Raw genomic sequence first — 113262 nt, 5'->3', positions numbered from 1 at the left:
GGGAAGCCGAGTTCGATGGCGCTGGCCGCCTCCAGCCGGCTGCGCTGCTCGTCCGAGAACGTCACCTCGAGCGCACCAAGATTGTCCTCGAGCTGGGCCAGGGTACGCGCGCCGATGAGGGGCGAGGCGACCGCCGGATTGGTCAGGGTCCAGGCCAGGGCCACCTGCGAGGGCGTATGCCCGGTCTCGCCGGCAACCGCCTTGACCACATCGGCGATGTCGAGGCCGCGTTCGGTGAGCGCGCCATTGCCGAGGGCGACGTTGCGGCGGGTGCCGGAGGCTTCGGCCGAGCCGCCGCTGTCGTCGAGATCGGCCCGGCTGTATTTGCCGGCGAGCACGCCGCTGGCCAGCGGCGACCAGGGAATGACCCCGAGGCCCATCTCCCTTGCCATCGGCACCAGCTCGCGCTCGATGGTACGCTCGATCAGATTGTATTCGACCTGCAGGGCGATCAGCGGCGCCCAGCCGCGGAGATCGGCGATGGTCTGCATGCGGGCGATCTGCCAGGCCGGGGTATCCGAAATGCCGGCATAGACGATCTTGCCCGAGTGCACGAGGTCGTCGAGGCCGCGCAGCACTTCCTCCACCGGGGTCGTGAAGTCCCAGGCATGCAGATAGAGCAGGTCGATATAATCGGTGCCGAGCCGCTTCAGACTGTCCTCGACCGAACGCACCATGCTCCTTCGGTGGTTGCCGCCGGAATTGGGATCGCCGGGGCGGGAGGGCAGCGTGTATTTGGTGGCGATCACCAACCGGTCGCGGCGGTCGGCGGCGAAGGTGCCGACGAAGCGCTCGGACGTGCCGTTGGTATATTGGTTGGCGGTGTCGATGAAATTGCCGCCGCGATCGACATAGGCATCGAAGATGCGGCGGGCTTCCGCCTCATCGGCACCCCAGCCCCAATCCGTGCCGAAGGTCATCGTGCCCAGCGACAGCGGGGATATTCTGAGGCCCGAGCGGCCGAGCAGGCGGTAGTCATCCAAAGCGAGCGTCATGGGGGTCATCCTCCGTTGCGACGTTGCCGGCAAGATGCTCCCTGGAGACTGCTTCGTTAATGCTATAGAATACGCATAGCTTATGAAGAAGGGCGTATAGAATGCGAGGCAGCGAACATGTGGAACTGCGGGCTTTCGTCGCCGTGGTCGAGCATGGCAGCTTCGCGCGGGCCGCCGCCCATCTCGGCCTGTCGCCCTCGGCCCTGAGCCAGACCATCCGCGCGCTGGAGGAGAGGCTCGGCGTTCGCCTCCTCAACCGCACCACCCGCAGCGTGGCGCCGAGCCAGGCGGGCGAGCGCTTCCTTGCCCGGCTGCGTCCGGCATTGTCGGATCTCGACGCCGCCGTCGCCGATGTCAGGAGCCTGCGCGACAGCCCTGCCGGCCTCCTGCGCATCAATGCCACCCGCATCGCCGCCATCCATGTCATCGGGCCACTGATCGGCCCTTTCCTCGACGCCTATCCCGACATCACGCTGGATCTCGTCAGCGAGGACCGGCTAATCGACATCGTGGCCAATCGCTTCGATGCCGGCGTGCGGCTCGGCGAGATGGTGGAAAAGGACATGATCGCCGTGCGGCTCGGGGGCGAACTCCGGCTGATGGCCGTGGCCGCCCCGGCCTATCTCGCCCGCCACGGCATGCCAGCGACGCCGCACGACCTCGCGCGCCATCGCTGCATCAATTTCCGCTGGCCGACCGATCTCAGCCTCTATCATTGGGAGTTCGAGCGTGAAGGCCGCCCCCTCGAAGCCGCCGTCGAAGGCCCCCTGATCGTCAACGAACCGGAGGTCGCCTGCCTGGCGGCGCTGGCCGGCGTCGGCATCGCCTATCTGTTCGAGCACCAGATCCGCGCCGGGCTCGACTCCGGCCGGCTCGTCCATGTCCTGGCTGACTGGTCGCCGCCCTTTCCGGGCTTCCACCTCTATTATCCCAGCCGCCGCCAGATGGCCCCGCCGCTGCGGGCCTTCCTCGACTTCGTTGCGGCGAAGCAGGGCAAGGGTCCGAAAAACTGAGGATCATCCGTCAACAAACGAACCGAATTGGCTCGGCCTTTGTCACTGCCGGGCTCGACCCGGCAATCCAGTTCCTGCTCTCAGACGTCGAAGGTAAGGCCCCTGAATGCCCGGGTCAAGCCCGGGCATGACAAAGGTGGCGCTTCCGTTATTTCCGGACGATGCCTAATCCAGGCGCATATGCAGCAGCGGATAGGGGCGCCCGTCGCCATCGAGCGCGGAGCGGCCCGTCTCGATGAAGCCGAGGTGGCGGTAGAAGCCGACGGCCTGCGTGTTCTGCTCGTTGACGTCGACGCTCAACGAGCCCTCGCCTTGCTCCTTGGCATGGCGAACCAGCAAGGTGCCGATACCCTGGCCGCGGCTGTCGGGGTCGATGAACAGCGAATCGATATGGCGATCCGATATGCCCATGAAGGCGAGCAGCCGGTCGTCGCCATCGGCGGCAACATGCAGGGGCGCGGCCGGCAGATAATCATTGGCGACTAGCTTCTCGATCGCCTCGAAATCACCGGGCAGCAGGAAATCATGGGTCGCCCTCACCGACCTGCGCCAGATCTCAAGCAGGAAGGGCACGTCCGCCGGGCGGGAGGTGCGAAGAGTAATCATGACAAGCAAGTCCAATAAAGTGACGTTCACGCCGGCAGGATGGCGAGCAGGCGGCGGAGATCCGTGATGGTGATGGCCTCCCGCCCCGCCGGCCCGACGCCGCGGCGATCGAGATGCAGCGCCTGCAGTCCGGCCCGCGTTGCGCCTTGATAGTCGCTTCGCCAGCTATCGCCAACCATCAGGATTTCCTGCGGCTCACAGTCCAGCTGCCGGCATAGCGCCCGGTAGAAAGGGGCGTCGGGCTTGGCTGCACCGATCTCGAAGGATAGGCAAGCAACGTCCAGCAGGTCGCCATAGCAAGCCCGGATCGGGGTCTCGTAGGGCAAAGCAAGGTTGGAAGCGACAGCGACACGATAGCCGGCGCGATGCAGGGCGGTCAGCACATCCCGACCTTCTTCGAAGGGGCGAATGGACTTCAGCTCCGCTGCAAGATCAGACTGCCATTGCGCATTGAGCACAAGGCCGCAACGATCGGCGAAGGCGATCAGATCAAGCTCCTGGGTGATGGGCGAGACGAGGGGATTAATCGTTCTCGCCCGAGCAACGCGCTCGTACGGGCGACGCTTATCGGTGATCTCCACCAGCGTGCCATAGGCGTCGAAGGCAACAGCTCGGATGACATGAGAGTCGATCATCGGGCCGCCCCGTCCACCGAATTCAGCCCTTGTAGCCGCCCATCGCACAGACGAGCTGCCATTCTTCGTCCGTCACGGGCTGCACGGAGAGGCGCGACAGCTTCACCAGCGCCATGTTGGCGAGCCTCGGCTCGGCCTTGACGTCGGCCAAGGTCACCGGCTTGGGGAAGGGCGCCACCGCCTTGAAGTCGACCAGCACCCAGGGCTGGCCGGGCGTGGCCGGGTCCGGATAGTGCTCGCGTGCCACTTCGGCGACGCCGACGACGGCCTTGCCCTCGTTGGAATGGTAGAAGAAGGCCTTGTCGCCCTTCTTCATCGCCATGAGATTGAGCTTGGCGGCATGGTTGCGCACGCCGTCCCAGGGCGTGCCCTTGGCGCCGGCGGCGACCTGCTGGTCCCAGCTCCATACTTCCGGTTCGGACTTGATCAGCCAATGGGCCATGATGGTCTGCTCCTGCCCGGATCAGAGGCCGGCCGGGGGCTTGATGCCCCAGCGCCAGCGGCGGATGCTGGTGGAGGCGAACAGGCCGGCCTTGGCATAGGGATCGTTCTCGGCAAAGGTCCGGGCCTCGGCCTCGCTGGGGAAATCAACGATGAGGAGCGAGCCTACCATCTTCTCCTCGGCATCCAGGAAGGGGCCGGCGCCGAGAATATGGGCGTCCTGCGTCTTCAGATAATCGAGATGCGCCGGGCGCGTCGCCTGCCTGAGTTCGAGACCATTGGGAATGTCTTCGCATTGGATGACGAATAGCATGGCGGCGCCTTTCCTGATGTTTTCAATCCCCGCGTAGCGATTTCGCGAGAGGATGTCGAGAGACAAGCCGGGCCCGCTTCCCGCACACGTCTATGGCCTGCGATCGGCAGCGCCACGGTTGCGCCCATGCAGCATGCCGCCGAGGGTGCCGTCACGCAGCACGACCGCGTGGAACAAGACCGCCAGCACATGGACGACGACGAGGGCGACGAGCGCCCAGGTCAGCTGGGCATGCAGACTCAGCATCGTGCGCGGTGACACGCCCTCCAGCCCCGTCAGTACGGGCATGGGCAGCAGGTCGAAGGCGAGCGGCGGCGGCATGAACGGCGCCGGGCGATAGCCGAGCCAGCCCGTGAGCGGCACGAGCAGGAGCAAGGCATAGAGACCGGCGTGAGCGAGACCCGCCACGATCGCGGCAAGCGGAGAGCGAACGTGGCGCGGCGCATGGTCGAACAGCCGGGAGACGAGCCGAAGCGGGGTCAGCGCCAGGAGGACCAGGCCGAGCGAGAGATGGGCCGTCAGCCAGGCATTGCCCGCCATGGCCATGCCGCCGAGCAGGAAGAGGCCGATGATCCATTGCGCGGTGATCGCGATCGCCGTGATCCAGTGAAACAGCCGGGCTCTCGGGCTCCACCCCATCGCAGCCAGCCTAGACGATGCGATAGGGCACGATTTCGCGCCGGTCATGATTCACCGCCAGATGCGCCTTCAGGGGCGGCACGGCGCGCTGGTGGCAGTGCTGGCGCTCGCAGATGCGGCAGGAGATGCCGATCGGATCGAAACCCGCCTGGTTGGAAAGATCGAGACCGTCGGCATAGACGAAGTCCCGGGCATAGGCGATCTCGCAGCCGAGCGTGATGGCATAGCGACGCTGGGCCGCGTTGAAGCCGCCGCCGCCCTTGGCGATCTCGGTGGCGACGCTGAGATAGCGCTCGCCGTCCGGCGTCTCGGCGAGCTGGCGGATGATGCGGCCCGGCGCCTCGAAGGCCTGGTGCACGTTCCAGAGCGGGCAGGCGGAACCGAAGCGGGCGAATTGCAGCTTGGCCGCGCTGTGGCGCTTGGTGATGTTGCCGGCCCGGTCGATGCGCGCGAAGAACACCGGCACGCCCTTGAAGCCCGGCCGCTGCAGGGTGGAGAGGCGATGGGCCACCTGCTCGAGGCTGGCGCCGAAACGCGCCGCGAGGAGTTCGAGGTCGTGGCGCAACTCCCGGGCCGCAGCGAGAAAAGCCCGGTAGGGCAGGGTCAGCGCGCCGGCGAAATAATTGGTGAGGCCGATGCGGGCGATCTCCACTGCCTCGGCGCTGCGCCAGTCGGCTCCGGCCAGGATGGACGCAATCTCGGCTTCCGCTTCCAAGGCGGCGATCTGGAAAGCGAGCTGGAAATGACGGGTGGCGGCAGGGGAATAGGGATGCAGGCGCAGCACCCGCGCCTCCTTGTCGAAGCCGCGGATGATGCCTTCCTCGGCCGGCGCCTGCATCACCCTGACCCGGTGGCGGCTTTCGAGATGAGCGGTGAAGGCGGCGCCGGGCTCGCGGCGGGGCAGCCCCAGGCGCTCGGCCAGGGCTTCGGCGGCGGTGTCGAGCTCATGCACGTAATTGTCGAGGAAGTGGAAGAAATCGCGCACTTCCTCATAGGGCGTCGGCTCGGACAGGCCGCCCGCCAACCGTCCGTCCAGGCTCGCCAATTGCTCGGAATTGCGCCTGTAGGCCTGGTGCGCGGTGATCAGGGCATGGGCAAAGCCCGGCGCGTTCTGGGTGACCAGCTTCAATTCCTGCAGGCTCGGCGCCAAAGCGTCGAAGAGCGGATCGGCCAGGGCCTCGTTCAGGGCCGAGAGCAGGCGGTCGCCGTCGCTCTGGGCGATGGTGGCGATATCGATGTCGAAACGCTCGGCCAGCGCCAGCAGCACCGCGGCCGAGAGGGGGCGCTGGTTGTTCTCCATCTGGTTGAGATAGGAGGTGGAGATGCCGAGCCGCTGGGCGAACGCCGCCTGCGTGGCGTGGGCGGCCTCGCGGATGGCCCTGAGGCGGGCGCCGATGAAGAGTTTGCCGGCCATATTCGCAATTTCGCAATTTACAATCGCGATTAGCATAAATCATGCATTCGCACTCTTTCAAGCAAGAACAAAGAGCGCAGAAGAGCTAACGGTTCCTCCCGTGAAGGATCGAATTGCCTAGACGCTTGTCATTGCCGGGGCTTGACCCGGCAATCCAACCCCTTCTGAGACAATGAAACGGGAGCCGCTGGATGCCCGGGTCAAGCCCGGGCATGACAAGGGCAGCGTTTCATGCCTCCGTGGGCCGTGCCGGGCAGCGAGAGATGTCGATCCAGGCAATGTCGAACCGTGTGGAGCAAGCCCGATGCGCGCCGTCCTCGAACAGTTGGAAAGCCGCCGCGAGGAGGCGAGGCTCGGCGGCGGCCTCAGGCGCATCGAAGCCCAGCATGCCAAGGGCAAGCTGACAGCCCGGGAACGCCTGGAAGTCCTGCTCGACGAGGGCTCCTTCGAGGAGTTCGACATGTATGTCACCCATCGTGCCGTGGATTTCGGCATGGCGAACCAGAAGGTCGCCGGCGATGGCGTGGTCACCGGCTGGGGCACGATCAACGGACGCCTCGTCTATGTGTTCAGCCAGGATTTCACCGTGCTCGGCGGCTCGCTGTCCGAGACCCATGCCCAGAAGATCTGCAAGATTATGGACATGGCCCTGCGCAACGGCGCGCCGGTGATCGGCCTCAACGATTCGGGCGGCGCCCGCATCCAGGAAGGCGTCGCTTCGCTGGCCGGCTATGCCGATGTGTTCAAGCGCAATGTCGAGGCCTCCGGCGTGGTGCCGCAGATCTCGGTGATCATGGGCCCCTGTGCCGGCGGCGCGGTCTATTCACCGGCGATGACCGACTTCATCTTCATGGTGCGCGACACTTCCTACATGTTCGTCACCGGCCCCGACGTGGTGAAGACCGTCACCAACGAGGTGGTCAGCGCCGAGGAACTCGGCGGCGCCCGCACCCATACCCAGAAATCCTCGGTGGCGGACGGCGCCTTCGACAATGACGTCGAGGCGCTGGAGGAGATCCGGCGCCTGTTCGACTTCCTGCCGCTCAACAACCGCGACAAGCCGCCGGTGCGGCCCTTCCACGACGACCCGTCGCGGCTGGAGATGCGCCTGGACACTTTGGTGCCCGACAGCTCCACTAGGCCCTACGACATGAAGGAGCTGATCCTGGCCGTCGCCGACGAGGGCGATTTCTTCGAGGTGGGCGAAGCCTTCGCCCGCAACCTCGTCACCGGTTTCATCCGCATCGAGGGCCAGACCGTCGGCGTGGTCGCCAACCAGCCTTTGGTGCTGGCCGGTTGCCTCGACATCGATTCCTCGCGCAAGGGCGCGCGCTTCGTGCGCTTCTGCGACGCCTTCTCCATCCCGATCCTGACTTTGGTCGACGTGCCCGGCTTCCTGCCGGGCACCGGCCAGGAATATGGCGGAGTGATCAAGCACGGCGCCAAGCTGCTCTTCGCCTATTCCCAAGCCACCGTGCCGATGGTGACGCTGATCACGCGCAAGGCCTATGGCGGCGCCTATGACGTCATGGCGTCCAAGCATATCGGCGCCGACGTCAACTATGCCTGGCCCACGGCCGAGATCGCCGTGATGGGCGCCAAGGGCGCGGCCGAGATCCTGCATCGGGCCGAGCTCGGCGATGCCGCCAAGATCGCCGAGCGCGCCCGGGACTACGAGGCCCGCTTCGCCAATCCCTTCATCGCGGCCGAGCGCGGCTTCATCGACGAGGTGATCCTGCCGCACACCTCGCGCAAGCGCATCGCCCGCGCCTTCGCCGCCCTGCGCCGCAAAACGGTGGAGACGCGCTGGCGCAAGCACGACACCGTGCCGCTGTGAGGATCGACACCGTGACCACGCCCGTTTTGTTCAAGAAGATCCTCATCGCCAATCGCGGCGAGATCGCCTGCCGCGTCATCCGCAGTGCGCGCAAGCTCGGCATCGCCACCGTCGCCGTCTATTCCGACGCCGACCACGATGCCGTGCATGTGCGCGAGGCCGACGAGGCCGTGCGCATCGGCCCGTCGGCTTCGGCGCAGTCCTATCTCAAGATCGACGCCATACTCGCTGCGATCCGTGAGACGGGTGCCGATGCGGTGCATCCGGGTTATGGCTTCCTGTCGGAGAACGCCGCCTTCGCCAACGCGCTCGCCGAGGAGGGCGTCGCCTTCATCGGCCCGCCGCCCAAGGCGATCGAGGCGATGGGCGACAAGATCACCTCCAAGAAGCTCGCAGCCGAAGCCGGCGTGTCGACGGTTCCAGGCCATATGGGCCTGATCGAGGACGCGTCCGAGGCCGCCCGTATCGCCGCCGAGATCGGCTATCCCGTGATGATCAAGGCCTCCGCCGGCGGCGGCGGCAAGGGCATGCGCATCGCCTGGAACGACGCCGAGGCCCGCGAAGGTTTCCGCGCCTCGCGCTCGGAGGCCAAGTCCTCCTTCGGCGACGACCGCATCTTCGTCGAGAAATTCGTCACCGAGCCGCGCCATATCGAGATCCAGGTGCTGGGCGACCAGCATGGCAATCTGATCTATCTGGGCGAGCGCGAATGCTCGATCCAGCGCCGCAACCAGAAGGTCATCGAGGAAGCGCCCTCCTCCTTCCTCGACGAGACGACAAGGCGCGCCATGGGCGAGCAGGCCGTGGCCCTCTCCCGCGCCGTCGGCTACCACTCCGCCGGCACGGTGGAGTTCATCGTCGACAAGGACCGCAATTTCTACTTCCTGGAGATGAACACCCGCCTGCAGGTCGAGCATCCGGTGACCGAACTGGTCACCGGCCTCGATCTGGTGGAGGCGATGATCCGCGTCGCCGCCGGCGAGCGCCTGCCCCTCAGCCAGGACGAGGTCCGCCTCACCGGCTGGGCCATGGAGGCGCGCGTCTATGCCGAGGACCCCTATCGCAACTTCCTGCCTTCGATCGGACGCCTGAGCCGCTATCGCCCGCCCGCCGAAGGACCGGATGGCGAGGGCGGCCTGGTGCGGGTCGATGCCGGCGTGCAGGAAGGTGGCGAGATCTCGATCCATTACGATCCGATGATCGCCAAGCTGTGCGCCTATGCCCCGACCCGCCTGGAGGCGATCGATGCCCTCGCCCGTGCCCTCGACCAGTTCGAGCTGGAGGGCATCGGCCATAACCTGCCTTTCCTCGCGGCCCTGGCCGATCATGAGCGTTTCCGCGCCGGAAGGCTGACCACCGCCTTCATCGCCGAGGAATATGAGGGGGGCTTTACCGGCGTCGAGCCTGGAGACGCCGACCTGCCGCGCTTGGCAGCCGTGGCCGCGGTGATCAGCCATATCCGCCAGCACCGCGACAGCGCCATCACCGGCGCCATGGACAATCACCGGCGCGCCATCGGCCGCGACTTCGTCGCCACTCTGGCAGGCCGGGCCCTGCCCTTCACCATCGATGCGGTCGACGGCGGCTATCATGTCGTCTTCGAAGGCGGCCTGTTGCTGGCCGTCACCAGCCGCTGGACGCCCGGCCAGGCGCTCGGCCAGTTCAGCGTCGGTGGCGAGGCCATGGCGGTGAAGGTCGGCATCACCGCCGGCGGGCTGCGCCTGCGCTGGCATGGCCGCGACGTCCTGGTGCAGGTGCGCAGTCCCCGCGTCGCCGAGCTTGCCCGCCTGATGCGCGAGAAAATTCCGCCCGATACCTCCAAGCTGCTGCTCTGCCCGATGCCAGGCGTGGTCGCGGCCATCACCGTCAGCGAAGGCGAAGCGGTGGAAGCGGGCCAGGCGCTCGCCACCATCGAGGCGATGAAGATGGAGAACGTGTTGCGCGCCGAGAAGGCCGGCACGATCAGCCGCATCGCCGTGGCCGAAGGCGCCAGTCTCGCCGTCGACGAACTCATCCTCGAATTCGAATGAGGCCAGCCATGTCAGGATCCGCCATGTCTGCACCGACTTCCACAGCCGACACCGCGCTCGAAGATTGGCGCGCACTCGCCAGGAAGGAGGTCAAGGCCGATCCCGACAGCCTGACCTGGCAGACCCCGGAGGGCATCGCGGTCAAGCCGCTCTATACCGAGGCCGATCTCGCCGGCGTCGGCCATCTCGGCTCCCTGCCGGGACAGCAGCCTTACCTGCGCGGCCCGCGCGCCACCATGTATGCCGGCCGGCCCTGGACCATCCGCCAATATGCCGGCTTCTCCACGGCAGAGGCCTCCAACGCCTTCTACCGCAAGGCACTCGCCGCCGGGCAGAAGGGTCTCTCCGTCGCCTTCGACCTCGCCACCCATCGCGGCTATGATTCCGACCATCCGCGCGTGGAGGGTGATGTCGGCAAGGCCGGCGTCGCCATCGACAGCGTCGAGGACATGAAGATCCTGTTCGACGCCATCCCACTCGAAGAGATGTCGGTCTCCATGACCATGAACGGGGCGGTACTGCCGGTGCTGGCCTTCTTCATCGTGGCCGGCGAGGAACAGGGCGTATCGCGCGCGAAACTATCGGGCACGATCCAGAACGACATCCTCAAGGAATTCATCACCCGCAACACCTATATCTACCCGCCCGCCGCCTCGATGCGCATCGTCGCCGACATCATCGCCTATACCGCCAAGGAGATGCCGCGCTTCAACTCGATCTCGATTTCCGGCTACCACATGCAGGAGGCGGGAGCGACTTTGGTGCAGGAGCTCGCCTTCACCCTGGCCGATGGCCGCGACTATGTGCGGGCGGCGCTGGCCAAGGGGCTGGACGTCGACGCCTTTGCCGGGCGGCTCTCCTTCTTCTTCGCCATCGGCATGAATTTCTTCATGGAGGTGGCCAAGCTGCGGGCGGCCCGGCTGTTGTGGTCGCGCATCATGACCGAGTTCGGCCCCAAGGATCCGCAGTCGCTGATGCTGCGCACCCATTGCCAGACCTCGGGCGTCTCGCTGGCCGAGCGCGATCCTTACAACAACATCGTGCGCACCGCCTATGAGGCGATGGCGGCGGCTCTCGGCGGCACCCAGTCGCTGCACACCAATTCCTTCGACGAGGCGATCGCGCTGCCGACGGAATTCTCGGCCCGCATCGCCCGCAACACCCAGCTGATCCTGCAGCACGAGACCGGCGTGACCAAGGTGGTCGATCCCCTGGCCGGCTCCTATTATCTCGAAAGCCTCACCCATGACCTTGCAACCCAGGCCTGGGCGCTGATCGAGGAAGTGGAGGCGATGGGCGGCATGACGGCGGCGGTGGCAGCCGGCCTGCCCAAGCGCCTGATCGAGGAGGCGGCGACCAAGCGGCAGGCGGCCGTCGACCGCGGCGACGAGGTGGTGGTCGGCGTCAACCGCTACCAGCTCGAGGACGAGCCCGCGATCGACAGCCTCGACATCGACAACCACGCCGTGCGCGCCGCGCAGATCCGGCGCCTGGCGGATGTCCGGCGCCGGCGCGACCCGCAGGCTGTGGCCAAGGCCCTTGCCGTCCTCACCGAGGTGGCCGGTAGCGGTACCGGCAATCTCCTGGAGGCGGCCGTCGAAGCGGCTCGCCACCGCGCCACGGTGGGCGAGATTTCCGACGCGCTCAGGGCCGAATTCGGCGACCACAGCGCCCGTCCCAAGGTGGTGGCGGACATTTATCGCCCTGCTTTCGGCGAAGGGCCGGAAGTGGAAATCCTTGCCGGCCGCATCGCCGCCTTCACGGCACAACGCGGGGCCAAGCCGCGCATCCTGGTGGCCAAGCTTGGCCAGGACGGCCATGACCGCGGCGCCCGGGTGGTCGCCTCGGCCTTCACCGACATGGGTTTCGAGGTGGTCGCCGGCCCGCTGTTCCAGACCCCGGACGAGGCTGTCGACCTGGCGCTTGCCGAGAAGGTCGACGTCGTCGGCGTCTCCTCGCTCGCGGCCGGCCACAAGACGCTGCTGCCCCAGCTGATCGAAAAGCTGAAGGCGCGCAGCCGGGCCGATATCGCCGTGGTCTGCGGCGGCGTCATCCCGCGCCAGGACTATGATTTCCTGCGCGAGGCCGGGGTCTCGGCCGTGTTCGGCCCGGGCACGCCGGTGCTCGACGCGGCGCGCACCGTGCTCGATCTGCTGGAGGGGCGGCTGAGCAACGAGCTTCGATAAGCCTTCTCCCCTTGCGGGAGAAGGTTTTTGGCGCTTACCCCTTCACCCGCGCTTCCGCGGCCACGATGGTGTTGTGCAGCAGGCAGGCGACGGTCATCTTGCCGACGCCGCCGGGAACCGGGGTGATGTGGGAGGCCTTGCCCATGGCTTCCTTGGTGGCGACGTCGCCGACGATGCGGCCCTTGCCATCCTCGGTGGGCACGCGGTTGATGCCGACATCGATGACCACAGCGCCATCCTTGATCCAGTCGCCCTTGACCATCTCGGGCCGGCCAACAGCGGCGACCAGGATATCGGCCTCGCGGCAGACGGCGGGCAGGTCCTTGGTGCGCGAATGGGCTGTCGTCACCGTGCAGTCATAGGCGAGCAGGAGCGCGCCCATCGGCTTGCCGACGATGTTGGAGCGGCCGACGACCACGGCCTTCTTGCCGGAAAGCCCTTCCTTGCCCACGGTATCGAGCAGCATCAGCAGCGAGCCGAGCGGGGTGCAGGGGATCAGCATCGCTTCCGGATCGATCCTGGACGCGGTGAAGAGCTTGCCGACATTCATCGGATGGAAGCCATCGACATCCTTGGCCGGATGGATGGCATCGATCATCATCTGGCCGTCGAGATGGTCGGGCAGCGGCAGCTGCACCAGGATGCCGTCGACGCCGGCATCGGCATTGAGGTCCGCGATCACGCCGAGCAGCTCTTCCTTGGAGATGGTCTCGGGCAACTCGATCAGGCGGCCGTCGATCGCCGTCTCATGCGCCATCTTGGCCTTGGTGTTCACATAGGCCCGGCTCGCCGGATTGTTGCCGACGATTACCACGTCGAGGCGCGGCTTGCGGCCATGGGCGGCGGCAAAGGCCTCCGCGCGTACCTTGGTGCGGGCGCGGACATTGGCCGCATGGACGTTGCCGTCGATCAATTCGGTCATGGCGAGCTTTCGATGGTTTACGGACAGTGGAATTTCTTTCTTCAGAATAAATTATAGCGCAGCCACGTCTTGTGCAACAAGCCTATCTCGTCCTGTTCTGTCTTGTTTTTCCCTCAGATGCGCGGCCAGCTCGGGGGCAAGATGCGGACGGGACGTCCAGGCGGGAGGATAGGGGTTGGGCGAGATGACCGGACGCCGAAAAGGCTCAACACTTGCGCCCCCTCGCCCCGTTTACGGGGAGAGGATAGAGGTGAGGGGCTACGCAATGCCTTCAATTTACGAGGTCGAGCTGCCCCTCATCCTTACCTTCTCCCCGTAAGAACGGGGCGAAGGGGTGACCAGCGTCGCGTTCCCGGCCCCGAGCGTGCACCCTGTGTAGTTGGAATGTGTCACTCTGGAATCGTTGACAGGACCCGCTTTTGCCTCCCGAGTAGCGTCCTGACAAGGTCGACCGATGGCGCTGCGATTCGCAGGTGTCTGCATCGGCCGGCCAGCTTGAGGAGACAGGCCATGGCGGATGGCAGCACGCGCCAATTTTCGATCCCGCGCGAAAAGGACCTCCAGCTCAGGACCATTCGAAACAGCGGCGGCCTCAGCGTCTCCTTCGTGGAGAATGGCACGGTCTTCGCCATCGAGCATGACGACGGCAAGGACCGGGTCACGCTCAACCAGGTGCTGGGATCGCCCATCCATGGCGGCATCGGCCGGCTCTATCTGCGCGCCGGCGGCACAAATCCCTTCGTCCGGGAACTGGTCGGCCCCGGTGCCAAGGGCCGGTTCGCGGCGTCTGGCTCCAGCGCGGTCTGGCAAAGCGAGGCCGGCGGCATCGCCTATCGGGTAAGGCTCGCACTCCATCCCAGCGAGGCGCTCTGGTTCTGGCAGGTCGAACTGTCGGGCTCGGGGCCGGCCCAGCCCTGCGACCTCGTCCTCATCCAGGATGTCGGCCTCGGCAGCCGCGGCTTCCTGATGAACAGCGAGGCCTATGTCTCGCAATATCTCGACCACCATGTCGAGCATCACGAAACCCTCGGCCCGGTGCTGATGAGCCGGCAGAACCTGTCGCAGGGCGGCAAATTCCCCTGGCTGGTGCAGGGCTGCGTCAGCGGCGCGAAGGCCTTCGCCACCGACGCGATCCAGGTCCTGGGGCCGGATTACCGCGTCACCGGCGCGTTCGCCGCCGCCTTCGGCACCGACCTGCCTTCGCAGCGCCGCCAGCACGAGGTCGGTTGCATCGCCCTGCAGTCCAATCCCGTCAGTGTCGGGCAGGGTGCGAAGGCCGATATCACCTTCTTCGCGTCGTTCACGCCCGATCATCGCGCCGCTTCCGGCCCGGCCGACCTGCCGGCGGCCGTCGCCGCGGCTGACAGGGTCGGGGAAGTCGGCACGGATGCCCCCTCGCCAACCGAGCCCGCCCGCAGCCTCGTGCAGGACGCCGCCCCGCTGGCCGTGCTCCCGCTCGAAGCCGGAGACGTCGCGGCCCGCTACCCCGAGCGCCTGGCGGAGGAAGTCCAGAACGGCACATTGCTGTCCTTCTTCGTGCCGGAGGGCGAGCAGAACCGGCATGTCGTGCTCGCTGCCAAGGAAGCCCAGGTGCCGCGCCGCCATGGCGCCCTCCTGCGCAGCGGCACCAGCATGCGGCTCGACGACGCAACCCTGTGCTCCACCGCCTGGATGCATGGCGTGTTCGGGGCGCAGCTCACCATCGGCAACACCTCCTTCCACAAGCTGTTCTCGGTCTCGCGCGATCCCTACAACATCACGCGCGGCAGCGGCCTGCGCATCCTGATGGACGATGGCGAGGGCTGGAAACTGCTCGCCGTGCCGAGCGCCTTCGACATCGGGCTCAACGACACCAAATGGATCTATCGCCTGCCCGGGCGCACCGTGACCGTGCAAGCCATTGCCGCCGGCGACGCACCCGCCATGCAATGGCGCATCGCGGTCGAGGGCGCGCCCTGCCGCTTCCTGGTGTTCGGCCATGTGGTGATGGGCGAGCGCGACTATGAGCAGACCGGCACCATCAGCGTCGATGCCAGGGACAAGCGCATCAGCCTGTCGCCCGGCTCGGACTGGCTGTGGGGGCAGACTTACAGGCAAGCGGCCTATCACCTCGTCACCTCTACGCCATCCGCGGTCGAGACCGTGGGCGGTGACGAGCTCCTCTATGTCGACGGCAAGGCGCGCGACGGCGCCTATGTCGCCCTGCGCTCCCACGCCACCAACGAACTCGTCTTCGCCGTCACCGGCTCGATGACATCGACCGCCGAGGGAGAACAGCTGGCTGCGCGCTTTGCCGCCGGCCCGGATGCCGAGAGCCTGCTCGCCCCGGCGCGCCAATTCTGGAGCCTGCTCACCCGCGATCTGCGTCTGAAAGGCAGCGGCCCCGATGTCGAGGCCCAGGATCTGATGCTGCCCTGGCTCGCCCATGACGCCATGATGCATCTCACCGTGCCGCACGGCCTGGAGCAATATACCGGCGCCGCCTGGGGCACCCGCGACGTCTGCCAGGGCCCGATCGAGCTGATGCTCGCCCTCGAGCACGATGCCGAGGTGCGCCACATTCTCCTCACCCTCTTCGGCGAACAGTCGCAGAGCCGGGGGGACTGGCCGCAATGGTTCATGCTCGACCCCTATCCCTATATCCGGGCCGGCGACAGCCATGGCGACGTCATCGTCTGGCCGCTGAAGGCGCTGTGCGACTATGTCGAGGCCACCGGCGACCTCGCCGTGCTGGAGGCGCAGGCGCCCTGGCGCGACGACAAGAATGCAGCGACCGCTACGCGGTCGACGCTCGCTGCCCATGTCGACAAGCTTCTGGAGACGGTTACGGCGAGCTTCATCCCCGGCACGCACCTGGTGCGCTATGGCGAGGGCGACTGGAACGATTCGCTCCAGCCCGCCGATCCCCATCTGCGCGACTGGATGGTGTCGAGCTGGACGGTGGCGCTGCTCTACGAGCAGATCGTGCGCTATTCTGCCATCCTCAAGCGCCGCGGCGAGACGGCCCGCAGCACCGAGCTTTCCGACCTCGCCGCCCGCATGCGCGGCGATTTCAACCAGCACCTGATCCGCGACGGCGTGGTGGCCGGCTATGGCCTGTTCGATCCCGAGATCTTCGGTGCGGCGGAGGCGGCTCCCGGCGAGACCGATACAGCCCCGGTCGATGCGAAGCAGGGCGGCGTCGAACTGCTGCTGCATCCCAGCGACACCAGGACGGGCCTGTCCTATTCGCTGATCTCGATGACGCAGCCCATCATCGGCGGCCTGTTCACGCAGACCCAAGCCCGCCACCACCTCAAGCTGATCGAGGAACATCTGTTGCTGCCCGACGGCGCCCATCTGATGGATCGGCCCGTCGTCTACAATGGCGGCCCGGAAAAACTGTTCCGCCGCGCCGAATCCTCGTCCTTCTTCGGGCGAGAGATCGGCCTGATGTATGTGCACGCCCATCTGCGCTATTGCGAGGCCCTGGCCAAGCATGGCGAGGCGAAGAAGGTCTGGGATGGCCTGGCCTTGATCAACCCGATCGCGGTGACGCAGCGCCTGCCCAATGCCTCGCTGCGCCAGCGCAACACCTATTTCTCCTCCTCCGACGCCGCCTTCCCCGACCGCTACCTCGCCAGCGCCGAATGGGGCCGGGTCAGGGCCGGGACCGTCGATGTCGACGGCGGCTGGCGCATCTATTCGAGCGGCCCGGGCCTCTATACCCGCGCCATCGTCGAGCAGGTGCTGGGCAAGCGCCGGCGTTTCGGCGTGAGGGAAGAGAACCCGCTGACCGTGGCGGCACTGGAGGGCAGCCAGTCGAATCTGGGATGATCCTGGGATCGCCGGCTTCCAGCCGGCTCTTGGAAACAGAGCGTTTGCAGGAGAGGAAGAGCCGGCTGGAAGCCGGCGGTCCCAGGGACCCTACTCTTCCTTCTTGGCCTGGCGTTTCTTGGTGCGACGGCGCTGCTTGCGCAATTCGGAGCTCTCATGCACGCCAAAAGTCGAGACTGGCTTGCGCTTGCGCGAATCGGCCTTCTTCTCCGCCCGTGCCTTGTCCTTCAGCAGCGCCTTCACCTGCTTGAGCTGCTCCTGCGTGAAGAAGACTTCCCGGCCCATGGCGGTGAAGAAGCCGTGCTGGCGCGCGACATTGGCGAGCGGCTTGGCTTCCACGCCCAGAAGGCGGGCCGCTTGAGCAAGCGATATCGGGGCGGAGGATTGCGGATCTTCGGTCACGGTCGGTTCCGGCATGATTGTCTCGATCCTCAATAGTGCGGCGGCGGCGGTTCGGGCAACCCGGCGAGATCGGCCCGTTGCTCGCCGATCTCGACGCGATCCTGGAGCTGGACGAGCAGGCGGTTCAGCGCCTCGATCTGCTTCCATTGCGCAATGATGGCCTGGTTGAGATCCTCGATGGTCTCGTCCTGGAAGGCCACACGTGTCTCCAGCGCGTCGATGCGGGCGCTGAGCGTTTCGATCTCGGTCATGGCCATTCCCATATCCGTTTTGCCGTTCATTACCGGCCCCATCCAACCTCTTGGCAAGAACTTTGCGCTAGAACCAGCCCATGTTTCGGGGATTCGGCATATTTCGCGCGTCGACGTGGGTCAACCTGACCAAATTCGCGATCGTCTTCATCGTCGCGATGAATCTGGCGCGTCTCGACCGCCTGACGGGCCTGGCCGCCGGCCTGGCCCTTGCCACCCTCGTGCTGATCTGGCTGCTGACGCGGCTCGGCTTCCTGCCTGTCGGCGGCGACAGCCCGGAATGGCGTCGCCTGATCCGCCGGCACGACCAGGCCCTGACCAAGCGCTATCGCCAGCTCGTGCGGGTCAACGCCTATGGTGCCGAGGAATTCGACAAATGGCATGACGAGCTGGTGCGCTTTCGCGATTCGACCAAGCTCTCGCTCGATGAGAAGGACATCGCCCGTTTCGACGCCCTGGCCACCCGCATGGTGAGCAAATGGGCCTCGGCCCAACCCGATGCCCGCATCCCGGAGGCGATGGAGGAGATCTCGCCGCAGGACTACGAGCATCTGTGCGCCGATCTCCTGCGCAAGGCCGGCTGGGAAGCGGAGGTGACGGGGCAGTCGGGCGATCAGGGCATCGACATCCTGGCGCAGCGCCACGACATGACCGTCGCCCTGCAATGCAAACTCTATTTCGGCAATCCGGTCGGCAACAAGGCGGTGCAGGAGGCCCATGCCGCCGCCGGCTATGTCGACGCCGATTACGCCGTGGTGGTCTCCAACCGGGATTTCACCAACTCGGCCGAGCAGCTCGCCCGCAAGCTCGGCGTGCTCCTCGTCCATCACAGCGAACTGCCCGACCTGGAGACGATGCTGCAGCCGGGGAGGTGAGGCGCGACAAACCTTCTCCCCTTGTGGGAGAAGGTGGCATTGCGAATGCAATGACGGATGAGGGGTGACGGCGAACACCCTCCATCGTTGCGTATCTCCCCTCATCCGCCCTTCGGGCACCTTCTCCCGCAAGGGGAGAAGGCTTGTGGCACCTCAATCCGGATAGCTGACCTGGAACTCGATCTGGCCGTAGTCCTGGAAGGTCCAGTGCCTTGCGGCCTGGCCGGGCCAGAGCAGGGTGACGGCGCCGGCGGCCGGGCGGTAGCAGGCCGTGTAGACCGTACCGAAGCCCTGCGCGTAGCTGGTCGCCAGCAAGGGCGGGGTCAGGAAGGCTGCCGCCAGCCCATTTCCGTCGAGCGTGGGATCCGCCAGGAGCTGTTCGAGGGCTTCCGCCCGCTGGACGGTGCGCGAGAGGCGGCCATGTCTCGGCCATTCCACGCCGAGCTGGTGATTGGTGGTGAAAGCCTTGCCGGAGACGATCGCCGGCCGGTCGGGCGAGAGATAGACCGTTTCGGAGCGGCCCTGGCGGTCGAGCACCGTCACGTTGTAGGCCATGTGGCAGGGAACCGAGCGTAGCGCCTCCACGGCCTGATAGGTGTCGGAACAGACCTCCAGGAGGTAGCGCACGATCATGGGTGCGCCGAAGCCCCGACCGGCCACCGCGCGCCCGCCAAAGGTGAGCGAGACGACGAGGCCGGCATCGTTCATGCCGTCGGCAAGGCCGGAAAGGCCGTCCACCATGCCGATGACGTCCCGGTTGCGCCAGCGCGAGCGCAGCAGCGTTCCCTCGTTCAGTTCCGGCGCCAGGTCGTAGTTGCGCACCAGGATGGGGCCGAGCTCATCGACCAGCACGGCCTGGCTGCAATTGACCAGGTAGCGCGGCGGCGTCCAGAAGCTCAGGAAGCGGGCGAGGTCCTCATCCGAGGGCACCGCGGCGATCAGTCCGGACCACAGCCCCTCCATCTCCGGCATGAAGCGCCGCACGGCGCGTGTAGCATCAACGAGGCTCGGCGCCTGCGCACCGCCCCGTTCCAGAAACCACTGCCGCCAGCCGGGCCAACCGGCCTGGAACACCGCCTTCCAGGCCGGGCCGGGCTCCTGTTCCCGCAAACTGCGGAAGCCTACGTTCATGTCTTTCCACTCATGCCTTCAGAGCCTCATTCGAAACTCGCGGTGAGGTTAAAAAAATAGCTCGGATTTTGTCATGCCTGGGCTTGCCCCGGGCATCCAGATACCGCTCCCCTTCAAGATCGAAGCCCTGGATCACCGGGACAAGCCCGGTGATGACAAAGGTCGAGGTTCCGACGCTTCTTGCGGTCAGATCCATTTGGCCGAAGCCATGTCGACCGGCGGCACGATAGCCGTCATCGCCGAGAGCGGTACCGATTCGAATTGCGCCTTGATGCCGGCGTTCCATTTCTTGGCACGCGCCAGCAGTTCGCGGCTGTCCGATTGCATCCGGCCTCGCGCCAGCAGGCAGCCCATGTCGGCGCCATGGTAGCAATATTCTCCCACGCCGTACACGCGCATGTAGAAGGCCTCGTTCTCGTCACCGACACTGGTCAGGTCGAGGGCAGAGCGCTGATAGGCGATCTCACCGCGATCGTTCATGCGCCAGATGCCCGATTGCGGCACGCGCGTCAGCATTTCCACCTTGTCCTCGGTCTGCTTGAGGATGAGCTGGGTCCAGTGGTCATATTCCTTCCAGCGGCTCTGCACCGCCTCGATGTCGAGGTCGTAGTCGACATCGAGGAATTCGAGAAGGTGGAACAGGAACAGCGGGCAGCCGCCATAGATGGTGGTGATCAGATTGGTCGGCGGCGAGGCGCCGGAGACCCGCGGATTGAGTTCGCCCAGATAGACCTCGTGCGTATCGGTATCGAGCAGGAAGTCACAGCAGAACACGCCGCGATAGCCTTCCTCGTAGAGGCGGTCGCCGAGCTTGCGCGCCATTTCGCGCACCCGGTCGGGCGCATCGCCCGGCAGGATGGTGGGCGAGACGTCATTGCCGCACCAGCCGCCCTTATAGGGCGTGATCTCGGCAAAGCCGGTGATATCGGTCATGACAGGGCCGACCAGCGTGCCGTGGCGGGTGCAGCAGCCCTCGATGGTGCCGGGAAGGTGATTGATGCGCTTCATCACCTTCAGGTCCTGGCCGATGATCTTGGCCGCGTATTTGTCCCAGTCGGCCTGGCTCTTGACGAAGAAGGTGGTGCGCCCGCTGTCGCCATAGGGCGTCTGCACCACCAGGTCACTGCCGAGCCCGGCCGAGGCGGCGAGCGCCTCCAGTTCCTGATAGGTCGAGGCGAGACCCATGGTGTTGGGCGCGCTGGCTACCCCCGCCTCGTTGCCAAGCCGCGTCGTCTCGATCTTGGAATCGAGCCTGGTGCGCAAGGCGGCCTTGGGCAGGGCGACATCGACGCCGGCCTCGGCGCAGAGCTCCTCGGTCTCCTCGTCGAACATCACGAAAATGGCCTTGCCGCGCGGCTTCTTGCGGATGCGGGCCCGAAAGGCGGGATGGGCCACCAGGTAATTGGCGACATCCTCCATCGACTTGAACTCGACCGGCCCGGTGCGCGGCGGCACGAAAACCCGCGGATGCCTGCCGTCGAAAATGTCGAAGTAATTGATGAACTCCAGGCCGCCCACCCACTCGTCGAGCCCGAGCAGGTTGAAGGGCGTCGGCGTGACGACATAGATCGGCGTCTCGTTCATGCGCAGGAAACGATAGATGTCGCTGAGGCTGCGCAGCTTCTCACGTCCACTCATGGTGGGGATCCCATTCTCTGCAGGGTTTGCCGTTGTTGGAGGGCCTGTAGGGCCGAAGAGGCGAAGCGCGGGGCTCGAAGAGCGCACCATCGTCCCATGCGATATCGGCGAAGGAAAACCGGCGAGACGTAAAATGAGCGTTTGTCTCAGGCGCCCTTGCCACACTCCAAACGGCCGCAACGTGCTTGCGACGGTTCAACCAGGCGACAACAGGCTCATCAGCCGGCATGAGGCTCCCTTCTGTGGGGCGACGTCCTCTGTGCCAAATTTCTGACACACTTCCAGCAGGCCGGCAACCGGGCCGAACGGATGCACGGAAGCGATGCTCCCGGGCCTCGCTGATATATCACGACGAAGCCGGGGAAGGCTGGTCGCGCCTCTCTGCGCGGCTGCCTGCGCTTACGCCCGCGCGAGAGGCCCTTCCGCGCGCAACGCCCCCGGCGGCCTGCCTGTCACGCGCTTGAAGGCGCGGCTGAAGGCAGCCTGCGAGGCATAGCCGAGACGCTGGGCGGCGGTATCGATCGACATATGGTCGCGTCCGATCCATTCGGCCGCCAGGCGCATGCGCAGCTCGGTGACATAGCGCAGAGGCGTCTGGCCGGTCACCGCCAGGAAGCGCTCGGCAAAGACCGAACGCGAGGCTCCCATTTCCTGGGCCAGTTCCGCCACCGTCCAGTCCCGGCCGGGGTCACGATGCATGGCGCCGATGGCGCGGCTCAGACGTGGGTCACGCAGCGCGTCCAGCCAGCCAGCCGTCTCCCCGCAGCCGCACTCCACCCAGCCGCGCACGATGGAAGCCGATACCACATCGGCCAGCCGCGCCAGGATGCCCGCCGAGCCGACCCGCTCCGTCAGCACCTCGCGTTCCATCGCCCGCAACATCGGCTCGATTTCCGGCTGGCGCTCCAGGAGCGTGCCGACCAGCATCACCTCCGGCATCTGGGCGACCAGCGGATGCATGCCGCCGAGATCGAACTCCATGCAGCCGCTGAAGACATGCGCATGCTGGCTCGGGCAGGTCTCCTCGGCGCAGGCCGACACGGCGCTGACGCTCTTGCAGAGCGGGACCGCCTCATAGGCGCCGACATCCTGGCTCGGCAGGTCCGGTGCGGAAACGAGACAGTGTTCCCCGCCGCGTGGCAGCAGCACGGCATCGCCGGGCCCGAGAGCGTGTACCGCCCCGCCGGCCATGCGCAGATAGACCGTGCCGCAGGCGACGAAATGGAACTGGGCCCGTCCTTCGACCGTGCCGAAATGCACGCCGAAAGGGGGTGCAGCATGCAGGCGCCGATATTGCACGCCATTCAGCCGCATCCCGAGGAGCAGTTCGCTCATCAGGTCAGCCGGCGGGTTGTCACGACGCACGCGCTCAAGTCCGGACGAATGGTAAAGCATTTCGGATTTAGTGACATGGATCGTCCGAGATGTCCACCCTATGTTGCTGCAACGCAATAGCGTTTTTCGATTTGGCGGGACACCTAGAATTGCAAAAACGCGCCAACCCAACCCGTTGGAGCAAAACGCGTTCCGCCTGAACGCGTTTTGCTCCAGGTCACTTCGACAGGACATGACAGATGAGCGAAGCGTTGCAGAGCGCCTCGACGCTTGACGCGATCGAACCGGATCGCGGCCCGAATCGGGCTTTCAGGGATGATCCCGCCGCACCCGCGACGTCAGCACCAGGATCGCAGAACGCCCTGTGGGGTGCCGTGGTCTCCATGATGCTCGGCGTCTTCGGCCTGGTCACGGCGGAATTCCTGCCCGCCAGCCTGCTGACGCCGATGGCGCGCGATCTCGGCGTCACCGAAGGGGTGGCCGGGCAGGCCGTCACCGCAACCGCCACGGTGGCCCTGATCACCAGCCTGCTCGTGGCGACGGCGACCCGGCGCCTCGACCGCCGCATCGTCCTGCTGGCCTTTTCGATCCTGCTGATCGCCTCCAACCTGCTGGTCGCCTCCGCTTCGAGCCTGCCGGCCCTGATCGCTGGACGGGTGCTGCTCGGGATCGCCCTCGGCGGCTTCTGGACCATGTCCGCCGCCACGGTGATGCGCCTGGTGCCGGAGGCGCTGGTGCCGCGCGCCCTGTCGATCCTGTTCAGCGGCGTCTCGGCCGCGACCGTCTTCGCCGCTCCCGTCGGCAGCTATGTCGGCGACATCGCCGGCTGGCGCGCCGTCTTCCTGATGGCGGCCGGCCTCGGCGCCCTCGCTCTGGTGGTGCAGTTCACCACCCTGCCGCGCCTGGAGCCGCGCGGGCATGCCCGGCTGAGGACGCTGTGGGAAGTGCTGATGCGGCCGCAGATCGGCCTCGGCATGATCGCGGTCACCCTGGTGTTCACCGGCCATTTCGCCTTCTTCACCTATATCCGGCCCTTCCTGGAAACGGTGACGGGGGTCGGCATCAGCACGATGTCGGCCATCCTGCTCGGCTTCGGCATTGCCAATTTCCTCGGCACCTTCCTCGGCGGCTTCCTGCTGGAGCGCAGCCTCCGGCTGACCCTGGCCGCGATGCCGCTGGCGATGGGCGTGCTCGGCCTGATGCTCGCCGGGCTTGGTAGCGCACCGGCGGCGGATACCGTGCTGATCGCCCTGTGGGGCCTCGCCTTCGGCGCCGTGCCGGTGGCCTGGACGGCCTGGATCACCCGCGCCGTGCCGGACGAAACCGAAAGCGGCACGGCGTTGATCGTGGCGGTGATCCAGCTCGCCATCGCTCTCGGCGCCGCCGGCGGCGGCACGATCTTCGACGTCAGCGGCGCGAGCGGCGTGTTCGTCGCGGCAGGCCTGGTTCTCCTGCTGGCCGTCCTGCTCATCCTGGCGGGCGTACGCTCACGCCTGGCGACGGCGACAGCCTGAAGTCAAGCAAAGCTTCGAAAGCGGGCTCCGTCGCCGGAGCCCGCTTTCGTGCGTTTCAGGCGGCCTGGTCCGGCCGCGGGCCGACATAGCGGGACTGCGGCCGGATCAGCCGGCCATAAAGCACCTGCTCGCGGGCATGGCCGACCCAGCCCACCACCCGCCCGGCGGCAAAGACGCTGGTGAAGCTCTCGCGCGGGAAGCCGAGGGCTTCGAGCAGCAAGGCCGTGTAGAACTCGACATTGATCTGCAGCGAGCCGTCCGGCTTGCGGCGGGCGAGAATGCTGGTCGCCGCCGCTTCCACATGCTCGGCCAGAGCGAGGCGGCCCGTGTCGTTCCTGCCCGGACCGAACAACGCCGTGACGGCCCGCTTGAGGGCCTCGGCCCTGGGGTCGCGCACGCGGTAGACGCGATGGCCGAAGCCCATCAACCTGTCGCCCCGATCGAGCGCCGCTTCCAGCCAGGCCTCGGCCGTCTGCGCGGCGGCAATGCCGTCGAGCATGTCGAGGACCGGGCCCGGCGCCCCGCCATGCAGCGGCCCCTTCAGCGCGCTCAGCGCCGCCAGCACCGCGGAGGTCAGGCCGGCCTGCGTGGAGGCGACCACCCGGGCGGTGAAGGTCGAGGCATTGAGGCCGTGGTCGCTGACCGTGACCAGATAGGTATCGAGGGCGGCGGCAGCCTCCAGCCGTGGCACGGCCCCATGCAGCATGCGCAACATGTCGGCGGCATGACCGGCCTTCGGGTCCGGTGCGACCGCCGCCTCGCCCCGCCGCTGCCGGATGATGGCCGGGGTGAGCACCGCCGGCGCGGCGATCAGCCGAAGCGCCAGGGCAAGATCCTCGCCGTCCGCAAGCCGGGCCATGGCAGCGCGCAGGGCTTCGGTGGCCGGCAGATTTGCACCCGGCAGGCCTTCGGAGACCAGCATCTCGAAGACTTCTCGGCGAGCCATGCCAAGGCGAGGCGCCAATTCCTTCGGGCCGGGCAGATCCTCGAAGAAGCCGTCGAGCAGGATGCCGACCAGTTCCTCATAACCGACATGGCCGGCCAGATCGTCGAGCGAATGGCCGCGAATGACGAGCCGGCCGGCGAGGCCGTCCACATCCGACATCACGGTCTCGGTGGCAATGACATCGTCCAATCCATTGTTCATCGCAATCTCCTCAATGAAACCCGTATTGCGGCAAGCATGCTGACGCTTTAGCATTGACGTCAATCTTGATTGAAATCGTCAACATATCCGTCCGGTTGCACCGATGCCCTGGATCACTTCCGAAGAAGCCCTCGCCCTGCTCAAGGTCCAGCCGCAGACGCTCTACGCCAATGTCAGCCGCGGCAGGATCCGGACCAGGCCGCATCCGCAGGACGTACGACGCAGCCTCTATCATGGCGAGGACGTCAAGAGGCTGGCAGGGCGCCATGCCGGGCGGCGCAGTGTGGCCGATGTCGCCGCGCAAACCATCTCCTTCGGCGAGCCCGTACTGGCCTCCGGCCTTTCCACCATCGCCGATGGCCGCCTGTGGTATCGCGGCGAAGACACCGTCCGCCTGTCGGAGCAGGCAGGCCTCGAGGAGATCGCGCGGCTGCTCTGGCAGGTCGGCAAGGTCGACCTCGCCTTCCCGCCGACCGTCAAGGGCACGCCGATCCCGACCAATCCCTTCGAAGCCGCTCTGCTCGCTTTGGCGCGGCGGGCCAGCCACGACTTCCCTACGGGCGGGCGCTCCCATGCCGTGCTCTGCCGGGAAGCGGCGGGGCTGGTCGGCACCATGGCAGCCGCCATGCTCGGCGGCGGTTCCGATGGTACCTTGCCGTTACACCAACAGGCGGCACTGGCCTGGCAGGCGCCCGATGCCGCCGATCTCATCCGGCGCGCCCTGGTCTTGCTGGCCGATCACGAGCTGAACGCCTCGACCTTCGCTGCCCGCACGGCAGCATCGACGGGCGCGCCGCTGGCCGCCGGCCTGCTGGCGGGGCTGGGCACGCTCGCCGGCCCGCTGCATGGCACGGCCGCGGTGAGCGTGCAGGCCCTGGCCGAGACCGCCCGTCGCATCGGCGCCCGTCGCGCCGTGCATGACTGGCTCTCCCGCGGCCATCGCCTGCCCGCCTTCGGTCATCCGCTGTATCCCGACGGGGATCCCCGGGCGACCGCCCTGCTGGCCTGCTTCTCATGCAGCGAGATCTATGAGGGCATCCGCGAAGCCGTGGCAGAACATAGCGACGAGCCGCCGAATGTCGATTTCGCCCTCGCGGCCCTGGCCGACCGCCATGGCCTGCCGGCGAGTGCGCCCTTCACGCTCTTCGCTTTGGCTCGCTCTGTCGGCTGGATCGCCCATATGCTCGAGCAGACGGCCCGGGGCAGCCTGATCCGCCCCCGCGCCCACTATGATGGACCGCCGCTGAACATGGCGGCGGCGGTGGAAACCGCCTGACCCTCGCCGGCAAACCGGCTTTTGCGACAGCAGGCGTCCCCTGTTCCGCAAGCATCAGCGCCGTCTAGAGAAAGTGCGATTTCGTTGAATCGCACTTTCTCTCTAACCTTTTGTTCTAACGCGTTTTCTTAATCGAAAAGTCTATCAACTTTTCTGGAAAACGCTCTAGCCGGGTAGCGATGCCAGGCGTCAGCTGGGCGCAAAACGCTTTGAAATGCTTTCGGCCCCAATGCGATAGTCGACAAAGCCAATGCCGGCGTAAAAGGCCTGGCCGCCTCCGTTCTCCTTGCGGATGGTGGCGTCGATGAAGCGCACGCCCGCCGCCTTGGCGGCTCCCGCCGTCTCCCGGAACAAGGCACGGCCGATGCCCCTGCCATGCGCCGCCGGCGCCACATAGGTCGCGATGACCGCCCAGTCCGCCGGCAGCCGATCCTCGCCGGGCCAGTCCGGATCGCACCATTCGAGAGCCTGGAAACCCAGGATCTGCCTATTCTCCACCGCCACGAAGCAGCAGATTCCACGCAGGACGGCGATGAATTCGGCGCGGATGCGGTGCTCGTCGAAGGGCCGGCGATGCGCCGTGGTTCCACCGATCGCGATGATCTCGTTGATGAGTCGGGCCATCGAACCGGCATCCTCCGACAGGGCGATCCGGATATTCATGGACATAAATAGCTCGCTTTCGGTCGAATCGAGGCTCCTCGCCGCACCCTATCCGGCCGATCCTGTTCGGCAAAGGCAGTCGCCCCGATGTGTCCAACTGCGGCCGGTCCCGGCCGAATGGCAGAGGGCCGGGACGGGCCGATCAAGCCTGGTCCTGGAACTCGATCTCCGCCAGGGCACGAAGCTCGGCTTCCTGCCCTGGATAGGCGGCGGACGGCAGGTCCTGCAGCGTCAGCCGCAAGCTCGCCATATGCAACAGCTGCTGCTGCCTCGGCGTGGGCTTCTCCAGGTCGAAAAGCGAGGCGATCCCGTCGCGCAGCCGACGGTCCTGCTCGCTGGCGTCCCAGCCGCTATAGCGGAGCCATTCCTCCTTGGGATCCATTGGCAGATCCTCCTTCTGCAGGCCGCCGGGAAAGATGGCCAGTACCTTGCGGCATCGCGCTGCGGCTTTCGTACAGAGCGAAAACCGCACCATTTGGGCATTGTGACCGGCAGATTGCTTTTTGATCGTCACATGTTGCCAAAACAACAATCAAGGTCGAATATCTGACATAATATGTGCTCTTTTGCGCTATAGTGTCAGGACAATGACCAAGAAGGACAAAAAGAAACGCCAGCCTGATATGCGGCATCAAGTGGGTGCCCTTCCCGTGCGCGAACGGGACGGACGCCTGGAAGTGTGCTTGATCACCACGCGCGAGACCAGCCGTTGGTCGATCCCGAAAGGATGGCCGATGAAGGGGCGCAACGATTGGGAAGCCGCACGAATCGAGGCAGAGCAGGAGGCCGGGCTGGTCGGGACCGTAGGCGAAAAACCCTGCGGCAGCTTCATCTATTGGAAACGCCAGGCTGAGCACTTCGATCTTGTCGAGGTCTGCGTCTACCCTCTGCATGTGAATGCGACCTTGCCGACCTGGAAGGAGATCGGCCAGCGCCAGGTACGCTGGGTCCTGCCGGCCGATGCGGCCCTCGTCGTCGAGGAGCCGGGACTGTCCTCGTTGTTGCAGGGAATGAAACGCTGAAGCGTTTCGCGCGTCGCCATCGGGGACACCGGTTCAGCGCAAGAGATCGGCAGGCGAGCCAGTGCTGTCGACTCACTCGATGAGCCCGGTCTGCGATCTCCTGGTTTTCGAGCAGATAGGGGACGGCCAGGGGCGGCATTCCGCGTACCGGCCTCATGGTATCCCGGCGCAGGCACTTTGTGCCGGAACGCCCTTGAAGCGATCGGCGAACCAGTCGGGAAGGGCCGCGACAGCGACGGGCACGATGTTTTCGTGGTCGAGGCCCTTGCTCTCGCGGTAGTCGACTGTCACGCCCTGCTGGCAAAGATCCCGGGCAACCTTGCGGTTGAGCTCGACGGGTACGGCAATGTCCTTGTCCCCCTGGAAGAAGACGAACGGCACGTTCCTGACCGGCAGGAAGGCATCGTTCGCTTCCAGCCATTGGCGCCAGGGCTTGCCCGGCTGCAGGCCATCGCGATTGGCGAAGAGCGTGGTCGGCTTCCCCTCCGTCTTCTCCGCGATCGCCCAGCAGCCCGCGCTCAGATGTTCGAGCATTTCCAGTCCGTCGGTCGACAGCACATCCCGCAGCGCGAGTTCGGGATGGCCGACCCGCAGGCCGACCATGCGGGAGATATAATAGCCACCCGTGGCTGTCGTGGTCAGGTCGTATTCGGTCAGATCCCAGTGCCGGGAAGCCGGGGCGATTTCGCCCGCGCCGAGCAATTCGAGCTCGGGGGCGTAGGCCTGCTGGAGATGGGCAAGCCAGAGCGATGTCTGCCCGCCTTGCGACCAGCCATATTCGACGAAGCGCGGCCCGGCATCCGCGCCGGGAAACGTCTGGGCAAGGCGCACCGCGTCCAGGGAGGCCTTGGCCTGGGCAGCGCCGTTGAGATAGGCCGTGGAGCCGGGCGTGCCCAGCCCCTGGTAGTCGCTGGCGACGACCACGAAGCCCTTGTCCAGCATCTGCTCCAGGGCGGGGATGCGAATGCCCCATTTGTCGACGAGGCTGCGCCGGGAGGGCGCGCAGCTATCCTGCATGCCGGCCGTTTCGTGGTTCCAGAGCACGAGGTGCCCAGGCTGCTTCCTGGAGGCGGCGGGCAGGTAGATCTCGCCGGACACATAGGTAAGCTTGCCGTCGGCCCCTTCCGTCACATAGACGACGTTCCAGGCCTTGGCGCCCTTTGGAGCGTCGAAACGTTGCTGCACCCAATAGATGTCACCGCGCTTGGCGCCGGCCGGCACCTCGGTGGGCACGTCGTCCCAGAAGGCTGCCCCCTGGGGACCGGTCCTGGGTTCCATCGAGGAAGTCGGAGCTGCCGCGAGCGGGCCGGCCGCCAGGGCCGACAACAGCAAGGCTCCGATAACCGCAAGGGCATATGACAATTTCATGCGCGCCTCCCCAATCTGTCTCTTTTGTTTTTCCTCATGGCCTGTTTGGCGGCAGAGGATGCAGAGCTTGGGGGAATGTCGCAGAGGGCGGAAATCGCTACAAATAGTATGTTGGCCGCCAGACATAACCGAAAGGTTATGAGAGACAGACTCACCATTCCTCGAATCGCATGGGCTTGAAGAGCCAAGGCGAGGCTTATCATCCGAGCTTTCGGGCTGGCATCGTCATGGCGACGACACCGACGACCACACAGGCCAGGCCCGCCCAAGCCGTCGAGGATAACGTTTCTCCAAGAAACAGGACGCCGATCGCAACACCGATCGGCACCCGAAGATAAGCCTGTGCGGTCGTGCCGACGGAACCGAGCGTTTGCACGAGCCGGAAATAGATCACGAAAGCCACAGCCGTCGAGAAAACAGAAAGCGCAAGGAGAGCCAGCACGGAAGTGGCACTGGGAGCCAAGGTCCAGGGGCGATCGACGATGAGACTGGCCGGCACCAGGACCATCGCGCCAGAGACCAGCGAGCCGGCGGCCGGTATCATCGGATCGAGCCCCCTGAAGGACTTGCTGAAGATCGCGGCGCCGGCATAGCAGAGCGTGGCGGCGACGATGGCGAGCTGCGCGCCCATTTCATGCCCGAAGCCGCCGAGCGCCTCCACGCCGACGATCAGGCAGGTTCCGATCAGCCCTGCCGCAACGCCGAACAGCTTGCGGCCGGTGACGGCTTCGTGGCGGGTGAGCGCCGCCGTCAGCAGGAAGGCGAAGATCGGCGAGGTGGAATTCAGGATCGTCGCAAGGCCCGCATCGGTCGTCTGTTCGGCCCAGGCGATCAGGGTGAAAGGCACGACGCTGTTGAGGCAGGCCTGAAGAGCGAAGCGCTCCCATATCCGCCGATCCGCCGGCAATCCCAGCCCGCGCAGCCGGAGGACGGCGACGAGAATGGCTCCTGCAATCAGGGTCCTGGCGGCGATCAGCGTGACCGGTGGAATGGTTTCGACGCCGACCTTGATAAAGGCGTAGGACGCTCCCCAAAGGGCAGAAAGCGCCAGAAGCAACACCGGTTGGTTTGCCATGTTCGCCATGCCGGCCATCGCGTTCCCGTTCTCATCGAGGCTGTTCATGCCCTCCTGCCTAGCTGGAACCGTAGCCGAATGTTTCGGTGCTCACCGAACTGTCGAGCACCGATAGTCACGTTTTGTTCTCATTTTGCTTGGCGATGCCGCGCTTCCTCGCTATCGTCGGGCAGGCTGACGGGGAAACGAGATGGTATCGCGCGTCGCGACGGTGGCATTCGAGGGCGTGGAAGCGCGCCAGGTCGACGTGCAGGTCCAGATCATGACCGGTTCGGTGGTGTTCACCATCGTCGGCCTGCCCGACAAGGCGGTGTCGGAAGCGCGCGAAAGGGTGCGCGCCGCCCTGACCGCCGCCGGCCTGGCCCTGCCGGCCAAGCGCATCACCGTCAATCTCGCCCCGGCCGATCTGCCCAAGGAAGGCTCGCATTTCGACCTGCCCATCGCGCTCGGGGTGATGGCCGCCATCGGCGCCATTCCGCATGATGCGCTGGAGGGCTACTGCGTGCTGGGCGAGCTCGGCCTCGACGGCACCATCACCAAGGTCGCCGGCGTGCTGCCATCGGCCGTCGCCGCCAATGGCCGCGGGCTCGGCCTGATCTGCCCGGCCGCCTGCGGTCCGGAAGCGGCCTGGGCCGGCCCCGAGATGGACATTCTCGCCCCGCGCTCCCTGATCCAGCTGGTCAATCATTTCAAGGGCACGCAGCTGCTCTCCCGCCCGCAGCCGCGCATCGCCGCGGCGCCGGCCACCCTGCCCGATCTCAGGGACATCAAGGGCCAGGAGACAGCCAAGCGCGCCTTGGAGGTGGCGGCAGCCGGCGCGCATAATCTCCTGATGATCGGTCCGGCGGGTTCTGGCAAGTCGATGCTGGCGGCAAGGCTGCCCTCGATCCTGCCGCCCCTGGTGCCGGCCGAGCTCCTGGAAATCTCGATGATCCATTCAGTGGCCGGCCAGCTCGCCGGCGGCGAACTCACCAGCCGGCGCCCCTTCCGCGCGCCCCATCATTCAGCCTCGATGGCGGCGCTGATCGGTGGCGGCATCCATGCCCGGCCGGGCGAAGTCTCGCTCTCCCATCACGGCGTGCTCTTCCTCGACGAGATGCCGGAATTCGCGCCGCAGACCCTCGATGCCCTGCGCCAACCGCTGGAATCGGGCGAGGCCGTGATCGCCAGGGCCAATGCCCGCGTCGCCTATCCCGCGCGGATCCAGCTCGTCGCGGCGATGAACCCGTGCCGCTGCGGCAAGGCCAACGATCCCGGCTTCGCCTGCCGGCGTGGGCCGGTGGAGCGCTGCGCCGCCGACTACCAGGCCCGCATCTCCGGCCCGCTGCTCGACCGCATCGACATCGTCGTCGAGGTGCCCGCCGTCTCCGCCGCCGATCTCATCCTGCCGCCGCCGGCAGAGGGGTCGGCCGAGGTGGCGACCCGGGTGGCCGAGGCCCGCGACCGCGCCGCCCGGCGCTACCGCACGCTCGGCCTGCCCGATGGCTCCACCAATGCCGGCGTGCCGGTCAATGTGGTCGAGGAGGTCGCCCGCCCCGATGCGGCCGCCACCAAGCTGTTGCGCGACGCCTCGGAGGCCATGCGTCTGTCCGCCCGCGGTTTCCACCGCGTGCTGCGCGTTTCGCGCACCCTGGCCGATCTCGACGGCGAGGCCGATGTCGGCCGGATCCACATCGCCGAGGCGCTGAGCTACCGGGCGCGGACGGACAGGGCGACGGTGCTGGCGTGAGCGAAAGCGCACCATCATCGGCAGAATGACGGATTATCGATGGCATCCGCCACTCCTTCAAAGGTGATCCTCTTGCGCTCCTCCCTTTTGCTTTTCGCTGCTGCCCTTTCTTTCTCGCCAGCTTTCTCGTCAGGCCTGGCGATGGCGGCGGAGCATCCCTGCATGGAAGATGCCGGACGCAGGGCAAAAGCCTTGATCGCCTTCAACTACGGGACTTCGCTCGATTACGCTCTTTTGAGCGAACTGCCGATCCGCGTGCTGCCACCGATCAAGCGCCCCGAGATCGGTGACCGCCTCGATGTGATCGAGGTGGTCGGCTTCGTCAATCGCGCGCGGTATCGCGTGCGTATTCTTTATGCGCAGGGCCGCTGCACCATGCTGGGCCAGGAGATCGTGGATGTCAGCAGCCGGGTGGATTGATCGGCACGCTGGCGACGCGGCCGCCAAGCCGCTATCTGCAGACACCACCCAGCCGATGTTCACCCGAGACATGTCATGCGCATTCCCGTCCTTCTCGCCTCCCTTGCCTTGCTCGCCGGCACCACCGCTTCCCTGGCCGCTCCCCGCCCCCGCTGCGCCGATGCCGCGGTGAAGCAGGCCACCAAGCTGCTGGCTTTCCATTCCGACAATGACGACCGCGCCCGCGTCGATGCCGATAGCGTCAAGGCGATCGGTACCGTCGGCGCCCTGGTCGGCAAGGGGCGTTTCGATGTGATCGAGGTCGAGGGCTCGATCTACAAGGGCGAGTATCGCATGCGCCTGATCTACGCCCAGATCCCGGGCGACTGCGTGCTGATGGGCCAGGAGATCCTCGAACGCAGCGATCCCTATTGACCGCTGCGGGTTTGCCAGCCTCGGCCGAGGCCGTAAGTTATTGTGGCCGCATCGTTCTCGCGAAACCGGCGTCCACTTTTCGGCTCGATGCTTTAGACTGGGTTGCCAGCCGCAGCAGCGATCGAGGTGATTCATGACGGGCAGCCAGGCAGCCGGACGCCTTTTTGCGGCGCTGATCGCCGTCACGGCCTGGCTCGCCGTCGTTCTGCGTGCCTGGATCGTAACGTCCTTCGTGATGGCACAGGGTCGGACGGCGCTCGACGGCCTCGTCACCGTGTTCAGCTATTTCACACTGCAGGCCAATGTGATCCTGGCCATCGTCGCCACCGCCTGCGCCCTGCGCGGAGAGGCCGATGGATTCCTGACCCGGCCCTCGACCCGGGCGGCCGTCACCGTCTACATCGTCATCGTCGGCGTGATCTATGCCGTGCTTCTCGCCGGGTTGCGGCAGTTGACGGGCCTCGCCGTTCCCGTCGACATCGCCCTGCACCGAGTGGTGCCGGTGCTCTTCACGCTCTATTGGCTCATCTTCGTGCCAAAGGGCCGGTTGGCCTGGCGCGATCCGCTGGCCTGGCTCGCCTTTCCGGCGCTCTATGTCGTCTATTCGCTGATCTATGGTGCGCTGACGGGGCGTTATCTCTACCCGTTCTCCAACGTGCCGGTGCTCGGTTATCCCCGCGCCCTCGCCAATGCCGCCCTCATCCTTCTGGCCTTCTACGGCCTCGGCCTCGCGCTGGTAGCACTCGATCGCGCACTCGCCGGCTCCGCCATCCGGGCCCGGCAATGACGTTTGACGGTATCATGATGACGGATCCATTGCTAAGCTGCCGATCGCAGCCACGGCGAGGTACGTCGTGACAGGCAATCCAGGGCTCGGGCGCCTCTTCGCAGCGATGATCGCGCTCATCGCGGGCGCCGCCGTGCTGCTGCAGGTGCTGCTGGGCATCGAGGCCGTGCAGGCGCGGGGCGGCAGCGCGCTCGAGGGCGTCATCCTCGTCTTCAGCTACTTCACCGTGCTCACCAACACGCTGGTGGCGATCGTGTCCGGGGCCAGCGCCCTTCTGGGAGAACGCGACGGCTTGCTGACCCGGCCGGGAACCCGGGCAGCCGTGGCCATCTATATCTTCGTGGTCGGCGTGATCTTCGCCGCCCTTCTCACCGGGCTGCGCCCGATGAGCGGCCTGACGCTTGCCGTCGACACCGTGCTGCATCGCGTCGTTCCGGTCTTGTATGTGCTCTACTGGCTCCTCTTCGTGCCGAAGGGACGATTGAGCTGGCGCGACCCGCTGGCATGGATGCTCTACCCCCTGCTCTATGTCGCCTATTCGCTGCTCTACGGCGCCCTGACCGGCCGCTATCTCTACCCTTTCGCCGACGTCACGGTCCTCGGCTATGGCGGCGCCCTCGCCAACGGCCTCGTCATCCTGGCGGGCTTCCTTGCCCTCGGCCTGATCGTGGTGGCGATCGACCAAGCCATGGCGCCGAAAGAGCCTGCCTGATCAGGTAGCGCGATACTGCGGCTTGTTGTCACAAATCCGTGCGAAAACTGTGATGATGCTGCTCCGATGGGGATTCGGGCAGGGGCTGAAGATGCCGACGACGACGCCGAAAGGCTTGTTTGCAATGATCAATCCGCGCGGCTGGGGCAGCAGGCTGCCGGCCGGCATCGTGCCCTTGGCGCCGCGCCGCCGGCTGAAGCCCGCCTTGCGCCAGCGTCGCATCGAGAATATCGGTCTGCCGATGACTCTCGGACGCATCGGCTCCCTGGAAGTGCGGTTGGCTGAGACCGCAAGGGACGTGAAGAAGGCGCAGAAGCTGCGCTATCAAGTGTTCTACGAGGAGATGGCGGCCATTCCCGACGCGCTGTCCCTGATCTCCAGGCGTGACCGCGACGATTACGATACGCTCTGCGATCATCTGCTGGTGATCGACCATGATGCTCCCACCAAGCTGGGCAAGCCGGGCGGCCGCGTGGTCGGCACCTATCGCCTGCTGCGCCAGGACGTGGCCGAGCGCCATGGCGGCTTCTATTCGGCCGGCGAATATGCCATCGAGCCGCTGATAGCCGCCCATCCCGGCCGCCGCTTCCTCGAGCTCGGCCGCTCCTGCGTGCTGCCGGCCTATCGCAACAAGCGCACGGTGGAATTGCTCTGGCACGGGATCTGGACCTATGTGCTGCATCACAAGATCGACGTGATGCTGGGCTGCGCCAGCCTGGAGGGCACCGACCCAAGCCGCCTTGCCCTGCCGCTCGCCTTCCTGCACCACCATGCTGCCGCCGAGGGCGAATGGCGCGTCAAGGCCGTGCCGGAGCGCTATGTCTCGATGAACCGCATCGCCAAGGAAGGCATCGACGTCAAGCGAGCGCTGCATGCCCTGCCGCCGCTGATCAAGGGCTATCTGCGCCTCGGCGCCACCTTCGGCGACGGCGCAGTGGTCGACCACCAGTTCGGCACTACCGACGTGCTGGTGGTCCTGCCGGTCGAGAAGATCAGCGCCCGCTATGTCGACCATTTCGGCGCCGCCGCGGAGCGGCACGCGGCGTAGCGGTGTGCCGGTCTTCAGACCGGCATGTCCAAGACGACCGTAGGGGGTCAATGCCGGTCCGAAGACCGGCACCCCCTCATGCCGCCAGGCCGCGCTTCTTCAGCAAGGCCTCGGGCTTGGGATCATGGCCGCGGAAGTCGCGATAGGCCTGCGCGGCATCCTGCCGGTTGCCGGCGGCATAGACGAACTGCTTGAGCTTGCGGGCCGTCTCGCCATCGAAGATATCGCCGGTCTCGACAAAGGCATCGAAGCCGTCGGCATCGAGCACCTCCGACCACAGATAGGAATAATAGGCCGAGGAATAACCCTCGCCCGAGAAGACATGCTGGAAATGCGGCGGCCGGTGGCGCATCACCATGGCCCGGGGCATGTCGATCTCGCCCAGCACCTTGGTCTCGAAGGCACCGGCGTCGAAGCCCTCGGCCTTATCGAGCAGATGCATTTCGAGATCGACCAAAGCGGAGGAGACATATTCCACCGTGGCAAAGCCCTGGTTGAAGGTGCGGCTGGCAAGCAAGCGATCGAGCAGGGCCTTCGGCATCGGCTCGCCTGTCTTGTAGTGCACGGCATAGCGTTGCAGCACTTCGGGCTGTTCGAGCCAGTGCTCGTAGAGCTGCGAGGGGAATTCGACGAAGTCGCGCGCCACGCCGGTGCCCGAGAGCAGGGGATAGGTGACGTCCGACAACAGGCCGTGCAGGCCATGGCCGAATTCGTGGAACAAAGTGCGGGCGTCGTCGAAGGACAGCAGGGTCGGCTCGCCCTCGGCGCCGCGGGCGAAATTCATCACATTGACGATGATCGGGCTGATCGCGCCGTTCAGCCGCTCCTGGCTGCGGAAGGCGCTCATCCAGGCGCCGCTGCGCTTGGAGGGCCGGGCGAAATAGTCGCCATAGAACAGGCCGATGCTGGCGCCGCCCGCATCCTTTGCCTCGAAGGCCCTGACGTCGGGATGATAGACCGGCACGTCCTTGCGCTCGGTGAAGGTGATGCCGAACAGGCGCCGGGCCGTGTCGAAGGCCGCCTCGATGATCTTGTCGAGCTGCAGATAGGGCTTGAGCTCGGCCTCGTCGAGGTCGAATTCCTGGCGGCGCTTCTTCTCGGCATAGTAGCGCCAGTCCCAGGCCTGCAGCGCGATGTTGTCGCCCTCGCCAGCGGCCAAAGCCTCCAGGCCCGCGCGTTCGCGTTCGGCTTGGGCCCGGGCCGGCTGCCACACCGAGCGCAGGAGATCGAGCGCCGCCTCGGGCGTGCGGGCCATGGAATCATCGAGCCGGTAATGGGCGAAGGTCTGATAGCCCAGGAGCCTGGCGCGCTCGGCCCTCAGCGCCACCATCTCGGCGATCAAGGCGCGGTTGTCCGTCTCGCCGCCCCCTTCGCCACGGGCCAGCCAGGCCTTGAAGGCCGTCTCGCGCAGATCGCGGCGGGCGGAGAATTGCAGGAAGGGCTCGATCAGGGAACGCGACAGCGTGACGACATGACCGCTCTCGCCACGATCACCCGCCGCACCGGCGCTGGCAGAGCGCAGGAAATCGGGCAGGCCGGCGAGATCGGCCTCGCCGTCGAGCCTCATCGACCAGGCCTTCTCGTCCTTCAGCACGTTCTGCCCGAACTGGGTACCGAGGCTGGCAAGCCGTTCGGAAATCGCAGCCAAGCGCTGCTTGACCGCCTCGGGCCTGCCGGCGCCGGCCCGGCGGAACGCGGTGTGATAGCGATCGAGCACACGGGCCTGCTCCGGCGACAGGCCGAGTTCGGCGCGGCGGGCGAAGACGGCGTCGACGCGCCGGAACAGGGCGTCGTTCAGATAGATCGCGGTGTGGTGGCGCGACAGGATCGGCGCCATCTCGCGCTCGATCGCCTGCAATTCGTCATTGGTGTTCGAGCCGGCCAGGTTGAAGAACACCGAGGCGACCTGGTCGAGCGACCGGCCCGACCGTTCCAGCGCCGCCAGCGTGTTATCGAAGCTCGGCTCCGCTTCATTGCCGGCGATCGTGTCGATCTCAGCCCTGTTCTCGGCCAGCGCCGTCTCGAAGGCCTGATGATAATGCTCGGTGCGGATATCGGCGAAGGGCGGCGCTTCGAAGGGGGTGGACCAGCGGGCGAGGAGGGGATTGGCGTCAGCGGACATGAGGACCTCGATTCGGGTACGGCCCTTATAGCAGCCGACCTACCATCCATCGAAATATGCATTATCTTGTCTTTTTGGAGGGCACCATGGCCGATGACGAAGACCCGGCGACGCCGGCCGATTCAAAACTCACCCGCACCAAGCAGCTCTGGGCCCAGGCCGGCAAATTCCTCACCGGCCGGGCTGCGCGGCCCGAAAGCGACCGCCTGCCGCCGGGCCAGCATCTCGTCAAGGACTGGCCGGTGCTCGATCTCGGCCTGCAGCCCCGCATCGACAAGGCGCGCTGGCAGCTCGATGTGTTCGGTGCGGTCGAAAATCCGGTCGTCTGGGATTTTGCGGCCTTCGCGGCCCAGCCCCAGGTGACGCAGGTCTGCGACATCCACTGCGTCACCACCTGGTCGCGCTACGACAATCATTTCGAGGGCCTGCCCACGTCAGCCCTCGCCGAGATCGTGCACCCCAAGCCGGAGGCGAGCCATGTCGTGCTGCATTCGGCCGATGGCTACACCACCAACCTCTCCCTGCAGGATTTCCTCGGCGAGGACGTGCTGATCGCCCATGCCTGGGAAGGCAGGCCGCTGACTTCGGACCATGGCGGCCCGGTGCGCCTCGTCGTGCCCCGGCTGTATTTCTGGAAGAGCGCCAAATGGCTCAGCCGCATCGAATTCGCCAGCCGCGACAAGCCGGGCTTCTGGGAAGTGCGCGGCTATCACAATCGCGGGGATCCCTGGCGGGAAGAACGCTACAGCGAGTGAGGGCGCTGCCTATTCCTGGGATCGCTGGCTTCCAGCCGGCTCTTGAAACACTTCTGTTTCAGCAAAAGACACGACATCGGTCACGACACGACATGCATCCCCTCTCTGTGTGGCACTCCCGAGGCTATATTCCACACTGGGAAGCAGGCGAGACTCCCCAATCCATTTGTTTTCGGCTTGGAGATTCGTTGCCGCGGCCCGTCGTCGAAGAATGCCTTGCTGACCTCTCGCGACTTCCCGAAAGCCAGGCTGCCTTGGAATCTCGTAGGCGTTTCGAAGACTACCTCGATCAGGGCTTCGGGGAAGCCTTCCTTTCCCAGTCGCAAATCGGTGGCATCGTCGAGCAGGCAATACTTTTCTTCGACGGCGAACGGTGCCGAATCCATGCCTGGTGCGTCATGCCCAATCATGTCCATGTTTTGATGACACCATTCGCCGATCATTCGATTGCCAGCCTGGTGCATTCCTGGAAAACCTATACGGCGCGCAACATCAACCAAGCACTCGGACGTACAGGAGCTCTGTGGTACCGGGAATATTTCGATCGCAAGATACGAAACGAGCGCCATTTCGAGACAGCTCGCCACTATATCGAACACAATCCGGTGAAAGCCGGACTGTGTGTGGAGGCGAGGGCCTGGGTATTTTCCAGTGCCCGGGCAAGCCAGATCCGCTGAGGCTCCCCTTCAAAGCTCGCGGTTGAAGAGCCGGCTGGAAGCCAGCGGTCCCAGGAAAAAGACAGCCTTCCCGGAGCAACCGGCTCCGCTTACCCATCCACCTTGAGCGCGGCGATGAAGGCTTCCTGCGGGATGTCGACGCTGCCGAACTGGCGCATCTTCTTCTTGCCTTCCTTCTGCTTCTCCAGAAGCTTGCGCTTGCGGGAAATGTCGCCGCCATAGCACTTGGCGGTGACATCCTTGCGCAAGGCCCGGATGGTCTCTCGGGCAATGATCTTGGCGCCGATCGCCGCCTGGATCGGGATGACGAACATGTGCTGGGGGATGAGGTCCTTCAGCTTCTCGCACATGGCGCGGCCGCGGCTCTCGGCCCGGTCGCGATGCACGAGCATCGACAGCGCGTCCACCGGCTCGGCATTGACCAGGATCTGCATCTTGACCAGATCCCCTTCCTTGTAGTCGGTCAGATGATAGTCGAAGGACGCATAGCCCTTCGATACCGACTTCAGGCGGTCATAAAAGTCGAACACCACCTCGTTGAGCGGCAAATCGTACTGCACCATGGCGCGCTTGCCGACATAGTTGAGGTCGACCTGCACGCCGCGCCGGTCCTGGCAGAGCTTGAGGATCGAGCCGAGATAGTCGTCCGGCGTCAGGATGGTGGCGCGGATCCACGGCTCCTCGATCGAGGTGATCTTCACCACATCCGGCATGTCGACGGGATTGTGCAGCTCGATATGGCTGCCATCGGTCATGTTGATCTTGTAGATGACGGAGGGTGCCGTCGCGATCAGGTCGAGATTGAACTCGCGCTCCAGGCGCTCCTGGATGATTTCCAGATGCAGGAGGCCGAGGAAGCCGCAGCGGAAGCCGAAGCCGAGCGCCGCAGAGGATTCCATCTCGAAGGAGAAGGAGGCATCGTTGAGGCGAAGCCGCCCCATGGCGGCGCGCAGATCCTCGAACTGCGCCGCATCCATCGGGAACAGGCCGCAGAACACCACGGGCTGGGCCGGCTTGAAGCCCGGCAGCGGCACGATGTTGGTGTTCTTGCGATCGTCGGTGATGGTATCGCCGACGCGGGTATCGGCCACTTCCTTGATCGCCGCCGTGATGAAGCCGATCTCGCCCGGCCCAAGCTCGGCGATGGCCTGCATCTTCGGCCTGAACACACCGAGGCGATCGACCTCGTATTGGGCGTTGGTGCCGATCATCTTGACGCGCTGGCCCTTCTTGAGCGTGCCGTCGAAGATGCGCACCAGCACGACCACGCCGAGATAGGCGTCGTACCAGCTATCCACCAGCAACGCCTTGAGTGGGGCGTTGCGGTCGCCCTTGGGCGCCGGCAGGCGGGTGACGATGGCTTCCAGCACCAGGTCGATGTTGAGGCCGGTCTTGGCCGAGATCGGCACGGCCTCGGAGGCGTCGATGCCGATCACGTCCTCGATCTGCTGCTTGATGCGGTCGGGCTCGGCCGCCGGCAGGTCGATCTTGTTGAGCACCGGCACCAGCTCGTGATTGGCATCGATGGCGTGATAGACATTGGCGAGCGTCTGCGCCTCGACGCCCTGGGAGGCATCGACCACCAGGAGCGAGCCCTCACAGGCCGCCAGCGAGCGCGAGACCTCATAGGCGAAGTCGACATGGCCGGGCGTGTCCATCAAATTGAGGACATAGTCCTTGCCGTCCTGGGCACGATAGTTCAGGCGCACGGTCTGCGCCTTGATGGTGATGCCGCGCTCGCGCTCGATATCCATGGAATCGAGCACCTGCTCGACCATTTCGCGGTCGGTCAGCGTGCCCGTGGCCTGGATCAGACGATCGGCAAGGGTGGACTTGCCGTGGTCGATATGGGCCACGATGGAGAAATTCCGGATATTTTCGATCAGTTCTTCGCTCATCCGCGCGCAATAGCAGGAAGGGCTTGCAACGCCAAGGACAAATGGGGATTCCAGGCCGCCGCAGGCCCCGGTTTGCGGGGCCTGCCGGCTCTCCGGCTAGAACGGGCCGTGCGAAGCGACGTTGCGGATGACCTCGTCCAGCACGCCGATCCTCTCGCCATAGACCTTGTCGAGGCAGGCGTTGTCGGCGCCGCAGGCCTCGCGCGTCTTGATCCAGGCCTGCTGGGCCTCGCCGATATTGCCGCGCTGGCCCATCGCCACCAGCGACATCGAGACGCCGTAGAGCGTGGCCATGCGGGCTTCGGCCTGACCGAGGGCGTAACTGCCGCAGACGGCCTTTTCGGCCGGCGAGGCCGCCTTGGCGCAGTCGAGCGGCGCATACTCGCCCGCCTGCGCAGCGGAGGAGGACAGCAGGGCTGCGGCGGCGATGATGACGAATCTGCCTTTCAAGGGTCATCCTTTCCGGATTGGATGGCGAGGAGGCTCCGGCCGAAAGCCGATCATCTCGTCCACCTGGACCAAAACTATAGGGAAACGCACATGCTGCTGAAAGGATCCTGTCATTGCCGCGCCGTGACGTTCAGCGTCGATGCAATGAGCCCCGCCCCCTTCATGCATTGCCATTGCTCGATCTGCCGCAAGACGGCGGGATCGGGCGGCTATGCCATCAATCTCGGCGCCCACGCCGACAGCCTGAAGGTGGAGGGGCGCGAGCATCTGCGCGTCTATCACGCCGTGTTGCGCGAAGAGGGACAGCCCGACCAGCGCTCGCCGGCCGGGCGGCATTTCTGCGGGGAGTGCGGCAGCGCGCTCTGGCTGTGGGATCCGCGCTGGCCGGAGCTGGTCCATCCCCATGCCTCGGCGATCGATACGCCGCTGCCGAAGCCGCCGGAAATCGTGGAGATGATGCTCGCGGATGCACCGGATTGGGTCGATGTACCATCCGGTCCCGGCTATCTGCATTTCGATACCTATCCCGAGGAATCGCTGGAGGACTGGCACCGGCGTCATGGCCTGCTGAGCGAATGAAGCGGGCGGGATCGGCCAGGGGCTGCCTGCCCGAACAAGAGCACTTGCTGTTTGCAATTGGTCCGGATGTGGTAAACCGACACCAAGGAGCCCCGGATTGCTACCGGGACAGGAAGGAACGGCCATGAGCACGCAGGATGACGATCTCAGCCATTTCCACGCCTATGGCGCCCCGCCGCTGCCGCCGGCCGATATCGAGGGCTGGCTCGAGCATGACGGCGCCCGCATCTGGCATGCGTCCTATGGCGACGGGCCGCCGGTGATCCTGCTGCATGGCGGTCTCGGCCACGCCGGCAACTGGGGCTACCAACTGAATGATCTGCGGGCCGCCGGCTATCGCGTCGTGCTGGTCGACAGCCGCGGCCACGGCCGCAGCACACGTGACGACAGGCCCTATTCCTATGAGCTGATGGCCTCCGACGTGCTGGCGGTGATGGATCGGCTCGGTCTCGACAAGGCCCGCTTCGTCGGCTGGAGCGACGGCGCCTGCATTGCCCTGGTGCTGGCCGCCCAGTATCCCGCCCGCGCGGAGGGCGTCTTTTTCTTCGCCTGCAATATGGACCCCAGCGGCACCAAGGAGATGGAGCCCAGCACGGCACTCGACCGCTGCTTTGCACGCCATCGCCAGGATTATGCCGCGCTGTCAGCCACGCCCGACAGCTTCGAGCCCTTTGTGGCCGCCGTCAGCGAGATGATGCGCACCCAACCCAATTATAGCGCGAGCGACCTAAGCGCGATCGATGTGCCGACCGTAGTCGTGCTGGGCGAGCATGACGAGTTCATCCGACCCGACCATGCCGCCTATCTGGCCCGCACCATTCCCGGTGCGACGTTGACCATTCTGCCGGGCGTGAGCCATTTCGCGCCGCTGCAGCGGCCGGCGCTTTTCAACCGGGCGGTGCTCGACTTTCTCGGCACGCTGCCGTCATGACTTCGTGATGCGGGCGGCCCAGGCCGAAACGCGAGCGGCCATGGTACGCAGGTGATCGGCGGCCGAAAAGCCGGAGACGGCCTTGCGCGGCTTGAGGTCATGGTCGCCATCCTCCAGCCACAGGATCTCGATGCGAGGCGACAAGGCGTAGGTCGCAACCTCGTCCCGCGTGCCGAAAAGATCGCGCGTTCCCTGGGCGATCAGGGCCGGCGTGCGCATGCCGGCGAGATGGGCGGTGCGCAACTGCTCGGACTTGCCGATGGGATGGAAGGGATAGCCGAGGCACAGCAGTCCGGCGATGCGGCCCTCGGCATGGAGATCATCGGCGATCATGCTGGCGACGCGGCCGCCCATCGACTTGCCGCCGATGATGAGAGGGCCAGCCACTCCCAATGCCTGAATGGCGGCGCGATATTCGCCTTCCAGCGTCTCCGCTCGCGGCGGCGGCTTGCGGGCACCCGATTGGCGCCGGGCCGCCATATAATCGAATTCGAACCGGGCAACGCGCAATCCGGCCGCAGCGAGCGCCTCAGTACTGGCCGACATTGCGCCCGAATCCATCGGAGCCCCAGCCCCGTGCGCGAGCAGGAGGGTGACCCCGGCCCCCTCCGATCCATCCATCAGAAAGCGCAGCGCCATGTCGATACCTTGTCCCAAGCCCAAGTGGCGGCACGCCGGGGGCACGCCTTGTCGTCATCAAAGGCCGGCACGGTGATTCATGCAATTGCGTTCAGGAAACGCGCTCCTCACGGAGCAATTGTCCGAGCAAAGAAGCCATGATCGAGGAAGACAAGCAGTATAGGAGGATGCAAACCAACCAGGACATTATTTCCTCCAACTCAGCCTGGCATCAGACTGTCCAGTTACCGATACGTCGCTTGCTTCAGCCGGGGCGATCGACATTTTGATCGATCCGCCTGGGTCGTTGACGTGCAACTACCTTTCGTCACTCATACCTTCATATTATCGAGACTGAGGGTCATGGCAATCAACAATACGCTCGTACGTTCGATTTAGAGTCATAATTATTATTCAAATTGTTTGAATTGTATATTTGCCGCCTGGGAAGGCTGGCCGGAGACGGGGTTCGAAGCGCAGGCCGGACGAGGTCCTTGCGGTTTGGGCGCCGATTTGATACTTAGCCTGATGGCTTATCGTACCGAGCAGCTCGACGAGATCTTCCTGGCCCTGGCGGATCCAACCCGTCGCGCCGTGCTCGGACGCCTGGGGCAGGGGCCGGCCAGCATCAGCGACCTCGCCGAGCCCTTCGACATGGCCCTGCCCTCCTTCATGAAACATATTCGCATGCTCGAGGACACGGGCCTGATCAGCACCCGCAAGCAGGGGCGCGTGCGAACCTGCACCATCGAGAAACAGGCTTTCGCCGCGGTCGAGGGCTGGCTGGCCGCCCAGCACGCCGTGTGGGAAGGTCGAACCGACAGGTTGGAGCGCCTGGTTGCCACCCTGCTCGACAAGGAGCCGCCGACGTGAGCCGTCACTTCGATCCCGAACGCGACCTCCGCATCACCCGCATCATCAAGGCCCCGCGGGCCACCGTATGGCAGGCCTGGACCCAACCCGCCCTCTTCGAACAATGGTGGGTACCTGCTCCTGCCCGATGCCGGGTCGTCGAGATGGACCTGTCGCCGGGCGGTGCCTTCGTGACCCGGATCAGCGAGAATGGCGGCAGCTTCCAGCCCCATCTCGACGCCTGCTTCCTGACTGTCGACGACCGGCAGCGCATCGTCTTCACCAATGCGCTCACCGGTGGCTGGCGCCCTGCCGAACAACCTTTCATCACGGCGGTCATCGATTTCGCCGACCATCCGGACGGAACCGGCTACACTGCCCATGTCATGCACAAGAGCAACGGCGACCGTGCCCTGCATGAAAAGATGGGCTTCCATGACGGTTGGGGCACCGTGATAGGGCAGCTGGCGGCGCTGGTCGAAGACCGAGGGTAACCGCGGCGCCGGGCGCGATTCCTGGAGTCTGGTGCATCCGATCGGAAAACGGTCGGCGGCATCTCGGCAAAAACGATGCGCAGCAGAGTCCCGGCGTCCCACTGCGAAAGCCACTCTCTTCATGCCGAGCTTGCGGTCGCGACTGACTGAGGCCCGCACCATGTGCGCCGGGCGACGACGCGCGCCGTCGACCTCAAGCAGATCGCAAAAACTTGGTTCACTTATTGCATAAGTAAATGCTTCTTATGTATTTTTAATCTATATTTTTGTATACAATTTAATTGCTCGGTGACACAGAGTCTGACAGTGTGTGGACACGGCCTCACCCAGAAGGCTGATCGAGGAGGTGTCCCATGGCCAGCAAGCAAAGCGGCGGCATATCGCAACCCACGCAGGAGCGTGGCATCAGCAGACGCGGTTTCCTGAATCTGAGCGCGAAGGGTTTGGCGGGCGCGGCATCGGCCGCTCTTGTCGGCCAGGCGACCTGGTCCGGCCCGGCCCTGGCAAAAACAGCGCCCTCCGACATCGTGATGATGGATGCCATTCCGCTTTCGCAGGCGATCAAGTCGAAATCCATCTCCTGCGTGGAGGTGATGACGGCCTATCTCGATCACATCGACCGTTTCAATCCCACGGTCAACGCCATCGTTTCCCGACAGGATCGCGGCGACCTCCTCAAGCAGGCCGGGGAACGCGACGCCCAGCTCGCCCGCGGTGACTATGCCGGCTGGATGCATGGCTTCCCGCAAGCGATCAAGGATCTCGCCGATACCAAGGGCATCCCCACGACGCAGGGCTCGCCTCTGTTCAAGGATCGCATTCCCAAGGCCGATGCGATCTTCGTCGACCGCATGAAGCGTGCAGGCAGCATTATCATCGGCAAGACCAACACGCCGGAGTTCGGGCTGGGGTCGCAGACCTACAACCAGGTCTTCGGCACCACGCTGAACGCCTATGACCACAGCAAGACCTCGGGCGGCAGCAGCGGTGGCGCCGCAGTGTCCCTGGCCATGCGCATGCTTCCGGTCGCCGACGGCAGCGACCATGCCGGCTCGCTGCGCAACCCGTCGGCCTTCAACAATGTGCTGGGTTTCCGCACCTCCTTCGGGCGGGTGCCCTCACCCGGTGCCGACGTGTTCGATGCCGCGCTGGGCGTGAACGGGCCGATGGCGCGCAATGTCTCGGATCTTGCCCTGCTGCTCGCGGTGCAGTCGGGCTACCACGCTGCCGCGCCTCTTTCCCTCCACGAGGATCCCACCCGCTTCACCGAGCCCTTGAAGCGCGATCTCAAGGGCGTGCGCATCGCCTGGCTCGGCGATTGCGGCGGCTACCTGCCCTTCGAACCGGGCGTGCTCGAGCTCTGCAAGACGGCGCTCAAGACCTTCGAAACGCTCGGCTGCACCGTCGAGGAAGCCCGGCCCGATTATCCGATCGAGAATGTCTGGCGCAACTGGCTGCCGCTGCGCGCCTGGCAGACCGGCTCAGGCCTGAAGGTGCTCTATGACGATCCGGCCAAGCGCGCCCTGCTCAAGCCGGAGGCGCAATGGGAGATCGAAAACTATCTGAAGCTCAGCGCCGTCCAGCTCTCCGATGCCGCCGCCGCCCGCACGCAATGGTATCAGGCGGTCCGCACCTTCATGGAGCGCTATGACTACTTCATCCTGCCGTCGGCGCAGGTCTTCCCCTTCGACGCCACCACGCATTGGCCCAAGGAGGTCAACGGCCGCGCCATGGATACCTATCATCGCTGGATGGAGGTGGTGATCCCGGTCACCATGTCGGGCTGCCCGGCGATGAGCGTGCCTGTCGGCTTCAACGAACGCGGGCTGCCCATGGGCATGCAGCTCGTGGGCCGCAACCACGCCGAGATGTCCGTGCTGCAGCTCGCCTACGCCTATGAGCAGGCCACGGGCTGGCCGCAGAACAGGCTGCCGCCGGCGCTCAAGCCAGCCTGATGCAAACAGGCGAGGCGGCCGAACCGGCATGCCTCGCCTTCCACGGCGCCGTAAAGGCAATCACGGCTTGCCGGCATCGGCAGAAGGCGCGATATGGGCCTATGACCGAGCGCCGAGCCACCCAATTGCGGGATTCGATCGAGGACGAGATTGCCACCGGGCAGCTGAAGCCGGGTGAGCGTCTTGACGAAGTGTCCCTGGCCGAGCGTTTCGGCGTGTCGCGCACGCCGATCCGCGAGGCGCTGGCGCAGCTCGCCGCCGCCGGGCTGGTGGAACTGCGAACCCGCCGGGGTGCCATCGTCAGCGCACCTGATGCCAGCCAGCTCATGGAAATGTTCGAGGTCATGGCGGAACTGGAGGCGATGTGCGGGCGCCTCGCCGCCCGCCGCCTCCTGCCCGAGGACGAGCAGGCTCTCCTGGCGGCCCTGGCGGCCTGCCAGGAGGCGGCCGCCAATGGTGATCCCGACAGCTATTACTATGAGAACGAGACGTTTCATCGCGTCATCTACCGCGCCAGCGGCAACACGTTCCTCGCGAGCCAGGCCGTGGCCCTCAACAAGCGCCTGGCTCCCTTCCGCCGCCTGCAGCTGCGCGTGCGCAATCGCATGGGGACCTCGCAGGCCGAGCATGAGGCGGTGGTCGCCGCCATCCGCGCCGGCGAGGCCCAGCATGCCGCCGAGCAGCTGCGAGCCCATGTCGCCGTGCAGGGCGAGCGCTTCGGCGACCTGATGTCATCGCTCGGCAAGACCCGGAGCGCCAGCGCGTAGGTCCTCCTTCTCCGAATGAAAGGTGGCTGCTTCGCGACCGGGCAGGGCTTCCATCCGGGCATGAAAACTCCTAAGCTCCCTATCGGCGCTGCGAGACGCCTCCGGACCCGCGGGAAGGGCACAGCCCCCTCACAATCATCGACACCAGGACGACCTGCCCCTGTGCAGCCGATTGCGGGTCTTCGGCCCTGCGCACATGGAGGCACCATGAAGACCCTTCCGGTTTCGCCCGACCTTTCGCATCTCAAGAACCAGGCCAAGCAGCTATTGCGCGCCGCCCGCAACGGCGAGAGCGAGGCGCTTCGCCGCTTCGCCGAGCTTCTGCCGTCGGCGCGGGGCCTCGATCCGGCAGGGCTCGCCGGCCGCGAGCTCGCTCTGCACGATGCCCAGTCCGTCATCGCACGCGACTACGGCTTCCGCTCCTGGAGCGAACTCAAGCACTATGTCGAGTGGACGCGCAGCGTCGCGGCCGAGCGGCTGCGGACCTGGCTCGCCTGGGTGCTGGAGGGCAATGCCGCCCAGCGTCATCTGGCGCGCCGCACCCTCGCCGAACAGCCGGCCCTGTTCGGGCAGGATCCCTGGCTCGCCTGCGTTACCGGCGACGAAGTCCGGCTCAGGGCCCTCATCGCCGAGGATCCGGCCTTCGTGAACCGCAGCGGCGGCCCTCTCGCCATGCCGCCCCTGATCGGCGTCAGCCATTCCGGCCTCATCCGCGAGCCGGACTTCAAGGAGCCGCTGCTCGCCTGCGCCCGCCTGCTGCTCGCTCATGGCGCGGACGTCAATGCCAGCTGGACGGACCCACGCTGGCCGGATTCGCCGCTTTCCGTGCTCTATGGCGCCGCGGGGCGCACGCATGACGAGGCGATGATCCGGCTGCTGCTCGAGACGGGTGCCGATCCGAACGACAATGAATCCCTCTATCACTCGGTCGAGAGTTCCGACGACGTCGGCACCCGCCTGCTGCTCGCCGCCGGCGCACGCGTCACCGGCACCAATGCGCTGGGCCGCGTGCTCGATTTCGACAAGCTCGACACGCTCCGCCTGCTGCTCGCCCATGGCGGCGACGCCAGGGAGCAGGCCTGGATCCACCATGCCATCCTGCGCGGACGCTCCAGCGCCCATGTCCGGGCCTTGCTGGACGCCGGCGCCGATCCCCGTGGCAAGGGGCCTGGCGGAATCAGCCTCTATCGTTTTGCCCAGGAGCAGGGCCGCACCGACGTGGTCGCGATGCTCGAGGCGCTGGGTGTCGAGGAAGACCTTACGCAGGAAGAAGCCTTCGTCGCGGCCTGCACGCGGGCCGACCGGGCCGTGGCCGCCGATATCCTGGCAAGGGAGCCGGATGTTCTCGCCCGCCTTTCGGAAAGACAGCTCAGGACCCTGCCTCTGCTCGCCGGCAACGGGGCGATCGAGGCCGTCCGCGTCATGCTCGGCCTGGGCTGGCCCCGTGAGGTGAAGGAGCACGAATGGTCGGCGACCGCCCTGAACAAGGCGATGTTCCAGGGCGATGCCGCCATGCTGCGCCTGCTGCTGCAAGAGGGCGCCGATTGGCGCACCGAGCACGGCTTCGGCAACAACGTCCTCGGCACGCTCTCCTATGCCAGCCAGGCGGAGGATATCGCCAGCGTCGTGCCGCAGGACTATGTCGGCTGTGCGCGGGCCCTGGTCGAGCACGGCGTGCCGCTTTCGGCCTTCGACGGCTATGATTTTTCAGACGCCGTCTCGGCCTTTCTCAAGGACCAGGTCTCGCCAGAAGCCTGATGGCCTCACTCCAGATTGGTGTGACGAGCCCGCATCGTCTCGGCGGTTTCGCCGAGGCGATTGCGCAGCTTCAGCACGATGATCTCGAACACCAGCATCTGCGCCGTCTCGAACAGCGATCCCATCGGCAGCACCGAAACCCCGCCGCCCCGGTCATCCGCCATGGTCTGGGCCGGAATGGTGAAGACGATATCGGCGAGCTTGGGTGTGCGGGCTTCGGGCTGGGCCGTCACCACCGCGACCTTGGCGCCGGCCTTGCGGGCGACACCGATCAAGGCATCGCCGATATTGGAAGCGCCTGGCCCGGAGGAGACGAAGAGGAGATCGCCGGGACCGATCGGCGGCACCGTCATGTCGGCGACGACATGGACGTCGAGCCCGAGATGGAACAGGCGCATGGCCAGGCCACGCATCTGCAGCCCTTCGCGCCCGGCGCCATAGATCGCGATACGGCCTGCCGTGGCGAGCGCTTCGATCAGGCCATCGGCGGCATCGACAGGAAGGGCCTTCACCACTCCCGCAAGGTCGTCGAGAGCGCTGAGGCTGAGGGCGGGAATGGTCTCCGGCATGGCAGGTCCAGTTTGTTGCTTAAGAAAACGAACTAAGTTTTAGGCCCATGCCAGGCGATCTGCAACAGCGGCCTTCATGCTTGACTCCACTATAGTGGATAAATATTCTTACATTATGGAATCAATCGACGCCACCATCGACACGGAGCTGGGCGGGCGCATCAAGGCACTGCGCAGCCAGATGCACCTGACCATCGATCAGCTCGCCGCGGCCAGCGGCGTCAGCCGCGCCATGATTTCGCGCATCGAGCGCGGCGAGTCGAGTGCCACCGCCCAATTGCTGGCTCGTCTCGCCGGCGGCCTCGGCGTCAGCCTGTCGACCCTGTTCGCCGCCGTGGCGCCGGTAGCTTCCCCCCTGGCCCGGCGGGCCGACCAACCGCTCTGGCGCGATCCGGCCACCGGCTATCTGCGCCGCTCGGTTTCGCCCGCCACGGCGAACGGCATCCTCGACCTTGTCGAGGTCGAGCTGCCGGCCGGTGCACTGATTCCGTTCGAACCGCAGGCAACCTCCTTCGACCAGCTGGTCTGGCTGCAATCGGGCAGCCTCACCATGACGGTCGATGGCGAGGCCTTTCCTTTGGAGCCGGGCGATTGCCTGCATATGCGGCTGGACAGGCTGGTGATGTTCCACAATCCAGGGGACGGGCCGGCGCGCTATTTCGTCATGCTCTGCCCCTCGCGACAGGTTCCCCGATGACCGATCTCACCATTGCCATCGCAACGCCCGAACAGGCCGAAGCGCTCGTTCCCACCCTGGCGGAAATCCTGATCGACTGCGTCGAGGGTGAAGCCTCCATCGGCTTCATGCTGCCGCTCGCCCGCGAGGAGGCCGAAGCCTTCTGGCGTGGCGTCGCCGCACGGGTGGCAGAGGGCACCGTCCTGCTGCATGTCGCCTATCTCGACGGCAGGCCGGTCGGCACCGTGCTGCTCAGCCCGGAAAGCCGCTCGAACCAGCCCCATCGCGCCGACGTACAGAAACTGATGGTGCACCGGCGCGGCCGCAATCTCGGCATCGCCAGCGGGCTGATGGCTGCCCTGGAGGAGAGCGCCCGGGCGAGCGGGCGCATCGTGCTCTGCCTCGATACCGCCACCGGCTCTTCGGCCGAGCGTCTCTATGAAGGACTCGGCTGGCAAAAGGCCGGCGTCATTCCGCGTTACGCGCTCTGGCCGCAGGGCGGCTATTGCGACACCACCCTGTTCTGGAAAGATTTGGATCGATGATCATCCGCCCCGCCACCCCTAATGACCTGCCCGACATCCTCGCCATCTACAATGACGCGGTGCTGAACTCGACGGCGATCTGGAACTGGAACGCCGTCGACCTCGCCAACCGCCAGGCCTGGTTCAACCTGCGCAGGAGCCAGAGCTATCCCATCCTCGTCGCCGACGTCGAGGGCACGGCAATCGGCTATGCCAGCTATGGCGACTGGCGGCCCTTCGACGGCTATTGCCACACCGTCGAGCACTCGATCTACGTCGCCGGGACAGCGCGCCGCCAGGGGGCGGGCACTGCTCTGCTGGATGCCCTGATCGGCGCGGCCCGCGATGCCGGCAAGCATATCATGCTGGGCGGCATCGAGGCTGGAAACGAGCCCTCGCTCGCCCTGCATCGGCGCTACGGTTTCACCGAAACGGCGCGCATGCCCGAGGTCGGCCAGAAATTCGGCCGCTGGCTCGACCTCGTCTTCATGCAGAAGACGCTGAACGGCTGATGCCGAGAGGCATTCGCAACGACGCCTACAGCTTCGTCTCGAAGGGCTGCGGCCGGGTGAGGTTTTCCGGCCGCAGCACGGCGTCGAGCTGCTCGCGCGGCATCAGCCCTTTCTCCAGCACGAGTTCGTAGACGCCGCGCCCAGTGGCATGGGCTTCCATCGCCACTTCGGTGGCATGGCGGTAGCCGATATAGGGATTCAGTGCCGTGACGATGCCGATCGATTGCTCGACGCTGGCGCGCAGGCGCTCGCGATTGGCGGTAATGCCGGTGATGCAGTTCTTTTCCAGCGTCAGGCAGGCGGCCGTGAGATGGTCGACGCTGCGGAACAGGCTGTAGGCGATCACCGGCTCGAAGGCATTGAGCTGGAGCTGTCCGGCCTCGGCCGCGAAGGTAATGGTGACGTCATTGCCGATCACCTCGAAGGCAACCTGGTTGACCACTTCCGGGATCACGGGATTGACCTTGCCCGGCATGATCGAGGAGCCGGCCTGGCGGGCCGGCAGGTTGATCTCGTTGAGCCCGGCCCTGGGTCCGCTGGAGAGCAGGCGCAGATCGTTGCAGGTCTTGGAGAGTTTCACGGCCACGCGCTTCAGCACGCCCGAAAGCTGCACGAAGGCGCCGCAATCCTGGGTGGCCTCGACCAGATTGGGGGCGGTGATCAGGTCGATGCCGGTGATCTCGGCCAGGCGCTTGCAGACGATGCCGGCATAAAGCGGATGAGCGGTGATGCCGGTACCGATCGCGGTGGCGCCCATGTTGATCTCGCGAATCAGCCCGGCGGCTTCCGCCAGCCGCGCCTCGTCCTCGGCCAGCATCAGGCCATAGGTGCCGAATTCCTGGCCCAGCGTCATCGGCACGGCGTCCTGGAGCTGCGTGCGCCCCATCTTGAGGATGTCGGCGAACTCTTCCGCCTTGGCCTCGAAGGCCCGGCGCAGCACGCCCATCGCCTCGATCAGCCGGCCGATGCCGAACCAGGCCGCGATCTTCAGCGAAGTCGGATAGACGTCGTTGGTGCTCTGCCCCATATTGACGTGCTCGTTGGGATGCAGATGGCCGTACTCGCCGCGCCGATGGCCCATGAGCTCGAGCGCCCGGTTGGCGATCACCTCATTGGCGTTCATGTTGGTCGAGGTGCCGGCGCCGCCCTGGATGAGGTCGACCACGAACTGGTCGTGCAGCGCCCCTGCCCTGATCTCCTCGCAGGCCGCCACGATGGCGGCGGTGCGCTTGTCCTCGAGCAGGCCGAGTTCGCGGTTGGCGAGCGCGGCCGCCTGCTTGATCGAGGCCAAGGCCCGGATCAGGTCCGGGCAGGTCGCCACGGTCTGGCCGCTGATCGGGAAGTTCTCGACGGCCCGCAGGGTGTGGACGCCATAATAGGCATGCGCAGGCACCTCGCGGTCTCCCAAGAGGTCGTGCTCGAGGCGGAATGCGGTGTCAGACAAGGCAGGTTCCTCCGGCCAGGCGCCAGGGTTCCCCCCAGATCATGGCGAGTTGCAGCTTCGCGCGCGCAAGCGCGTGTTGGTGATAGATAGCCTGGCGGAACGAAGCGGTTCTTGCTTTGCCGGCTCCGTTCCGCCAGGCTGGGAAGGCTCATACGCCCGGCAGAAGATCCCCGCCAATGCTATCGCGGCAAAGCCTATTCCAAATCTGCATAACCTTCAGCCGGAAGCCGCCCGTGCTGCGCTCCAGACACGGTCGACGAACGGCCGCGAGCGATCTGCACTACGGTAGAGCCGGATATCCATCGGCATTTCCGGCGCGATCACCATCAGGGTTCCCTCGGCGATCTCGTCGGCGACCAGGCTGCGCGGCAGCCAGGCAACGCCATGGCCGTCCAGCGCCATGAATTTCAAGGCCTCGGCCATGGAGCCCTCATTGGTATGGCCAAGATAGGTCGACGGTGCGCCCTCGCGGGCCTGCGCGATGGCGGCCAGCAGCCCCAGGAACGAGCCGCGCGAATAATGCAGCAGCGGCACGCGCTCGTCCCCGGCCTGCCAGCTGCGGCGTTCCGGCCGAGCCGCCACCGCCACCAGGCTGTCTCGCCCCACGGTGAGGAAGGCGAAGCGTTCGGGATCGAGCGGCACCGAGATATTGGGATGATGAAAGGTGAGCAGGAAATCATAGCCGCCTTCCACCAGGGCCTGGATGCAGGTGTGGAAATTCTCCGGCAGCACGCGGCTCGTCACCGGGCCGACCTTGCGCCGGATTTCCGTAAGCCAGCCCGGCAGGAAGGTCAGGCAGAGGGCGTGCAGGGCGGTGACGGCCAGCACCGGCAGCTTGCTGCCCTCCTGGCGGCTGCGGAACTGCGAACGGCTGAGGGTGAGCAGGCGCACCGTTTCCTCGGCCGTCTCGCGGAATTGCCGGCCGTCGACGGTCAGGGTGATCGGAAAGGTGCTGCGGTCCAGCAACTCGGTGCCGAGCCAGACTTCGAGCGCCCGAATGCGCCGGCTGAAGGCCGATTGGGTGATGTTGCGGTCCTCCGCCGAGCGCGAGAAGCTGCGCGTCTCGGCCAAGCTCAGGAAATCCTCCAGCCATTTCAGTTCCAAGGCCATTCCTTCCGGTGTGACGAGACGGGCAAGCGCGCGTGAAAGGCCGGACGTTTGCCATGTTTGGCTTCGCCGCTGCCATGCCGCATTCCCGCTCTGGCATGCAGCGCGGAGTGATGCAATCATGCCGCCCTTTCGACCAGTTGCGTGGCCCCGGTGTCGCTGCTCTCCGAACTGATCCTCGCCACGGCCCTGGCGGCCGTGCTTATCTTCAACTGGCGGATCGCCTGGCAGCCAGCCTGGCTGCGCATCGGTGTCGCCGCTGGCCTTTTCTGCCTGTTCACCCTGCTGATCCTGCGGGTCGCCGGCATGCCGGCCGCGCCCATGCTCGACTCCGACACGCGCATCGCCACTTGGCAGCGCGGCCTGATTGCCCTGTGGTGGCTGCTGGGCGCGCGGCTGACCGTCGGCATCCTGCCGCTGATCCTCTGGCAGAAGCGCGAATCGAGCCAGCCCAAGATCGCTTCGGACCTCCTGGCCGGCCTGACCTATCTCACCGCCGTGCTGGCCATCGTCAATTTCGTGTTCGACCTGCCCGTCCGCGCCCTCCTCGCCACTTCCGGCATCATTGCCGTGGTGCTGGCGCTGGCCCTGCAGAACACGCTGGCCGACGTCTTCGCCGGCATCGCAGTGGGCATCGAACATCCCTATGTGGTCGGCGACCGCATCGGCATCGACGGTTCCTTCGAGGGCGTGATCGTCCAGATCAACTGGCGCTCCATCCATGTGCGCACCGATGGCAACGACATCGTCACCATCCCCAACAGCCTGATCTCCAAGTCACGCGTGATCAATCGCAGCCGGCCGAGCACCCGGCGTGATGATTCGGTCCAGGTCGCCTGCGATTCCACGGCCCGGCCGGACCTGGTCCTGGAATATCTCCGCCATGCCGCGCTGCTGACGCCCAAGCTTCTCTCCAGCCCCGCCCCCGGAACCTCGCTGGCGCGTATCGGCGCCCGCACCAACAGCTACGACATCAGCTTTTCGGTGGCGCATACGGACCATCTCGGCGCGGCCAAGAGCGCGCTGCTCGGCCAGGTGCTGCGGCAGTTCCACTATCACGGCATCCGCCTGGTCAATCCGGGTGCCATGTCGACGCCGATCGGGCCGGTCCAGGTCAGTCTCGGCCCGCTGGAGACCCTGCCTCCCGAGCAGCTCCTTGGCGACATTCCGCTCTTCCGCGAGCTCTCGCCGAAGCAACGGGTCGATCTGTCCACCAAAATGATCAAGCGCCATCTCGAAGCGATGGCGACGCTGGCGTCGCAAGGGGGCACCCTCTCATCCCTGATCGTGGTGGCCTCCGGCGTGCTGGAGGCGAGCCGCACCATCCGCGACCATTCGCATGTGGTGGGACGACTGGGGCCGGGCGACCATTTCGGCGAACTCGGCCTCATCACCGGCGCCCCCAACGCAGGCACGATCCTGGCGCTGACCCGCTGCATCATCTTCGAACTGCGCAAGGAGGATCTCGATCCTGTCCTTGCCGCCGAGCCAGGGCTGGCGGAGGCGTTCGAAGCTTCGGTCCGCCGGGGCCAGGCCTTCCTCGCCCGCGACGAGGCGGCCGCCACCTATGCCCAGCCGGGCCCGCCCGCGCAGTTCCTGGCGCAGATCCGCGCCTTCTTCAAGACGTGACCCCTGGAACCGCCGGCCTCTTGCCGGCGGTTCCAGGAAGGAAGTGGTGAAGCCGAGCACCCCATAGTAAATGGTCCCAATGCCATCCGGACCCGCCAGATGAACCCTGATTCGCGCCGTCTTCGCTTCGTCTATTTCCTGATCGCCGGGTCGGGTCTCGTCAGCGTGGCCCGGGCGATGAGCCTGTCCTTCCTGGCGGTGAAACTGCAGAAATCCTTCGGCCTGGGACCTGCCGCCATCGGCATCCTGCTTGGCACCGGGCCGCTTCTGGGTGCCATCGCGGCTCCGTTCGCCGGCTCGCTGTCGGATAGGGTCGGCCGCGTCCTCATGCTGGTGCTGATGCTGGCACTGACGGCCCTGGCCCTGATCGGCATGGGATTTGCCCAATCCGTCACGGCTTTCTGTGCGGCCCAGATCGTCGCGGCCGTATCGATCGCCGTCTACGAGCCGATATCCCGTGCCCTGATGAGCGACATCTGCCCGCCCGAGCGACGCCTGAAGTATTTTTCATGGCGTTACATGGTTGCGAATGCAGGGTGGGCTGTCGGGCCCCTGATCGGTGTTGCCGCCGGGACAGCGCTGAGTGCGATGTTCATGGTGGCCGGATGCATCTACGCTGTCTTCGCCATCGCCCTGCATCTGCTCGGCACGCCCGAAACCGTCGATGCCGAAAAGAGTGAAAGCCATCGGCAACCTTCCATCGTCGAGAGTATTCGCTCAGCCGCCCGGGATCCGCGGCTCGCCTTTTTCGTTGGCGGCGGCACTCTTCTGCTGGCCGTCTACGGCCAGTGGTCGGCCACCCTGGCGCCCTATCTCGGCGCCACGATGGAAGGCGGCGTCGACATCTTCGCCTATCTCCTCTCGATCAACGGGCTGGTCGTGCTCGTCGGCAATCTGTTCGCGCGCCGGCTGATCGAAAAGGTCGGCGCCCTCCACGCCATGGTGCTGGGCTGCGTCCTCATCCTCGCCAGCGAACTCGGCTTCCTGGCATCCAGCAGTTTCATCGGCTTCGCCCTCTTCATGGTGCTGTTCACCATCGGCGAGATCCTGGTGGTGCCATCCGAATATCTCCTGGTCGACGGCATCTGCAACGCGCGCAACCGGGGCAGCTATTTCGGCGCCCACTCCTTCTCGACCATCGGCAATTTCTTCGGTCCGGCACTCGGCGGCCTGATGCTCGGCACTTTCGGGGGCACCGGCATGTTCCTGACCTTCGCCGCCTTTGCCGCGGCCAGCGCCGTGATGTTCACCATCGGCATGCGGATGCCGCCGCCGCGCCCGCGCGTCCAAGGCCTCCCGGCCGCTGCAGCCATTGAGGTTTCAGGCCTCAGCCGGCGCCTGCATTACGCCTGAGGCGCTTGCATCAGGCGTAGCCGAGGCAGCACAGAGCCACCGGCCCGGTCATGATCGCGCGGCCATCCGGCAGCAGTTCGATGGACAGCGCCCCGCCCGGCAGATGCACGGTGACGCTGTTGCCGTCGATCAGCCCACGCAGGCGGGCAGCATAGGCAGCGACACAGGCGCCGGTGCCGCAGGCCTTCGTCAGGATACCCGGGCGCTCCCAGACCTTGAGGCGCAGCGTACCGCGATCGACCACCTCGGCCACGCCGACATTGACGCCCTCCGGGAACAAAGGATCGTTCTGGATGGCTGGTGCCACCGCCCTGACGTCGACGGCGTCGAGTTCCCCAACGAAGAACACTGCGTGCGGATTGCCGATATTCAGGGCGAGGCCATCGCGAAGCGGCCCGCTGACGAGCGGCAGATGGGCGGTGTCGACCTCATGCGCGAGCGGGATCTGGTCCCATCCCATCACGATCGGCCCGAGCGTCACCGCAACAGCCATCGGGTCGGCCCGGCGGCAGGCCAACAGACCCCCACCGGTCTCCAGCACCAGTTCGTCCCGCCCGCTTTCCTCCAGCAGGAGATGAGCGACGCAGCGTGTGGCATTGCCGCAAGCCCCGGCCTCACGCCCGTCTATGTTGAAAATGCGCATACGGGCATAGCTCCCACCGGCGGCCCCAGCGGATGTCGGCGCCTCGATGGTGAGCACCTGTTCGGCGCCGACTCCCGTCTCGACGTCGCACAGGCGCACGATATCGGCCACAGGCAAGGCACGGGGATGCAAGCGCTGGTCGAAGATCACGAAGTGGTTCCTGAGGCCGTGCATCTTGACGAAGGGTTTCAGCCCCTCAAGGCCAGGCGGCACCGCTTGGGCGAGGTAATCGGACAGCAGCATCGCAGTAGGCCTCATGGCGCGGGTGGTAACCACGACCGGATTTGTATTGTCCGGCAATTGACACATGCCTAGAGAAGATCCACCCTGAACGAAACAAATATTACTTCCAGGGAACAGCGTGGGGACATGATGGCAGGCCAGCAGCTTTCTGCACGCGATCGGCTGCGCCCCTGGTATCTGCTCTCCCCGACCCTGATCGTCCTGACCGTGCTGATGGTGGTGCCCATCGTCATCATGACGGTGTACAGCTTCTATGAGTTCGTCACGGCCGGCGTTGAGAAACAGGTCTTCACCACCGCGAACTGGCACGAATTCTTCACCGACAGCTTCTACCACCTCTTCCTGTGGAAGACGGTGAAGGTGGCAGCCATCACCGCCATCCTCTGCGCGCTGCTCGGCTATCCGCCGGCCTATTTCATCGCGATGACGCGCACGCGGCACAAATGGCTGCTGCTGCTGCTCCTGATCGTGCCCTTCTGGATCAGCTTCACCATCCGCACCTTCTCCTGGATCCACATCCTGGGCGAACAGGGCATCATCAACGTGGTGCTGATGAAGCTCGGCCTGATCTCCGAGCCGCTGCGCATGCTCTACACCCAGGGCTCGGTGATCATGGGCATGATCCACTTCCTGCTGCCCTATATGATCCTCAACATCTATGTCAGCCTCGAAGGCATCGACCGCAACCTGATCTCGGCGGCGCGCACGCTCGGCTGCACCCAGGGCCAGGCCTTCCGTGAGGTGGTGCTGCCGCTGTCCCTGCCAGGCCTGATGGCGGGCCTCTTGCTCTGCTTCGTGCTGGCGGCGGGCAGCTACGTCACCCCGCAGGTGCTGGGCTCCACCCGCGACGCGTTGTTCGGCAATCTGATCTACGACACCATCATGACGCAGCTGAACTGGCCGCTAGGCTCGACACTCTCCCTCGTGCTGCTGGTGCTGCTCGGCATCGTGGCTACGATCTACAGCCGCTATATGGGCCTGTCGCGCATCTTCAAGGGGTTGAGCCAATGAGCGAGCTGCCCGGCGCGGAAAAGGACTGGTCCTGGCAGGCCGTGAAGGTCTTCACCATCCTCGTCTACATCTTCATGTTCGCACCGATCCTGGTGGTGGTGATCCTCTCCTTCAACGATTCGCAGTTTGGCGGCTTCCCGATGACCGGCTTCAGCCTGCGCTGGTACAGCAAGCTGATGGAGAACGAGGCGGTGATCCGCGCCTTCAAGACTTCGCTCTGGGTCGCCCTGATCACCGCGGTGGTCTGCACGGTGCTCGGTATCATGGGGGCGATGGCGCTGGTGCGCTACGACTTCCCGGGCAAGCAGTTCATCAACACGCTGCTGATCGCCCCGGCCCTGGTGCCGGAGACGGTGCTCGGTGTCGGCCTGCTGCTTTTGATGCGCTGGGCCCAGCAGCCGCGCACGCTGGTGCTGCTGGTGCTTGGCCATATCATGCTGGCGCTGCCCTATGTCATCCTGGTGGTGCAGTCGCGGCTGGTGGGCATCCGGCGGGTCTATGAGGAGGCGGCCCTGTCGCTCGGCGCCAACCGGTTCCACACCTTCCGCGAGATCACCCTGCCGCTCTTGATGCCGGCCGTCATCGCCAGCCTGCTGCTGGTCTTCACCATTTCCTTCGACAACGTCACCGCCAGCCTGTTCTGGCGCCCCTCGGGCGTCGAGACCATGCCGACGCAGATCCTGTCGATGCTGAAAGTTTCCATCAGCCCGGAGATCAACGCCCTCGGCGCGCTGATGATCCTGCTGACCGTGGGCGTGCCGCTCATCGGCGGCGGCCTGGCCCGCTATCTCGCCCGCGGCATTCGCTAGGGCCAGTCATAAAACCACCAGGAGGGGAACCAGACCAATGACAATGTCGCAGACCAGGCGCCTGGAGCGCCTCAAGGAGCGTTATCTCAATGGCGGCATGAGCCGCCGCACCTTCCTCGGCCTCACCGCGGCGGCGGCGGCCGGGGCCGGCATCAATCTGAAATGGGGCGGCTCGGCGCTCGCCGCCGCCAAGGACGTGCGCTTCGACGGCTGGGGCGGCAGCGTTCAGGAGGCGATGGATAAATACGCCTTCAAGCCCTACACGGCCAAGACGGGCAACAACGTGGTGCAGGGCACCTTCGGCGACGAGAACGAGATCATCACCAAGGTCAAGACCGCCTCGCCCGGCGAGTTCCAGGTGATTCATTCCTCCGGCGTCGAATATTACAAGCGCTATGTCGATGCCGGGCTGACCACCAAGCTCAACGACGCCAACATCCCCAATATGGCCAACATCATGCAGGTGATGTTCGAGCCGTTCCGCAAGATCTCACCGGACCTGTCCTGCGTGCCCTATGACTACGGCACCACCGGCATCGCCTACAACACCAAGGTGATTTCCGAAGCCGAGGCCAAGGAGAAGGGCGTCAATCTGCTGTTCGATCCCAAATACAAGGACAAGATCGGCGGCTATGGCAACATGATCACCCGCGTCTGGTATGCGGCGCTCGCTCTGGGCCAGGACCCCAACGCCATCAAGGACATCGATGCCGTCTGGGACAAGGTGCGCGAGCAGCGCGACCTTGCCAAGAAATACTGGTCGTCGGGCGCCGAGCTGATGGACCTGCTCTCTAAGGGCGAGGTGGTGGTCACCGATGCCTGGTCGGGACGTGTCGCCGCCCTGCAGGCCCAGGGCGCGCCGATCGGCTATCTCGATCCGCCCGGCTCCTATGCCTGGATGGAGGACCTGCTGGTGCTCAAGGGCGCCCCGATGGCCGAATGCGAGGAACTGCTCAACTTCATGCTGCAGCCCGAAGTGATGATCGCGGTGGCGGAGGGGCAGAGCTATCCGCCCGCCCTCGATCCCACCAAGGTGAAGCTGACCGACAAGGTCAAGGCGCTGCCGGCCTTCGACCCCACCGGCAAGATGGCTTCGCTGACCTTCGCCGACGCCGCCTATTGGGACAAGCACACGGACGAGTGGACCAAGACCTGGGACCGCATCGCCAAGGGCGCTTGATCTCCCTCTGAACTCCGGGCTGGCGAGCTTTGCCGGCCCGGCTGCATTCGCAGCCGAAGTTAAAAACGAGAGCGTGACTGATGACCAAGCCAACGGCCGTGGAACTCACCAATGTCAATCTGGCCTATGGCGATTTCGTTGCCGTCAAGGACGTCAACCTCACCATTCGCAAGGGCGACTTCGTCACCCTGCTCGGCCCCTCGGGCTGCGGTAAGACCACGATCCTTCGCTCGATCGCCGGCCTGGTGCAGCCGACGGCCGGCGAGATCGTGGTGGCGGGAAAGCGCATCGACACGATGCCGATCCACAAGCGCAATATCGGCCTGGTCTTCCAGAACTACGCCCTGTTTCCGCATAAGAACGTGTACGACAATATCGCCTTCGGCCTGAAATATCGCGGCGTGGACAAATCCACTATCGCCGCCAAGGTCAAGCGCGCCCTCGACATGGTCCGCCTGCCGGGTGTCGAGCGCAAGCTGCCTTCCGAACTCTCCGGCGGCCAGCAGCAACGCATTGCCCTCGCCCGCGCCATCGTGATCGAGCCGGACGTGCTGCTGCTCGATGAGCCGCTCTCGGCGCTCGACGCGCATCTGCGCGAGGAAATGCGCACCGAGCTCAAGATCATCCAGCGCGAGATCGGCATCACCTCGATCTTCGTCACCCACGACCAGGAGGAAGCCCTGGCGATGTCCGACCACATCGTGGTGATGAACAAGGGCGTGGTCGAGCAGCAGGGTACGCCCGAGGAGGTCTACAAGCGCCCGGACACCCGCTTCGTCGCCAGCTTCCTCGGCCAGTCGAACCTGATCGAGGGCAAGATCATGGGCGTGGCCGATGGCCGCCTTGCCCTGCATCTCGACAATGGCGTGCAACTGGTCGCCGTCGCACCGGCGTCGGCCCGCGCCGGCACAAGGGCGACCGGCGTGGTACGGGCCCAGCGCATCCGGCTCGGCCCGCCGTGCGGCGATCCCGGCGAGCTGCGCGCCACCATCATCGCCGCTTCCTACCTCGGCGGCACCGCCGCCTATATCCTCGATCTTGCCGGCCTGAGGCTGCAGGCCAATGCCACCATCGAGGACAGGGTCTGGCATGACGGCGAGGCCGTCGCGGTGACCATTGCCCCTCAGGATGTGTTGCTGCTGGACGAGAATGGGCGCAGGCTCACCTGACGGCGGGTCGCTCCAGCCGAACCGTATTCGATACCAAAGTTCTTTTCAGCACCAATGGGGTTTTCCATGCGTTACGACGTCATGGTTCTCGGCGCCGGCATCGTCGGCACCTCGATCGCCGCGCATCTGCAGGAGCGCGGCCGGTCCGTCGCCCTGGTCGACCGGCGCGGCCCGGGCGAGGAAACCTCCTACGGCAATAGCGGCGTGGTCGAGCGCTCCGCCTTGCTGCCCGTCGCCTTCCCGCGCAGCCTGTCCGCCCTCGCAGACGTCGTGCTCAAGCGCTATCCCGGCGCCAACTACCATTGGACGGCCCTGCCGGCGCTGGCACCCTGGCTGCTCGCCTATTGGCGCAACTCCGCCCCGGACCGGCTTCTCGCCACCGCCCGGATGATGCAGCCTTTGCTCAGCGCCACCGTGGCCGAGCACCGCGCCTTGGCGAGCAAGGCCGGCGCCGACGCCCTGTTCCGCGACACGGGCTGGCTCAAGGTCTATCGCAGCGAGAAGGCGTTCGAAGCCGAGAAGCGGGAATTTCCCCTCGCCGCCGAGTTCGGCTACCGGGTGAAGGCGCTGACGCGCGACGAAGCTCTGGCGCTCGAACCCAATCTCCGGACCGATTTCACCGCGGGCGTGCATTGGCAGGATCCACACAGCGTCTCCGATCCCGGCGGCATCACCAAGGCTTATGCCGGCCATTTCGAAGCGATCGGCGGGCAGGTCCTGATCGGCGACGCCCGCAGCCTGCGTCCGGGTGCTTCCGGGTGGAGCATCACCACGCAGAACGGTCCGATCGAGGCGCGCCAGGCCGTCGTCGCCCTCGGTCCCTGGTCGATGGACCTGCTTTCCCCGCTCGGCTACCGTTTCCCGCTCGCGGTGAAGCGCGGCTATCACATGCATTACCGTGCCGAGGGCAATGCCGGCCTCAGCCGCCCCGTGCTCGACGAGCAGGGCGGCTTCGTCATCACACCGATGGCGGGCGGCATCCGCCTCACCACCGGCGCCGAATTCGCGCGGCGCGATGCCCCGAGGACACCCGTGCAGGTCGAGCGCACGGAACGGCTCGCCCGCAAGCTCTTTCCGCTCGGTGAGCGCGCCGAGGCCGAGCCCTGGATGGGATCGAGGCCGATCTTCCCCGACTCGCGCCCGGTCATCGGCAAGGCGCCGCGCCACGACAGCCTCTGGCTGGCCTTCGGCCACCAGCATCTCGGCTTCACCCTCGGCCCGGCTACCGGCCGGCTGCTGGCCGAGATGATCACCGGCGAAAAACCCTTCGTCGACCCCTCCGCCTACCGGGCGGAACGCTTCAGCGCCTAGTGCCGTAGCGTTTTGCGATTTGGTGGAATCGCCAAGAATCGCAAAGACGCGTTGAACCAAAGAGTGAGAGCAAACCAGTGTTTCCGTCCAAACGCGCTTTGCTCCAGGGGCCGTCCCTTGTCCAAAAAGGCGATGATCTGCACCGAAAGGACATGGCCATTTCCCTTTGCAGCGCCACGATTTGGTGCTTAGACGGTGCATGACGAGATTGCGGAGCCCCCGATGAACCCCTCTTTTGCTGCCGATCTGATGGAACGCGCCCGCGACAAGGGCCCTGTTACCATCGGCCTGGTCGGAGCCGGCCAGATGGGCACCGACCTCATCGTGCAGATCGCGCTGATGCAGGGCATCCGCATCGGCGCCGTCGCCGTGCGATCGCGACCGCAGAATGCCATCGCGGCCGCCCTGAGCGCCGGGCATCGGCTGGACGAGCTCGTCGAGGTCACCAACGCCTCGGCGATCGACCGGGCCATCGAGACCGGGCGCATCGCCATCACCACCGACCTGGAGGCGCTGGCCGCCGCCGGCCGCATCGAAGTGATCATCGATGCCACCGGCCATCCCGAATCCGGGGCCATCGTGGCGGAGGCCGCCATCCGGCACGGCAAGCATATCGTCATGCTCAATGTCGAGGCCGACATCACCATCGGCCGCCATTTCAAGGCCGAGGCGGAGAAGGCGGGCGTGATCTATACCGGCGCGGCCGGCGACGAACCGGCCGCCGCGCTCGAACTGGTCTGCTTTGCCCGCACCCTCGGCATGACGGTGGTCGCCGCCGGCAAGGGCAAGAACAACGCCCTGAATTTCGATGCGGTGCCCGACGACTATGTCGAAGAGGCGACGGCGCGCGACATGAACCCGCGCGTGCTGGTCGAATTCGTCGACGGCTCCAAGACCATGGTGGAGATGGTGGCGCTCGCCAATGCCACCGGCCTTGAGCCGGACAAGCCCGGCCTGCACGGGCCGCGCGCCAGCAAGGAGGAACTCGCCGAAGTGCTGATCCCGGTCAGCCATGGCGGCGTGCTCTCCAAGCGCGGCTGCGTCGACTACACCATCGGCAAGGGCGTGGCGCCGGGCGTGTTCTGCGTGGTGGAACCCAACCATCCGCGCGTGCTGGAACGCATGACGGACCTGCATGTCGGCAAGGGTCCGTTCTTCACCCTGCACCGGCCCTATCATCTGACCAGCCTGGAAACGCCTCTCACTGCCGCGCGTGCCGTGCTCTACGGTACCGCCGACCTGCAGCCGCTCGACCATCCCGTCGCCGAGACCGCGGCGGTAGCCAAGCGCGATCTCGCGCCCGGCACCGTGCTCGGTCGCATCGGCGAATATGATTATCGCGGCTGGTCGATGCGCTGGGCCGATGCCAGGCGGGAACGGTTGCTGCCGCTGGGCCTGGCCGAACGCGCCCGCGTCACCAAGCCGATCCGCAAGGGCGAGCTGCTCAGCCACGACAATTGCGCCGTCGACGACAGCCTCACTATCGTGCGCCTGCGCCGGCAGCTCGACCTCGCCGACCAGCGCTTCCTCAAGGCTGATGCGGCGTAGGCCCGATCGGGGGGCTGGTCTTCAGACCAGCCTGGAAACGCTACGCTCACTGGATCGAGAAAGGCGGGTCTGAAGACCCGCCCCCCAAATGCCGCCACCCTGACAACGCATCTCATGTTTTATTATCTCGCCAAGACTCTGGGCTTCCTGATCCTGCCCTCCAACGCGGCCCTGGTGCTCGGCCTCCTCGGCCTGTTCCTCAGCTTCATTCACCGCGTCCAGCGCTTCGGCCGCTTCCTGATGGGCTTCGCGCTGCTGGCCTTCGCGGTGATGGGCTGGTCGCCGCTCGGCAATTGGCTGATCCAGCCGCTGGAGGAACGCTTTCCCCAGGCTGCGATCGCGCCCCAGACCAGGATAGCCGGCATCATCGTGCTGGGCGGCGCGGTGGACACCCACATCTCCACCACCAGGCACGAGACCGCCCTCACCGATTCGGCCGAGCGGATGACGGCCGTCGCCGGCCTGTCGCGCCAGTTTCCCGATGCCCGCATCATCTTCACCGGCGGCGTCGGCTCGCTTGCCGGCCAGATCTGGGGCGATATCACCGAGGCGGATGCCTCCAGGCAGCTCTTTCGCAGTTTCGGCATTCCCGATGAGCGCATGCTGTTCGAGAACCGCTCGCGCGATACCTATGAGAATGCCGTCTTCACCTATGACCTTCTCAAGCCCAAGCCCGGCGAGACCTATCTGCTGGTCACCTCCGGCTACCACATGCCGCGCTCGATGGCCTTGTTTCGCAAGGCCGGCTTCGATGTAATGGCCTATCCCGTCAATTATCGCACGGCGGGTCCGCAGGATGGCATGCGGCCCTTCTATGCGATGAGCGACGGGCTGCGCCAGATGAACCTTGCCGTGCGTGAGTGGATCGGCCTGCTGTCCTACCGGTTGAGCGGGCGCATCGACGAGATCTTCCCCGAACCTTGAAAGTTGCACCATGTCCGAGCCTCTGCTTGCCGCTGCCGAACAGGCCGTTCCCATCTGGTTCGCCACCAAGGAGACCGCCGGCGCGGTGCTGGAGCGCCTGTCTCCGTCGCAGCGGGACTGGATCGTCGCCAACGGTTTCGAGGCAAGCGCCGGCCGCCACCTCGTTCTGCCGGGACCTGACGGCGACCTCGCCGGCGTGATCTTCGGCCTCGAGGGCGAATCGGCCCGCCATCGTGACGGCTTCCTGCCCGGCAAGCTCGCCACCCTCCTGCCCGTGGGCACCTATCGCTTCGCCAATGCCAGCCATGACGACCGGCTCGCAGCGCTCGGCTGGGTTTTGAGCCTCTATCGTTTCGGTCGCTACAAGCGCAACGATATCAAGGCCGTACAGCTGATCGCACCTGATGGTATCGACCGCGATGAAATCCTGTCGATTGCCGAGGCTGTGGCGCTCGGGCGCGATCTCGTCAACACACCGGCCAATGATCTCGGCCCGGCGGAGCTGGCCGAGGCGGCGCGTGCCCTGGCCGAAAAACATGGTGCGGCGTTCCGGGTCGTGGTCGGCGAGGAACTCCTCGCCGGGAACTTCCCGATGATCCATGCCGTCGGCCGGGCCTCCTCGCGGGCACCGCGGCTGATCGACCTGGCCTGGGGCGACGCCGCCCATCCCAAGGTGACACTGGTCGGCAAGGGCGTGATCTTCGACACCGGCGGCCTCGACATCAAGCCGTCGGCCAGCATGCTGCTGATGAAGAAGGACATGGGTGGAGCCGCCTCGGTGCTCGCCTGCGCCAGCATGATCATGGCCGCCGGCCTCAAGCTGCGCCTGCGCGTGCTGATCCCGGCCGTCGAGAACGCGATTTCCGGCGATGCCTTCCGGCCCAGCGACATCCTGGCCTCGCGCAAGGGGCTGAGCGTGGAGATCGGCAATACCGACGCCGAGGGCCGCCTGGTGCTCGCCGACGCCCTCGCGCTTGCCGATGAGGAAGCGCCGGAGCTGATCGTCGACATGGCGACGCTGACAGGTGCCGCCCGCGTCGCCCTCGGCCCCGACCTGCCGCCTTTGTTCTGCCGCGACGAGAAGGTGGCAACCGATCTCCTCGCCCATGCCGCCCGGGAGAACGATCCGCTCTGGCGCCTGCCGCTTTGGCCCCCCTATGACGCCATGCTGGACTCCAAGGTCGCCGATCTCAACAACGCCCCGGGCGGCGGCTTTGCCGGCTCGATCACCGCGGCCCTCTTCCTCAACCGCTTCGTCGAGAAGGCCGGGGCCTATGTGCATCTCGACATCTTCGCCTGGACCCCTTCCGCCAAGCCCGGCCGGCCCGAGGGCGCCGAGGTGATGGGCGCCCGCGCCCTCTATGCCTATCTCAAGGCACGTTTCGGCTGAGGCGCCGCCAACCGACCGACCGGGGCCGGTGGCATCGCCGGCTCGGCCCCTAACAATGCCAATCCAGTCTTCCGGGAATTTGCACCATGAGCAACGCCGACGAGCTGATCCGCCTGACCGCTTGCGAGGTCGTCGAGCGCCTCAGGCGGCGCGAGGTCAGCCCGCTCGATCTGGTCGAGGCCTCGCTTGCCCGTATCGAGGCTGTCGACGGCAAGGTCAATGCCATGGTCACGCTCTGCCCCGAGCGCGCCCGCGACCAGGCCCGTCGCCTGATGGAGGCCCCGCCCAGCGAAGACCCCCGCTGGCTCGGCGGCCTGCCGCTCGCGGTGAAGGACCTCAACGACGTTGCCGGCGTACGCACGACCTATGGCTCGCAGATCTTCAGGGATCATGTGCCCGAGCGCTCGGACATCATGGTCGAGCGCCTGGAAGCCCGCGGCGGCATCACCATCGGCAAGAGCAACACGCCCGAATTCGGCGCCGGCGCCAACACCTTCAATGCCGTGTTCGGCGACACGCTCAACCCCTGGGACACCAGGCTGAACGCCGGCGGCTCGTCGGGCGGGGCGGCCGTGGCACTCGCCACCGGGCAGGTCTGGCTGGCCACCGGCTCGGATCTCGGCGGTTCGCTGCGCACACCCGCGAGCTTCTGCTCGGTGGTGGGCCTGCGCCCCTCGCCCGGCCGGGTCGCCAGCGGCCCCGACGGCATCAAGTTCGAGACCCTGCCGGTCAACGGCCCGATGGCACGCAATGTCGAGGATGTCGGCCTGATGCTCGACGCCATGGCCGGCTGGCATATCGAGGACCCGCTGTCGCTGGAAGAGCCGGCCATCGGCTTTCGCGAGAGCGTCCACCGCCGGCAGGCGCCCAAACGGGTCGCCTTCTCGCCTGACCTCGGCATCACACCGGTCAATCGCGAGACCCGGGCGATCGCCGAGGCTGCGGCCAGGAAATTGGAGGAGGCCGGCTCGGTCGTCGAGGAGGCGTGTCCGGATTTCACCGGCGTGCCCGAGGCCTTCCAGACGCTGCGGGCTCTTTCCTACGCCGCCGGCATGCGTGAACTGCTCGAGACCCGCCGCAGCGAACTCAAGCCGGACGTGATCTGGAACATCGAGAAAGGGCGCGCCCTGGATGCCGATACGATCGGTGCCGCCATGCTCCGTCGCAGCAAGCTCTATGACGACATCGCGGCCTTCTTCTCGCACTATGACGTGCTGATCGCCCCAGCCGCCTGCACGCCGCCGCTCGGCATCGAGCAGCGCTGGGTGCGCGAAGTCGAGGGCAGGGTGTTCGAGAACTATGTCGACTGGCTCAAGATCGCCAGTGTCGTCACCATGACCTCCTGCCCCTCCCTGGCCATGCCCGCCGGCTTCACCGCCGACGGCCGCCCCGTCGGCGTGCAACTCATCGGCCGGCCACGCGGCGAGGCGGCGCTGCTAGGTGCGGGCGCCGTGCTGGAGGAGTTGCTGGGGCTGAGTAGACTGGTACCGATCGAGCCACGTTCGCGATAGGTATCGTGCGCTCTGCGAGAGCAGAGCTAACCGCCAACGATAATATCTTCAAGGGAAATTTATCACGATGCTCGGCTACGACATGATACTCATATCGGCAGAAGATCTCCGTAGCTTCACTGAATCGCGGCTTTCCATCATTTCACAATTCATCAGGTATGCCTGAGATATAGGACGTTTCGCAGACACCCGTTGTCGCCCGCCAGAGGATGGAATTTCAAAGTGGACCTGACTCACACTTCCTCTACAACCGTCATGGCGGCGTTCGAGCGCCAGCGGCGCGTCATATCGGCCGTCATGCTCAGAAATGTCAGGACGCGTTTTTTTGGGCACGGCCTCGGATATATCGTGGCAGTGGGCTGGCCAATCTCCCACATCCTGCTTCTTATTGCTATTTTTTCTATCACAGGGCGTGCGGCGCCTTATGGAGAAAGCGTCATCTTGTTCATCGCTACTGGTACAGTACCTTTTATGGTCTTTTCATACCTTTCGCGCTTCATGATGGTAAATCTTGTGTCGACGAGACCGCTATTGAGCCTCCCCGGTGTAAGAATGCTTGACGTTCTTATCGCGGGTGCAATTCTTGAGATCCTGTCGTCAGCCTTTGTAATAATCTTTATGATTATACTTGGAATAACCTTTGACGTTCCAATCCTGCCGCAGGATATCACCACTGCCTTCTGCGCTTTAGGGGCATCCATCCTGCTTGGCTGCGGCATGGGGGTGATCAACAGCGTTATCGTTGCCGCTGTACCGATGTGGATGACGGGTTATTCACTGCTCATCATTGGTGTCTGGGCGTCATCGGGTGTCGTTTTCGTTGCCGATACGATCCCGGAGCCATATCGCTCAATGCTGGCCTATAATCCTGCGCTTCAGACAGTGGAGTGGATGCGCTCAGCCTACTATACGGGCTATGGTCAACTCGTCTTGGACAAGCCCTATACGATTGCAGTCGGGCTGGTCTCCCTGGTGGGGGGACTGGCTCTGGAGAGAGTGCTGAGAAACTACGTTCTATCCACTCGCTGAGCCTTCGCGGTAATCTTGGAAGAGGCCCAGGAGCAAAACGCTGATCGGGAGCACGGTTCGCACGGCCCCGTTCGAGGCTGCTCCCGCCAGCCTCATGGCTCCCCGCAATGTTGCAGGGACTTCGACGGCAGGCGGATCAATGCTCCGCACTCTTCCCCAGTGCCTCTTCCTCGCAGATGACCCGGACCATTTCACTAGCGTCGGCGAGCACCGAGTCATGATCTTGCCGCCCCGGTGACGGCGCAATCGGTTTGCGGGAAACTTCAACCGCGCCGAAATGGCGAAGAAATAGGCGCATTACGTGATCGACGCCTTCCTCCCGCACCGAACGGAGGTCGGAACCATAATAGGCCCCGCGATTGTAGGAACCCGTAATGATCTCATAGGAGGGGAAATACTCGACATTCTCACGCAGAGCCATGATCTCCTCGGCAGCGACCCGCAACACAGACTTGGAATAGGTCGTCGCTTGCAGCACAGGCCTACCGCTCGCCGTGGCTATGAGCGGGACAGGGGAGACGGTAAGCACGAAACGCGCAGCGGCATTGCGGTAGCGAATGAAGTCAATAGCCTCCAGCATGTCCGCAATGACTTCGGTTGAAGACAGATTGTGGAAGACGTGTCTGGTGCTGTCGAATTCCCCTCCCGAAACACCCGGGCACAAGGGAAATACCGTGCCGCTGGCCCTGTCGATCCAGCATTCCGTCAAACCCAGCGTGAAGACCATGACATCGAGATTCTCGACCGCCTGCCTCACTGCAGCAAGATGCTGCGCCCGGTCGGCGAGCAGTTCTTCTCGGGAAGAGAATCCGTCCGGCTGGATCTGCGGCCGATAGGGATCGATGAAACGATCGTTCTTGTGCCAAATCATGTCTTCGGCCTGGAAGAAGCCATAGGCACGGCGCAGGAGTTGGAGAAACTGGCGCGAGGTATAGAGATTGCCATAGCGGGCGGTATAGACGCCATAATTGAAACGTTCTGCCAGATGGGATGGAACGATCGGATGGGCGGTTTCCGTCACCAGGTAGGTAAAACCGTTTTGTACCAGGTGACGCGCAATATGCTGAGCAAAGCAGCTACCACCCGTTGCCACCTTGTCGCTCCTGCCAATTCGAAATTGCGGCGGCGCAACAGGATCGACCTGCGCCATGGCCGGGGCCGCTACGGCACGACGCCAATAGGCTTCATCCGGAAGGGTTTCGTAGGGATGTTTCATTGCCTGGCCTACGTGTTGTCATCGAAGAAATGGTCGATCAGGTCTTGAAACACCATGGCGCCGTAATGGATGTTTCCATGCACCGCATCCTGCACGAGATGCGGCTGTAGATAGCCGTCGCTGGTCAACGCGCGAGCCGGCGGAGCAAAAAGCCGGATATTCTGCTCCTTGCAGATATCTTTCGCAGCCCGGGCATAAGTTAGCCAGCTGTTGTAGAGTTGACCGGAGGTCAAACTCGCGTAACGCTGTGCTATATCTTTGGACTGAGCGGCTATATGATTTAATATCGTAGTAGAACTCTCTGTCGGAGGTGGCGGCAATATATAGACAGCTTCACAATTAAGTTTATTCTGAATGTAAGGAATTATTCCAATATACTTTTTATATTTTTCGCGCGCCATTTCGTAGACAATTTCGAATGGAACTAGTTCGACATCCTTCGCCACCTTATCATGTCCAGGAACCATGATGTCAAATTGGCGCGTCGTATTAGGAAAGCAGATCATATAATATTCGCTTCCATACAGCGGAAAAGCAATTAATTTTGTACTTCTTTTGTCAAAATTTTTACTTATCTCCTCAATAAGACTGGCGTTATATACGATTTCTCCATTTTCTTCATTTGAAAAATCAGGATATCGTCCAAAGAGTTGTATGATATCGCAGTCAACTTCAACTATTCCGTCTCTTTTCAAATGAGACGCCGCATTGTGAATGGCCGTGCTATGGCTGTGTCCAACGATGAGAAGCGATCGGTTTTGCGATGTTTTCAAGATTTTGCTCATGTTAAATCTGATCATTTCAAAACCTAAAACTTAGATCATATAGTAGTATACTGTGTTGTAATTTTCATTTTTCGCATCGTTAATTCCTATTAGCCTGAGTTATGCGGCTGAGTATACTAGGCACCATGTCATTTCTTACAGCACCCTCTGAGCGCCACAGGCCTGCTTATCGGAAGCTGCATCATACCTCTGATGAATATCTCGACATATCCGACAGGGCAACATTTCAATTCCTAAGTTTAATGTACCGTTTGGTTTACTTTTGCGACCAAACGAGCTCCATTCCATGGCATGGATCGCCGGATAGCTTACCTTCAGACAATTACCTCTATGCGACGGACATCTACCCACTGGGCGATTTGTCTTCGAGCGCAGCGCCGGACCTTTAACGAGGCCGAACGATAGGCTTAGATGAATTTAGACATCATGCTCGCTTTCCTCGGCCTGCACGCAATTAACCCAATCTGCGTGATTACCCCCTATCCTGGTCCTTCGAATGCCGGCGGCAGGGAGGCACAGAGGGCGATGGCGGTGGAGATGCGGCCGGCGCAGGCGTTGCGGCTCTGGCATGACGTCATGCTGACGCTGGTGCGCGACGCCCAGCCAGATCTGTCGAGCCGGCAGCTTGCCATTCTCCTCACCGTCTATCTGGAAGCCCCGCCCCATACGGTGCGCGGCCTCGCCGCCAAGCTCGATGTCACCAAGCCGGTAATCACCCGCGCACTCGACAGCCTGGCCAAGCTCAAGCTCACCGCGCGGCGCCGCGATGAGTTCGACCGGCGCAATGTCATCATCCAGCGCACGGTGGACGGTGCGCTCTATGTCGAGAAGCTCGGCGACATCCTGGTCGCCCTTGGCAAGGACCTTCCGCGCTGACGACCCTGGGGGTGCGAAGATCTTGCGGGACGGCACAGGCTGCTCCATTGAAGACAAGACCCGTTTGAAGGACCTGTTGCATTGACTGCCCATGATCGTCGCATCACCCCGGCTCGGCCGGACCTTGCCGCAGCCTCGCTACGCGGCATCGTCACGGCGCCACGCTATGTCGAGGGCAGCGAGCGCCGCGTCATCGAGACGGCGGTGCCGCTGCGGCCCGATCCGGATTTCTCCGCCTCCATCGATACCGAGCTTCTCTTTGGCGAGAGCTTCACCGTCTATGACGAGATGGAAGGCTGGGCCTGGGGCCAGGCCGACCGGGACGGCTATGTCGGCTGGCTGTCCGCCAATGCGCTGGCGGCCCCGCGCCCCGCCACCCATCGCATCGGCGTGCTGCGCAGCTTCATCTACCCCGTACCGTCGATCAAGGCGCCGGTGATGCTGGCACTGAGCCATGGTTCCGTCCTTTCCGTGGTCGCCAGCGAGGGGCAGTTCCTTCGCCTCGAGGATTGGGGCTTCGTCTTCGCCGCCCATGCCAGGCCTGTCGATTCCAAGGAGGACGACCCGGTCGCGGTCGCCGAGCGTTTCCTCGGCGTGCCCTACCTGTGGGGTGGCAAATCGAGCCTCGGCCTCGATTGTTCGGCCCTGGTGCAGACGGCACGCCATGCCTGCGGCCTGGCCTGCCCGCGCGACAGCGACATGCAGGAAGGCGAACTGCCGGGCGAGCGGCTCGACCCTGCCAGCCCTCTCGCGCAATTGCGGCGCGGCGACCTCCTGTTCTGGAAGGGCCACGTCGCCATGGTCCGCGACGAAACGACGATGATCCACGCCACCGGCCATACCATGACCGTGACGGTCGAGGGCCTTGCCGACGGCATTGCGCGCATCGCCGCGGCGGGCAGCCCTTTGCGCAGCATCATCCGGCCGGATTGAGCCGGGCTGATATTCGCGACTTCGGCTAGAGGGAGGAACCAATCATCATGACCTCGATGGATGCGCCGGCAAAAGCCATGGGCGGCAGGCTGACCATGCAGGACAAGCTTGCCGCCGGTATCGCCTCCGGCCTCCTGCGCGACCTGCATGTCGTCCTCGCCAGCCAGGACGGACGCATCATTCTCGAGCATTACCAGGCTGGCGTGGACGAGAGCTGGGGCAGGCCGCTCGGCGAGGTCGGCTTCGGGCCGCAGACGCTGCACGATCTGCGCTCGGTCACCAAGAGCGTCGTCGGCCTGCTCTATGGCATCGCCCTCGACCGCAAGCTCGTGCCGCCGCCGGACGCACCCCTGCTGCCGCATTTTCCGGACTATCCCGACCTCATCGCCGCATCCGACCGGCAGGGGCTGCGGATCGAGCATGCCCTTACCATGACGCTCGGGCTCGAATGGGACGAAGAGCGGCCCTATACCGATCCGCTGAACAGCGAGATCGCCATGGAAATGGCGCCGGATCGCTACCGCTTCGTCCTCGAGCGACCCGTCGTCGCGCAGCCCGGGACGCGCTGGATCTATTCGGGCGGTTGCGTGGCTCTGGTCGGCGAGCTGATCCGGCGCGGAACCGGCAAGGCCCTGCCCGAATTCGCCCGGGAAACGCTGTTCGAGCCACTCGGCATCGACAGGTTCGAATGGATCGCCGGTGACGACGGCGTCGCCTCGGCGGCTTCGGGCTTGCGCCTGAGCGCCGCCGACCTGCTGCGCATCGGCGAGCTGGTGCTCGCCAAGGGCCTGTGGAACGGCGATCGAATCATATCGCAGGCCTGGATCGAGGCCTCGTTGAAGCCTGCCATACCGACCGGTGACGGTCTGGCCTATGGCCGGCTGTGGTTCATCAGCGCAGACGCAACGACAGCCCTGCCCGGCGGCGAGCATCCCTGGATCGCTGGCTTCGGCAATGGCGGCCAGCGCCTCTGGCTGATGCCGGATGCCGGCATCGCCGCCGTGATCTATTCGGGCAAATACAATGCGCCCGATGCCTGGGTGACCCCGACGCGCCTCTGGCGCGAGATCATCCTCGCCAATGCAGGAAAAGCCTGAGGCAGCCTCCGCGGCCTATTTCGGCGCCGTGCCGTTGAAGGCGAGGATCTCGCCGGCGAGATAGAGCGAGCCGGTGAGCACGACGCGAGGTGCCACCGGAAAGGCTTCGCTGGCGATCGCCTCGAGCGCGGCCTGAAGGCTGCCATGGGCGCGGGCAGCGAGCCCGGCCTGGCGCGCCGCTTCGGCCACGGCCTCGGGGGCGCGGGCTGCGGCACTGTGCTCGATCGGCACCGTATGCACCTCACGGGCGAGACCGGCGAAATTGTGCAGGAACCCGTCGGAATCCTTGGTGGTCAGCATGCCCGTCACCAGCACCAGCGGCCGGGGATTGCGTTCCTCCAGCTCGGCGAGGGCCTCGGCCAGCACGCGGCCGCCATCGACATTGTGGCTGCCGTCGAGCCAGATCTCGGAGCCCGGTGGCAGCAGGGCCGGTATGGCACCCTGGGCGATGCGCTGCAGGCGGGCGGGCCATTCCACTGCCTGCATCGCCTTCTCGAAATGGCCATCCTCGACGGTGAACAGGGTCTGGCTGCGCAGCGCGGCGATGGCAAGACCGGCATTGCGATGCTGGTGTCGCCCGGCAAGGCGCGGCAAAGGCAGATCGAGCAGGCCGCTCTCGTCCTGATAGACCAGGCGGCCATTCTCCTCATGCACGTCGAAATCCTGCCCGCCGATCACCAGTGGTGCGCCGACCCGCGCGGCCACGCTTTCGATCACGGCCCTGACAGCGTCGATCTGCGGATAGATCACGCCGGGCGCGCCGCGCTTGAGGATGCCGGCCTTCTCGCGGGCGATGCCCTCGATGTCGGTGCCGAGGAAATCGGCATGGTCATGCGAGATCGAGGTGATCACGCTGAGAAGCGGCTTGTCGATGACGTTGGTGGTGTCCATGCGTCCGCCGAGCCCCACCTCCAGCAGGAGGACGTCGGCCGGATTCTCGGCAAAAAGCTTGAAGGCGGCGGCGGTGGTGATCTCGAAGAAGGTGATCGGCGCGCCGTCATTGGCCTGCTCGCAGGCCTCGAAGGCCTCGATGAGCTTGTCCTCGCTCACCAGGGCGCCAGCGCTGCCCCCGGGCCCGGCCAACCGGATGCGCTCGTGGAAATGTACGAGATGGGGCGAGGTATAGACGTGCACGCCATAGCCGGCGCCTTCCAGCGCCGCGCGCAGGAAGGCGATGGTCGAGCCCTTGCCATTGGTGCCGGCGACATGGATCACCGGCGGCACCTGCCGCTCGGGATGGCCGAGCTTGGCCAGCAGCCTCTCGATCCGGTCGAGCGAGAGGTCGATCTTTTTCGGATGCAGCGCCATGAAGCGGGAGAGATAGGCGTCGGACTGCGTCATGACGGCGATTGGGCCTCGAATTGACCTGGTTCGGCAGAAGCCCTGCTCCGACAGAATCGGAAACCGGCTCCCAAGCTCTCAGCCATACCTTTTCCCCCGCCACGGGGCCAGATTCTTTCTCGTCGCGGACCTGTTCTGGCCGCCAGTGAACAAAGCGACGGGAAGTCACAGCGAGAGCGGCCAGTCCGATATCGCCTCCGCCGCGAGACGCTCCACTATTGCGGTTTGCCAATAAGGCTACCCTTTCTCCTCAGTCACCCCAGCGAACCCGCCAGCGACTGATGGACGCGGCAACCGCACCGGCAAAAGCAAAGGCAGCGACGAGCTCCGGCCGGTCGTCCGCGATGAAATAGAGCGGCAGCCCCGCCGCGAACGCGCCGCTCAGCGTCCAGAACACTGGCAGGCGCAGGCCGTCATTGTCCCGGCCAAGCTCGGTCAACACCATCGTCCCGAGCGTGGCCAGCGGGAAGGCAATGATGGCCCCGACCACGCTGAAGGCGAGGGTCATCGCCATCAGGAGCGGCACGATGTCCGGATCACGGAACAACGCCACAGGCCGATCGGGCCGGTCGATCAGGGCACACAGACCCAGGGCGACAAGGAATGCGGGGCCAGCGGCAAAAGCGCCGAGACTGACGCTGGCGAAGCTGAACCGCCGGGATGCCTGGCCCATCGCCGCCTCCTCTCAAGCCGGGGGCACCACGTCGGGGGTGATGTGCGTCGCTGGCCGCTGCAACTCGCCGACCCAGCCGTTCACCTTGCGGCCGAGCTGGGCGATCGCCCCCATGTTGAAGAAATGCATGGCGCCGAGCACCAGCACGGCGAGGCCCACCTTGCCGCTTAGGAAACGCATCGCCCCGGTTATGGTGGTCGGCTCGTCACCCAGACTGAGGGCGAGCGTGATGAAGCCGATATTGACAAGGTAGAAGCCGACGATGAGCAAATGGTTGGTCGAACGCGCCAGGGTCTCGTTCTGGCCGAAGCACTGGGTCAGGAAGACCAGGCCGCTGCGCGACAGGGTGTGCGCCACCCAGATGGTGATGCCGATGGCGATGACGAGGTAGAGGGCGTAGGCAATCTCAGTCATGTCGTTTCCTATCGTTATATCCGTTATTTCTGAATATTCAGAAATAACATGACGCGAGAAGGTTCGGAGCGGCCTCGCGTCTCGCCGGTCTATTCCCTGCTTCTGCCAGGGATGAAGCGCGCGACCTTGCCGCCGAGCTTCATCAAGGTCACGAGGGTGGGCTTGGGCAGCACCCGGACCTGTTCGTACCAGCCACTGAGCGTGGACATGAAGTCGTGCAGGCGCGTCACGCGCTCGCGGATATGGGCCGGCGCGTTGCCGTCGCGCTGCAGCTTTTCGGACAACTCGCCCAGCAGCTGGATGGTGGGATCGATTTCGCGGCGCTTGCGTTCGATGGCGATGCGCATCAGCATCTCCCACAGATCGGTCTCGGCGACGAAATGGTCACGCCGGTCGCCCTCGACATGCACGCGGCGGACGATGTTGTAGCCCTGCAATTCCTTGAGGGCGGTGGAGACGTTGGAGCGGGCCAGGCCCAGTTCCCCGACGATGGTCTCTGCGTCGACGGGCCTCTCGGACAGATAGAGCAGCGCATGCACCTGCGCCACCGAGCGATTGACTCCCCAATAGGTTCCCATCTCGCCCCAATGGAGCACGAAGGTCTTGGCTTCGGGATAGTCGAGCAGGCGCATGATTTATCCTATTTCTGTAAAAACAGAAATAACAGTCATGGGCGAGGGAGTCAATCCGGCAACCTGCTCCGGTGCACGGGCACCTTGCCCGCTCTTCCGATCCTGCAAACGCCGAGCTTCCAGGAACAGGCAAGATGCCCGTGCACCGGAATCGCGTCCTGAAGAAAGGTCTGGCCTCCCTGGAAGATCAGGCGGCTTCCGCCGGGATCTCCTTGGGCGGGGTCTTGGTCAGCAGTCGGCAGATGCGCGCGACGGTGGCCTTCATCTCGTTGCGGTGAACGACCATGTCGACCATGCCGTGCTCCTGCAGATATTCGGAGCGCTGGAAGCCCTCGGGCAGTTTCTCGCGGATGGTCTGCTCGATGACGCGCGGACCTGCAAAGCCGATCAGGGCTCCCGGCTCGGCCAGCTGCACGTCGCCAAGCATCGCATAGGACGCAGTGATGCCGCCGGTGGTCGGGTTGGTCAGCACCACGATGTAGGGCTTCCTGGTTTCCCGGAAACGCTGGATCGCCACCGTGGTACGCGCCATCTGCATCAGGGACAGGATGCCTTCCTGCATGCGCATCCCGCCGCCGCACGCGAACACCACGAAGGGTACGCCGCGATCGGCCGCCGTGAGCAGGCCCTTGACCACCGCCTCGCCGGCCGCCATGCCGAGCGAGCCGCCCATGAAGTCGAAATCCTGCACGGCAATCACCGCCGACACGCCATCGACCGTGCCGGCACCGAGCTTGACCGCATCCGTCATGGCGGTCTTGGTACGGGCATCCTTCAGCCGGTCGACATAGCGCTTCTCGTCCTTGAACTTGAGCGGGTCCGGCACGACCTCGGGAAGCGCGATGTCTTCCCATTTGCCGTCATCGAACATCAGCTTGAGGCGCTGCGTCGCCGTCATGCGCATGTGATAGTTCGAGGCCGGGATGACGTAGTTGTTCTGCTCCAGGTCCTTGTGAAAGACCATCTGCCCCGTCTCCGGATCCTTGATCCAGAGATTCTCGGGCGTGTCGCGGCGCGAAAAGAAGTCCTTGATACGCGGCGGAACGACGTTGGCGATCCAGTTCATGGGATACCTTTAAAAGCACGGCGCCCGCCCAAGGCGGGTCGGGGCTGCAGATCAATCATGTTGCCCCTACTTAGCCGTTCCAAACGCCTTTGTCAGCGCCCCCGGCGCATGACCGCCATCCGCCTCGCGGGTTTCCGGCGACAAGTCGAGCCATCCCACTCGACACACGCTGGACGGCGCACCCGAACCGCGCAATATGTAGGACGAATCCACGTTCAGACCGAGAAGCATCAGGGAGTCCCAGGGATGGCGAACGCCATTTATCCAGATCTGAAAGGCCGCACCGTCGTCATCACCGGCGGCGGGCAGGGCATCGGCGCCGCCACCGTCAGGCTGTTCGCCCATCAGGGCGCCAAGGTCGGCTTCGTCGACATCGCCGAAAAACCGTCGCAGGCCCTGGCGGACGAACTCAACCAGAGCGGTGCCACCGTCCTGTTCAAGAAGGCGGATATCACCGACATCGAGGCCCTGAAGGACGCCATCGCCGACATCAGCGCGACGCTCGGACCGGTCACGGTGCTGGTCAACAATGCCGCCCACGACCAACGCCATAAATTCTTCGAGGTGACGCCCGACTATTTCGACGACCGGATCGCCGTCAACCTCAAGCACGCCTTCTTCGCCGCCCAAGCCGCCATCCCCGACATGATTGCCGCCGGCGGCGGCACCATCGTCAATCTTGGTTCCGGCTCCTGGCTGATGGGCTCGGAGGATCTGAGCGCCTACGCTACCGCCAAATCGGCCGCCTACGGCCTGACCCGCGTGCTGGCCCGCGAATTCGGCAAGGACAATATCCGCGTCAACTGCGTCATTCCCGGCTGGATCATGACGGAGCGCCAGCTCGCGCTGTGGGTCGACAAGGCGGGCGAGGAAGCGATCGCGCGCAACCAGGTGCTCAAGCGCAAGCTCGTGCCCGACGATATCGCCAAGGCCGTGCTCTTCCTCGCCTCGGAGCAATCCTCGGGCATGACCAACCAGCAGATCATCGTGGATGGTGGCTGGTATTGAGCCCTTCCTCGGACTCGGCGAGGGCCGGGCGCCTCGATCCCCGGCCCCGATAAAGGCTCGATGCTCGCCATGGCGCTTGCGCATCGGCGGAGGGATGCGCATGTAGGCGCGTCGAACCCAACACCAACCGGATTGGACCAGCATGACATCCGAACTCATCGCCGTGGACTGGGGCACCAGCCGTTTCCGGGCCTATCGCCTCGATGGCGCCGGCACGGTGCTCGACCGGGTCTCGGCCGAGGACGGCATGTCGACGGTCCCGGCCGGCGGCTTTGCGGCCGTGCTGGAGCGCCATTGCGGCGCCTGGATGAAGGCCAGCCCCGATGCGCCGGTACTGATGGCCGGCATGGTCGGTGCCCGCAATGGCTGGGCTGAGGCCGCCTATGCGCCCTGCCCCGCTTCGCCCAAGAGCCTTGCAGAGGCGCTGCTGCACATCGACGAGCGGATTTCGATCGTTCCCGGTGTGATCGCACACGATGAAACCGGCCCCGACGTCATGCGTGGCGAGGAAACCCTGATCTTCGGCACCGATGTCCGCAATGGCCTGGTCTGCCTGCCCGGCACCCATTCCAAATGGGCAAGGGTCGAGGACGGCGTCATCACCGGTTTTGCCACCTTCATGACGGGTGAGACCTACGCCCTCTACCGCCAGCATAGCCTGCTCGCCCGCCTGGCCGCCGAGCCCGAGGATCTCACCGGCTTCGACGACGGGCTGGAAGCGGCCACCGACGAACGCGGCCTGCTGAACCGCCTGTTCCAGGCCCGCACCCGCGTGCTCGCCGGTGAGATGAGCGGCGAAAAGGTCGGCCCCTATCTCTCCGGCCTGCTGATCAATGCCGAGATCGAGGGCGCCTTCAAGCGCTACGGCGCCGACCATCTCGTTACGCTGGTCGCGGACGGCGTGCTGGCCAAACGCTATGTTTCGGCGTTGAGGGCCCGCGGCAGCGCCATCGAGATCATCGCGCCGGAACGGGCTTTCCTCGATGGTCTTTCCACCCTCGCCGCGGCTCGCTGACATCCGGCCCCTCGAACCGACAACAAGGACACAACCATGAGCCTCACCCTCGCCTCTGCCCTGGCCGAGATGCCGCTGGTCGCCATCCTGCGTGGGGTCAAACCGGACGAGGTGGAAGCCATCGCCGAGGCGATCGTCGCGGCCGGCATCCGCATCCTGGAAGTGCCGCTCAACTCGCCCGATCCTCTTCGCTCCATCGGCCTGCTCGCCCGCGGCCTCGCCGGACGTGCCTTGGTCGGCGCCGGCACCGTGCTGACCGTCGACGACGTCGCCGGCGTCGCCGAGGCGGGCGGCACGGTAATCGTCTCGCCCAACACCGATGTCGAGGTGATCCGGGCCAGCAAGGCGCGCGGCCTCCTGTCCCTTCCCGGCTTCTTCACGCCGACCGAGGCCTTCGCCGCGCTGGACGCGGGCGCCGACGCCCTGAAGCTGTTCCCGGCCGAGATGGCATCGCCCGTCGCCGTCAAGGCCATGCGCGCCGTGCTGCCGCGCAGCACCAAGGTGCTGGTGGTCGGCGGCGTCTCGCCCCAGACCATTCCGCCCTATCTCGCCGTCGGCGTTGACGGCTTCGGCGTGGGTTCGGACCTCTATGCTGCCGGGCGCAGCGCCGCCGAAGTCGGCGAGCGCGCGGCTGCCCTCACGGCCGCCATCCGGGCGCTCAACGGCGAGCGCACGGCCTGAACCTGTCCCAATAGTGTTTTTGCGATTTGACGAAGCCACCGAGAATCGCAAAGGCGCGTCGAGCCAAAGAGTTTGAGCAAACAAGCGTTCAGTCATGAACGCGCTTTGCTCTGGAGAGGCCGAGTTGCGCGCCTCGCCTTTCCCGTTATGCTTTCCAAAACAATCGAGGAAACCGCCCTATGATCGTCGTGTTCGGTTCGCTTGGCGTGGACCTGGTCACCAATGTCAGCCATATCCCCCACCCTGGCGAGACCGTGCTGTGCGAAGGTTATTTCATGGTGCCGGGCGGCAAGGGCGCCAATCAGGCGGTGTCGGCGGCACGCGCCGGCTCGAAGACCGCCATCATCGGCTCGCGCGGCAATGACGGCTTCGCCGATCTCGCCCTGTCGGTGATGCGGGAAGCCGGCGTCGATGTCGCGCCGGTGCTGCCGGTCGACAAGCCGACCTGCGTCGCCTTGATCACGGTGGACGAGAAAGCCGAGAACGCCATCGTCGTCGCGTCCGGCGCCAACCAGGCCACGCGCGCCGAGCAGCTCGAGACGTTCGATCTCGCTGAGGGCGATATCGTGCTGCTGCAGCGCGAGATCCGCGATTCTGAAAATTTCGCCGCCATCAAGTATGCCAAATCGCGCGGTGCCCGCGTCGTCTTCAACGTGGCGCCCGCCGGCCCGCTCCCCGAAGAGGTCCTGCGCCTCGTCGACGATCTCGTCGTCAACGAGCATGAGGCCCTGGTAGTGGCCAAAGCTGCCGGTATCGAGGCGACCGATCCTGTCGAAGCCGCCCGTGTGATCAGCGAGCGCTTCGGCTGCGCCGGCATCGTGACGCTGGGCGCCGAAGGCGTGGTCGGCTGGAGCAAGGGCACACGCCACACCGCACCGGCCCTCAAGGTGACGCCGGTCGACACCACCGCCGCCGGCGACAGTTTCACCGGCGCCTATGCTGCTGCCCTCGACCAGGGCCTCGGTTTCGACGCTGCCCTGGCTCGCGGCGCCGCCAGCGGCTCGCTGGCCTGCACGCGGCCCGGCGCCCAGTCCTCCATCCCGACCAAGGCCGAGATCGACGACGCCCTGCGCCAGTCATAGCCTGAAAATTGGCAAGGCGCGGCGAGCGCTCGCAGGAGTGGAAGTTCAAGCTCCCCTTGTCGCCACGGCCCTGGCGTGGTACCCGCGCGCTGGCTCAGCGGCCTGTCATGATCGGACTGCCGCTGGATTGTGATTCCTAGAGTATGGTGTCTCCAAGCTGGAACGCGCCTTGCCCTAGCCCTTTGTTCTGACGCGTCGTTGCCAGGTTCGGCGGCCTTGCCGGACCACAAGACGCTCCGGAGCGCTTTTTCCTTCGGCCCAAGGGCTGCACACCCACTAAGGAACTCGAAATGGCGAACGAACAGCAGAACGGCCCCGAAGAGGCGCAGGAAGTCCAGCCCTCCCTCAACGTGCTGGCGCAATACATCAAGGATCTCTCCTTCGAGAACCCCAATGCACCGCGTTCGCTCGGCAACCTGCAGAACTCGCCGCAGATCCAGCTCACCGTCAACGTCAATGGCAAGCCGCTCGGTGGCCCCGACTACGAAGTCGAGCTTTCGATCGAAGGCGGCGCCGGCGAAGGCGCCAACACCCTGTTCAAGTTCGAGCTGCTCTATGGCGCGGTGATCCGTCTTGCCGGCATCCCCGAAGACAACATCCACGCCATGGTGATGATCGAAGGCCCGCGCCTGCTCTTCCCCTTTGCGCGCCAGATCATCGCCGACTGCACGCGCAATGGCGGCTTCCCGCCCCTGATGATCGACCCGATCGACTTCGTGGCGCTCTATCGCAACCGCCTCGCCCAGAGCCAGCCAACCGTCGGCCAGGCCTGATCGTCGCGAACTGCGCAACTCTCCTGAACAGGACCGGCGGCGCACACCCGATGCGCCGCCCGATATCTTGTGAAACAAGCGCCATTCCCGAAGCGGCGCTATGATCGGAAATCGATCATCCGGCACCCCTCGACAAGGCCAGGACCGGACACAGGAGGAATGGGCTTGGGAACGCGGCGACTGATCGTCGGATGCCTTGCCGCGGCCATGCTCGTTGGCGGCGGCATTTATGCCATCGGCCAGCAACTGCGCAGCTGCGGCCTCATCGATGTCTGGCTCCGCCGCAGCGGCTGCATCGCCGCCCATGAATTTCCGACTCTGTTCGACGGCAAAAGCCTCAACAATCCCGCCATGGCCTTCGAAGGCGATAGCGATCGCCTCGCCCTGGCGATGACCGAAACCCGGCCGGCCACCGCCACCGGCGCTATTCCCCAGCGCTACATATTGCTTGAAGTATCGGCCGAATCGGGCACGGTCCTCAACCGCACACCACTCGGCGGCTTCGAGGAAGGCCGGCTCAACGGTGCCATCCTGCTCGCCTGGAACGGCCGCCATGCCGCGATGGCCGTACCGCAGCCGGGCAAGGCAGCTGCCCCTGCCGCCAAGGAACAGGTGGCGGCGACCCTCAAGCTCATGGCCCTGGCGGGCGGCGAAGCCGGCTGGGAAAAGCCGTTGGACGACATCCCTGCAAGCCGGTCCGGCTTCGGCCAGTTCGACCCGGACAATCAGCGGTTCCGGCTTTTCACCGGCGCATGGACGATCGCAGGGGAAAAGATCGATCGAGGCCAGGTGAATTGGAACAGGGCATTCGGCTCCGGCGACATGCCGGTGAACACGCCCGACGGCACCACCGCGGTCGTCCGCGCCGACAAGGGCGCGATCGAAATCATACAGGCGGACGGCCGCAGATCCAGCCACGATCTCGGCATCGCCGGACGGCAGATCTCGACCAACTGGCTGCTGCTGTCGCCGGATGGGCACAGATTGTCCCTGATCCTGCGCCCCGTCGGGGCAGACGGCATCCTGCAGGTTTGGGACATCCGGACCGGCCAGCGCCTGATCGATGCGGTCGTACCCAGGCTCGCCACGGAAGCGGCATGGTCCGCCGATGGCCGCCGCCTGGCCGTCCGCCGCAGTGGCCGCGAAGGTTCGGGCTACGCCCTGTTTGCCATTGACGGCTGAGACCTACGGTCGCGATGTTCGATCCAGCATCGGTACTGTCGGCATGAGACCGCAGGAAGCGGGTGGCATCGATCCGGCCAGTGCCGCAGATCTCGAGAAAGCTCGCTCTGCGGACAAATACGATGTCGATACCGGCCACTCCCAATCGCCCGATGAGCCTCGTCGAATGGGGCCTGCTGCTCGCCCTCTCGCTGCTCTGGGGTGGATCCTTCTTCTTCACCGGCATCGCGATCGAGGCCTTGCCGCCGTTCACCATCGTCCTGCTGCGCGTCGGTCTCGCCGCGCTCATCCTGCTGGTGGTCCTGTCGTTCCACGGCCAATCCCTGCCGCGCGAGCCGCGTCTTTGGGCTGCCTTTTTCGGCATGGGCCTGCTCAACAACGTCACACCCTTCTGCCTGATCGTCTGGGGCCAGACGGAGATCGCCTCGGGTCTTGCCGCCATCCTCAATGCTACGACGCCGCTATGGACGGTGATCGCCGCTCATTTCCTCACAGCGGAGGAGCGCATGACCGGCAATCGCCTTGCCGGGGTACTGATCGGGCTCGCCGGCGTGGCCGTGATGGTCGGCCCGCAAGCCCTCGCCGGCCTCGGCGCAAAGCTTGCTGCGCAGCTTGCCGTGCTCGGCGCCGCGATCTCCTATGCGCTTGCCGCCATTTTCGGCCGCCGCTTTCGGATCCTCGGCGTGCCGCCGATGGTCACCGCCACCGGGCAGGTCACGGCTTCCGCCCTGATGCTGGCACCGGCTGCGATCCTCGTCGACCGGCCCTGGACGCTGACCATGCCAAGCCTGCCGGTCTGGGCGGCAATCTTCGGCCTGGCCGCCATGTCGACGGCGCTCGCCTATGTCCTCTATTTCCGGATCCTGACCACGGCAGGTGCCACCAATCTGGCCCTGGTGACCTTTCTCATCCCGATCAGCGCTATCCTGCTCGGAGGGTTCGTGCTCGGAGAAAGGCTCGATCCGAAGCATTTCGCCGGGATGGTCTTGATCGGCCTGGCTTTGATGGCGATAGACGGCCGTCTTTTCAGGCGCCTGCGCCCGGCATAAGACAGGCCGGCTGTCCGACCGTTATCTCAGCGGCTCTGTCACTGCGCATACTTCTTCCACAGGGCGTTCTCGCCCAGGCCGGCGATGAAGGCTTCGTGGGCGGCCAGTTCTTCGGGCCGGATGCGCGACGGCAACGCCTTGGGGCGGGGCCCGACCGTGCCGCCCCCAGCGCGGGCGACGATGGCGGCGGAGGCCGAAGCCAGGCTGAGCGCCGTCTGGCGTCCGCCGGTCAGCTCGATATAGACCTCGGCCAGGATCTCGGCGTCGAGCAAGGCGCCATGCTTGACGCGCTTGGAATTGTCGATGCCGTAACGCTGGCAGAGTTCGTCGAGCGAGGCACGCGCGCCGGGATGCTTGCGCCGTGCCATGGCCAGGGTATCGACGACCCGGTCCATCGCCAGGGCCGCGAGGTTGACCCGTTTCAGCTCCGCATTGAGGAATCGCATGTCGAAGCCGGCATTGTGGATGACGAGATGGGCGTCACCGACGAAATCGACGAATTCCTGGGCAAGTTCGGCAAAGAGCGGCTTGTCGGACAGGAACTCGGCCGAGAGCCCATGCACGTTGAAGGCTTCCACCGGCATGTCGCGCTCGGGATTGAAATATTTGTGCCAGGTGGCACCGGTGGGATTGCGGTCGATCATCTCGACACAGCCGATCTCGACCAGCCGATGCCCTTCATTGGGATCGAGGCCGGTGGTTTCGGTATCGAGGATGATCTCGCGCATTTAGGGTCCGTCGTCAGCTATGGTTTGGAATTTGATGAGGTCAAAAATAGTCAAATGGGAGGAGAGAGCGTAGCCAAGTCTTTCGTCTTGGCAAGCGAAGCGACGCTGCAGATGACCATTTTTCACCTCAGCGCTTCCGGCGGCGGGGCGCTTTTGGCCGACTGGCGCGTCGCGTATCGTAGCAAGCCGAAAGGCTTGCGTCCTCACGCTTCTTCCACTCGGCCAAAATCGCTCCCGTCAAATCCAAACCATAGCTGACGACGGACCCTAAGCTTCCGACTCAGGCGGTGGAGGACAGGGCCGTGATTATGGCATCCACCTGACTCTGGGCAAAGTCGAGACCCTTGCTCGAATCGATGATGAAATGGGCGCGGCGGCGCTTTTCCACATCCGGAACCTGGCGGGCCAGGATCACGGCGAAGCGTTCCTCGTCCATGCCGGGACGCGCCATCACGCGCTCGCGCTGAATGCGGGCGGGCGCCGAGACCACTGCCACAGCCCGGCAGCGCCGTTCGCCACCGGTCTCGTAGAGCAGGGGGATGTCGAGCACGGCAAGGTTCGCCCCCTTGGCGCGGGCAGTGGCCAGGAAATCCTGTTCGGCAGCATGCACGAGCGGATGCACGATGGTTTCGAGAGTGCGCATCGCCTCGGCATTGCCGAATACCTGCCGGCCGAGCTTGGCGCGATCGATCACCCCATCCACGGACACCCCCGGAAAGGCTGCCTCCACCGCCTCCACGGCCGGCCCGGCATAGAGACGATGAACCGTGGCATCGGCGTCGTGCACCGGTACGCCCCGCGCGCGGAACATCGCCGCCGTCGCCGACTTGCCCATGCCGATCGAACCGGTCAGGCCAAGGATGAAGGTCATCATCGCCTCCAGGGAGCATGCGCCCCCATTCGTATCGTGATCACACCGGCACGCCAGCAGGGATCGTCAAGAAATCTTAGGCTCAGAAATCTGAAGCCCTGAAATCCTACGCTTTCGCCTCGATGTCCGCCAGCACCAGCGCCCGCAATTGCGGCGTCACCTCGGGCCTGGCGCCGAACCAGCGCTCGAAACCGGGAACGGCCTGGTGCAGGAGCATGCCGAGCCCGTCCACCGTGGCAAGCCGGGCCTGCCGGGCCGCTGCGAGCAGCGGCGTCTCCAGCGGTACATAGACGATGTCGGTGACCAGTGCCGATTTCGGCAGGCGCGAGAGATCGAGATCGAGCGGCGGCTGGCCTTTCATGCCGAGTGAGGTGGTATTGACCACGAGTTCGGCCCCTGCAAGGGCGGTCTCGGCCTGGTCCCAAGCCAAAGCCGTGACCTTCGTGCCGAAATGGCGGGCTAGAGCTTCGGCGCGTTCCAGCGTGCGATTGATCAGCAGGATCCGCTCGGCGCCGCGCTGCAGGAGCCCATAGAGAATGGCTCGGGAAGCACCTCCGGCCCCCAATACGACGGCCTGCTTCATCCCGGCGCTCCAGCCCGGGGCTTCCTGGTCGAGATTGGCGAGGAAGCCGGTGACATCGGTATTCATGCCTTTGAGCTGGCTGCCTTCGAACCAAAGCGTGTTGACGGCTTCAAGATCGCGCGCGACAGGATCGTCCACGCTGGCGAGGCGGAAGGCCGCCTCCTTGTGCGGCACGGTGACGTTGCCACCGACGAAACCCTGCTCGGCCAGGGTCCTGACAAAGGTCTCGAACGCGGCAGGCTCGACGGCGATGCGCTCATAGCTGCCCTGAATACCGAGTTCCTTCAGCCAGAAGCCGTGAATCAGGGGCGAGCGCGAATGGGAGATGGGGTAGCCGACGACGAAGGCACGTTTCATGGCAGGTCCTGTAAAGGCTCAGGCGGTCGCAAGGCCTTGCTCGCGCAACGCGGCGAGCAAAGGCAGCAAGGGAAGGCCGAGAATGGTGAAATAATCACCCTCGATCGCCTCGAACAGGGTCACGCCCAGCCCTTCGAGCTGGTAGCAGCCGACACTGCCCAGGATGGCCTCGCCCGCGCGGGCGAGGTAGTCGTCGAGGAAGGCATCGGAGAAATCGCGCATGGTCAGGCGGGCGCTGGCAACGCCGCTCGCGATGACGTCGCCGTCTTGGGCCAGGGCATAGGCGGAGTGGAGTTCGTGGCGCCGTCCACGCAGGACAACGAGCTTGTCGCGAGCCTGCGCCAAGGTCGCCACCTTGGAAAAGCGCTGCTCGCCCAAGGCCATGGTCTGGTCGGCGCCGATCACCACCGCGCCCGGCGCATCGCGGGAAACGGCAAGGGCTTTCTCGCGGGCAAGCGCTTCGGCAACCCGGTCGGGGGCCAGATTGTCCGCCTGCCATCGGCGTTCGAAGCCGCGCTCGTCGATCGCTGCCGGGATCGCCTCGATCGCCAGCCCGGCGGCACGCAGCATCTCGCCGCGAATGGCGGATTTGGAGGCCAGAATGAAGCGCGGCGATGCTTCGCCAGCCCTGCCTTCGGCCCGACCGTCAACTTTTTTCATTCGCCTGAAAATCCCGTTTTTCTGCGTCTGCCTTAGCAGTCCGCCCCGCTTTTGCGTAGGGGAGCGGTCAAAAATGCCGCATGATCGCTGCCTTCAGCCGCAGGGGTTGCCTGAAAATCCTGCACACCGGCCCGTTGCAAACCGTCGGATATTGTGATCACATTATCGAAAGCCAAGAAAAATGAACCGAGACGAGCCTGGCCGTGAGCCAAGGCAGATGAGGGGTTGTGCGTGCCGGACGGAACGGTTGTCAATTCAATCGAAGTTCGCGATGTGCGGAAGGTTTTCGGCGCTGGCGACCATGCCTTCGTCGCTCTGGATACGGTCAGCGTATCCATTCGCCAGAATGAATTCTTCACCTTGCTCGGGCCGTCGGGCTGCGGCAAGACCACGCTGCTGCGCCTGATCGCCGGGTTCGATTTCCCCACCTCCGGGCAGATCCTGCTCTATGGCGAGGACATTGCGGGCCTGCCGCCCTTCAAGCGGCCGGTCAACACGGTGTTCCAGAGCTATGCCCTCTTCCCGCACATGTCGGTAGCCGAGAATATCGGCTTCGGCCTGGAAATGCTGGGCAAGCCCAAGGCCGAGATCGGCACGCGGGTCGCCGAGATGCTCCGCCTGGTGCGCATGGAGCACCTGGCCGATCGCAAGACCAGCCAGATCTCGGGCGGCCAGCAGCAGCGCGTGGCGCTTGCCCGCGCCCTGGCGCCCCAGCCCAAGGTGCTGCTGCTCGACGAGCCGCTCTCAGCCCTCGACTACAAGCTGCGCAAGGAAATGCAGCTCGAATTGAAGCGCCTGCAGCACGAGACCGGCATCACCTTCATCTTCGTCACCCATGACCAGGAGGAAGCCCTGGCCATGTCGGACCGCATCGCGGTGATGTCGGCCGGACGGATCCTGCAGGTGGGCGGCCCGCGCGACATCTACGACACGCCGGCCGAGCGCTTCGTCGCCGAGTTCATCGGCGAGACCAATTTCATCGAGACCGATTTTCTCGGCCGCAACGGCGCCCAGGCCCGCGTCAAGCTGCCCTCGGGCCGCGAAATCACGGCCGGCCTCAGCGACGGGCACCAGCCCGCCGACAAGACCTGGCTGGTGGTGCGCCCCGAACATGCCCAACTCACCGCCGCCGAAGGCGCCCTCCTGGCCGGGACGGTGGAGAATGTCGTCTATCTCGGCACCGATACGCATTTCCATCTGCGGCTCGATCACGGGCCCCGCTTCACCGTGCGCCGGCAGAATACCGGGGCTGGAGCCGTGACCAGTCCAAGCCAGGCCTTCGAGCCTGGCCAGCGCGCCGGCGTCACCTTTGCCGAAGGCACAGCCCGGGTGTTGAGGGACTGATGACGGACGCTGCCGAAATCGCCGCCAAGGCCCGCCGCAACGAAACCCGCAACCGCTGGCTGCTGTCCGCACCCGCCCTCTTCGTGATCCTGGTCGCCGCCACCGGCCCGCTCCTGATCGTGCTGGTCTATTCCTTCCTGGTGCCGGGACCCTATGGCGACGTGAAGTGGCAATTCTCCACCGAAGGCTGGACCTCGGTCCTCTTCGAACGCGACATGTTCGACGACACCCTGTCGCTGGCCAGCGCCCATCTCACCATCTTCTGGCGCTCGGTGAAGCTGGCGCTGATGACCACCGTGGTGACCCTGGCGCTCGGTTTTCCCACCGCCTACTTCATCTCGACGCGGCCGGCCCACCGGCGCGACCTCTGGCTGTTCCTGATCACCATCCCGTTCTGGACCAACCTTCTGATCCGCACTTTCGCCATGCTGCAGATCATCCGCAACGAAGGCCTGTTCAACATGGTGCTGATCAAACTCGGCGTGATCTCGGCGCCGCTGCAGATTCTCTATACCGATACCGCCATCCTGGCCGGCATGGCCTATGTCTACCTGCCGCTGATGGTGCTGCCGATCTATGCCAGCATGGAGAAGTTCGACTTCCGCCTGGTCGAGGCCGGCTATGATCTCTATGCCAGCCGCTTCCAGGTGCTCCGCCGCATCATCATCCCGCTGACCAAGCCCGGCATCGTCGCCGGCTCCATCCTGGTGTTCATTCCCGCGCTCGGCGCCTATGTCACGCCGAACCTGCTCGGCGGCGGCAAGAATATGATGCTGTCCAACCTGATCGAGCTGCAGTTCGGCCAGGGCCGCAACTGGCCGCTGGGCGCTTCGCTCTCCATCACGGTGATGGCGATCGTGATGGTGGCGCTGCTGGTCTATGTGCGCAACACCGGCGGTTCGGGGGTTAGACATGGCTGAGCCCTTCTCCATCCGCCGCCAGCCCGGCTTCACCACCATCGCGCTGCTCTGCTTCGTGCTGCTCTATCTGCCGATCGTGGTGATGGTGATCTACGCCTTCAACGAGGCGACGTCGGTCTCCACCTGGGGCGGCTTCTCGCTGAAATGGTTCGTGGCCGCCTGGAACAACGACCAGGTGGTCGATGCCACCCTGCGCTCCTTCCAGATCGCCACCATTGCCGCGGTGCTCTCCACCGTCTGCGCCACCATGGCGGCACTGGCGACCACGCGCACCGAAGCCTATCCGGGCCTCACCTTCACCTATTCGGCCATCAACCAGCCGCTGATGGTGCCCGAGATCGTCACCGGCGTGGCGCTGCTGATCTTCTTTTCGCGCATCAAGATCGTCACCGGTTATGACGGCCTGGCCTATCTGATCGCCGCCCACACCGCCTTCTGCGTGCCCTTCGCCTATCTGCCGATCCGCGCGCGCCTGGAAGGCATGGACCTCACCTTGGAGCGCGCCGCCGCCGACCTCTATGCCACGCCCTGGCGGGCTTTCCGGCGCGTGACGCTGCCGCTGCTCTGGCCCGGCATCCTCGCCGGCCTGATGCTGGCCTTCGTCACCTCGCTCGACGATGTGGTGATCACCGAATTCGTCAAGTCCGGCGGCCAGGACACGCTGCCGACCTACATGCTCGGCCAGCTGCGCCGCGGCGTCACACCCGAAGTCAATGCGCTGTCGACGGTCTTCCTGCTCTTGTCGGTCGTCATCGTCACGATTTTCTTCTTCATCAGCAGGAAGAAAGACTGATGCGCCGGATGGAGCGAAGATCGCATCTTCGTCCAACCGCCGCATCGCCACTCAGGTTGGGGGCAATAGAGCTCAAGCCGGTGCCCCGGCTTTGTAACGGGAGACAGAGATGAACTGGAAATCGACGGCCACAGCGGCCGCCCTGGCGCTGCTCGCATCCACGAGCCTCGCCAGCGCGGAGGGCGCGCTCAACATCTTCAACTGGGGCAACTACACCAGTCCGGAGATGATCAAGAAGTTCGAGCAGAAATACAACGTCAAGGTCACCATCACCGACTACGACTCCAATGACACGGCGCTCGCCAAGGTGCGCCAGGGCGGCACGGGCTACGACATCGCCATGCCCTCGCAGAACTTCATCCCGATCTGGATCTCCGAAGGCCTCGTCCAGGAGGTCGACCCCTCCAAGATGGAGAACTTCAAGAACGTCGCCAAGGAATGGGCCGATCCGCCCTTCGATCCCGGCCGCAAATATTCGGTGCCATGGGCCTGGGGCACGGTCGGTGTCGTGGTCAATACCGACGTCTACAAGGGTGACATCAACACCTGGGGCATCATCTTCGACACGCCGCCCGAGCTGAAGGGCAAGACCAATGTCGTGCCCGAGATGAACGACGTCATCCACGCCGCCATCCGCTACAATGGCGGCAAGATGTGCGACGGCGACAAGGCCCTGCTCAAGAAGGTGCGCGACACCCTGGTCAAGGCCAAGCCCAACTGGATCGCGATGGAATACAACACCATCGAGAAGATGGGCGCCGGCGACTTCAAGGCTTCCAGCGACTGGAATGGCTCGGCCCTGCGCCAGCGCCTGGGCCACCCGCAGATCCATTACGGCTATCCGAAGGAAGGCGTGCAACTGTGGAGCGACAACATCGTCGTGCTGAAGGAAGCCAAGAATGTCGAGAACGCCAAGCTGTTCATGAACTTCATGATGGATCCTGAAAACGCGGCGATGAACTCGGCCTTCCACCGCTATGCCAACGGCATCGCCGGTTCGGAAAAGTTCATGCCGGCCGACATGAAGGATGCGCCTGAGGTCAACGTGCCCGAGGCGATCATGAAGACCGCCGAGTTCTCGCATGCCTGCCCGCCCGAAGTGACCGAACTCTACAGCAAGATCTGGACCGAGCTGCAGAAGTAGGGGCGTCCATCTCGACCAAGAAGAATGAAGCGCGATTTCCTTCTCCCCTTGCGGGAGAAGGTGCCCTGAAGGGACGGATGAGGGGTCGCACCACCCTTCTGGTACGGTCGCACAAGACCCCTCATCCGGCGCTTCGCGCCACCTTCTCCCGCAAGGGGAGAAGGCTGACTACGTCACATCCTGATCTCCCATCAATTGCTCACGTATATCCATCACCCATGTCTCTTTCAGCCTTCGAAACCGCCTATGGCTTTCGCCGTGATGCCGTGCAGCTCGGCAATTGGCGCCAGGCGCCCTGGAATGTCTGGGCCTTCCGCAACGTGTCCGAACTGGTGCCGACGGCCCGGATCGCCGCCAACGCCGCCCAGTCCGAACCCCCGGATGCCGATCCTTCCGGCCTGCTGCGCGAAAAACTGGAGATCGGGGCGGAGCGGGGTTCTCTCGCCGACATCCTCGAAAAGACCTCCACGGATGCCCTGGTGGTGATGAAGGCGGGCCGCTTCGTCGCCGACTACCATGCCGCGCATTTCACCAGCGCCAGCCGCCACATCGTCTTTTCCATCTCCAAATCGCTGACCGCGATCCTGGCCGGTGTCGCCGAGGACGAGGGACGGCTCGACCCCGAGGCGCCGATCGCCGACTATGTGCCCGAGGTCGCAGGTTCGGCCTTTGCCGACGCCAGCGTGCGCCATCTGCTCGACATGCGCGTCAGCCTCTCCTTCGAGGAAGCCTATCTCGATCCCACCGGCGAGTTTGCCCGCTATCGGCGCGCCACCTTGTGGAACCCCTCGGCGCCGGGCCAGGATCCCGGCACGCTGCTGGGCTTTATCGCCTCCATGCCCAAGGGCGCCGGCGAGCATGGCGGCCCCTTCCGCTACCGCTCGCCCAATTCCGACCTGCTTGGCATTGTGGTCGAACGGGCCAGCGGCGAGCGCTATGCCGACTACGCCTCCTCGCGTCTATGGCAGAAGATCGGTGCCCGCCAGGATGGCATTGTCACGGTCGATGCCGCGGGCACGGCGCGCGCCGCGGGCGGCGTGAGCATGAGTGCGCGGGATCTTGCCCGTGTCGGCGAAATGATGCGCCAGGGCGGCAGTCTCGACGGCACCCGCATCGTCTCGCGAAACTGGGTCGAGGACACCTGCCGGGGCGGCAGCAGCGAAGCCTGGCAGCAGGGCGATTTCGTGCATCTGCTCGGCCAGGGCCGCTACCGCAACAAATGGTATCAGACCGGCTATGCCAACGGCGCCTTCCTGGCCATCGGCATTCACGGCCAGTGGCTCTATGTGAACCCGGCCGCCGAGGTGGTGATCGTCAAGATGTCGTCGCAACCCGAACCGGTGGACGATCCCACCGACAGGCTGAATCTCCAGCTGTTCGAGGCCCTGGCGGCGATAGTATAGGTCACCGGCGTTGCTCGGTTCCTCAGCCTAACACCGCAGGGCCTAGCAGAACGAGACGATCTGCCCTCTCCACGCAGTGGGGAGGGTGGCCCGACGAAGTCGGGTCGGGTGGGGTGTGGCGGGCAACGCTCCGCACGTAATAGGTTTGCATCACCGTCATGCAAACCTCCAATGGCTATCACGTTGCCCACCACACCCCATCCGTCATTGCTCCGCAATGCCACCTTCCCCACTGCGTGGAGAAGGCGGGTCGCGCTCCGTGTTTTCGGTTTTTGATACCGGGCCATGACCTGAGCCCGACGACGCTTGGCGAGCGCTGCCACTGGCGAACACCATAATATTTGGACCCGAATAATCCCTTTCCGTGCGAGCAAGATTGCAAGGGCCGCGTTGACGCGCGCCCTGCCCCACCACGCCCATTGCATCGCCGCTTCTCTTGTTGTACGTTTGTTCAATAAGAGAGAACAGCAGCCGTGGCGGAGGATGCTCGGCATCGGGAAACGTTCATGCCTGTCCCTGCCGATCATCCGATCTTTCGCGGCCATGCCAGTGCAGCCAGAGAGAACGGAAAGACACCATGCCTCGTCACATCGGGACGCGTTGTATCGCCGCCGCCGCCCTGCTCTACGTCGCCATCACCGGGGCCGAGGCCGCGCCGACCCGCGTCAGCCTTGCCGCCGAACCCTATCCGCCCTTCGCGGCCAAGGATGCCGAGGGGCAATGGGTCGGTTTCGAGGTCGATCTCGCCAAGGCCGTCTGCAAGGCCGCCAAGCTCGATTGCGAGATCGTGCAGACCGCCTGGGACGGCATCATCCCGGCGCTCAATTCAAACAAGATCGACGTGATCTGGGCCTCGATGGGCATCACGCCGGAACGCTCCCAGCAGATCGCCTTCACCATCCCCTATTACACCACCCCGGCTCACTTCGTCGGCGCCAAGGGCGACAGCTTCGACTTTTCGCCTGGCGGGCTGAAGGGCAAGACCGTCGGCGTGCAGACGAGTACGGTCTATGCCGATTATATCGCTCGCGCCTATCCCGAAGCCAGCGTGAAGACCTACTCGACCCAGGATGCTGCCAATGCCGATCTCGTCGCCGGCCGCCTCGATCTCGGCCTGGCCGACAGCATCGCGCTGGCCGATTTTCTCAAGGGTAAGGACGGCGAATGCTGCGAGGTCAAGAACGTGCCCAAGGACCCGATTTTCGAGGCGGGTATCGCCGGCGGCCTGCGCAAGGGCGATATCGACTTGAAGGCCAGGCTCGATGCGGGCATCACTGCCGTCTACAAGAGCGGTGAGTTCGACAAGCTCGCCAAGAGATATTTCAGCTTCGATATCGGCACGCCGCCCAAGAACTGAGCGCACGCCGGTGTCGGAAGAAAGCGATTGGGTTTGAGCTCCGTTTCGCCGACACCGCCCCGCCCCGCCAAGCGCGCGCCCCGCTTCAACCGCGAAACCGCAGACGTCCGCCGGCGCCAGCTGATCGAGGCCGCCATACGCGCTCTCGCCAAGGGCGGTATCGCCGCCTTCACCATCGACAGCATCTGCAAGGAAGCCCAGGTCTCGCGCGGCCTGATCAACCATCATTTCGGCAGCCTCGACGATCTCCTGGTCGAGGTCTACCAATCCTCGCTCTATGAAAGCGTCAGCGAGCATATCGCGCAGGCCCGCCGGCAGCGGCAAGACCGGACAGGGAACCCGCCTGAGGCCGTCCTGCTCGCCCTGGTGCGCTCCAATTTCCAGCCGCGTTCCTTCACCCGCGACAATCTGCTGGTCTGGCTGGCGCTCTGGGGCGAGATCGCCGTCAATGACAAGCTGCGCCAGGCCCATCGCCGCCTCTACGAGGCCTATCGCGGCGAACTGGCCGTCGAAATCGCTGCCATTGCCGCCCATCGCAGCCGCCCGGTCGACGCCGCCGGACTCGCTCGCAATTTCATCGCTTTGGTCGACGGCCTCTGGCTGGAATGGTGCCTCGACGACAAGGCGGTGACCCCGGCCGAGGCCGAAGAGGCCAGCCTCGGCCTGCTTGAAAGCGCGCTGGGGTCCCTGCGGTAGAAGCGACCTTCTCCCCCTTGCGGGAGAAGGTGGCATTGCGCAGCAATGACGGATGAGGGGTGAAGCGCGAACCCTTCAAAGGTTGCGTATCTCCCCTCATCCGCCCCTTCGGGGCATCCAGTCCACTCCAAGTGGAGTGGACGACACCCGCAAGGGGAGAAGGATGATATCGGAAACGCCAGCTTCAAGCCGGCAGCGGCCGTTCCCGACGCGGCACGATCTCCGCTGGCGGCCTGTCGAACTCGCGAGCCCAGCGATGGCCGGCATACACGGCGTCGGCGATCGACGAGGGTGCCAGGCAATCGCCGATGCGGGTGACGGAGCGGAGGCCGGCCGCCGCCCACTGCCCGGCCCTATCGGCCAGCTCGCGATAGAGGCCATCCTCCGCCATGCGGCCGGTGACCAGGACGAGGGTGCCAAAATCATGCCGGCGGATCCGCCCGGTATAGGTGCAGGCGAGTTCGGCCACGCCTTCCGCCGCTCCGGCCAGGCGCTGGCCGAGCAGCGGTTCCACGCCAAGTTCCAGGAGCCGCCTGTGGATGAAGAACTGCTCGTCCGTCATCACGGTCCAACTCGACAACATGGCTGCCGGAGTGGCCAGCCGTACCTCATGGCCTTGCCTGCGGAAGGTCTCGGCCAGAGCACCGCCCATGGCGTAATGCTCGTCGTCATAGATCAGCACCGGCCCGCCGACCTCGGCACCGGCGAAGATGTCGTCGGGCGTAAGGATCTGGCCGGTGCCGAGGTCAGCGGCCTCCTCGCCGAGGCTGCCGATGCCGTCGCGCCGCCAGCGGCTGCCGGTCGCGAGCACGACATGCTCGGCCTCGAGCCCCAAAACGTCCTCGGCAGCGAGCGGGCTTTCCGGAAAGAGCTCGATGGCCGGCAGCTTGCCGATCATGGTGAGGCGGTAGTCGCGCACGCGAGCCCAGCTGGCGAGCCCCGGCAGGGTGGATTCGCGATTGATACGGCCGCCGAGCCGGCGCTCGGCCTCGGCGAGCATCACGCGATGCCCGCGGCGCCCGAGGGTCAGGGCGCATTCGAGGCCCGCCGGGCCGCTGCCTACCACCAGCACGCGTGACGGCCCGCCGGCCGTCGTTTCGATGCGCTCGGGATGCCAGCCGCGCCGCCATTCCTCGCCGATGGTGGGATTTTGCGTGCAGCGCAGCGGCACGGCCTCGTTATTGGCCGAACGGCAGATATTGCAGCCGATGCATTCGCGGATCTCGTCCTCCCGGCCCTCATCGATTTTCCTGGGCAGGAAGGGGTCGGCGATGGAGGGGCGGGCGGCGCCGATGAAATCCTGGATGCCGCGCCGGACCTGGCTCACCATGCTGTCGGGCGAGGTGAAACGCCCGACGCTGACCACCGGCTTGCTGGTGAGAGCCTTGACGAAGGCGACATGCTCTTCCTGGAAGCCTTCGTCGCTGAAGCGGGCGGAGCGGGAATCATTGCCGAGCGACCCGGAGACGTTGACGTCCCACAGATCCGGCAGCTCCGCCAGCATGGCCAGGATCTCCCGCCCTTCCCCCTGGGAGGTGATGCCGCGCGGCCCGTGCAATTCGTCGACCGACAGGCGCACGGCAACCGCGCAGCGGTCGCCGACGGCCTCATGCGTGTCCTCGATCAGTTCCCGCAGCAGCCTGACGCGATTGGCGAGGCTGCCGCCATATTCGTCGCCGCGCAGATTGAGGCGGGGCGACAGGAACTGGAACGGCAGATAATCGTGGCCGGCATAGCAATAGACGATGTCGAAGCCGGCCCGCCTAGCCCGCAGGGCAGCATCGCGGTGCCAGGCCCGGAACGCCTTGATGTCGGCCTTGTCCATGGCGCGCGCACTGCCCGGCTGCGGAATCAGAGCCGGACGGGCCGACGGCGCCAGGACGGGCTCGCGCGTCAGGCGGTTATTGGCATGGGAGCCGCCATGCCACAGCTCCACGCCGGCAAGGCTGCCATGATCATGGATGGCTTCCACCGTGGGCATGAGCGAGCGCACATCGTCCTCGTCCCACAGGGTCAGGAAGCCGAAGGGCGAATCGTCCGAACTCGGATGGATCGAGCAATATTCCGTGCAGACTACACCCCAGCCGCCCTCTGCCTTGATGCCGCGCAGCTTGGCGCCGCTTTCCGGCCTGAGATAGCCCATGCCGGTGGCATGCGGTGTCTGGTAGAAGCGATTGGGTGCGGTGACCGGGCCAACGCGCACCGGTTCGAACAGAATGTCGTAGCGCGGATTGCGGGGCATCTCGACCTGATCTCTTGTTGTACATTTGTTCAACAAGAATAGATGTTTCGCCATGGAACGCAAGCAGCTGCCGGCGGCCAGTCACGCGGGGCTCAGGCCAAGCGTAATGACCCAATCAATCAGGATGCAGCGGCGCTAGCGCCTCAAAAGGCGGTCGGGCAGCCATACCGCCACCACCCAGAACACCAGGCCGCAGAGCGCCCCCATCAAACCGAAGCCGAGGGCTACGCCGGCAAGTTCGGGGTTCCCGTTGGAAATCCACTCGGTACCGAACATCAGATAGACCGCACCGACGGCCGCGACGATCGCCGCCGCCGCCATATAGGGCCAGGGCGCCCGCCAGCCGAGCAGGTGCATGAGGGCACGGGTCAGCAGTGCCGGCAGGCCGGCGAGCAGCACGGTCATATAAGCCAGGGCACCAATCAGGGTCGGGGCATCCCCGGCATCGCCGAGGCCGGTATCGGACCGAACCATGATCGCGCCGATATAGGTCAGGGCCGCCGTGAGCGAAGCGAGGGCGATGCCGATGAGACAGAAGGCGAGGTGGACGAGAAAGCTCAGAACCGGGCGAGGTTTCGGCGCCACAGGCGTTGCATCGGCAATCATCGTCAATCGTTCCCGAACCTACCAAACCAGCCCAATTCCAGCCGGATTACCCGTCGTCATTGCGAGCGCAGCGAAGCAATGACAAAAAGGCGATCTCGAAGTCGAATCCCGACGATCGCCAAGCTCTGTCGGTGAAGACATAGCCGTTCCCGCGCCTCGGCGTTGTATCCGGCGCTACAGCATGAACGACAGCAGCTGCCCTTACGTCTCCACGATGCGGGCGCGGCGATGGGCGCGCAGCAGGCCCTGGATGGCCGCCGCGGTTTCCTCGATCGAACGGCGGGTGACGTCGATCATCGGCCAGCCGCGCTGGGAGAACAGGCGCCGGGACTGGGCGATCTCCTCGGCCACCGCCATGCGGTCGGTATAGGTATCCACTTCGTGATGCGGGCTGAGGGTCAGCACACGGTTCTCGCGGATCTGCACGATGCGCTCGGGCGAGGCGAACAGGCCAACGATCAGCGGATTCTTCAGATGCTCGACTTCCGGCGGCAGCGGCACGCCGGGAACCAGTGGAATATTGGCGGTCTTGACACCGCGATGAGCCAGATAGATCGAGGTCGGCGTCTTGGAGGTTCTGCTGACGCCGAGGAGCAGCACGTCGGCTTCCTCGTAATCGGTCGGCATCAGGCCGTCATCATGCATCATCGTGTAGTTGAGCGCGTCGATGCGGCGGAAATAATCGGCATTCAGCACATGCTGGGCGCCGGGCTTCACCATCACCTCGGTGCCGAGATAGGATTTGAACAGATCGAAGATCGGCTGCAGCACCGATAATACCGGAGCGCCCATCTCGCGGCAGCTGCGCTCCAGCCGCTCCGCCAGTTCCGGTTCGACCAGAGTATAGAGCACCACGCCCGGATTGGCTTCGATCTCGGCGATGGTGCGGTCGAGATCGCGCTCGCTGCGTACCAGCGGGTAGATATGCTCGAGCGCCGAGACTGCCGGATACTGGGCGGCGACAGCTCGCCCGGCCATGATCAAAGTCTCGCCGGTGGAGTCCGAAACCAGGTGAAGATGGAAGAAGCTTCTTGTGGCCATGACAGGACGTAGCGCGGGATGGCCTTGTGGACAAGTGGGGACAGCTGAAGGGCCTTAACCCCTTCTTAAGAGAGGCTGTGGAAGAACTCGATCTTTCATCAACAGGCTGATCGCTTGGGATGGGATTCCGCGTGCTCGGTTGCAAAAGACTCATAAGGCGCTAAGTGAGACTCGGCGCCCTCCCCCCGAGCTTGCCGCCACCGCCTTGATTCAACGGCTGGAATCCGCGCGGCTTTCTTCCGATTTTTCGCACTGAATTTTCGACGACGCTTGCCTGCCGCCTGTGAATAGATTGTGGACGGCAAGGAAGCACGGTAAACGAGGCGTTAAGAAGAAAGAGAATGAAGATTCATATCTCTCTTTTTCATTTTTTCTGGCGGTAGGTCGGATCGGGCGAACCCTGTCGCCGAGCTGGATTTCCGAACGCCCTCAAGAATGGATGCGATAGTCCAGCGACGTCTCAATCTTCCAGCGGGGCCAACCGGCCGAAGCGTCCGGTTCGATCCATCGCCCCTGCCTCGTATTGCCGAGAAAGCCTGACCCATATGACCAAAGCTCTCCTCGATGTCCTCGCCGGCAAGGCTCAGCCGGTGCCGCCAATCTGGCTGATGCGCCAGGCGGGACGCTATCTGCCGGAATATCGGGCGATCAGGACCAAGGCTTCGGGCTTTCTGAACTTCTGCTACACGCCCGATCTCGCCATCGAGGCGACCTTGCAGCCGATCAGGCGCTTCGGCTTCGATGCTGCCATCCTGTTCTCGGACATTCTGGTGGTGCCCGATGCCTTGGGACAGAAAGTCTGGTTCGAGGAGGGCGAGGGCCCGCGGCTGGAGCCGGTCACGGACCTTGCCGGCCTGGTGGGTCTCAAGAGCCAAGTCGATCTCGATCATCTGGCGCCTGTGTTCGAGACCATCCGCCAGGTCAAGGCGACGCTGCCGGCCAATGTGACCTTCCTCGGCTTTTGCGGGGCGCCCTGGACAGTGGCGACCTATATGATCGCCGGACGCGGGGTGAAGGACCAGCTGCCCGCACGCCTCGCCGCTTATCAGGATCCGGTCTTCTTCGCCGCCCTGATCGACCGACTGGTGGCGGCTTCGATCGATTATTTGGCGGCCCAACTTGAAAATGGCGTCGACGCTGTCCAGATATTCGACAGCTGGGCGGGCATCCTTCCGCCGGACGAATTCGAGCGCTGGGCTATCGAACCTGCCAAGCGCATCGTCGAGGGCGTCAGGGCGCGCCGTCCCGGAGCGCGCATCATCGGCTTTCCGCGTGGCGCGGGTTCCTTCTATCGCGATTATGCGCAGGATGTGGCGGTCGATGCCATCGGGCTCGATTGGGCAGTCGATCCAGCCTGGGCGGCACAGGAAGTCCAGCCGCTGAAGCCGGTACAGGGCAATCTCGACCCCCTGGCGCTGGTGGCGGGCGGCGATCCCCTGAACCGGGCGCTCGACCGCATTCTCGAGAACCTCTCCGGCAAGCCCTTCATCTTCAATCTGGGCCACGGCATCGTGCCGCAGACGCCGATCGCCCATGTCGAGCAGATGCTGAAGCGAATCAGGGGCTAGGGTTGTTAGACTGGTGATAATCCGTGCCGGAAAAGCAGCCTTCTCGCTGACGAGGAGAAGGGGCGGCACCCACCAAATGCAGGAACGACGTGATGGAATATGGCGGCACGGCCTATGATCTCGTAAAGGCGGGGCACATCATCGCCGTGATCGCCTGGATGGCGGGCATGCTCTATCTGCCGCGCCTGTTCGTCTATCACGCCGAAGCCGCCAAGGGCTCGATCCAGAGCGAAACCTTCAAGGTGATGGAACGCCGCCTCCTGAAGGCCATTATCAACCCGGCCATGGGCGCAACCTGGATTTTCGGCCTGCTGCTGGTGTGGTCGTCTGGCTTCTACAGCCAGCCCTGGTTCCATGCGAAATTCTTGGCTGTGCTGCTGCTTTCGGGTGTGCATGGCTGGTTTTCAAAGCTGACGCGGGAGTTCGCCGAGGACCGCAATGTCCGCCCGGCGAAATTCTTCCGGATGATCAACGAAATTCCTACCGTTCTGATGATTCTGATCGTCATCCTGGTCGTGGTGAAGCCCTTCTGAGGATTTCACGCTTTTTCGACATTTGGCCGGTCCGCCCGCTTGCCCAGGCGCAGGGCCGGCTGTATAAAGCCTTTCTCCTTCCATTGCAGGCTGGCGTCTTGAGGGTATGGGTGTCGAACCCGGCCACGGCGCTGACGCAAGACTAAGTCTGGCGATAACAAGACCTGTTCCCCCCGAGAATCTTCTTATTCGCGCTTCTTTGATGCGCGTGATCCAACGAATCCATCCCCCAACAAGGACCCCCATGCGGGAAATCAAACTTCAGGATCTCAAATCCAAAACCCCAATCGAAATGCTTGCCTTCGCGGAGGAACTCGAGGTCGAGAACGCCTCCTCGATGCGCAAGCAGGAACTCATGTTCGCCGTGCTCAAGCAGCTCGCCAATCGCGAGGTCGAGATCGTCGGCGAAGGTGTCGTCGAGGTGCTGCAGGACGGCTTCGCCTTCCTGCGCTCGCCCGAGGCCAATTATCTGCCCGGCCCTGACGACATCTATGTGTCACCCTCGCAGATCCGCAAATTCGGCCTGCGCACCGGCGATACGGTCGAGGGCATCATCCGCTCTCCCAAGGATGGCGAGCGCTATTTCGCCCTGCTCAAGGTCAACACGATCAATTTCGAAGATCCGGACAAGACCAAGCACAAGATCAATTTCGACAACCTCACGCCGCTCTATCCCAACCAGCGGCTGAAGCTCGAAATCGGCGACGCCACCAAGAAGGATTATTCCTCGCGCGTCATCGACATCGTCTCGCCGATCGGCAAGGGCCAGCGCGCCCTGATCGTGGCGCCGCCGCGTACCGGTAAGACGGTGCTGCTGCAGAACATTGCCCAGTCGATCACCGCCAACCATCCCGAATGCTACCTGATCGTGCTTCTGATCGACGAGCGTCCGGAAGAAGTCACCGACATGCAGCGTTCGGTGAAGGGTGAGGTGATCTCCTCCACCTTCGACGAACCGGCTGGCCGCCACGTCCAGGTTTCGGAAATGGTGATCGAGAAGGCCAAGCGCTTGGTCGAGCATGGCCGCGACGTGGTCATCCTGCTCGATTCAATCACCCGCCTCGGCCGTGCCTACAACACCGTGGTGCCGTCCTCCGGCAAGGTGCTGACCGGCGGTGTCGACGCCAACGCCCTGCAGCGTCCCAAGCGCTTCTTCGGCGCGGCCCGTAACATCGAAGAGGGCGGCTCGCTGACCATCATTGCGACGGCGCTGATCGAGACCGGCTCGCGCATGGACGAAGTCATCTTCGAAGAGTTCAAGGGCACCGGCAACTCCGAAATCATCCTCGACCGCAAGGTCTCCGATAAGCGTGTCTTCCCGGCGATCGACATCACTCGCTCGGGCACCCGCAAGGAAGAGCTGCTGGTGGCGAACGACATTCTCAAGAAGATGTATGTGCTGCGCCGCATCCTCAACCCGATGGGCACGGTCGACGCCATCGAGTTCCTGCTCGACAAGCTCCGGCAGACCAAGGTCAATGCGGACTTCTTCGACTCGATGAACACCTGAGGCATCCGCCCAGATCGTTCCAGACGGCCCGGCAGTAATGCCGGGCCGTTTTGCGTCCGGCACCGATTCGGAAACGGAATGGACCGGTTGCGAGCAAGAAGGGGCGATTCTGGTTCCCATGCGAAGGTAGACATTGCCTCCAGGGCCAATCGGTATGAACGGCGGCAGGAAGTACCGGATACAATTAACCCTGTTTCACGTGAATCACCCTCCGACCCCAAACCGCTCTCCTGTAGGGGGAACGCTTCGATAGAGGCCGTGCGAACTTCGACGTCGCTTAGGTTGAACCGCATGGCCTTCCCACCTGATTCACGTGAAACAGGCTGCCGGTGATTCACGTGAAACAGGCGGTGCTTGCTTTGCCTAGGCGCCCCGCATGGACCGGATCGTCTCGGCGAGCGCCGCTGGATCCCCGACAGGAAGTGAGCAGCGTTGACCCGAGCAGACGAAGGCGGCCGGCCCGCCACCGGCATCGGCCTGGCGCACGGCATGCCCCGCGGGCAGTTCCTCAATCCGCGCTGCCCGCAGGATGGTCCGGCTCGGAAAGGGTTGATCGAGCGCAGAGCGGTAAAGCTGATCGGCCGCCGCCCCGCTGCCCAGCACCACGATTTCCAGGCCATGGAGCCTGAGGTCGAGGGCATTGAGCAGGGAGGCGTGGCCGAAGACATTGCCGGCCATTGCCGGCGACAATGCCGTGAACATCTCGTCGCCGCGCTGTAGCCAGCGCTGCTCGCCGGTCAAGGCAGCGAGACGGACCAGATTGTCCGCCATGATGCCGTTGGCGTTGGGAACGGCATCGTCGAGGGTGGAGCGCGGCCGGGTGATCAGCGCCGCAGCGTCCTCTGCGGTGAGGAAATATCCGCCGCCCTCGGCATCGGCATAGTCGCGTTCGATCGCCTCTGCCCAGCCAAGGGCCCGATCGAGATAGGCCTGCCCCGCTCCGGCCTCGTGCAGGGCCAGCGCCGCCCTGATCATGGCTGCGAGATCACTGGCGAGGCCCGGCTTGAGCAGCCGGCCCTCGCGCCAGGAATGGCCGAGGCGCGGCCCGTCGGCCATGGATTCGGCGACGAAACGAAAGGCTGCCTGGGCAAGAGCGAGCCAGTCCGGCCTGTCGAATGTGACGGAAGCACGGGCGAGCGCTGCAATGGCGAGACCGTTCCAGTCGGCCAGGACCTTGTCGTCGCGGGCTGGCGCGACGCGCTTGGCCCGCTCAGCAATCAGCCTGGGCCGCAGATCCTGCCAGCCTATTTCGAGCGCCGGCTCGAGGTCGTCCTTGCCGAGACGATTGGGAATGGACTGGCCTTCCCAATTGCCTCCGTCGGCGATGTCGAAGGTGTGGGCCACGAATTCGGCATCATCGACACCGAGGATCTCGACGAGTTCATGCGGCCTCCAGACATAGAAGCGGCCTTCATGCCCCTCCGAATCGGCATCGAGAGAAGCGGCAAAAGCCAAGCTGTTCGAGATTTGGCCGTCTCCCGCCAGCATCTCGCGTTGCAGCCATTCGACCAGTTCGATGGCCGCCTGGCGATAGAGATCGCGTTTGGTCTCCTGCCAGGCCAGCGCCAGCAATTCGAGTAATTGGGCGTTGTCATAGAGCATCTTCTCGAAATGCGGCACCAGCCAATACTCATCGACGCTGTAGCGCGCAAAGCCGCCGCCGACATGATCGCGGATGCCGCCCTGGCAGATGCGCTCCAGCGTCAGCAGCATCAGCTTGCGGGCTTCGCTGCCCGGTCCGCCGCGCCAGAGCAATTCGAGATAGGATGCGTTCGGAAATTTCGGCGCACCCTTGGTGCCGCCATTGACGGGATCGGTGATGCCGGCCAAGGCAGCGATCGCCTGGGCGAGGCCGTCGGCACCGAAGGCGCGATCGCCACGCTGGGGGATGCGGTTGAGCACGCCAAGCAGTGCCTGGCGATTGCGGCCGACCCGCTCGAAATCGGTGTGGTAGGCCTTGGCAATGGCCCGGAGCACGTCGACGAAGCCAGGACGGCCATAGCGCGATTCAGGCGGGAAATAGGTGCCCCCCCAGAAGGGTTCGCCACCGGGTGTGAGAAACATGGTGAGAGGCCAGCCGCCCTGCTCCCCGAGAGCGTGAAGAGCCGTCATGTAGATCTGGTCGATATCGGGCCTTTCCTCGCGATCCACCTTGATGTTGATGAAAAGCTCGTTCATGACGGCGGCGATGTCGGGATTCTCGAAGCTCTCATGGGCCATGACGTGGCACCAATGGCAAGCGGCGTAGCCGACGGAGAGCAGGATCGGTTTGTTCTGGGCCCGGGCAAGCGCCAGGCCCTCTTCGCCCCAGGGCTGCCAATGCACCGGATTGCCGGCATGCTGGATCAGATAGGGGCTGGTTTCATGAGCGAGGTTGTTTTGCAGCGCGGTGGACATGATGGCAGCCTCTCCTTCGAGAAGAGAGTATGGGGTCGCCGGCCGGGAAGTGAAAGCGCTTCGGTGTCATCAAGGGCGGGATCTGTCCGGGCGGGCGGAGTGTTCGCTCATGGCTGAGACCATCGTCGCGCTCGCCTCGGGTGTCGGCCGTGCCGGTGTTGCCGTGATCCGGCTGTCCGGTCCCTCGGTTCGATTCGGATTGGAAACGATTGCCGGAAGTGTGCCGCAGCCGCGCCGTGCCGCGTTGCGGCGTCTGAAGGATCCCGGCAACGGCGAGGTGCTCGACGAAGCGCTGGTGCTGTTCTTTCCGGGCCCGGCCAGCTTCACGGGCGAGGATGTCGCCGAATTGCAGGTGCATGGCGGCCGGGCCATCATTGCCGGGGTGATCGCGGCCCTGACCGCCCTGCCGGGCTTTCGCCTGGCCGAGCGGGGTGAGTTTACCCGGCGGGCCGTCGCCAATGGCCGGATGGATCTGACCTCGGCGGAGGGTATCGCCAGCCTGGTCGAGGCCGAGACATCAAGCCAGCGGCGCCAGGCCTTGCGCCAGGCGGGTGGCGCGCTGGAGCGGGCGGCCATGGCTTGGCGGCAGCGCCTTGCCGGCCTGTTGGCGCTGATGGAAGCCGAGATCGACTTTCCGGACGAAGAGGACGTCCCTGCCCTGTTCCACTCGGTCCGGTCCGGGGCTGAGGCCTTGCTGGCGGAGATCGAGATGGCCTTGCGAGGCGCGCGCAGCGGCGAGCGATTGCGCGAGGGCGCGGTAATGGTGATTGCGGGACCGCCCAATGCCGGCAAGTCCACGCTGCTCAATGCCCTGGCCCGGCGCGATGTCGCCATCGTCTCTCCCATTGCCGGCACCACCCGCGATACGCTGGAGGTCCATCTCGATCTTGGCGGCTATCCGGTGACCCTGATCGACACGGCCGGCCTGCGCGAGACGAACGACGTGGTCGAGGCGATCGGCGTGGAGCGGGCTCGGGCGAGCTTGGACCGTGCCGATCTGGTGATCTGGCTGGAGGCTGGCGATGCTCGTGCGGATCCGCCCGAGCTGCCCGCTCCCCTCCTGCGTGTTCTCACCAAGCAGGACGATAGCCAAGACCCCCCGCCCCACACTCTCCCTGCGGGCTTCGAGCTCGGCCTGTCGGCCCGCAGTGGCGCAGGCATGCCCGCCTTGCTCGAGCGGCTCGAACAGGCGGCCAGAAAGGCCCTGGAGAGTGGCGAGACCGCCCTGGTGACGCGGGAGCGCCATCGCCGGGAACTCGAGACCGTGACGGCGCACCTGGCCACGGTGCGGGCGGCGGATGAGGCAACGCCGGTGGAATTCGTCGCCGAGGATCTGCGCCTGGCCGTGCGGGCCATCGGCCGGCTGACGGGCAGGGTCGACATCGACGAGATCTATGACGTGATCTTCCGGGAATTCTGCATCGGCAAGTAGGTGGGAACGAGGCATCCGGAAATGCCGCTATGTTTGGGTCGGTCCCGGTTCTTCGGGTTCTGGATCTCACGCTGGTTTTGACGCAGAGGCTGCTTCGGCGTAAGAGCTGCAGCGAAACACGGATATTTGCGCCGTCACCGTCAGCGCAGCCGGACGATCCTGGGTCCAATGCCTGGATCCGTATGGTTGCGTTTGCAATGACGAATGGGCGTTCGAAGCCGCGGATGGCGGGCGAATGGATTCGATGATGAACCGGCAATTCGATGTGATCGTGGTGGGTGGCGGCCATGCCGGCTGCGAGGCGGCGGCGGCCGCTGCACGGCTTGGCGCCCGGACGGCTCTCATCACCCATCGAGCCGAGACCATCGGCACCATGTCCTGCAACCCCGCGATCGGCGGGCTCGGCAAGGGACATCTCGTACGCGAGATAGACGCGCTCGATGGTTTGATGGGACGGGTCGCCGATCAGGGCGGCATTCAGTTCCGCGTGCTCAACCGCCGCAAGGGACCCGCCGTGCGCGGGCCGCGGGCACAGGCGGACCGGGCCCTTTACGCGGCCGCCATGCAGGCGGCGATTGCCGAGCAGGCCGATCTGACCGTGATCGAGGCGGAAGTCGATGATATCGAGATCATGGATGGTCGGGTCCGGGCTGTCACGACCACGAAGGGTGATCGATTCGGATGCGGATCGGTTGTCCTGACCACGGGAACCTTTTTGAGCGGCATCATCCATATCGGCGATACCAGGATTGCGGCGGGCCGTGTCGGCGAGGCTCCGGCACTCGGCCTTTCCCGGACCCTTGCCCGTATCGGTTTCGAGCTGGGACGGCTGAAGACGGGCACGCCGGCCCGTCTCGATGGCCGAACCATCGACTGGGCTTCGCTTGAGATGCAGCCCGGCGACGAGCCGCCGGAACCCTTTTCGACCTTGACCACACAGCTGCCCAATCCGCAGGTTTCCTGTGGCATCACCCGCACCACGCCGCAGACCCACAAGGTCATCCAGGACAACATCCACCGGGCTCCAATCTATTCGGGGCAGATTGAAAGCCGGGGCCCGCGCTATTGCCCGTCGATCGAGGACAAGGTGGTACGCTTTGGCGAGCGGGACGGCCACCAGATCTTCCTGGAGCCGGAAGGCTTGAACGATCATACCGTCTACCCGAACGGCATCTCGACCTCCCTGCCTGAGGATGTGCAGCAGGCCATGCTGGTGACCATTCCCGGCCTGGAGAAGGTTCGGATGATCCGACCCGGCTATGCCATCGAGTATGACCATATCGATCCGCGCGAGCTCGACGCCACGCTGGAGGCGCGGCGGGTACGTGGGCTGTTCCTGGCCGGGCAGATCAATGGCACCACCGGCTATGAGGAAGCGGGTGCGCAGGGCCTGGTTGCTGGCTTGAATGCAGCCCACCGAGCCGCTGGCGGTGAAGGCGTGAGCTTCCGCCGCGACGAATCCTATATCGGCGTGATGATCGACGACTTGGTTACCCGCGGCGTCAGCGAGCCCTATCGCATGTTCACCTCGCGGGCCGAATATCGCCTGACCCTGCGGGCCGACAATGCCGACCGGCGCCTGACCGACCGAGGCCTCGCCCTCGGCCTGGTCGGAGCGGAGCGGCAACGGGCCTGGAAGGCCAAGCAGGCCGCCTTCGACGCGGCCCTGGTCTGGAGCCGATCCGTTTCGGTGACGCCGAACCAGGCGGAGGTTGCCGGCATCCATATCAACCGCGACGGCGTCAGGCGCTCCGCCTTCGATCTCCTCGCCTATCCCAATGTCGGTTTCTCCGATCTGGCCCGGCTGTGGCCTGAGGCGGCCGGGTTCGAGGGGACGGTGCTGGAGCAGGTCGAGATCGAAGCCAAATATGCTGTTTATCTGGAGCGGCAGAAGGCGGATGTGGCGGCCTTTCGCCGCGACGAAGACATTGAAATTCCTAGTGATTTTGACTTCCAGGCTGTCGTTGGCTTTTCCAACGAGACCCGGCAGAAATTCGCCAGCGTGCAACCGCGGACCATTGGCCAGGCGAGCCGGATCGACGGTATCACGCCGGCGGCAACCACCCTTCTGCTGGCAGCGCTACGCAAGCGCAAGCAGGCAAGAGCAATCCTTTGATCGATTCGGACTCGTATCGAATAGCTTCGAGAACGTCGATCGAACCGCTCGAAGTGTGAGGGAGCGCAGCCGGGTTGAGGCAGGTGGCTGACGAGCGAGCGTTCTCAAACCCACACGGTTGGGGCTAGCCGCAGCGTTGGATTACTCCAGGTCTTGCTTGCCTCCAGAAGCCGGATCAGCCATGGTCCGGGCATGACTCTGGACACTGACCGCCAAGCAGCCTTGCGATCCCTCCCTGTTTCACGTGAAACAGTTGGAGACTTTGACCTCTATGTCGATGCCCTGCAACGCTGGCAGAGGGTCAAGAATCTGGTGGCGCCGTCCACCCTTTCGCAAGTCTGGACCCGGCATATAGCCGACAGCGCTCAATTGCTTCCTCTGCTGGGCAATGCCAGGACGGTTGTTGATCTCGGCAGTGGCGCCGGCTTTCCCGGCATGGTCCTGGCAATAGCGAACAAGTCCATCCCGGGATTTCGAGTGCATCTCGTCGAGTCGAACGGACGCAAGGCCTCCTTTCTGCGAGAAGTGGCCCGCATAACCAACGCGCCCGCGACAGTGCATGCCCTTCGAATCGAAGATTTCGTATCTGGCTGGTCGGACGGCGCGGATATGATCACGGCGCGCGCTCTGGCATCGCTACCAGAATTGCTCGACTATAGCGAGGAGCTGTTGAAAACGGGCGCGCAGGCGCTGTTTCTCAAGGGACAAGATGTAGGGCAGGAATTGACCCAGGCAACTAAATATTGGAATATCCAGGCGGAATTGATACCGAGCCTTACTGACTCGACCGGGCAGATTGTTTCGATCAAAACCGCGATAAAGCGCCTGGGCGGGTGACATTTAGATGCCGTTTCCACGCTTTGGGCTGCAGGAAAGATGGGTGCCATGACGTTGCCGCGTATTCTCGCTATTGCCAATCAGAAGGGTGGGGTTGGCAAGACCACGACAGCCATCAATCTCGGCACGGCCCTCGCCGCAATCGGCGAAGATGTGCTGATCATCGATCTCGATCCCCAGGGCAATGCTTCTACGGGTCTTGGTATCGGCATGAAGCAGCGCGTGCGGACCACTTATGATGTGATGGTCGGTGATTGCGATCTGCGTGCTGCGATCGTCGAAACCGTGGTGCCACGGCTGCATCTGGCGCCCTCCAATATGGATTTGCTCGGGGTCGAGCTTGAAATCGCCGGTGAGCGCGATCGTGCATTCCGTCTGCGCAAGGCCATTCACGCCTTGGCTTCGTCGAGTGATTTTCCCTGCTCCTATGTCCTGGTGGACTGCCCGCCCTCACTCAATCTTCTCACGGTGAATGCCATGGCAGCTGCAGATGCTGTCCTGGTGCCCCTGCAATGTGAATTCTTTGCTCTGGAAGGGTTGTCGCAGCTGCTGCGTACGGTGGAGCAGGTGCGCAATTCGCTCAATCCCCATCTCAGCATTCACGGTGTGGTGCTGACCATGTATGATGCTCGGAACAATCTCTCTGGGCAGGTCATGGCGGATGTGCGCGATTTCCTGGGTGAGAAAGTCTATCAAACGGTCATTCCGCGCAATGTTCGTGTCTCGGAAGCGCCGTCCTATGGTAAGCCTTCGCTGCTCTATGACCTCAAATGCCCGGGTAGCCAGGCCTATGTTCGTCTCGCCTCCGAAGTGATTCAGCGCGAGAAATTGTTGCGTGCTGCGTAAGGAGCGATCATGACTTCTGATGATAGAATGCGTCCGCGCCTGGGGCGCGGCCTGGCCGCCTTGATCGGCGACGCTGGCGAGGAGGGGGCGGCGATTGAACGGGCCCGCGGCCAACGCCGGGTGCCGACGGGCTTCCTGCGGCCTAACCCCAAGAATCCACGGCAGAATTTCAGCGAGGAAGAACTCGAGGATCTCGCCAATTCTGTTCGCGAGAAAGGCATCATTCAGCCGATCCTGGTTCGCGCTGTTGCCGGCAGCATGGATGCCTATGAGATCATCGCGGGCGAACGGCGCTGGCGTGCTGCGCAGCGGGCCGAACTTCATGATGTACCCGTAACGATTGTCGAAGCTTCGGATAAGGAAGCGCTCGAACTTGCGATCATCGAGAACGTCCAGCGTGCCGACCTCAACGCTATCGAAGAGGCGATTGGCTATGATCGTCTGATCGAGGAATTCTCCTATTCCCAGAATGATCTTGCCAAGGTCATCGGCAAGAGCCGTAGCCATGTGGCAAACACGCTTCGTCTGCTCAAGCTTCCCGATGCGATCAAGGTCAATGTCGTAAGCGGCAAACTGACAGCCGGGCATGCCCGTGCCCTCCTGTCGGTCTCCGATCCCGAAAGCGTGGCCCGACTGATCATCGACGAGAACATGTCGGTGCGCGATGCCGAGAGCATCGTGCAGGACCAGTCGCAAAGTGCCGGCAAGACCTTGCGGGCGCGCAGCCGCGTCGAGAAGGACCCCGATACGATTGCGCTGGAGCGGACGATCTCGGACGTGCTCGGTCTCAAGGTCGTGCTCGATCATCGCGGCGATGGAGGCGAGTTGAAGATTCGCTACAAATCGCTTGAGCAACTCGACGATCTCTGCCGCCGTTTGCGTGGCTAGCCCGTCCCGGCCGGAAGCTCATCCTGCTTTCGGAAAAACGACAAGATAGCAAAGCCTATGGTCCGATCGGTTTTCGGAATCGGATCGAGGGCCGTAGCTGCCAACTTCTTTCTGGTCGCAGCCGGACCGATCCTCTGACCTAGCGAGGAGATGGGTCCGCCATGATCGGCTTCGGTCAACCCGGAGACGCTGCCTACCCGGCGGTTATTCCCCCAAACAGACATGCCACGCCGGGCGTGGCGGCCCACCCTCACCCGAGTGTTTTTTCCATGCAGATCACCCTCACCACCTGGAATATCAATTCGGTTCGTCTGCGCATGGGGCTGGTCGAGCGCTTGGTGAGGGAGAAAAACCCGGACATCCTCTGCCTGCAGGAAACCAAGGTCGAGGATGGCAAGTTTCCCCTCAACGATGTGCGTAAGCTCGGTTTCGAGCATATCGCCTTCAACGGGCAGAAGGGCTATCACGGCGTAGC

106 protein-coding genes (2 of these 106 running past the window's edge) are annotated in these 113262 nt (G+C 64.7%); 65 read left to right on the top strand and 41 right to left on the bottom strand.

Going from position 1 to position 113262, the window contains the following annotated elements; genetic code table 11:
- Nucleotides 1-995 carry the 5' portion of an aldo/keto reductase gene (locus tag ABXS05_RS08640; RefSeq protein ID WP_367623604.1) on the bottom strand. Its footprint begins 73 nt before the window's first position, so only the first 995 of its 1068 coding nucleotides appear in the window; its start codon is at nt 993-995; its stop codon lies beyond the left edge, outside the window.
- A gap of 101 nt (nt 996-1096) precedes the next feature.
- Between ABXS05_RS08640 and ABXS05_RS08635 the strand changes: the two genes are divergently transcribed.
- Nucleotides 1097-2008 carry a LysR family transcriptional regulator gene (locus tag ABXS05_RS08635; protein WP_311934158.1) on the top strand — a complete coding sequence of 304 codons (912 nt, stop codon included), beginning with the start codon at nt 1097-1099 and terminating at the stop codon, nt 2006-2008.
- A 165-nt stretch (nt 2009-2173) separates the two neighbouring features.
- Here ABXS05_RS08635 and ABXS05_RS08630 read toward each other — a convergent pair whose 3' ends face one another.
- The 6 genes from ABXS05_RS08630 to ABXS05_RS08605 form a co-directional block, all read right to left on the bottom strand.
- Entirely contained in the window at nt 2174-2614 is a 441-nt protein-coding gene (locus ABXS05_RS08630) for an acetyltransferase (protein WP_311934157.1), read from the bottom strand.
- A gap of 26 nt (nt 2615-2640) precedes the next feature.
- On the bottom strand, nt 2641-3249 hold the full coding sequence (locus ABXS05_RS08625; protein WP_311934156.1) for an HAD family hydrolase: 609 nt from the start codon (nt 3247-3249) through the stop codon (nt 2641-2643).
- Nucleotides 3250-3271: 22 nt separating this feature from the next.
- A complete protein-coding gene (locus tag ABXS05_RS08620) occupies nt 3272-3691 on the bottom strand; it encodes an EVE domain-containing protein (RefSeq protein WP_311934155.1) in 420 nt (139 codons plus the stop codon).
- 21 nt (nt 3692-3712) lie between these two features.
- Nucleotides 3713-4003, bottom strand: a complete 291-nt coding sequence (locus ABXS05_RS08615; protein ID WP_105860858.1) for a YciI family protein — start codon at nt 4001-4003, stop codon at nt 3713-3715.
- A gap of 90 nt (nt 4004-4093) precedes the next feature.
- Nucleotides 4094-4642 (bottom strand): cytochrome b/b6 domain-containing protein, encoded by a 549-nt coding sequence (locus tag ABXS05_RS08610; RefSeq protein ID WP_367623603.1) that lies wholly within the window; start codon nt 4640-4642, stop codon nt 4094-4096.
- A 10-nt stretch (nt 4643-4652) separates the two neighbouring features.
- Nucleotides 4653-6056 (bottom strand): helix-turn-helix domain-containing protein, encoded by a 1404-nt coding sequence (locus tag ABXS05_RS08605; protein WP_367623602.1) that lies wholly within the window; start codon nt 6054-6056, stop codon nt 4653-4655.
- Between the two features lie 304 nt (nt 6057-6360).
- Between ABXS05_RS08605 and ABXS05_RS08600 the strand changes: the two genes are divergently transcribed.
- Genes ABXS05_RS08600 through scpA form a run of 3 tightly spaced genes read left to right on the top strand, consistent with a single transcriptional unit; the run spans nt 6361 to nt 12109 of the window.
- Nucleotides 6361-7893, top strand: coding sequence for an acyl-CoA carboxylase subunit beta (locus ABXS05_RS08600; RefSeq protein ID WP_367623601.1), 1533 nt, complete (start codon nt 6361-6363; stop codon nt 7891-7893).
- 26 nt (nt 7894-7919) lie between these two features.
- Nucleotides 7920-9923 carry an acetyl-CoA carboxylase biotin carboxylase subunit gene (locus ABXS05_RS08595; protein ID WP_367623895.1) on the top strand — a complete coding sequence of 668 codons (2004 nt, stop codon included), beginning with the start codon at nt 7920-7922 and terminating at the stop codon, nt 9921-9923.
- Nucleotides 9924-9946: 23 nt separating this feature from the next.
- Nucleotides 9947-12109, top strand: a complete 2163-nt coding sequence (gene scpA / locus ABXS05_RS08590) for a methylmalonyl-CoA mutase (protein WP_367623600.1) — start codon at nt 9947-9949, stop codon at nt 12107-12109.
- 34 nt (nt 12110-12143) lie between these two features.
- Here the strand turns inward: scpA and ABXS05_RS08585 are convergent, their stop codons facing one another.
- Entirely contained in the window at nt 12144-13031 is an 888-nt protein-coding gene (locus ABXS05_RS08585) for a bifunctional 5,10-methylenetetrahydrofolate dehydrogenase/5,10-methenyltetrahydrofolate cyclohydrolase (RefSeq protein ID WP_367623599.1), read from the bottom strand.
- Between the two features lie 510 nt (nt 13032-13541).
- Between ABXS05_RS08585 and ABXS05_RS08580 the strand changes: the two genes are divergently transcribed.
- Nucleotides 13542-16847 carry a GH36-type glycosyl hydrolase domain-containing protein gene (locus tag ABXS05_RS08580; RefSeq protein ID WP_367623598.1) on the top strand — a complete coding sequence of 1102 codons (3306 nt, stop codon included), beginning with the start codon at nt 13542-13544 and terminating at the stop codon, nt 16845-16847.
- A 90-nt stretch (nt 16848-16937) separates the two neighbouring features.
- Here ABXS05_RS08580 and ABXS05_RS08575 read toward each other — a convergent pair whose 3' ends face one another.
- Nucleotides 16938-17264 carry a hypothetical protein gene (locus ABXS05_RS08575; RefSeq protein ID WP_311934147.1) on the bottom strand — a complete coding sequence of 109 codons (327 nt, stop codon included), beginning with the start codon at nt 17262-17264 and terminating at the stop codon, nt 16938-16940.
- Between the two features lie 14 nt (nt 17265-17278).
- Nucleotides 17279-17500, bottom strand: coding sequence for a SlyX family protein (locus tag ABXS05_RS08570; RefSeq protein WP_068283664.1), 222 nt, complete (start codon nt 17498-17500; stop codon nt 17279-17281).
- An 80-nt stretch (nt 17501-17580) separates the two neighbouring features.
- Between ABXS05_RS08570 and ABXS05_RS08565 the strand changes: the two genes are divergently transcribed.
- Nucleotides 17581-18375: a restriction endonuclease gene (locus ABXS05_RS08565; protein ID WP_367623597.1), complete on the top strand. Its 795-nt coding sequence runs from the start codon at nt 17581-17583 to the stop codon at nt 18373-18375.
- Nucleotides 18376-18528: 153 nt separating this feature from the next.
- Here the strand turns inward: ABXS05_RS08565 and ABXS05_RS08560 are convergent, their stop codons facing one another.
- The 3 genes from ABXS05_RS08560 to ABXS05_RS08550 all read right to left on the bottom strand — a co-directional run bounded on the left by ABXS05_RS08560 (nt 18529) and on the right by ABXS05_RS08550 (nt 22539).
- Complete coding sequence (locus ABXS05_RS08560) at nt 18529-19506, bottom strand: C45 family autoproteolytic acyltransferase/hydrolase (protein ID WP_367623596.1); 978 nt, start codon at nt 19504-19506, stop codon at nt 18529-18531.
- Between the two features lie 186 nt (nt 19507-19692).
- On the bottom strand, nt 19693-21144 hold the full coding sequence (locus ABXS05_RS08555; protein ID WP_068283653.1) for a biotin carboxylase: 1452 nt from the start codon (nt 21142-21144) through the stop codon (nt 19693-19695).
- Nucleotides 21145-21543: 399 nt separating this feature from the next.
- Nucleotides 21544-22539, bottom strand: coding sequence for an AraC family transcriptional regulator (locus ABXS05_RS08550; RefSeq protein ID WP_376717623.1), 996 nt, complete (start codon nt 22537-22539; stop codon nt 21544-21546).
- A gap of 179 nt (nt 22540-22718) precedes the next feature.
- Between ABXS05_RS08550 and ABXS05_RS08545 the strand changes: the two genes are divergently transcribed.
- Entirely contained in the window at nt 22719-23993 is a 1275-nt protein-coding gene (locus ABXS05_RS08545) for an MFS transporter (protein ID WP_367623595.1), read from the top strand.
- Nucleotides 23994-24048: 55 nt separating this feature from the next.
- On the opposite strand, the gene ABXS05_RS08540 is transcribed toward ABXS05_RS08545, so the two are convergent.
- A complete protein-coding gene (locus ABXS05_RS08540) occupies nt 24049-25140 on the bottom strand; it encodes a citrate synthase/methylcitrate synthase (protein ID WP_367623594.1) in 1092 nt (363 codons plus the stop codon).
- 103 nt (nt 25141-25243) lie between these two features.
- On the opposite strand from ABXS05_RS08540, the gene ABXS05_RS08535 reads away from it, so the two are divergent.
- The gene (locus tag ABXS05_RS08535) at nt 25244-26416 is read left to right on the top strand and encodes a citrate synthase (protein WP_367623593.1); all 1173 of its coding nucleotides are present in this window, start codon (nt 25244-25246) and stop codon (nt 26414-26416) included.
- Nucleotides 26417-26605: 189 nt separating this feature from the next.
- Here the strand turns inward: ABXS05_RS08535 and ABXS05_RS08530 are convergent, their stop codons facing one another.
- The gene (locus ABXS05_RS08530; protein ID WP_311934139.1) at nt 26606-27085 is read right to left on the bottom strand and encodes a GNAT family N-acetyltransferase; all 480 of its coding nucleotides are present in this window, start codon (nt 27083-27085) and stop codon (nt 26606-26608) included.
- Between the two features lie 136 nt (nt 27086-27221).
- Nucleotides 27222-27461 carry a hypothetical protein gene (locus ABXS05_RS08525; protein WP_367623592.1) on the bottom strand — a complete coding sequence of 80 codons (240 nt, stop codon included), beginning with the start codon at nt 27459-27461 and terminating at the stop codon, nt 27222-27224.
- 253 nt (nt 27462-27714) lie between these two features.
- On the opposite strand from ABXS05_RS08525, the gene ABXS05_RS08520 reads away from it, so the two are divergent.
- Nucleotides 27715-28101, top strand: coding sequence for an NUDIX hydrolase (locus tag ABXS05_RS08520; protein WP_367623591.1), 387 nt, complete (start codon nt 27715-27717; stop codon nt 28099-28101).
- 153 nt (nt 28102-28254) lie between these two features.
- On the opposite strand, the gene ABXS05_RS08515 is transcribed toward ABXS05_RS08520, so the two are convergent.
- The gene (locus ABXS05_RS08515; protein ID WP_367623590.1) at nt 28255-29469 is read right to left on the bottom strand and encodes a lipase family protein; all 1215 of its coding nucleotides are present in this window, start codon (nt 29467-29469) and stop codon (nt 28255-28257) included.
- Between the two features lie 199 nt (nt 29470-29668).
- On the bottom strand, nt 29669-30592 hold the full coding sequence (locus tag ABXS05_RS08510; RefSeq protein WP_367623589.1) for a DMT family transporter: 924 nt from the start codon (nt 30590-30592) through the stop codon (nt 29669-29671).
- A 142-nt stretch (nt 30593-30734) separates the two neighbouring features.
- Here ABXS05_RS08510 and ABXS05_RS08505 point away from each other — a divergent pair, with 142 nt between their 5' ends.
- The 6 genes from ABXS05_RS08505 (at nt 30735) to olsB (ending at nt 35654) form a co-directional block, all read left to right on the top strand.
- On the top strand, nt 30735-32273 hold the full coding sequence (locus ABXS05_RS08505; protein WP_367623588.1) for a YifB family Mg chelatase-like AAA ATPase: 1539 nt from the start codon (nt 30735-30737) through the stop codon (nt 32271-32273).
- Between the two features lie 162 nt (nt 32274-32435).
- The gene (locus ABXS05_RS08500; protein WP_367623587.1) at nt 32436-32693 is read left to right on the top strand and encodes a hypothetical protein; all 258 of its coding nucleotides are present in this window, start codon (nt 32436-32438) and stop codon (nt 32691-32693) included.
- Between the two features lie 75 nt (nt 32694-32768).
- On the top strand, nt 32769-33107 hold the full coding sequence (locus ABXS05_RS08495; protein WP_068283622.1) for a hypothetical protein: 339 nt from the start codon (nt 32769-32771) through the stop codon (nt 33105-33107).
- A gap of 133 nt (nt 33108-33240) precedes the next feature.
- The gene (locus ABXS05_RS08490; protein WP_367623586.1) at nt 33241-33894 is read left to right on the top strand and encodes a Pr6Pr family membrane protein; all 654 of its coding nucleotides are present in this window, start codon (nt 33241-33243) and stop codon (nt 33892-33894) included.
- 67 nt (nt 33895-33961) lie between these two features.
- On the top strand, nt 33962-34606 hold the full coding sequence (locus ABXS05_RS08485; protein WP_367623585.1) for a Pr6Pr family membrane protein: 645 nt from the start codon (nt 33962-33964) through the stop codon (nt 34604-34606).
- A 124-nt stretch (nt 34607-34730) separates the two neighbouring features.
- Entirely contained in the window at nt 34731-35654 is a 924-nt protein-coding gene (olsB, locus tag ABXS05_RS08480) for a l-ornithine N(alpha)-acyltransferase (protein ID WP_415082047.1), read from the top strand.
- 76 nt (nt 35655-35730) lie between these two features.
- On the opposite strand, the gene ABXS05_RS08475 is transcribed toward olsB, so the two are convergent.
- Complete coding sequence (locus ABXS05_RS08475) at nt 35731-37776, bottom strand: M3 family metallopeptidase (protein WP_367623584.1); 2046 nt, start codon at nt 37774-37776, stop codon at nt 35731-35733.
- Nucleotides 37777-37862: 86 nt separating this feature from the next.
- Here ABXS05_RS08475 and ABXS05_RS08470 point away from each other — a divergent pair, with 86 nt between their 5' ends.
- The gene (locus tag ABXS05_RS08470; RefSeq protein ID WP_311934126.1) at nt 37863-38531 is read left to right on the top strand and encodes a sulfite oxidase-like oxidoreductase; all 669 of its coding nucleotides are present in this window, start codon (nt 37863-37865) and stop codon (nt 38529-38531) included.
- Between the two features lie 188 nt (nt 38532-38719).
- Nucleotides 38720-39208, top strand: coding sequence for an REP-associated tyrosine transposase (locus ABXS05_RS08465; RefSeq protein ID WP_367623583.1), 489 nt, complete (start codon nt 38720-38722; stop codon nt 39206-39208).
- Between the two features lie 89 nt (nt 39209-39297).
- Here the strand turns inward: ABXS05_RS08465 and lepA are convergent, their stop codons facing one another.
- Both lepA and ABXS05_RS08455 read right to left on the bottom strand, forming a co-directional pair.
- Nucleotides 39298-41106, bottom strand: coding sequence for a translation elongation factor 4 (gene lepA / locus ABXS05_RS08460; RefSeq protein ID WP_311934124.1), 1809 nt, complete (start codon nt 41104-41106; stop codon nt 39298-39300).
- Nucleotides 41107-41202: 96 nt separating this feature from the next.
- Entirely contained in the window at nt 41203-41556 is a 354-nt protein-coding gene (locus tag ABXS05_RS08455; RefSeq protein ID WP_367623582.1) for a lysozyme inhibitor LprI family protein, read from the bottom strand.
- A 90-nt stretch (nt 41557-41646) separates the two neighbouring features.
- Here ABXS05_RS08455 and ABXS05_RS08450 point away from each other — a divergent pair, with 90 nt between their 5' ends.
- Entirely contained in the window at nt 41647-42135 is a 489-nt protein-coding gene (locus ABXS05_RS08450) for a GFA family protein (protein WP_311934122.1), read from the top strand.
- Between the two features lie 124 nt (nt 42136-42259).
- Nucleotides 42260-43066, top strand: a complete 807-nt coding sequence (locus ABXS05_RS08445) for an alpha/beta fold hydrolase (RefSeq protein WP_367623581.1) — start codon at nt 42260-42262, stop codon at nt 43064-43066.
- Here ABXS05_RS08445 and ABXS05_RS08440 read toward each other — a convergent pair.
- Complete coding sequence (locus ABXS05_RS08440; protein WP_367623580.1) at nt 43061-43705, bottom strand: alpha/beta family hydrolase; 645 nt, start codon at nt 43703-43705, stop codon at nt 43061-43063. The two genes, ABXS05_RS08445 and ABXS05_RS08440, sit on opposite strands and share 6 nt — an antisense overlap.
- 507 nt (nt 43706-44212) lie before the next feature.
- On the opposite strand from ABXS05_RS08440, the gene ABXS05_RS08435 reads away from it, so the two are divergent.
- The 5 genes from ABXS05_RS08435 to ABXS05_RS08415 all read left to right on the top strand — a co-directional run bounded on the left by ABXS05_RS08435 (nt 44213) and on the right by ABXS05_RS08415 (nt 49510).
- Nucleotides 44213-44557, top strand: a complete 345-nt coding sequence (locus tag ABXS05_RS08435) for an ArsR/SmtB family transcription factor (protein WP_311934118.1) — start codon at nt 44213-44215, stop codon at nt 44555-44557.
- Complete coding sequence (locus ABXS05_RS08430; RefSeq protein WP_367623579.1) at nt 44554-45030, top strand: SRPBCC family protein; 477 nt, start codon at nt 44554-44556, stop codon at nt 45028-45030. The genes ABXS05_RS08435 and ABXS05_RS08430 overlap by 4 nt, the downstream gene beginning before the upstream one ends.
- A gap of 353 nt (nt 45031-45383) precedes the next feature.
- Entirely contained in the window at nt 45384-46985 is a 1602-nt protein-coding gene (locus ABXS05_RS08425) for an amidase (protein WP_367623578.1), read from the top strand.
- 101 nt (nt 46986-47086) lie between these two features.
- Nucleotides 47087-47752, top strand: coding sequence for a GntR family transcriptional regulator (locus ABXS05_RS08420; RefSeq protein WP_367623577.1), 666 nt, complete (start codon nt 47087-47089; stop codon nt 47750-47752).
- 207 nt (nt 47753-47959) lie between these two features.
- Nucleotides 47960-49510, top strand: coding sequence for an ankyrin repeat domain-containing protein (locus ABXS05_RS08415; protein WP_367623576.1), 1551 nt, complete (start codon nt 47960-47962; stop codon nt 49508-49510).
- Between the two features lie 5 nt (nt 49511-49515).
- Here the strand turns inward: ABXS05_RS08415 and ABXS05_RS08410 are convergent, their stop codons facing one another.
- Nucleotides 49516-50079: an SIS domain-containing protein gene (locus ABXS05_RS08410; protein WP_367623575.1), complete on the bottom strand. Its 564-nt coding sequence runs from the start codon at nt 50077-50079 to the stop codon at nt 49516-49518.
- A 115-nt stretch (nt 50080-50194) separates the two neighbouring features.
- Here ABXS05_RS08410 and ABXS05_RS08405 point away from each other — a divergent pair, with 115 nt between their 5' ends.
- From ABXS05_RS08405 to ABXS05_RS08395, 3 genes are read left to right on the top strand one after another with little or no spacing between them, the layout of a single operon-like run.
- Nucleotides 50195-50776 (top strand): helix-turn-helix domain-containing protein, encoded by a 582-nt coding sequence (locus tag ABXS05_RS08405; protein ID WP_367623574.1) that lies wholly within the window; start codon nt 50195-50197, stop codon nt 50774-50776.
- On the top strand, nt 50773-51300 hold the full coding sequence (locus ABXS05_RS08400; protein WP_367623573.1) for a GNAT family N-acetyltransferase: 528 nt from the start codon (nt 50773-50775) through the stop codon (nt 51298-51300). Before ABXS05_RS08405 ends, ABXS05_RS08400 begins: the two co-directional genes overlap by 4 nt.
- On the top strand, nt 51297-51791 hold the full coding sequence (locus ABXS05_RS08395) for a GNAT family N-acetyltransferase (RefSeq protein ID WP_367623572.1): 495 nt from the start codon (nt 51297-51299) through the stop codon (nt 51789-51791). Before ABXS05_RS08400 ends, ABXS05_RS08395 begins: the two co-directional genes overlap by 4 nt.
- Nucleotides 51792-51816: 25 nt before the next feature.
- On the opposite strand, the gene aspA is transcribed toward ABXS05_RS08395, so the two are convergent.
- Together aspA and ABXS05_RS08385 are read right to left on the bottom strand one after the other, a co-directional pair.
- Entirely contained in the window at nt 51817-53235 is a 1419-nt protein-coding gene (aspA, locus tag ABXS05_RS08390) for an aspartate ammonia-lyase (RefSeq protein ID WP_367623571.1), read from the bottom strand.
- Nucleotides 53236-53451: 216 nt separating this feature from the next.
- On the bottom strand, nt 53452-54339 hold the full coding sequence (locus ABXS05_RS08385) for a LysR substrate-binding domain-containing protein (RefSeq protein ID WP_437178646.1): 888 nt from the start codon (nt 54337-54339) through the stop codon (nt 53452-53454).
- Between the two features lie 147 nt (nt 54340-54486).
- On the opposite strand from ABXS05_RS08385, the gene ABXS05_RS08380 reads away from it, so the two are divergent.
- The gene (locus ABXS05_RS08380; RefSeq protein ID WP_367623569.1) at nt 54487-55971 is read left to right on the top strand and encodes a mechanosensitive ion channel family protein; all 1485 of its coding nucleotides are present in this window, start codon (nt 54487-54489) and stop codon (nt 55969-55971) included.
- 99 nt (nt 55972-56070) lie between these two features.
- Nucleotides 56071-57324 carry an MFS transporter gene (locus ABXS05_RS08375; RefSeq protein WP_367623568.1) on the top strand — a complete coding sequence of 418 codons (1254 nt, stop codon included), beginning with the start codon at nt 56071-56073 and terminating at the stop codon, nt 57322-57324.
- Nucleotides 57325-57334: 10 nt separating this feature from the next.
- Here ABXS05_RS08375 and dapF read toward each other — a convergent pair whose 3' ends face one another.
- Nucleotides 57335-58210 (bottom strand): diaminopimelate epimerase, encoded by an 876-nt coding sequence (dapF, locus tag ABXS05_RS08370; protein ID WP_367623567.1) that lies wholly within the window; start codon nt 58208-58210, stop codon nt 57335-57337.
- 129 nt (nt 58211-58339) lie between these two features.
- Here dapF and ABXS05_RS08365 point away from each other — a divergent pair, with 129 nt between their 5' ends.
- From ABXS05_RS08365 to ABXS05_RS08320, 10 genes are all read left to right on the top strand, one after another.
- Complete coding sequence (locus ABXS05_RS08365) at nt 58340-59221, top strand: ABC transporter permease (RefSeq protein ID WP_149255419.1); 882 nt, start codon at nt 58340-58342, stop codon at nt 59219-59221.
- Nucleotides 59218-60030, top strand: a complete 813-nt coding sequence (locus tag ABXS05_RS08360; protein WP_367623566.1) for an ABC transporter permease — start codon at nt 59218-59220, stop codon at nt 60028-60030. Before ABXS05_RS08365 ends, ABXS05_RS08360 begins: the two co-directional genes overlap by 4 nt.
- Before the next feature lie 37 nt (nt 60031-60067).
- Nucleotides 60068-61210, top strand: a complete 1143-nt coding sequence (locus ABXS05_RS08355) for an extracellular solute-binding protein (protein WP_311934100.1) — start codon at nt 60068-60070, stop codon at nt 61208-61210.
- 80 nt (nt 61211-61290) lie between these two features.
- The gene (locus tag ABXS05_RS08350) at nt 61291-62379 is read left to right on the top strand and encodes an ABC transporter ATP-binding protein (protein WP_367623565.1); all 1089 of its coding nucleotides are present in this window, start codon (nt 61291-61293) and stop codon (nt 62377-62379) included.
- Nucleotides 62380-62445: 66 nt separating this feature from the next.
- Nucleotides 62446-63690, top strand: a complete 1245-nt coding sequence (locus tag ABXS05_RS08345; RefSeq protein ID WP_367623564.1) for an NAD(P)/FAD-dependent oxidoreductase — start codon at nt 62446-62448, stop codon at nt 63688-63690.
- A 222-nt stretch (nt 63691-63912) separates the two neighbouring features.
- Nucleotides 63913-65238, top strand: a complete 1326-nt coding sequence (locus tag ABXS05_RS08340; protein WP_367623563.1) for an NAD(P)H-dependent oxidoreductase — start codon at nt 63913-63915, stop codon at nt 65236-65238.
- A gap of 114 nt (nt 65239-65352) precedes the next feature.
- Complete coding sequence (locus ABXS05_RS08335) at nt 65353-66162, top strand: YdcF family protein (RefSeq protein WP_367623562.1); 810 nt, start codon at nt 65353-65355, stop codon at nt 66160-66162.
- 10 nt (nt 66163-66172) lie between these two features.
- Nucleotides 66173-67552 (top strand): leucyl aminopeptidase family protein, encoded by a 1380-nt coding sequence (locus ABXS05_RS08330; RefSeq protein WP_367623561.1) that lies wholly within the window; start codon nt 66173-66175, stop codon nt 67550-67552.
- 86 nt (nt 67553-67638) lie between these two features.
- On the top strand, nt 67639-69063 hold the full coding sequence (locus tag ABXS05_RS08325; protein WP_367623560.1) for an amidase: 1425 nt from the start codon (nt 67639-67641) through the stop codon (nt 69061-69063).
- Nucleotides 69064-69285: 222 nt separating this feature from the next.
- A complete protein-coding gene (locus ABXS05_RS08320) occupies nt 69286-70092 on the top strand; it encodes an ABC transporter permease (protein WP_311934092.1) in 807 nt (268 codons plus the stop codon).
- Nucleotides 70093-70228: 136 nt separating this feature from the next.
- Here the strand turns inward: ABXS05_RS08320 and ABXS05_RS08315 are convergent, their stop codons facing one another.
- Together ABXS05_RS08315 and ABXS05_RS08310 are read right to left on the bottom strand one after the other, a co-directional pair.
- Nucleotides 70229-71308 carry a GSCFA domain-containing protein gene (locus tag ABXS05_RS08315; protein ID WP_367623559.1) on the bottom strand — a complete coding sequence of 360 codons (1080 nt, stop codon included), beginning with the start codon at nt 71306-71308 and terminating at the stop codon, nt 70229-70231.
- Between the two features lie 8 nt (nt 71309-71316).
- A complete protein-coding gene (locus ABXS05_RS08310; RefSeq protein ID WP_367623558.1) occupies nt 71317-72093 on the bottom strand; it encodes a hypothetical protein in 777 nt (258 codons plus the stop codon).
- A 525-nt stretch (nt 72094-72618) separates the two neighbouring features.
- On the opposite strand from ABXS05_RS08310, the gene ABXS05_RS08305 reads away from it, so the two are divergent.
- The 3 genes from ABXS05_RS08305 to ABXS05_RS08295 all read left to right on the top strand — a co-directional run bounded on the left by ABXS05_RS08305 (nt 72619) and on the right by ABXS05_RS08295 (nt 74999).
- Nucleotides 72619-72969 (top strand): MarR family transcriptional regulator, encoded by a 351-nt coding sequence (locus tag ABXS05_RS08305; RefSeq protein WP_311934089.1) that lies wholly within the window; start codon nt 72619-72621, stop codon nt 72967-72969.
- A gap of 81 nt (nt 72970-73050) precedes the next feature.
- The gene (locus tag ABXS05_RS08300; protein WP_367623557.1) at nt 73051-73902 is read left to right on the top strand and encodes a C40 family peptidase; all 852 of its coding nucleotides are present in this window, start codon (nt 73051-73053) and stop codon (nt 73900-73902) included.
- A gap of 47 nt (nt 73903-73949) precedes the next feature.
- Nucleotides 73950-74999 carry a serine hydrolase domain-containing protein gene (locus ABXS05_RS08295; protein ID WP_367623556.1) on the top strand — a complete coding sequence of 350 codons (1050 nt, stop codon included), beginning with the start codon at nt 73950-73952 and terminating at the stop codon, nt 74997-74999.
- A 15-nt stretch (nt 75000-75014) separates the two neighbouring features.
- Here the strand turns inward: ABXS05_RS08295 and ABXS05_RS08290 are convergent, their stop codons facing one another.
- The 5 genes from ABXS05_RS08290 to accD form a co-directional block, all read right to left on the bottom strand.
- Entirely contained in the window at nt 75015-76340 is a 1326-nt protein-coding gene (locus tag ABXS05_RS08290) for a bifunctional folylpolyglutamate synthase/dihydrofolate synthase (RefSeq protein WP_367623555.1), read from the bottom strand.
- Nucleotides 76341-76590: 250 nt separating this feature from the next.
- Nucleotides 76591-77013 (bottom strand): hypothetical protein, encoded by a 423-nt coding sequence (locus ABXS05_RS08285; protein ID WP_367623554.1) that lies wholly within the window; start codon nt 77011-77013, stop codon nt 76591-76593.
- Nucleotides 77014-77025: 12 nt separating this feature from the next.
- Nucleotides 77026-77427: a hypothetical protein gene (locus tag ABXS05_RS08280; protein ID WP_367623553.1), complete on the bottom strand. Its 402-nt coding sequence runs from the start codon at nt 77425-77427 to the stop codon at nt 77026-77028.
- Nucleotides 77428-77516: 89 nt separating this feature from the next.
- Nucleotides 77517-78059, bottom strand: coding sequence for a GbsR/MarR family transcriptional regulator (locus tag ABXS05_RS08275; RefSeq protein WP_311934082.1), 543 nt, complete (start codon nt 78057-78059; stop codon nt 77517-77519).
- Between the two features lie 187 nt (nt 78060-78246).
- Entirely contained in the window at nt 78247-79125 is an 879-nt protein-coding gene (gene accD / locus ABXS05_RS08270; RefSeq protein WP_068283517.1) for an acetyl-CoA carboxylase, carboxyltransferase subunit beta, read from the bottom strand.
- 246 nt (nt 79126-79371) lie between these two features.
- On the opposite strand from accD, the gene ABXS05_RS08265 reads away from it, so the two are divergent.
- The 7 genes from ABXS05_RS08265 to ABXS05_RS08235 all read left to right on the top strand — a co-directional run bounded on the left by ABXS05_RS08265 (nt 79372) and on the right by ABXS05_RS08235 (nt 85915).
- Entirely contained in the window at nt 79372-80133 is a 762-nt protein-coding gene (locus ABXS05_RS08265; RefSeq protein WP_311934081.1) for an SDR family NAD(P)-dependent oxidoreductase, read from the top strand.
- 142 nt (nt 80134-80275) lie between these two features.
- The gene (locus tag ABXS05_RS08260) at nt 80276-81148 is read left to right on the top strand and encodes a 2-dehydro-3-deoxygalactonokinase (protein WP_367623552.1); all 873 of its coding nucleotides are present in this window, start codon (nt 80276-80278) and stop codon (nt 81146-81148) included.
- A 36-nt stretch (nt 81149-81184) separates the two neighbouring features.
- Nucleotides 81185-81829, top strand: coding sequence for a 2-dehydro-3-deoxy-6-phosphogalactonate aldolase (locus ABXS05_RS08255; RefSeq protein WP_367623551.1), 645 nt, complete (start codon nt 81185-81187; stop codon nt 81827-81829).
- 179 nt (nt 81830-82008) lie between these two features.
- Nucleotides 82009-82911 (top strand): ribokinase, encoded by a 903-nt coding sequence (locus tag ABXS05_RS08250; protein ID WP_367623550.1) that lies wholly within the window; start codon nt 82009-82011, stop codon nt 82909-82911.
- Between the two features lie 290 nt (nt 82912-83201).
- Nucleotides 83202-83684: a protein-export chaperone SecB gene (gene secB, locus ABXS05_RS08245; protein ID WP_068283502.1), complete on the top strand. Its 483-nt coding sequence runs from the start codon at nt 83202-83204 to the stop codon at nt 83682-83684.
- A gap of 165 nt (nt 83685-83849) precedes the next feature.
- Nucleotides 83850-84866: a WD40 repeat domain-containing protein gene (locus ABXS05_RS08240; protein ID WP_367623549.1), complete on the top strand. Its 1017-nt coding sequence runs from the start codon at nt 83850-83852 to the stop codon at nt 84864-84866.
- 122 nt (nt 84867-84988) lie between these two features.
- A complete protein-coding gene (locus tag ABXS05_RS08235) occupies nt 84989-85915 on the top strand; it encodes a DMT family transporter (protein ID WP_367623548.1) in 927 nt (308 codons plus the stop codon).
- A 38-nt stretch (nt 85916-85953) separates the two neighbouring features.
- Here the strand turns inward: ABXS05_RS08235 and dnaQ are convergent, their stop codons facing one another.
- The 4 genes from dnaQ to ABXS05_RS08215 form a co-directional block, all read right to left on the bottom strand.
- Nucleotides 85954-86643 carry a DNA polymerase III subunit epsilon gene (dnaQ, locus tag ABXS05_RS08230; protein WP_311934075.1) on the bottom strand — a complete coding sequence of 230 codons (690 nt, stop codon included), beginning with the start codon at nt 86641-86643 and terminating at the stop codon, nt 85954-85956.
- 280 nt (nt 86644-86923) lie between these two features.
- Nucleotides 86924-87514, bottom strand: a complete 591-nt coding sequence (gene coaE / locus ABXS05_RS08225; RefSeq protein ID WP_311934074.1) for a dephospho-CoA kinase — start codon at nt 87512-87514, stop codon at nt 86924-86926.
- Between the two features lie 106 nt (nt 87515-87620).
- A complete protein-coding gene (locus ABXS05_RS08220) occupies nt 87621-88454 on the bottom strand; it encodes a shikimate dehydrogenase (RefSeq protein WP_367623547.1) in 834 nt (277 codons plus the stop codon).
- Nucleotides 88455-88472: 18 nt separating this feature from the next.
- Complete coding sequence (locus ABXS05_RS08215) at nt 88473-89114, bottom strand: Maf family protein (RefSeq protein ID WP_367623546.1); 642 nt, start codon at nt 89112-89114, stop codon at nt 88473-88475.
- A gap of 231 nt (nt 89115-89345) precedes the next feature.
- Here ABXS05_RS08215 and ABXS05_RS08210 point away from each other — a divergent pair, with 231 nt between their 5' ends.
- The 7 genes from ABXS05_RS08210 to ABXS05_RS08180 all read left to right on the top strand — a co-directional run bounded on the left by ABXS05_RS08210 (nt 89346) and on the right by ABXS05_RS08180 (nt 96771).
- Entirely contained in the window at nt 89346-90458 is a 1113-nt protein-coding gene (locus tag ABXS05_RS08210; RefSeq protein WP_376717622.1) for an ABC transporter ATP-binding protein, read from the top strand.
- Nucleotides 90458-91378: an ABC transporter permease gene (locus tag ABXS05_RS08205; protein ID WP_367623545.1), complete on the top strand. Its 921-nt coding sequence runs from the start codon at nt 90458-90460 to the stop codon at nt 91376-91378. Before ABXS05_RS08210 ends, ABXS05_RS08205 begins: the two co-directional genes overlap by 1 nt.
- On the top strand, nt 91371-92171 hold the full coding sequence (locus ABXS05_RS08200; protein ID WP_367623544.1) for an ABC transporter permease: 801 nt from the start codon (nt 91371-91373) through the stop codon (nt 92169-92171). Before ABXS05_RS08205 ends, ABXS05_RS08200 begins: the two co-directional genes overlap by 8 nt.
- 109 nt (nt 92172-92280) lie before the next feature.
- Nucleotides 92281-93315 (top strand): ABC transporter substrate-binding protein, encoded by a 1035-nt coding sequence (locus ABXS05_RS08195; RefSeq protein ID WP_311934068.1) that lies wholly within the window; start codon nt 92281-92283, stop codon nt 93313-93315.
- 218 nt (nt 93316-93533) lie between these two features.
- Nucleotides 93534-94718: a serine hydrolase domain-containing protein gene (locus tag ABXS05_RS08190; RefSeq protein ID WP_367623543.1), complete on the top strand. Its 1185-nt coding sequence runs from the start codon at nt 93534-93536 to the stop codon at nt 94716-94718.
- 577 nt (nt 94719-95295) lie between these two features.
- Nucleotides 95296-96075, top strand: coding sequence for a transporter substrate-binding domain-containing protein (locus tag ABXS05_RS08185; RefSeq protein ID WP_367623542.1), 780 nt, complete (start codon nt 95296-95298; stop codon nt 96073-96075).
- Nucleotides 96076-96102: 27 nt separating this feature from the next.
- A complete protein-coding gene (locus tag ABXS05_RS08180; protein WP_367623541.1) occupies nt 96103-96771 on the top strand; it encodes a TetR/AcrR family transcriptional regulator in 669 nt (222 codons plus the stop codon).
- 184 nt (nt 96772-96955) lie between these two features.
- On the opposite strand, the gene ABXS05_RS08175 is transcribed toward ABXS05_RS08180, so the two are convergent.
- The 3 genes from ABXS05_RS08175 to ABXS05_RS08165 all read right to left on the bottom strand — a co-directional run bounded on the left by ABXS05_RS08175 (nt 96956) and on the right by ABXS05_RS08165 (nt 100660).
- Entirely contained in the window at nt 96956-99013 is a 2058-nt protein-coding gene (locus tag ABXS05_RS08175; protein WP_367623540.1) for an oxidoreductase, read from the bottom strand.
- A gap of 135 nt (nt 99014-99148) precedes the next feature.
- Nucleotides 99149-99619, bottom strand: a complete 471-nt coding sequence (locus ABXS05_RS08170) for a hypothetical protein (RefSeq protein ID WP_367623538.1) — start codon at nt 99617-99619, stop codon at nt 99149-99151.
- 201 nt (nt 99620-99820) lie between these two features.
- Nucleotides 99821-100660 carry a pyruvate, water dikinase regulatory protein gene (locus tag ABXS05_RS08165; protein WP_311934060.1) on the bottom strand — a complete coding sequence of 280 codons (840 nt, stop codon included), beginning with the start codon at nt 100658-100660 and terminating at the stop codon, nt 99821-99823.
- Between the two features lie 545 nt (nt 100661-101205).
- Here ABXS05_RS08165 and hemE point away from each other — a divergent pair.
- The 3 genes from hemE (at nt 101206) to rho (ending at nt 104271) form a co-directional block, all read left to right on the top strand.
- The gene (gene hemE, locus ABXS05_RS08160) at nt 101206-102228 is read left to right on the top strand and encodes a uroporphyrinogen decarboxylase (protein WP_367623537.1); all 1023 of its coding nucleotides are present in this window, start codon (nt 101206-101208) and stop codon (nt 102226-102228) included.
- Between the two features lie 92 nt (nt 102229-102320).
- Nucleotides 102321-102761, top strand: coding sequence for a protoporphyrinogen oxidase HemJ (gene hemJ, locus ABXS05_RS08155; protein ID WP_311934058.1), 441 nt, complete (start codon nt 102321-102323; stop codon nt 102759-102761).
- Nucleotides 102762-103005: 244 nt separating this feature from the next.
- A complete protein-coding gene (rho, locus tag ABXS05_RS08150) occupies nt 103006-104271 on the top strand; it encodes a transcription termination factor Rho (protein WP_311934057.1) in 1266 nt (421 codons plus the stop codon).
- A gap of 363 nt (nt 104272-104634) precedes the next feature.
- Here the strand turns inward: rho and ABXS05_RS08145 are convergent, their stop codons facing one another.
- Nucleotides 104635-106668 carry a thioredoxin domain-containing protein gene (locus ABXS05_RS08145; RefSeq protein WP_311934056.1) on the bottom strand — a complete coding sequence of 678 codons (2034 nt, stop codon included), beginning with the start codon at nt 106666-106668 and terminating at the stop codon, nt 104635-104637.
- A 109-nt stretch (nt 106669-106777) separates the two neighbouring features.
- Between ABXS05_RS08145 and mnmE the strand changes: the two genes are divergently transcribed.
- From mnmE to xth, 6 genes are all read left to right on the top strand, one after another.
- Nucleotides 106778-108100 carry a tRNA uridine-5-carboxymethylaminomethyl(34) synthesis GTPase MnmE gene (gene mnmE / locus ABXS05_RS08140; RefSeq protein ID WP_367623536.1) on the top strand — a complete coding sequence of 441 codons (1323 nt, stop codon included), beginning with the start codon at nt 106778-106780 and terminating at the stop codon, nt 108098-108100.
- A 247-nt stretch (nt 108101-108347) separates the two neighbouring features.
- A complete protein-coding gene (gene mnmG, locus ABXS05_RS08135; RefSeq protein ID WP_367623535.1) occupies nt 108348-110216 on the top strand; it encodes a tRNA uridine-5-carboxymethylaminomethyl(34) synthesis enzyme MnmG in 1869 nt (622 codons plus the stop codon).
- Nucleotides 110217-110408: 192 nt separating this feature from the next.
- The gene (gene rsmG / locus ABXS05_RS08130) at nt 110409-111053 is read left to right on the top strand and encodes a 16S rRNA (guanine(527)-N(7))-methyltransferase RsmG (RefSeq protein WP_367623534.1); all 645 of its coding nucleotides are present in this window, start codon (nt 110409-110411) and stop codon (nt 111051-111053) included.
- 39 nt (nt 111054-111092) lie between these two features.
- A complete protein-coding gene (locus tag ABXS05_RS08125; protein WP_311934052.1) occupies nt 111093-111899 on the top strand; it encodes a ParA family protein in 807 nt (268 codons plus the stop codon).
- Nucleotides 111900-111908: 9 nt separating this feature from the next.
- Nucleotides 111909-112787 carry a ParB/RepB/Spo0J family partition protein gene (locus tag ABXS05_RS08120; RefSeq protein WP_311934051.1) on the top strand — a complete coding sequence of 293 codons (879 nt, stop codon included), beginning with the start codon at nt 111909-111911 and terminating at the stop codon, nt 112785-112787.
- A 269-nt stretch (nt 112788-113056) separates the two neighbouring features.
- Nucleotides 113057-113262 carry the 5' end (the start) of an exodeoxyribonuclease III gene (gene xth / locus ABXS05_RS08115; protein ID WP_311934050.1) on the top strand. Its footprint extends 616 nt past the window's final position, so the window shows 206 of its 822 coding nt (coding positions 1-206); it begins with the start codon at nt 113057-113059; the stop codon falls past the right edge of the window.

The organism is Labrys neptuniae, assembly GCF_040797145.1.
Lineage (GTDB): Bacteria > Pseudomonadota > Alphaproteobacteria > Rhizobiales > Labraceae > Labrys > Labrys neptuniae.
This window is presented reverse-complemented; position numbering and strand designations above follow the sequence as displayed.

Bases quoted from the DNA above. Each gene is read 5' to 3' on its own strand.
- ABXS05_RS08310 (WP_367623558.1), bottom strand. From the start codon at position 72,093: ATGAGCAAAATCTTGAAAACATCGCAAAACCGATCGCTTCTCATCGTT.
- ABXS05_RS08600 (WP_367623601.1), top strand. From the start codon at position 6,361: ATGCGCGCCGTCCTCGAACAGTTGGAAAGCCGCCGCGAGGAGGCGAGG.
- ABXS05_RS08470 (WP_311934126.1), top strand. From the start codon at position 37,863: ATGGCCGATGACGAAGACCCGGCGACGCCGGCCGATTCAAAACTCACC.
- ABXS05_RS08360 (WP_367623566.1), top strand. From the start codon at position 59,218: ATGAGCGAGCTGCCCGGCGCGGAAAAGGACTGGTCCTGGCAGGCCGTG.
- ABXS05_RS08355 (WP_311934100.1), top strand. From the start codon at position 60,068: ATGACAATGTCGCAGACCAGGCGCCTGGAGCGCCTCAAGGAGCGTTAT.
- ABXS05_RS08250 (WP_367623550.1), top strand. From the start codon at position 82,009: ATGATCGTCGTGTTCGGTTCGCTTGGCGTGGACCTGGTCACCAATGTC.
- ABXS05_RS08280 (WP_367623553.1), bottom strand. From the start codon at position 77,427: ATGACTGAGATTGCCTACGCCCTCTACCTCGTCATCGCCATCGGCATC.
- ABXS05_RS08575 (WP_311934147.1), bottom strand. From the start codon at position 17,264: ATGCCGGAACCGACCGTGACCGAAGATCCGCAATCCTCCGCCCCGATA.
- ABXS05_RS08220 (WP_367623547.1), bottom strand. From the start codon at position 88,454: ATGAAACGTGCCTTCGTCGTCGGCTACCCCATCTCCCATTCGCGCTCG.
- ABXS05_RS08195 (WP_311934068.1), top strand. From the start codon at position 92,281: ATGAACTGGAAATCGACGGCCACAGCGGCCGCCCTGGCGCTGCTCGCA.
- ABXS05_RS08530 (WP_311934139.1), bottom strand. From the start codon at position 27,085: ATGTCCATGAATATCCGGATCGCCCTGTCGGAGGATGCCGGTTCGATG.
- ABXS05_RS08605 (WP_367623602.1), bottom strand. From the start codon at position 6,056: ATGGCCGGCAAACTCTTCATCGGCGCCCGCCTCAGGGCCATCCGCGAG.
- ABXS05_RS08560 (WP_367623596.1), bottom strand. From the start codon at position 19,506: ATGAACGTAGGCTTCCGCAGTTTGCGGGAACAGGAGCCCGGCCCGGCC.
- ABXS05_RS08635 (WP_311934158.1), top strand. From the start codon at position 1,097: ATGCGAGGCAGCGAACATGTGGAACTGCGGGCTTTCGTCGCCGTGGTC.
- ABXS05_RS08345 (WP_367623564.1), top strand. From the start codon at position 62,446: ATGCGTTACGACGTCATGGTTCTCGGCGCCGGCATCGTCGGCACCTCG.
- ABXS05_RS08260 (WP_367623552.1), top strand. From the start codon at position 80,276: ATGACATCCGAACTCATCGCCGTGGACTGGGGCACCAGCCGTTTCCGG.
- ABXS05_RS08330 (WP_367623561.1), top strand. From the start codon at position 66,173: ATGTCCGAGCCTCTGCTTGCCGCTGCCGAACAGGCCGTTCCCATCTGG.
- ABXS05_RS08340 (WP_367623563.1), top strand. From the start codon at position 63,913: ATGAACCCCTCTTTTGCTGCCGATCTGATGGAACGCGCCCGCGACAAG.
- ABXS05_RS08200 (WP_367623544.1), top strand. From the start codon at position 91,371: ATGGCTGAGCCCTTCTCCATCCGCCGCCAGCCCGGCTTCACCACCATC.
- ABXS05_RS08190 (WP_367623543.1), top strand. From the start codon at position 93,534: ATGTCTCTTTCAGCCTTCGAAACCGCCTATGGCTTTCGCCGTGATGCC.
- ABXS05_RS08365 (WP_149255419.1), top strand. From the start codon at position 58,340: ATGGCAGGCCAGCAGCTTTCTGCACGCGATCGGCTGCGCCCCTGGTAT.
- ABXS05_RS08535 (WP_367623593.1), top strand. From the start codon at position 25,244: ATGCCCTGGATCACTTCCGAAGAAGCCCTCGCCCTGCTCAAGGTCCAG.
- ABXS05_RS08125 (WP_311934052.1), top strand. From the start codon at position 111,093: ATGGGTGCCATGACGTTGCCGCGTATTCTCGCTATTGCCAATCAGAAG.
- ABXS05_RS08610 (WP_367623603.1), bottom strand. From the start codon at position 4,642: ATGGGGTGGAGCCCGAGAGCCCGGCTGTTTCACTGGATCACGGCGATC.
- ABXS05_RS08550 (WP_376717623.1), bottom strand. From the start codon at position 22,539: ATGCTTTACCATTCGTCCGGACTTGAGCGCGTGCGTCGTGACAACCCG.
- ABXS05_RS08285 (WP_367623554.1), bottom strand. From the start codon at position 77,013: ATGGGCCAGGCATCCCGGCGGTTCAGCTTCGCCAGCGTCAGTCTCGGC.
- ABXS05_RS08315 (WP_367623559.1), bottom strand. From the start codon at position 71,308: ATGAAACATCCCTACGAAACCCTTCCGGATGAAGCCTATTGGCGTCGT.
- ABXS05_RS08500 (WP_367623587.1), top strand. From the start codon at position 32,436: ATGGAAGATGCCGGACGCAGGGCAAAAGCCTTGATCGCCTTCAACTAC.
- ABXS05_RS08425 (WP_367623578.1), top strand. From the start codon at position 45,384: ATGGCCAGCAAGCAAAGCGGCGGCATATCGCAACCCACGCAGGAGCGT.
- ABXS05_RS08305 (WP_311934089.1), top strand. From the start codon at position 72,619: ATGGCGGTGGAGATGCGGCCGGCGCAGGCGTTGCGGCTCTGGCATGAC.
- ABXS05_RS08205 (WP_367623545.1), top strand. From the start codon at position 90,458: ATGACGGACGCTGCCGAAATCGCCGCCAAGGCCCGCCGCAACGAAACC.
- dapF (WP_367623567.1), bottom strand. From the start codon at position 58,210: ATGCTGCTGTCCGATTACCTCGCCCAAGCGGTGCCGCCTGGCCTTGAG.
- ABXS05_RS08540 (WP_367623594.1), bottom strand. From the start codon at position 25,140: ATGAACAATGGATTGGACGATGTCATTGCCACCGAGACCGTGATGTCG.
- ABXS05_RS08445 (WP_367623581.1), top strand. From the start codon at position 42,260: ATGAGCACGCAGGATGACGATCTCAGCCATTTCCACGCCTATGGCGCC.
- ABXS05_RS08335 (WP_367623562.1), top strand. From the start codon at position 65,353: ATGTTTTATTATCTCGCCAAGACTCTGGGCTTCCTGATCCTGCCCTCC.
- ABXS05_RS08570 (WP_068283664.1), bottom strand. From the start codon at position 17,500: ATGACCGAGATCGAAACGCTCAGCGCCCGCATCGACGCGCTGGAGACA.
- ABXS05_RS08400 (WP_367623573.1), top strand. From the start codon at position 50,773: ATGACCGATCTCACCATTGCCATCGCAACGCCCGAACAGGCCGAAGCG.
- ABXS05_RS08495 (WP_068283622.1), top strand. From the start codon at position 32,769: ATGCGCATTCCCGTCCTTCTCGCCTCCCTTGCCTTGCTCGCCGGCACC.
- ABXS05_RS08440 (WP_367623580.1), bottom strand. From the start codon at position 43,705: ATGGCGCTGCGCTTTCTGATGGATGGATCGGAGGGGGCCGGGGTCACC.
- ABXS05_RS08175 (WP_367623540.1), bottom strand. From the start codon at position 99,013: ATGCCCCGCAATCCGCGCTACGACATTCTGTTCGAACCGGTGCGCGTT.
- ABXS05_RS08630 (WP_311934157.1), bottom strand. From the start codon at position 2,614: ATGATTACTCTTCGCACCTCCCGCCCGGCGGACGTGCCCTTCCTGCTT.
- hemJ (WP_311934058.1), top strand. From the start codon at position 102,321: ATGGAATATGGCGGCACGGCCTATGATCTCGTAAAGGCGGGGCACATC.
- ABXS05_RS08625 (WP_311934156.1), bottom strand. From the start codon at position 3,249: ATGATCGACTCTCATGTCATCCGAGCTGTTGCCTTCGACGCCTATGGC.
- ABXS05_RS08235 (WP_367623548.1), top strand. From the start codon at position 84,989: ATGTCGATACCGGCCACTCCCAATCGCCCGATGAGCCTCGTCGAATGG.
- ABXS05_RS08620 (WP_311934155.1), bottom strand. From the start codon at position 3,691: ATGGCCCATTGGCTGATCAAGTCCGAACCGGAAGTATGGAGCTGGGAC.
- ABXS05_RS08265 (WP_311934081.1), top strand. From the start codon at position 79,372: ATGGCGAACGCCATTTATCCAGATCTGAAAGGCCGCACCGTCGTCATC.
- ABXS05_RS08295 (WP_367623556.1), top strand. From the start codon at position 73,950: ATGACCTCGATGGATGCGCCGGCAAAAGCCATGGGCGGCAGGCTGACC.
- ABXS05_RS08395 (WP_367623572.1), top strand. From the start codon at position 51,297: ATGATCATCCGCCCCGCCACCCCTAATGACCTGCCCGACATCCTCGCC.
- ABXS05_RS08185 (WP_367623542.1), top strand. From the start codon at position 95,296: ATGCCTCGTCACATCGGGACGCGTTGTATCGCCGCCGCCGCCCTGCTC.
- ABXS05_RS08170 (WP_367623538.1), bottom strand. From the start codon at position 99,619: ATGATTGCCGATGCAACGCCTGTGGCGCCGAAACCTCGCCCGGTTCTG.
- ABXS05_RS08290 (WP_367623555.1), bottom strand. From the start codon at position 76,340: ATGACGCAGTCCGACGCCTATCTCTCCCGCTTCATGGCGCTGCATCCG.
- ABXS05_RS08145 (WP_311934056.1), bottom strand. From the start codon at position 106,668: ATGTCCACCGCGCTGCAAAACAACCTCGCTCATGAAACCAGCCCCTAT.
- ABXS05_RS08420 (WP_367623577.1), top strand. From the start codon at position 47,087: ATGACCGAGCGCCGAGCCACCCAATTGCGGGATTCGATCGAGGACGAG.
- ABXS05_RS08515 (WP_367623590.1), bottom strand. From the start codon at position 29,469: ATGAAATTGTCATATGCCCTTGCGGTTATCGGAGCCTTGCTGTTGTCG.
- ABXS05_RS08510 (WP_367623589.1), bottom strand. From the start codon at position 30,592: ATGAACAGCCTCGATGAGAACGGGAACGCGATGGCCGGCATGGCGAAC.
- ABXS05_RS08215 (WP_367623546.1), bottom strand. From the start codon at position 89,114: ATGAAAAAAGTTGACGGTCGGGCCGAAGGCAGGGCTGGCGAAGCATCG.
- ABXS05_RS08555 (WP_068283653.1), bottom strand. From the start codon at position 21,144: ATGAGTGGACGTGAGAAGCTGCGCAGCCTCAGCGACATCTATCGTTTC.
- ABXS05_RS08490 (WP_367623586.1), top strand. From the start codon at position 33,241: ATGACGGGCAGCCAGGCAGCCGGACGCCTTTTTGCGGCGCTGATCGCC.
- rsmG (WP_367623534.1), top strand. From the start codon at position 110,409: ATGACTCTGGACACTGACCGCCAAGCAGCCTTGCGATCCCTCCCTGTT.
- ABXS05_RS08580 (WP_367623598.1), top strand. From the start codon at position 13,542: ATGGCGGATGGCAGCACGCGCCAATTTTCGATCCCGCGCGAAAAGGAC.
- ABXS05_RS08505 (WP_367623588.1), top strand. From the start codon at position 30,735: ATGGTATCGCGCGTCGCGACGGTGGCATTCGAGGGCGTGGAAGCGCGC.
- ABXS05_RS08165 (WP_311934060.1), bottom strand. From the start codon at position 100,660: ATGGCCACAAGAAGCTTCTTCCATCTTCACCTGGTTTCGGACTCCACC.
- secB (WP_068283502.1), top strand. From the start codon at position 83,202: ATGGCGAACGAACAGCAGAACGGCCCCGAAGAGGCGCAGGAAGTCCAG.
- ABXS05_RS08415 (WP_367623576.1), top strand. From the start codon at position 47,960: ATGAAGACCCTTCCGGTTTCGCCCGACCTTTCGCATCTCAAGAACCAG.
- ABXS05_RS08565 (WP_367623597.1), top strand. From the start codon at position 17,581: ATGTTTCGGGGATTCGGCATATTTCGCGCGTCGACGTGGGTCAACCTG.
- ABXS05_RS08525 (WP_367623592.1), bottom strand. From the start codon at position 27,461: ATGGATCCCAAGGAGGAATGGCTCCGCTATAGCGGCTGGGACGCCAGC.
- ABXS05_RS08375 (WP_367623568.1), top strand. From the start codon at position 56,071: ATGAACCCTGATTCGCGCCGTCTTCGCTTCGTCTATTTCCTGATCGCC.
- ABXS05_RS08405 (WP_367623574.1), top strand. From the start codon at position 50,195: ATGGAATCAATCGACGCCACCATCGACACGGAGCTGGGCGGGCGCATC.
- ABXS05_RS08545 (WP_367623595.1), top strand. From the start codon at position 22,719: ATGAGCGAAGCGTTGCAGAGCGCCTCGACGCTTGACGCGATCGAACCG.
- ABXS05_RS08325 (WP_367623560.1), top strand. From the start codon at position 67,639: ATGAGCAACGCCGACGAGCTGATCCGCCTGACCGCTTGCGAGGTCGTC.
- ABXS05_RS08585 (WP_367623599.1), bottom strand. From the start codon at position 13,031: ATGACCGAATTGATCGACGGCAACGTCCATGCGGCCAATGTCCGCGCC.
- ABXS05_RS08435 (WP_311934118.1), top strand. From the start codon at position 44,213: ATGGCTTATCGTACCGAGCAGCTCGACGAGATCTTCCTGGCCCTGGCG.
- scpA (WP_367623600.1), top strand. From the start codon at position 9,947: ATGTCTGCACCGACTTCCACAGCCGACACCGCGCTCGAAGATTGGCGC.
- coaE (WP_311934074.1), bottom strand. From the start codon at position 87,514: ATGACCTTCATCCTTGGCCTGACCGGTTCGATCGGCATGGGCAAGTCG.
- ABXS05_RS08275 (WP_311934082.1), bottom strand. From the start codon at position 78,059: ATGCGCCTGCTCGACTATCCCGAAGCCAAGACCTTCGTGCTCCATTGG.
- olsB (WP_415082047.1), top strand. From the start codon at position 34,731: ATGATCAATCCGCGCGGCTGGGGCAGCAGGCTGCCGGCCGGCATCGTG.
- ABXS05_RS08615 (WP_105860858.1), bottom strand. From the start codon at position 4,003: ATGCTATTCGTCATCCAATGCGAAGACATTCCCAATGGTCTCGAACTC.
- ABXS05_RS08450 (WP_311934122.1), top strand. From the start codon at position 41,647: ATGCTGCTGAAAGGATCCTGTCATTGCCGCGCCGTGACGTTCAGCGTC.
- mnmE (WP_367623536.1), top strand. From the start codon at position 106,778: ATGGCTGAGACCATCGTCGCGCTCGCCTCGGGTGTCGGCCGTGCCGGT.
- mnmG (WP_367623535.1), top strand. From the start codon at position 108,348: ATGAACCGGCAATTCGATGTGATCGTGGTGGGTGGCGGCCATGCCGGC.
- ABXS05_RS08120 (WP_311934051.1), top strand. From the start codon at position 111,909: ATGACTTCTGATGATAGAATGCGTCCGCGCCTGGGGCGCGGCCTGGCC.
- ABXS05_RS08475 (WP_367623584.1), bottom strand. From the start codon at position 37,776: ATGTCCGCTGACGCCAATCCCCTCCTCGCCCGCTGGTCCACCCCCTTC.
- lepA (WP_311934124.1), bottom strand. From the start codon at position 41,106: ATGAGCGAAGAACTGATCGAAAATATCCGGAATTTCTCCATCGTGGCC.
- hemE (WP_367623537.1), top strand. From the start codon at position 101,206: ATGACCAAAGCTCTCCTCGATGTCCTCGCCGGCAAGGCTCAGCCGGTG.
- ABXS05_RS08255 (WP_367623551.1), top strand. From the start codon at position 81,185: ATGAGCCTCACCCTCGCCTCTGCCCTGGCCGAGATGCCGCTGGTCGCC.
- ABXS05_RS08350 (WP_367623565.1), top strand. From the start codon at position 61,291: ATGACCAAGCCAACGGCCGTGGAACTCACCAATGTCAATCTGGCCTAT.
- accD (WP_068283517.1), bottom strand. From the start codon at position 79,125: ATGAACTGGATCGCCAACGTCGTTCCGCCGCGTATCAAGGACTTCTTT.
- ABXS05_RS08410 (WP_367623575.1), bottom strand. From the start codon at position 50,079: ATGCCGGAGACCATTCCCGCCCTCAGCCTCAGCGCTCTCGACGACCTT.
- dnaQ (WP_311934075.1), bottom strand. From the start codon at position 86,643: ATGCGCGAGATCATCCTCGATACCGAAACCACCGGCCTCGATCCCAAT.
- rho (WP_311934057.1), top strand. From the start codon at position 103,006: ATGCGGGAAATCAAACTTCAGGATCTCAAATCCAAAACCCCAATCGAA.